The 115,343-nt window shown below is 47.0% G+C and carries 110 protein-coding genes, 1 tRNA gene, 2 pseudogenes and 1 riboswitch (2 of these 114 cut by a window edge); of the genes and pseudogenes, 46 read left to right on the top strand and 67 right to left on the bottom strand.

The genetic code is table 11. The features are described 5' to 3' along the window. Both MHB54_RS19395 and MHB54_RS19390 read left to right on the top strand, forming a co-directional pair. Window positions 1-1,641: the 3' portion of a beta-glucoside-specific PTS transporter subunit IIABC gene (locus MHB54_RS19395; RefSeq protein WP_075154656.1), read on the top strand. 216 nt of this gene lie to the left of the window's left edge; 1,641 of the gene's 1,857 nt are visible here — the last part of the coding sequence; its start codon lies beyond the left edge, outside the window; it ends in the stop codon at window positions 1,639-1,641. A 256-nt stretch (window positions 1,642-1,897) separates the two neighbouring features. Then, complete coding sequence (locus tag MHB54_RS19390; protein WP_264454640.1) at window positions 1,898-2,413, top strand: thioredoxin family protein; 516 nt, start codon at window positions 1,898-1,900, stop codon at window positions 2,411-2,413. 196 nt (window positions 2,414-2,609) lie between these two features. Here MHB54_RS19390 and MHB54_RS19385 read toward each other — a convergent pair. Continuing rightward, a pseudogene (locus MHB54_RS19385) lies at window positions 2,610-3,969 on the bottom strand (sugar phosphate nucleotidyltransferase). 160 nt (window positions 3,970-4,129) lie between these two features. Between MHB54_RS19385 and MHB54_RS19380 the strand changes: the two are divergent. Continuing rightward, window positions 4,130-4,825: a response regulator transcription factor gene (locus tag MHB54_RS19380; protein ID WP_023990005.1), complete on the top strand. Its 696-nt coding sequence runs from the start codon at window positions 4,130-4,132 to the stop codon at window positions 4,823-4,825. A gap of 42 nt (window positions 4,826-4,867) precedes the next feature. Here the strand turns inward: MHB54_RS19380 and MHB54_RS19375 are convergent, their stop codons facing one another. From MHB54_RS19375 to MHB54_RS19365, 3 genes are read right to left on the bottom strand one after another with little or no spacing between them, the layout of a single operon-like run. Continuing rightward, complete coding sequence (locus tag MHB54_RS19375; protein ID WP_264454639.1) at window positions 4,868-9,298, bottom strand: hypothetical protein; 4,431 nt, start codon at window positions 9,296-9,298, stop codon at window positions 4,868-4,870. A gap of 50 nt (window positions 9,299-9,348) precedes the next feature. Then, window positions 9,349-11,085, bottom strand: coding sequence for an ATP-binding protein (locus tag MHB54_RS19370; RefSeq protein WP_068941713.1), 1,737 nt, complete (start codon window positions 11,083-11,085; stop codon window positions 9,349-9,351). Then, a complete protein-coding gene (locus MHB54_RS19365) occupies window positions 11,082-11,531 on the bottom strand; it encodes a hypothetical protein (RefSeq protein ID WP_028541546.1) in 450 nt (149 codons plus the stop codon). Before MHB54_RS19365 ends, MHB54_RS19370 begins: the two co-directional genes overlap by 4 nt. Window positions 11,532-11,576: 45 nt before the next feature. On the opposite strand from MHB54_RS19365, the gene MHB54_RS19360 reads away from it, so the two are divergent. Beyond that, window positions 11,577-12,281, top strand: coding sequence for a response regulator (locus tag MHB54_RS19360; RefSeq protein WP_023990009.1), 705 nt, complete (start codon window positions 11,577-11,579; stop codon window positions 12,279-12,281). On the opposite strand, the gene MHB54_RS19355 is transcribed toward MHB54_RS19360, so the two are convergent. Genes MHB54_RS19355 through MHB54_RS19340 form a run of 4 tightly spaced genes read right to left on the bottom strand, consistent with a single transcriptional unit; the run spans window position 12,249 to window position 16,721 of the window. Then, window positions 12,249-13,160 carry a glycosyltransferase family 2 protein gene (locus tag MHB54_RS19355; protein ID WP_023990010.1) on the bottom strand — a complete coding sequence of 304 codons (912 nt, stop codon included), beginning with the start codon at window positions 13,158-13,160 and terminating at the stop codon, window positions 12,249-12,251. The two genes, MHB54_RS19360 and MHB54_RS19355, sit on opposite strands and share 33 nt — an antisense overlap. After that, window positions 13,120-14,346, bottom strand: a complete 1,227-nt coding sequence (locus MHB54_RS19350; protein WP_023990011.1) for a glycosyltransferase family 4 protein — start codon at window positions 14,344-14,346, stop codon at window positions 13,120-13,122. The genes MHB54_RS19355 and MHB54_RS19350 overlap by 41 nt, the downstream gene beginning before the upstream one ends. Continuing rightward, window positions 14,330-15,595, bottom strand: a complete 1,266-nt coding sequence (locus MHB54_RS19345) for a transporter (protein ID WP_068941715.1) — start codon at window positions 15,593-15,595, stop codon at window positions 14,330-14,332. Before MHB54_RS19345 ends, MHB54_RS19350 begins: the two co-directional genes overlap by 17 nt. Before the next feature lie 4 nt (window positions 15,596-15,599). Beyond that, window positions 15,600-16,721, bottom strand: coding sequence for a glycosyltransferase (locus tag MHB54_RS19340; protein ID WP_028541542.1), 1,122 nt, complete (start codon window positions 16,719-16,721; stop codon window positions 15,600-15,602). A 505-nt stretch (window positions 16,722-17,226) separates the two neighbouring features. Between MHB54_RS19340 and MHB54_RS19335 the strand changes: the two genes are divergently transcribed. The 5 genes from MHB54_RS19335 (at window position 17,227) to thiE (ending at window position 22,423) form a co-directional block, all read left to right on the top strand. Continuing rightward, window positions 17,227-18,948 (top strand): NAD-dependent malic enzyme, encoded by a 1,722-nt coding sequence (locus MHB54_RS19335; protein WP_340981796.1) that lies wholly within the window; start codon window positions 17,227-17,229, stop codon window positions 18,946-18,948. A gap of 92 nt (window positions 18,949-19,040) precedes the next feature. Then, window positions 19,041-19,143: riboswitch (TPP riboswitch) on the top strand. Window positions 19,144-19,279: 136 nt separating this feature from the next. Next, a complete protein-coding gene (gene tenA / locus MHB54_RS19330) occupies window positions 19,280-19,969 on the top strand; it encodes a thiaminase II (protein ID WP_071558338.1) in 690 nt (229 codons plus the stop codon). Between the two features lie 74 nt (window positions 19,970-20,043). Beyond that, window positions 20,044-20,886, top strand: coding sequence for a hydroxyethylthiazole kinase (gene thiM, locus MHB54_RS19325; RefSeq protein WP_340981794.1), 843 nt, complete (start codon window positions 20,044-20,046; stop codon window positions 20,884-20,886). Next, a complete protein-coding gene (gene thiD / locus MHB54_RS19320) occupies window positions 20,883-21,713 on the top strand; it encodes a bifunctional hydroxymethylpyrimidine kinase/phosphomethylpyrimidine kinase (protein ID WP_071558336.1) in 831 nt (276 codons plus the stop codon). Before thiM ends, thiD begins: the two co-directional genes overlap by 4 nt. Then, the gene (gene thiE / locus MHB54_RS19315; protein ID WP_340982139.1) at window positions 21,710-22,423 is read left to right on the top strand and encodes a thiamine phosphate synthase; all 714 of its coding nucleotides are present in this window, start codon (window positions 21,710-21,712) and stop codon (window positions 22,421-22,423) included. Before thiD ends, thiE begins: the two co-directional genes overlap by 4 nt. Here thiE and MHB54_RS19310 read toward each other — a convergent pair. The 3 genes from MHB54_RS19310 to MHB54_RS19300 form a co-directional block, all read right to left on the bottom strand. Continuing rightward, a complete protein-coding gene (locus tag MHB54_RS19310; RefSeq protein ID WP_071558335.1) occupies window positions 22,368-22,535 on the bottom strand; it encodes an aspartyl-phosphate phosphatase Spo0E family protein in 168 nt (55 codons plus the stop codon). The genes thiE and MHB54_RS19310 overlap by 56 nt on opposite strands. A 392-nt stretch (window positions 22,536-22,927) precedes the next feature. After that, window positions 22,928-24,346 carry a helix-turn-helix domain-containing protein gene (locus MHB54_RS19305; protein WP_071559582.1) on the bottom strand — a complete coding sequence of 473 codons (1,419 nt, stop codon included), beginning with the start codon at window positions 24,344-24,346 and terminating at the stop codon, window positions 22,928-22,930. Window positions 24,347-24,504: 158 nt separating this feature from the next. Continuing rightward, window positions 24,505-25,479 (bottom strand): LacI family DNA-binding transcriptional regulator, encoded by a 975-nt coding sequence (locus MHB54_RS19300; protein ID WP_340981793.1) that lies wholly within the window; start codon window positions 25,477-25,479, stop codon window positions 24,505-24,507. Window positions 25,480-25,664: 185 nt separating this feature from the next. On the opposite strand from MHB54_RS19300, the gene MHB54_RS19295 reads away from it, so the two are divergent. Beyond that, complete coding sequence (locus MHB54_RS19295) at window positions 25,665-27,008, top strand: 6-phospho-beta-glucosidase (RefSeq protein ID WP_023990022.1); 1,344 nt, start codon at window positions 25,665-25,667, stop codon at window positions 27,006-27,008. A gap of 161 nt (window positions 27,009-27,169) precedes the next feature. On the opposite strand, the gene MHB54_RS19290 is transcribed toward MHB54_RS19295, so the two are convergent. The 3 genes from MHB54_RS19290 to MHB54_RS19280 form a co-directional block, all read right to left on the bottom strand. Then, window positions 27,170-28,072, bottom strand: a complete 903-nt coding sequence (locus MHB54_RS19290) for a PhzF family isomerase (protein WP_068941727.1) — start codon at window positions 28,070-28,072, stop codon at window positions 27,170-27,172. Window positions 28,073-28,405: 333 nt separating this feature from the next. Further along, window positions 28,406-29,476: an IS4 family transposase gene (locus tag MHB54_RS19285; RefSeq protein ID WP_264454633.1), complete on the bottom strand. Its 1,071-nt coding sequence runs from the start codon at window positions 29,474-29,476 to the stop codon at window positions 28,406-28,408. A gap of 417 nt (window positions 29,477-29,893) precedes the next feature. Next, window positions 29,894-29,967, bottom strand: a tRNA-Arg gene (locus tag MHB54_RS19280). Between the two features lie 174 nt (window positions 29,968-30,141). Between MHB54_RS19280 and MHB54_RS19275 the strand changes: the two genes are divergently transcribed. Next, on the top strand, window positions 30,142-30,435 hold the full coding sequence (locus tag MHB54_RS19275; protein ID WP_264454632.1) for a DUF4870 domain-containing protein: 294 nt from the start codon (window positions 30,142-30,144) through the stop codon (window positions 30,433-30,435). Between the two features lie 319 nt (window positions 30,436-30,754). Here MHB54_RS19275 and MHB54_RS19270 read toward each other — a convergent pair whose 3' ends face one another. After that, window positions 30,755-31,114, bottom strand: coding sequence for a hypothetical protein (locus MHB54_RS19270; protein ID WP_013311672.1), 360 nt, complete (start codon window positions 31,112-31,114; stop codon window positions 30,755-30,757). Window positions 31,115-31,277: 163 nt separating this feature from the next. On the opposite strand from MHB54_RS19270, the gene asnB reads away from it, so the two are divergent. Further along, window positions 31,278-33,122 carry an asparagine synthase (glutamine-hydrolyzing) gene (gene asnB / locus MHB54_RS19265; protein ID WP_076264932.1) on the top strand — a complete coding sequence of 615 codons (1,845 nt, stop codon included), beginning with the start codon at window positions 31,278-31,280 and terminating at the stop codon, window positions 33,120-33,122. Between the two features lie 170 nt (window positions 33,123-33,292). Here asnB and MHB54_RS19260 read toward each other — a convergent pair whose 3' ends face one another. The 3 genes from MHB54_RS19260 to MHB54_RS19250 all read right to left on the bottom strand — a co-directional run bounded on the left by MHB54_RS19260 (window position 33,293) and on the right by MHB54_RS19250 (window position 35,837). Next, on the bottom strand, window positions 33,293-33,925 hold the full coding sequence (locus tag MHB54_RS19260) for an XTP/dITP diphosphatase (protein WP_013311674.1): 633 nt from the start codon (window positions 33,923-33,925) through the stop codon (window positions 33,293-33,295). After that, a complete protein-coding gene (rph, locus tag MHB54_RS19255; RefSeq protein ID WP_013311675.1) occupies window positions 33,925-34,686 on the bottom strand; it encodes a ribonuclease PH in 762 nt (253 codons plus the stop codon). Before rph ends, MHB54_RS19260 begins: the two co-directional genes overlap by 1 nt. A gap of 92 nt (window positions 34,687-34,778) precedes the next feature. Then, a complete protein-coding gene (locus tag MHB54_RS19250; RefSeq protein ID WP_023990027.1) occupies window positions 34,779-35,837 on the bottom strand; it encodes a GerMN domain-containing protein in 1,059 nt (352 codons plus the stop codon). A gap of 152 nt (window positions 35,838-35,989) precedes the next feature. Between MHB54_RS19250 and MHB54_RS19245 the strand changes: the two genes are divergently transcribed. Further along, window positions 35,990-36,547: a phosphatidylglycerophosphatase A family protein gene (locus MHB54_RS19245; RefSeq protein WP_023990028.1), complete on the top strand. Its 558-nt coding sequence runs from the start codon at window positions 35,990-35,992 to the stop codon at window positions 36,545-36,547. Window positions 36,548-36,604: 57 nt separating this feature from the next. Further along, entirely contained in the window at window positions 36,605-37,057 is a 453-nt protein-coding gene (locus MHB54_RS19240) for a GNAT family N-acetyltransferase (RefSeq protein ID WP_023990029.1), read from the top strand. Between the two features lie 127 nt (window positions 37,058-37,184). Here the strand turns inward: MHB54_RS19240 and MHB54_RS19235 are convergent, their stop codons facing one another. From MHB54_RS19235 to MHB54_RS19215, 5 genes are all read right to left on the bottom strand, one after another. Further along, window positions 37,185-37,976: an SDR family NAD(P)-dependent oxidoreductase gene (locus tag MHB54_RS19235; RefSeq protein ID WP_023990030.1), complete on the bottom strand. Its 792-nt coding sequence runs from the start codon at window positions 37,974-37,976 to the stop codon at window positions 37,185-37,187. 105 nt (window positions 37,977-38,081) lie between these two features. After that, entirely contained in the window at window positions 38,082-38,720 is a 639-nt protein-coding gene (locus MHB54_RS19230; protein WP_023990031.1) for a TetR/AcrR family transcriptional regulator, read from the bottom strand. A 218-nt stretch (window positions 38,721-38,938) separates the two neighbouring features. Further along, a complete protein-coding gene (locus MHB54_RS19225; RefSeq protein ID WP_264454631.1) occupies window positions 38,939-39,574 on the bottom strand; it encodes an NAD(P)-dependent oxidoreductase in 636 nt (211 codons plus the stop codon). A 75-nt stretch (window positions 39,575-39,649) separates the two neighbouring features. Beyond that, the gene (locus MHB54_RS19220) at window positions 39,650-40,660 is read right to left on the bottom strand and encodes an MBL fold metallo-hydrolase (protein WP_264454630.1); all 1,011 of its coding nucleotides are present in this window, start codon (window positions 40,658-40,660) and stop codon (window positions 39,650-39,652) included. Between the two features lie 23 nt (window positions 40,661-40,683). Then, window positions 40,684-41,469, bottom strand: coding sequence for a class I SAM-dependent methyltransferase (locus tag MHB54_RS19215; protein WP_264454629.1), 786 nt, complete (start codon window positions 41,467-41,469; stop codon window positions 40,684-40,686). Window positions 41,470-41,728: 259 nt separating this feature from the next. Between MHB54_RS19215 and MHB54_RS19210 the strand changes: the two genes are divergently transcribed. Further along, window positions 41,729-42,607 carry a DUF72 domain-containing protein gene (locus MHB54_RS19210; RefSeq protein WP_068941735.1) on the top strand — a complete coding sequence of 293 codons (879 nt, stop codon included), beginning with the start codon at window positions 41,729-41,731 and terminating at the stop codon, window positions 42,605-42,607. On the opposite strand, the gene MHB54_RS19205 is transcribed toward MHB54_RS19210, so the two are convergent. The 5 genes from MHB54_RS19205 to MHB54_RS19185 are packed head-to-tail and all read right to left on the bottom strand — an operon-like array spanning window position 42,599 to window position 47,638. Next, the gene (locus tag MHB54_RS19205; protein ID WP_264454628.1) at window positions 42,599-43,714 is read right to left on the bottom strand and encodes a glycosyltransferase family 2 protein; all 1,116 of its coding nucleotides are present in this window, start codon (window positions 43,712-43,714) and stop codon (window positions 42,599-42,601) included. The genes MHB54_RS19210 and MHB54_RS19205 overlap by 9 nt on opposite strands. Beyond that, window positions 43,711-44,586 carry a class I SAM-dependent methyltransferase gene (locus MHB54_RS19200; RefSeq protein WP_069080432.1) on the bottom strand — a complete coding sequence of 292 codons (876 nt, stop codon included), beginning with the start codon at window positions 44,584-44,586 and terminating at the stop codon, window positions 43,711-43,713. Before MHB54_RS19200 ends, MHB54_RS19205 begins: the two co-directional genes overlap by 4 nt. Then, window positions 44,579-45,928, bottom strand: a complete 1,350-nt coding sequence (locus tag MHB54_RS19195) for a nucleotide sugar dehydrogenase (protein ID WP_264454627.1) — start codon at window positions 45,926-45,928, stop codon at window positions 44,579-44,581. The genes MHB54_RS19200 and MHB54_RS19195 overlap by 8 nt, the downstream gene beginning before the upstream one ends. Window positions 45,929-45,930: 2 nt before the next feature. Beyond that, complete coding sequence (locus tag MHB54_RS19190) at window positions 45,931-46,911, bottom strand: polysaccharide biosynthesis protein (RefSeq protein ID WP_053326002.1); 981 nt, start codon at window positions 46,909-46,911, stop codon at window positions 45,931-45,933. A gap of 19 nt (window positions 46,912-46,930) precedes the next feature. Beyond that, complete coding sequence (locus tag MHB54_RS19185; RefSeq protein WP_068941740.1) at window positions 46,931-47,638, bottom strand: glycosyltransferase family A protein; 708 nt, start codon at window positions 47,636-47,638, stop codon at window positions 46,931-46,933. Window positions 47,639-47,853: 215 nt separating this feature from the next. Here MHB54_RS19185 and MHB54_RS19180 point away from each other — a divergent pair, with 215 nt between their 5' ends. Further along, window positions 47,854-48,567 carry a GT-D fold domain-containing glycosyltransferase gene (locus MHB54_RS19180; protein WP_023990040.1) on the top strand — a complete coding sequence of 238 codons (714 nt, stop codon included), beginning with the start codon at window positions 47,854-47,856 and terminating at the stop codon, window positions 48,565-48,567. A 257-nt stretch (window positions 48,568-48,824) separates the two neighbouring features. Beyond that, window positions 48,825-49,952 (top strand): SGNH/GDSL hydrolase family protein, encoded by a 1,128-nt coding sequence (locus MHB54_RS19175; protein ID WP_264454626.1) that lies wholly within the window; start codon window positions 48,825-48,827, stop codon window positions 49,950-49,952. A 215-nt stretch (window positions 49,953-50,167) separates the two neighbouring features. On the opposite strand, the gene MHB54_RS19170 is transcribed toward MHB54_RS19175, so the two are convergent. Then, window positions 50,168-50,584 carry a hypothetical protein gene (locus MHB54_RS19170; RefSeq protein ID WP_023990042.1) on the bottom strand — a complete coding sequence of 139 codons (417 nt, stop codon included), beginning with the start codon at window positions 50,582-50,584 and terminating at the stop codon, window positions 50,168-50,170. A gap of 164 nt (window positions 50,585-50,748) precedes the next feature. On the opposite strand from MHB54_RS19170, the gene MHB54_RS19165 reads away from it, so the two are divergent. The 5 genes and pseudogenes from MHB54_RS19165 to MHB54_RS19145 all read left to right on the top strand — a co-directional run bounded on the left by MHB54_RS19165 (window position 50,749) and on the right by MHB54_RS19145 (window position 55,621). Beyond that, window positions 50,749-52,728, top strand: a complete 1,980-nt coding sequence (locus tag MHB54_RS19165; RefSeq protein ID WP_028541518.1) for a methyl-accepting chemotaxis protein — start codon at window positions 50,749-50,751, stop codon at window positions 52,726-52,728. A gap of 56 nt (window positions 52,729-52,784) precedes the next feature. After that, window positions 52,785-52,961, top strand: a complete 177-nt coding sequence (locus MHB54_RS19160) for a YjfB family protein (RefSeq protein WP_023990044.1) — start codon at window positions 52,785-52,787, stop codon at window positions 52,959-52,961. 190 nt (window positions 52,962-53,151) lie between these two features. After that, on the top strand, window positions 53,152-54,507 hold the full coding sequence (locus tag MHB54_RS19155) for a dipeptidase (protein WP_053326004.1): 1,356 nt from the start codon (window positions 53,152-53,154) through the stop codon (window positions 54,505-54,507). Window positions 54,508-54,751: 244 nt separating this feature from the next. Then, a pseudogene (locus MHB54_RS19150) lies at window positions 54,752-54,883 on the top strand (putative RNA methyltransferase); the annotation flags it as partial. Window positions 54,884-55,006: 123 nt separating this feature from the next. Continuing rightward, the gene (locus MHB54_RS19145; protein ID WP_226887829.1) at window positions 55,007-55,621 is read left to right on the top strand and encodes a methyltransferase domain-containing protein; all 615 of its coding nucleotides are present in this window, start codon (window positions 55,007-55,009) and stop codon (window positions 55,619-55,621) included. Window positions 55,622-55,694: 73 nt separating this feature from the next. Here the strand turns inward: MHB54_RS19145 and MHB54_RS19140 are convergent, their stop codons facing one another. From MHB54_RS19140 to MHB54_RS19125, 4 genes are all read right to left on the bottom strand, one after another. Further along, entirely contained in the window at window positions 55,695-56,081 is a 387-nt protein-coding gene (locus MHB54_RS19140; RefSeq protein WP_176716863.1) for a hypothetical protein, read from the bottom strand. Between the two features lie 63 nt (window positions 56,082-56,144). Next, the gene (locus tag MHB54_RS19135) at window positions 56,145-56,408 is read right to left on the bottom strand and encodes a hypothetical protein (protein WP_023990048.1); all 264 of its coding nucleotides are present in this window, start codon (window positions 56,406-56,408) and stop codon (window positions 56,145-56,147) included. An 87-nt stretch (window positions 56,409-56,495) separates the two neighbouring features. Continuing rightward, on the bottom strand, window positions 56,496-56,987 hold the full coding sequence (locus tag MHB54_RS19130) for a hypothetical protein (RefSeq protein ID WP_013311697.1): 492 nt from the start codon (window positions 56,985-56,987) through the stop codon (window positions 56,496-56,498). Between the two features lie 141 nt (window positions 56,988-57,128). Continuing rightward, window positions 57,129-57,611: a hypothetical protein gene (locus MHB54_RS19125; RefSeq protein ID WP_023990049.1), complete on the bottom strand. Its 483-nt coding sequence runs from the start codon at window positions 57,609-57,611 to the stop codon at window positions 57,129-57,131. Window positions 57,612-58,102: 491 nt separating this feature from the next. On the opposite strand from MHB54_RS19125, the gene MHB54_RS19120 reads away from it, so the two are divergent. The 3 genes from MHB54_RS19120 to MHB54_RS19110 all read left to right on the top strand — a co-directional run bounded on the left by MHB54_RS19120 (window position 58,103) and on the right by MHB54_RS19110 (window position 59,134). Then, complete coding sequence (locus MHB54_RS19120) at window positions 58,103-58,363, top strand: hypothetical protein (RefSeq protein WP_023990050.1); 261 nt, start codon at window positions 58,103-58,105, stop codon at window positions 58,361-58,363. Continuing rightward, the gene (locus tag MHB54_RS19115; RefSeq protein WP_235322313.1) at window positions 58,360-58,581 is read left to right on the top strand and encodes a hypothetical protein; all 222 of its coding nucleotides are present in this window, start codon (window positions 58,360-58,362) and stop codon (window positions 58,579-58,581) included. The genes MHB54_RS19120 and MHB54_RS19115 overlap by 4 nt, the downstream gene beginning before the upstream one ends. Window positions 58,582-58,885: 304 nt before the next feature. Beyond that, the gene (locus tag MHB54_RS19110; RefSeq protein WP_075154672.1) at window positions 58,886-59,134 is read left to right on the top strand and encodes a hypothetical protein; all 249 of its coding nucleotides are present in this window, start codon (window positions 58,886-58,888) and stop codon (window positions 59,132-59,134) included. 216 nt (window positions 59,135-59,350) lie between these two features. Here MHB54_RS19110 and MHB54_RS19105 read toward each other — a convergent pair whose 3' ends face one another. Next, window positions 59,351-59,578 carry a helix-turn-helix domain-containing protein gene (locus tag MHB54_RS19105; RefSeq protein WP_007431813.1) on the bottom strand — a complete coding sequence of 76 codons (228 nt, stop codon included), beginning with the start codon at window positions 59,576-59,578 and terminating at the stop codon, window positions 59,351-59,353. A gap of 305 nt (window positions 59,579-59,883) precedes the next feature. Between MHB54_RS19105 and efeO the strand changes: the two genes are divergently transcribed. From efeO to MHB54_RS19090, 3 genes are read left to right on the top strand one after another with little or no spacing between them, the layout of a single operon-like run. Next, a complete protein-coding gene (gene efeO, locus MHB54_RS19100) occupies window positions 59,884-60,762 on the top strand; it encodes an iron uptake system protein EfeO (protein ID WP_023990051.1) in 879 nt (292 codons plus the stop codon). Window positions 60,763-60,766: 4 nt separating this feature from the next. Continuing rightward, window positions 60,767-62,131: an iron uptake transporter deferrochelatase/peroxidase subunit gene (gene efeB, locus MHB54_RS19095; RefSeq protein WP_023990052.1), complete on the top strand. Its 1,365-nt coding sequence runs from the start codon at window positions 60,767-60,769 to the stop codon at window positions 62,129-62,131. Window positions 62,132-62,155: 24 nt separating this feature from the next. Continuing rightward, window positions 62,156-63,985, top strand: a complete 1,830-nt coding sequence (locus MHB54_RS19090; RefSeq protein WP_264454625.1) for an FTR1 family iron permease — start codon at window positions 62,156-62,158, stop codon at window positions 63,983-63,985. A 90-nt stretch (window positions 63,986-64,075) separates the two neighbouring features. On the opposite strand, the gene MHB54_RS19085 is transcribed toward MHB54_RS19090, so the two are convergent. The 12 genes from MHB54_RS19085 to MHB54_RS19030 all read right to left on the bottom strand — a co-directional run bounded on the left by MHB54_RS19085 (window position 64,076) and on the right by MHB54_RS19030 (window position 76,428). Further along, window positions 64,076-65,488, bottom strand: a complete 1,413-nt coding sequence (locus MHB54_RS19085; RefSeq protein ID WP_068941759.1) for an alanine racemase — start codon at window positions 65,486-65,488, stop codon at window positions 64,076-64,078. Between the two features lie 83 nt (window positions 65,489-65,571). Continuing rightward, complete coding sequence (locus MHB54_RS19080) at window positions 65,572-66,660, bottom strand: Gfo/Idh/MocA family protein (protein ID WP_053326008.1); 1,089 nt, start codon at window positions 66,658-66,660, stop codon at window positions 65,572-65,574. Then, window positions 66,657-67,817: a hypothetical protein gene (locus tag MHB54_RS19075; RefSeq protein ID WP_053326009.1), complete on the bottom strand. Its 1,161-nt coding sequence runs from the start codon at window positions 67,815-67,817 to the stop codon at window positions 66,657-66,659. The genes MHB54_RS19080 and MHB54_RS19075 overlap by 4 nt, the downstream gene beginning before the upstream one ends. Window positions 67,818-67,834: 17 nt before the next feature. Next, window positions 67,835-69,367, bottom strand: coding sequence for a hypothetical protein (locus MHB54_RS19070; protein ID WP_053326010.1), 1,533 nt, complete (start codon window positions 69,365-69,367; stop codon window positions 67,835-67,837). A 49-nt stretch (window positions 69,368-69,416) separates the two neighbouring features. Then, window positions 69,417-70,229, bottom strand: a complete 813-nt coding sequence (locus MHB54_RS19065; RefSeq protein WP_023990058.1) for an ABC transporter permease — start codon at window positions 70,227-70,229, stop codon at window positions 69,417-69,419. Window position 70,230: 1 nt separating this feature from the next. Then, window positions 70,231-71,037, bottom strand: a complete 807-nt coding sequence (locus tag MHB54_RS19060) for an ABC transporter permease (protein ID WP_028541504.1) — start codon at window positions 71,035-71,037, stop codon at window positions 70,231-70,233. Beyond that, on the bottom strand, window positions 71,027-72,019 hold the full coding sequence (locus tag MHB54_RS19055; protein WP_068941768.1) for an ABC transporter ATP-binding protein: 993 nt from the start codon (window positions 72,017-72,019) through the stop codon (window positions 71,027-71,029). The genes MHB54_RS19060 and MHB54_RS19055 overlap by 11 nt, the downstream gene beginning before the upstream one ends. A 69-nt stretch (window positions 72,020-72,088) precedes the next feature. Then, a complete protein-coding gene (locus MHB54_RS19050; RefSeq protein ID WP_023990060.1) occupies window positions 72,089-73,174 on the bottom strand; it encodes a hypothetical protein in 1,086 nt (361 codons plus the stop codon). A 37-nt stretch (window positions 73,175-73,211) separates the two neighbouring features. Beyond that, window positions 73,212-73,457 carry an acyl carrier protein gene (locus MHB54_RS19045; protein ID WP_023990061.1) on the bottom strand — a complete coding sequence of 82 codons (246 nt, stop codon included), beginning with the start codon at window positions 73,455-73,457 and terminating at the stop codon, window positions 73,212-73,214. A 17-nt stretch (window positions 73,458-73,474) separates the two neighbouring features. After that, on the bottom strand, window positions 73,475-74,851 hold the full coding sequence (locus tag MHB54_RS19040; RefSeq protein WP_023990062.1) for a peptide ligase PGM1-related protein: 1,377 nt from the start codon (window positions 74,849-74,851) through the stop codon (window positions 73,475-73,477). Between the two features lie 55 nt (window positions 74,852-74,906). After that, on the bottom strand, window positions 74,907-76,100 hold the full coding sequence (locus MHB54_RS19035; RefSeq protein ID WP_023990063.1) for a radical SAM/SPASM domain-containing protein: 1,194 nt from the start codon (window positions 76,098-76,100) through the stop codon (window positions 74,907-74,909). A gap of 49 nt (window positions 76,101-76,149) precedes the next feature. Next, window positions 76,150-76,428: an acyl carrier protein gene (locus MHB54_RS19030; RefSeq protein WP_013311713.1), complete on the bottom strand. Its 279-nt coding sequence runs from the start codon at window positions 76,426-76,428 to the stop codon at window positions 76,150-76,152. 357 nt (window positions 76,429-76,785) lie between these two features. Between MHB54_RS19030 and MHB54_RS19025 the strand changes: the two genes are divergently transcribed. From MHB54_RS19025 to nagA, 3 genes are read left to right on the top strand one after another with little or no spacing between them, the layout of a single operon-like run. Continuing rightward, entirely contained in the window at window positions 76,786-77,652 is an 867-nt protein-coding gene (locus tag MHB54_RS19025) for a MurR/RpiR family transcriptional regulator (RefSeq protein WP_023990065.1), read from the top strand. Window position 77,653: 1 nt separating this feature from the next. After that, window positions 77,654-78,382, top strand: coding sequence for a glucosamine-6-phosphate deaminase (gene nagB / locus MHB54_RS19020; RefSeq protein ID WP_075154679.1), 729 nt, complete (start codon window positions 77,654-77,656; stop codon window positions 78,380-78,382). Continuing rightward, window positions 78,379-79,599, top strand: a complete 1,221-nt coding sequence (gene nagA / locus MHB54_RS19015; protein WP_264454624.1) for an N-acetylglucosamine-6-phosphate deacetylase — start codon at window positions 78,379-78,381, stop codon at window positions 79,597-79,599. The genes nagB and nagA overlap by 4 nt, the downstream gene beginning before the upstream one ends. Before the next feature lie 105 nt (window positions 79,600-79,704). Here nagA and MHB54_RS19010 read toward each other — a convergent pair whose 3' ends face one another. Then, complete coding sequence (locus MHB54_RS19010; RefSeq protein WP_028541499.1) at window positions 79,705-80,667, bottom strand: YhcN/YlaJ family sporulation lipoprotein; 963 nt, start codon at window positions 80,665-80,667, stop codon at window positions 79,705-79,707. 195 nt (window positions 80,668-80,862) lie between these two features. Between MHB54_RS19010 and MHB54_RS19005 the strand changes: the two genes are divergently transcribed. Then, entirely contained in the window at window positions 80,863-82,440 is a 1,578-nt protein-coding gene (locus tag MHB54_RS19005) for an esterase/lipase family protein (protein WP_264454623.1), read from the top strand. A gap of 116 nt (window positions 82,441-82,556) precedes the next feature. On the opposite strand, the gene MHB54_RS19000 is transcribed toward MHB54_RS19005, so the two are convergent. The 3 genes from MHB54_RS19000 to MHB54_RS18990 are packed head-to-tail and all read right to left on the bottom strand — an operon-like array spanning window position 82,557 to window position 83,812. Then, entirely contained in the window at window positions 82,557-83,216 is a 660-nt protein-coding gene (locus tag MHB54_RS19000; protein ID WP_264454622.1) for a hypothetical protein, read from the bottom strand. A 54-nt stretch (window positions 83,217-83,270) separates the two neighbouring features. After that, a complete protein-coding gene (locus MHB54_RS18995; protein ID WP_071642683.1) occupies window positions 83,271-83,513 on the bottom strand; it encodes a helix-turn-helix domain-containing protein in 243 nt (80 codons plus the stop codon). Beyond that, window positions 83,456-83,812, bottom strand: coding sequence for a hypothetical protein (locus MHB54_RS18990; RefSeq protein WP_025719486.1), 357 nt, complete (start codon window positions 83,810-83,812; stop codon window positions 83,456-83,458). Before MHB54_RS18990 ends, MHB54_RS18995 begins: the two co-directional genes overlap by 58 nt. Window positions 83,813-83,998: 186 nt before the next feature. Here MHB54_RS18990 and MHB54_RS18985 point away from each other — a divergent pair, with 186 nt between their 5' ends. Continuing rightward, window positions 83,999-84,202 (top strand): hypothetical protein, encoded by a 204-nt coding sequence (locus MHB54_RS18985; RefSeq protein WP_025719488.1) that lies wholly within the window; start codon window positions 83,999-84,001, stop codon window positions 84,200-84,202. A 75-nt stretch (window positions 84,203-84,277) separates the two neighbouring features. Here the strand turns inward: MHB54_RS18985 and MHB54_RS18980 are convergent, their stop codons facing one another. The 4 genes from MHB54_RS18980 to MHB54_RS18965 are packed head-to-tail and all read right to left on the bottom strand — an operon-like array spanning window position 84,278 to window position 88,444. Continuing rightward, on the bottom strand, window positions 84,278-85,216 hold the full coding sequence (locus MHB54_RS18980; RefSeq protein WP_264454621.1) for a DUF4340 domain-containing protein: 939 nt from the start codon (window positions 85,214-85,216) through the stop codon (window positions 84,278-84,280). Further along, window positions 85,213-86,604, bottom strand: a complete 1,392-nt coding sequence (locus tag MHB54_RS18975) for a GldG family protein (RefSeq protein ID WP_264454620.1) — start codon at window positions 86,602-86,604, stop codon at window positions 85,213-85,215. Before MHB54_RS18975 ends, MHB54_RS18980 begins: the two co-directional genes overlap by 4 nt. Before the next feature lie 5 nt (window positions 86,605-86,609). Continuing rightward, window positions 86,610-87,332 carry an ABC transporter permease gene (locus tag MHB54_RS18970; RefSeq protein ID WP_028541495.1) on the bottom strand — a complete coding sequence of 241 codons (723 nt, stop codon included), beginning with the start codon at window positions 87,330-87,332 and terminating at the stop codon, window positions 86,610-86,612. Further along, the gene (locus MHB54_RS18965; RefSeq protein WP_264454619.1) at window positions 87,329-88,444 is read right to left on the bottom strand and encodes an ABC transporter ATP-binding protein; all 1,116 of its coding nucleotides are present in this window, start codon (window positions 88,442-88,444) and stop codon (window positions 87,329-87,331) included. Before MHB54_RS18965 ends, MHB54_RS18970 begins: the two co-directional genes overlap by 4 nt. Window positions 88,445-88,880: 436 nt before the next feature. On the opposite strand from MHB54_RS18965, the gene MHB54_RS18960 reads away from it, so the two are divergent. The 4 genes from MHB54_RS18960 to MHB54_RS18945 all read left to right on the top strand — a co-directional run bounded on the left by MHB54_RS18960 (window position 88,881) and on the right by MHB54_RS18945 (window position 94,034). Continuing rightward, a complete protein-coding gene (locus tag MHB54_RS18960; protein ID WP_319640934.1) occupies window positions 88,881-90,452 on the top strand; it encodes an NTTRR-F1 domain in 1,572 nt (523 codons plus the stop codon). 191 nt (window positions 90,453-90,643) lie between these two features. Further along, entirely contained in the window at window positions 90,644-91,735 is a 1,092-nt protein-coding gene (locus tag MHB54_RS18955) for a glycosyltransferase (RefSeq protein ID WP_264454618.1), read from the top strand. 58 nt (window positions 91,736-91,793) lie between these two features. Next, on the top strand, window positions 91,794-92,888 hold the full coding sequence (locus MHB54_RS18950) for a tetratricopeptide repeat-containing glycosyltransferase (protein ID WP_264454617.1): 1,095 nt from the start codon (window positions 91,794-91,796) through the stop codon (window positions 92,886-92,888). A gap of 51 nt (window positions 92,889-92,939) precedes the next feature. Then, window positions 92,940-94,034 carry a glycosyltransferase family 4 protein gene (locus tag MHB54_RS18945; protein WP_075154688.1) on the top strand — a complete coding sequence of 365 codons (1,095 nt, stop codon included), beginning with the start codon at window positions 92,940-92,942 and terminating at the stop codon, window positions 94,032-94,034. Between the two features lie 82 nt (window positions 94,035-94,116). Here the strand turns inward: MHB54_RS18945 and MHB54_RS18940 are convergent, their stop codons facing one another. After that, on the bottom strand, window positions 94,117-95,970 hold the full coding sequence (locus MHB54_RS18940) for a beta-glucoside-specific PTS transporter subunit IIABC (protein WP_264454806.1): 1,854 nt from the start codon (window positions 95,968-95,970) through the stop codon (window positions 94,117-94,119). A gap of 277 nt (window positions 95,971-96,247) precedes the next feature. Continuing rightward, window positions 96,248-97,528, bottom strand: coding sequence for an apiosidase-like domain-containing protein (locus MHB54_RS18935; RefSeq protein WP_264454616.1), 1,281 nt, complete (start codon window positions 97,526-97,528; stop codon window positions 96,248-96,250). 245 nt (window positions 97,529-97,773) lie between these two features. Between MHB54_RS18935 and MHB54_RS18930 the strand changes: the two genes are divergently transcribed. Next, a complete protein-coding gene (locus MHB54_RS18930; RefSeq protein ID WP_264454615.1) occupies window positions 97,774-98,802 on the top strand; it encodes a LacI family DNA-binding transcriptional regulator in 1,029 nt (342 codons plus the stop codon). A gap of 112 nt (window positions 98,803-98,914) precedes the next feature. Here MHB54_RS18930 and MHB54_RS18925 read toward each other — a convergent pair whose 3' ends face one another. Beyond that, window positions 98,915-99,820, bottom strand: coding sequence for an NAD(P)/FAD-dependent oxidoreductase (locus MHB54_RS18925; RefSeq protein ID WP_264454614.1), 906 nt, complete (start codon window positions 99,818-99,820; stop codon window positions 98,915-98,917). Window positions 99,821-99,932: 112 nt separating this feature from the next. Next, window positions 99,933-100,331, bottom strand: a complete 399-nt coding sequence (locus MHB54_RS18920; RefSeq protein ID WP_076159720.1) for an Rrf2 family transcriptional regulator — start codon at window positions 100,329-100,331, stop codon at window positions 99,933-99,935. A 158-nt stretch (window positions 100,332-100,489) separates the two neighbouring features. On the opposite strand from MHB54_RS18920, the gene MHB54_RS18915 reads away from it, so the two are divergent. The 5 genes from MHB54_RS18915 to MHB54_RS18895 all read left to right on the top strand — a co-directional run bounded on the left by MHB54_RS18915 (window position 100,490) and on the right by MHB54_RS18895 (window position 106,083). Next, window positions 100,490-102,415, top strand: coding sequence for a BglG family transcription antiterminator (locus tag MHB54_RS18915; protein ID WP_264454613.1), 1,926 nt, complete (start codon window positions 100,490-100,492; stop codon window positions 102,413-102,415). Window positions 102,416-102,537: 122 nt separating this feature from the next. Further along, window positions 102,538-102,906 carry a PTS lactose/cellobiose transporter subunit IIA gene (locus MHB54_RS18910; RefSeq protein WP_049828407.1) on the top strand — a complete coding sequence of 123 codons (369 nt, stop codon included), beginning with the start codon at window positions 102,538-102,540 and terminating at the stop codon, window positions 102,904-102,906. An 18-nt stretch (window positions 102,907-102,924) separates the two neighbouring features. Beyond that, the gene (locus MHB54_RS18905; RefSeq protein ID WP_160789553.1) at window positions 102,925-104,220 is read left to right on the top strand and encodes a PTS sugar transporter subunit IIC; all 1,296 of its coding nucleotides are present in this window, start codon (window positions 102,925-102,927) and stop codon (window positions 104,218-104,220) included. A 70-nt stretch (window positions 104,221-104,290) separates the two neighbouring features. Then, a complete protein-coding gene (locus MHB54_RS18900; protein WP_076295571.1) occupies window positions 104,291-105,727 on the top strand; it encodes a glycoside hydrolase family 1 protein in 1,437 nt (478 codons plus the stop codon). Window positions 105,728-105,756: 29 nt separating this feature from the next. After that, complete coding sequence (locus tag MHB54_RS18895) at window positions 105,757-106,083, top strand: PTS sugar transporter subunit IIB (RefSeq protein WP_264454612.1); 327 nt, start codon at window positions 105,757-105,759, stop codon at window positions 106,081-106,083. A 66-nt stretch (window positions 106,084-106,149) separates the two neighbouring features. Here MHB54_RS18895 and MHB54_RS18890 read toward each other — a convergent pair whose 3' ends face one another. The 3 genes from MHB54_RS18890 to MHB54_RS18880 all read right to left on the bottom strand — a co-directional run bounded on the left by MHB54_RS18890 (window position 106,150) and on the right by MHB54_RS18880 (window position 108,480). Further along, window positions 106,150-107,082, bottom strand: coding sequence for an NAD-dependent epimerase/dehydratase family protein (locus MHB54_RS18890; protein ID WP_023990092.1), 933 nt, complete (start codon window positions 107,080-107,082; stop codon window positions 106,150-106,152). 131 nt (window positions 107,083-107,213) lie between these two features. Beyond that, a complete protein-coding gene (locus MHB54_RS18885; RefSeq protein WP_023990093.1) occupies window positions 107,214-107,840 on the bottom strand; it encodes a DUF1796 family putative cysteine peptidase in 627 nt (208 codons plus the stop codon). After that, entirely contained in the window at window positions 107,833-108,480 is a 648-nt protein-coding gene (locus MHB54_RS18880) for a DUF1796 family putative cysteine peptidase (protein WP_023990094.1), read from the bottom strand. The genes MHB54_RS18885 and MHB54_RS18880 overlap by 8 nt, the downstream gene beginning before the upstream one ends. A 244-nt stretch (window positions 108,481-108,724) precedes the next feature. On the opposite strand from MHB54_RS18880, the gene MHB54_RS18875 reads away from it, so the two are divergent. Further along, window positions 108,725-109,072, top strand: a complete 348-nt coding sequence (locus tag MHB54_RS18875) for a hypothetical protein (RefSeq protein ID WP_023990095.1) — start codon at window positions 108,725-108,727, stop codon at window positions 109,070-109,072. 25 nt (window positions 109,073-109,097) lie between these two features. After that, entirely contained in the window at window positions 109,098-109,493 is a 396-nt protein-coding gene (locus tag MHB54_RS18870; protein ID WP_053326022.1) for a hypothetical protein, read from the top strand. An 87-nt stretch (window positions 109,494-109,580) separates the two neighbouring features. Here MHB54_RS18870 and MHB54_RS18865 read toward each other — a convergent pair whose 3' ends face one another. The 4 genes from MHB54_RS18865 to MHB54_RS18850 are packed head-to-tail and all read right to left on the bottom strand — an operon-like array spanning window position 109,581 to window position 113,507. Further along, window positions 109,581-109,754: a hypothetical protein gene (locus MHB54_RS18865; protein ID WP_167348638.1), complete on the bottom strand. Its 174-nt coding sequence runs from the start codon at window positions 109,752-109,754 to the stop codon at window positions 109,581-109,583. A 31-nt stretch (window positions 109,755-109,785) separates the two neighbouring features. Beyond that, a complete protein-coding gene (locus MHB54_RS18860) occupies window positions 109,786-111,006 on the bottom strand; it encodes a glycosyltransferase family 4 protein (protein ID WP_264454611.1) in 1,221 nt (406 codons plus the stop codon). A gap of 33 nt (window positions 111,007-111,039) precedes the next feature. Beyond that, window positions 111,040-112,266 (bottom strand): sialidase family protein, encoded by a 1,227-nt coding sequence (locus MHB54_RS18855; RefSeq protein WP_053326024.1) that lies wholly within the window; start codon window positions 112,264-112,266, stop codon window positions 111,040-111,042. Continuing rightward, window positions 112,266-113,507, bottom strand: coding sequence for a sialidase family protein (locus MHB54_RS18850; RefSeq protein ID WP_340857810.1), 1,242 nt, complete (start codon window positions 113,505-113,507; stop codon window positions 112,266-112,268). Before MHB54_RS18850 ends, MHB54_RS18855 begins: the two co-directional genes overlap by 1 nt. Before the next feature lie 175 nt (window positions 113,508-113,682). Between MHB54_RS18850 and MHB54_RS18845 the strand changes: the two genes are divergently transcribed. Further along, window positions 113,683-114,060 carry a hypothetical protein gene (locus MHB54_RS18845; RefSeq protein WP_075154697.1) on the top strand — a complete coding sequence of 126 codons (378 nt, stop codon included), beginning with the start codon at window positions 113,683-113,685 and terminating at the stop codon, window positions 114,058-114,060. Here MHB54_RS18845 and MHB54_RS18840 read toward each other — a convergent pair. Both MHB54_RS18840 and MHB54_RS18835 read right to left on the bottom strand, forming a co-directional pair. After that, on the bottom strand, window positions 114,053-115,255 hold the full coding sequence (locus MHB54_RS18840; protein WP_075154698.1) for a glycosyltransferase: 1,203 nt from the start codon (window positions 115,253-115,255) through the stop codon (window positions 114,053-114,055). The genes MHB54_RS18845 and MHB54_RS18840 overlap by 8 nt on opposite strands. A 28-nt stretch (window positions 115,256-115,283) precedes the next feature. Further along, on the bottom strand, window positions 115,284-115,343 hold the end of the coding sequence (locus MHB54_RS18835) for a glycosyltransferase (RefSeq protein WP_028541477.1). It continues 657 nt past the right edge of the window; 60 of the gene's 717 nt are visible here — the last part of the coding sequence; its start codon lies off the right edge, out of view; it ends in the stop codon at window positions 115,284-115,286.

The following is a 115,343-nucleotide window of genomic DNA, read 5'->3' as shown; positions in this document are numbered from 1 at the left end:
TTTGAGCATATGATGGCAGAAACGAATTTGCAGGATGCAGACAATCCTAATGCCAAAAAAGAAGAATCTTCCGAAAAAACGAATTTTCTTGGCAAAGCGGTCGATATCATTTCCAGCATTTTTTCTCCCATTCTTGGTGCTCTTGCCGGGGCAGGTTTGCTTAAAGGGCTACTGGCGTTAATTTTATCTTTTCAATGGATTAATGATAAAAGCGGTACGTACCTGATCCTAAGTGCAGCTTCCGACAGTGTTTTCTATTTTCTACCTGTGTTTTTGGCTATTACATCGTCCCGTAAATTTAAGACAAACACCTTTGTATCGGTGGCAATCGCTGGAGCTCTGGTCTATCCAGCAGTTATAACGGCGGTAAGCAACCCAGAAAGATTGGCGTTTTTAGGTATTCCGATCATTCTGATTAATTACAGTTCCAGTGTCATTCCAATTATTCTCGCGGTCTGGGTTCAGTCCTATGTGGAGCGCTGGTTCAATTCCTTTATCCATCAATCGGTTAAAAACATTATCGTGCCGATGCTTTCGCTCCTGGTCGTTATTCCGTTAACATTTCTGGCCTTTGGTCCAGTAGGTAACCTGATCAGTCAGGGCTTGGCAAACGGTTTTACATGGGTATACAATTTAAGCCCACTAATTGCCGGGGCTGTTGCCGGGGCATTCTGGCAAGTGTTTGTTATTTTCGGCGTACACTGGGGCTTCGTTCCAGTCATGCTGTCGAATATTGCAACATTGGGCTATGACACGATGCTTCCGATGCTTACAGCAGCCGTACTTTCTCAGGCTGGTGCAACATTGGGGGTATTCCTGAAATCCCGGAACACTCAGATGAAGGCTTTGGCAGGTTCCTCTACGCTGGCCGCTATTTTTGGGATTACAGAACCAACAATTTATGGAATAACTTTGAAATTGAAAAAGCCGTTCATTTATGCTTGTATTTCCGGAGCAATCGGCGGGGCGATTATCGCTTCTGGCGGAGCGCACGCACAATCCTTTGCATTACCGGGTCTACTGGCGTTGCCGACTTATTTCGGACCTGGATTCTTGTGGGTAGTCATCGGTTTGCTTGTTGCCTTTGTACTTGCAGTTGTATTGGTTATGATTTTGGGCTTTGATGATCCAAAAGAAGAAACTGCAAAAACAGAAGCTGCACCCGTAAAGAAAGAAGTGGCAATCGAGAAAGAAATTCTCGTAAGCCCACTGCAAGGTAAAGTATTGCCTTTGGATCAATCTTCTGATGTTGCTTTTGCTTCAGGTGCTATGGGGAAAGGAATCCTAATTGATCCTACAGAGGGTGTGCTGACATCTCCTGTCAATGGAACGATTACGACAGTATTCCCGACCGGACATGCCATCGGTATTACTTCCAATGACGGAGCAGAAATTCTGATTCACGTGGGTGTTAATACAGTGAAGCTGAAAGGACAATTCTTTGACAAGCGCGTCAAGGAAGGCGATATAGTTAAGCAAGGACAACTGTTGCTTGAATTTGATATCGAGCAAATTAAGGCGGCAGGCTATACTACGGCTACGCCGATTATCGTAACAAATTCCGCTCAATACCTGGATGTGTTGAACACAATGGAAACTGAAGTGAAGCGTGAGGATTACTTGTTGACTGTTGTGGTCTAACGTTTAACTTTCAGACTAGAGCATTTTGCATAAATCCCAGGAGCGTTTTCAAATCAGCAGTATATAGATCGAAACGCTTTAGTTCGTCTATATACTGTACTTACAAGCGTTGGGAATCGAATTATGCAAAATGCTGATTAAAGAAGCTTTCCCCATGGAAAGCTTCTTTTTTTATACATAATGAGACAAGTGTTACAGCGAAAAATGGAAATATCATTTATTGTAAGTGTAAGAATGTAAAAAAAGGAGGATTTCTGTGAAAAAAGGATATATCGCCGGGTTAAGTGTCATTGTGTTGCTTGTCATTGGTATCGCTATTTCAGCTGTAGTTAAATTTCAAGACCTAGAGCAGGTTGTTCTACAAAAAGACAAAGAAATCCAAGCGAGCAAAAGCAATTACCCAGAAATATATGACCACTTGAATGCGGTTACATTTGATGGTTTTAAGAGTTTGATTCAACAGGATCAAAGTGTATTTGTCTATGTCGGCAGACCGAGTTGTGGCGACTGCAATCGGTTTGAGCCTAACTTTAACAAGATGATCGAACAGTATAATCTAGGCTCTAAAATTACTTTTTTGAACGTTCACAAAATCCATAAGGACAAGCCCCAATGGAATAAATTCAAAGAGGATTACAACGTTAAATACACCCCCACCATTGCAGAATTCAGAAACGGCAAGCTGGTTGATAAAATAGAATGGACGCCTAAAAGAGACCTCAGTACAGACGCTGTAAAAGAGTGGCTGACCTCCAAGAAACTTATTTTATAAGTCTCTTTTCTATCCATTTCATTACGCACACAAAGAACTGTTTATGCAAAAAAAGGTATTCATTCGTGTAGCGCATGAATACCTTTTTTAGGAATGTACAGGTCATCTAAGCTCTAATAAAAAATAGTTCCTACTACTCTTCACTGCCTTCTGATAAACCTCGTTCGTATCTATCAGTCCCTATATTGTAGACACTTCATAGAGTATGATCGTCAATCGAATCATGGAAATTCATATCGGATAATATCCGTTTCGGATACGATATGTCCGATTTGTGACTCAATGAATTCTAAATCTCCCTCTACTGCCCCTATAAAATGCTTTGTACCGGGTTCTATGACGATGACCTCACCAGGGCTGACTGTCTGTGTCACGCCATTGATAGAGACACTCCCGGTTCCAGAAACTATAGTCCAAACTTCTTTACGAAACTGATGCTCATGATAGCTGATAAATCTCCCATTTGAAATGACCACGCGTTTGGTCACTGTCTGCAATCCACTTGCCGCCTGTTGATGGGATAATACGGTTTGCTTTCCCCAGAAGCGCTCCTCAAAACGCGGGCCGATTTCAATTTCTGCCACCATATCCTTAATTCCTGTTGACGACTGTCGATCCGTAACCAGCACGCCATCTGGACCAGCAACGACAATAATGTCTGGAACATTCCAGATGCTAACCGGAATCTCCAGTTCATTGATGATATGCGAGTCATGTGAAGCTTCTGAAATATATCCCGGGCCACTCAGCTTCGAACTTACTTCCCGTACCAAAGAATCCCATGTGCCCAAGTCTCTCCATTCTCCATGATATGGGAGCACAGAGAGCTTATGAGTATGCTCTACTACCGCAATATCGAAGCTAGTTTTAGGCAAGTCTGCGTAATTTGTCGAAAGAGATTCATAGTCGGCTGGTATACCCATTTGCTTCAGAATATCCAACAAAAAGCCTAGTCTAAAAGCAAACACCCCGCAATTCCATAAGGCCCCTTCACGGATCAACGCTTCTGAACGGATCAGATCCGGCTTTTCTACAAATGAACTAACCCTATAATATGGCTGGTCAAGTGAAGGAGAGGCTGAAGGCACAATATATCCGTATTTATCTGAGGGCTCCGTTGGGGCAGCCCCCATTAATGCGATATGGCTTCCTGATTGCTCTAATATCGAAGGAAGCCTACGCAGATGCTCGAAAAATTCATCCCCCGCATACCCGTCCACAGGCATGACCCCTACGATCTCATCGCGTGATGCGCCTGCAACGTCATGCAAGTAGGCCGTAGCCAGAGAAATGGCCGGGAAGGTATCCCGTTGAGTCGGCTCCTCAATCACTATAGCATCTCCGCCAATTTGCCCCCGAATCAGCTCGGCCTGAGTTCCACTCGTTGAAAAATAGGCCTCATCTGCCAAATTCGCCTCATCTAATTGCCTCCATATTCGTTGCAGCATGCTTTCTGGACGTTCATCATGACGTAAAATAGAAAGAAACTGCTTGGGGCGGTTCACATTGGATAAGGGCCATAGACGTTTACCCGAACCTCCAGATAATAAAATCATTCGCAAAGATGCAACCTTCTTCCTCTAAATTAATATTTTTCTTTCATTATAGGACTGTTCGATTTTCGCATTTCTGCCGAATACATAAGTATGTATTATCGTGGAAAATACATACTTATGCAATGTAATTGTATCTTTATCCGTACAGGAGATGTCAGTCATGCCCATAAAAATACTCATCATTGAAGATCAAAAAAGTTTGGCAGATATGATTGCTCTTCATCTGCAGGAGGAAGGCTATCATACCGAGCTTATTTATGACTCTAAACTTGCAATTCCTACACTTATGCGTTTTAAGCCCGATATTATTGTGACCGCTCTAATGTTTTCCGGTAAAGTCGAATGTGCGCTGATCAGCCAAATCCGTCAATTTACTACGGTCCCTATGCTGGTCATCTCTAATAACACCCTGCTGAATATAAGAATAAAGGCTCTGGACGACGGAGCAGATGACTTCTTATGCAAACCATTCAGCCTGATAGAGTTAAATGCGCGCATCAAAGCCCTGCTGCGCCGCTGCGGCCCCAACATGCCCATTGAATCGCAAACGGTAACTCAAAAGCTTAAAAAGGTAAGGGTTTGGGTGAATGATTACCGTCATAGCCTGTTAGTCGATGACCAAGAAATAGAAGTCACTCAAATTGAATTTTCCATTATAAAAGAGATGTCCTGCAATCCAGGTAAAGTCTTTACCCGCAGCGAGCTGATGGATCGGATCAAAGGTGGAGATGGCGCTTATCTGGATCGTACCATCGACGTACATATTTCCAGCCTTCGCAAAAAAATAGAACGTGACCCTAAAAATCCTCAGCATATCCGTACCGTCTGGGGCAGAGGCTACAAATATGAGATGTAGCCGTATCATGGCTACCCATTTCCCCACTGAGCAGCTTGCTTTTTATGGAAGATTTCGCTTCTTCCATCGCCGATAAGGAAGAAAACAAGCTGCTCCACCCAGTATCCCTATGAGGAACAGTACCCAGCCGAAACGGTAGGCGGAAGCCAGAATAACGACGACTTTCCCGTTCCCGTTACCATTGGTAATGAATCCTGTAGTCACTCCATTGACGGACAGACGGGCTCGCTGATTTTCGCTACCTAGCCTGAACTCCCACAGTGGATTGGGTGATTCGGTCTCCCGGATCAGCACCTGTTCATGCGTTGGATTATATAGCGTAAAACTGCGTTCCATGGAATTTTCACGAGTTGCCTGAATGCTCTCCGATGCATGTGGAGCCATAAAAAAGGTATCCATATCCGATCCCTCAAACAACGTAAACTGATCCACTGTAATCATGGCTTGATAAGGGATGATGGAATATTGCTTCATTTGAAATAAGCCTGACTGCTTCTTGTGCGCATGCGCCAAAATCTGAAACTGCATCAAGGCAGTTCCTGCCGGAGCCTTCACAATTTGATCATAATGATTCCATTGTTCCTTATCTCTCTCCTCCACCTCATCAATATAGGAGGTTTGGAGAACCTGGGACGCTTTATTCAAAAAAATGACCTTCATATGCCGACTTCCAATTTGTTCTGATCGCGCATCCAACTGAACGGCATACTCTTGCAGCGGCTCTGCCTTCATTTTCTTGGACGCATAAATATTCCAGTCACAGGAATAGCTAGGTGCGTAACGGATAGAGAGTCCTTCGTCCTTGATTGACAGATTCGTCTGCCCAGGTCGAATATCCGCCACACATCCGACATCCGTCGTGCTCAATGATTCCTCCGTATCCTCCCCCGGCATCACCGTCACTTCCTGCGCAGCCATTCGATGAATATCTCCAAAACGGCTCAATGACGGCACCTGACTATCCAGCACAAGGGTTAAGCGATACTTCCCCTTGGTTAGGAACAGATTTTTAAATTCGACTCGGCCGTAGTCATTCAGCAGACCGGGAATTTGTATGATTTTCTTGGCAAAACCATCCTGATCGGGCACCGTTTCAATAACCTGCTTTTCGGATAAAGAGGTCGCGGGTAGCCGCTTATACGACTCCTTCGTACGAATCGTTCTGGTCAGCACCTTTCCCGTCTCTTCATTCGTCCACTTCATCGTTAATGACCCCTGGTACCCAGCGGGGAGATTAGCCAAAATAGCTGTGGCATAGGTTCCCGTTTTGGCGACTTCCACATCCCTGCTTAACGTCCCCTTCTGATAGCTGATCCCCCGCCCCATACTAAGTCTTGGTAAAGCACGTTCCGTCTGTACATTCCCTTGTGCGTTAAAATCGCTCTCTGCCTCCAAGGTGAAAAAAAGCTTGCCCCGCTTCAATGCCTGCTCCACTGGAAAAGATAGCTGATCTAGCTGATCCACAGGGACAATCGCAAATTGATTGATCGCATTAAAGCCTTGCAGGTTATTAACCGTGACTGGAGTATCTCCTTTTGGAAAAACATGTTCTCCCAGATCCACCCATTGAAATTGGTTTAAACCATCATCCTGAGTCTTGATACTAACCACTTTGTCCGGCAGTGTGACTTGTAATTTTCCGCCTGCCTTATTCATAAACACTCTAGCATATACATGCGAGGTTTGAGGTTGATCCAGTTTTTTGTGCATCGTAAACGTATTAGGCTTGCTATATTGCCCCAAATCACGCAGCTGGATATCATGAATCCACCAGTAATTTTTTTGCTGTGGACGCTGTAGGGTTAACAAATCCATTCGCATCCAATAGCTACCGGGCGGCGACACGTATTCCCCGTAAAATTTCACACTGTCAAAATTATATCCCTCTGAAGGCGCCACGACATAGCTAACCCCCAGTTCACGCATTTGCTTATCGTAAAATCTCATTTTCACATGCATTTTGTTCGTTCCGCGACCAGAAACAGTAATTTGGAACTGATACGGATTATTTTCCTTGGCTTCCAGCAAACCCGATCTAGCGACCTGCCATATATTACTCGGGTCTCCCTTCATAATTTCGCCGTGCAGAGTTGGCACATCATTCAATTCCTCACGGGGATTAGCCTGCACACTGAACAACTGCGGATTATCCGGCTTGAAGAAGGTTTCGGTCCGCAACATGGAATCAAAGTCCACGACCGTCTTCCCTTCGATACTGCTCATCTGATACGGGGCCACATCCAGCTTCTTACTGGCAAAGGTGACCGCAATCCCTGCATCCATTTCCATATCGAACGGAAAGTTCCGTATATTTTGGGAGGATAAATACCATAACCAATCGTTAGTCGAGGCAAAGGTTTTGGACCATTTTAAAAAGGCATTACCATCCTCAATGGCATCAAAAGGTCGTAAGTAATCCTCGGCTGGAAGCTGTGACAACAACAAGTCATTAAAGGACGCCGCTTCCACATAATCCCCTTTGTTAATCATCTGGATGGTTTTTAGCTCAGGCTTTAACGCACTGAACAGCACCCCAAAGCGGCTAAAATCAAAACCAGGCAGATGACTGTAGCTCTCCAGTCGGCTAAAACCGTAAGGTGTTACAATTTTACTCGCAAGGATGTTCATATAGGGCGGTGTCTGATCGAGATTGAATATGGAAAATAGCCCGTTCTGGTACGTACGTTTCAGCCCGGTCTGACCTTCCAGCTGAGACAGGTGAAAATCCTGCCGCTTCTCCTGCCCCACATATTCATCATGGTAGACCAACTGATTGACCCCAAAGGTAGAGAACAGCCAGCCTAATCGGGAGCTTAATCCATTGTCCATGACATACTGCAGAAAATTCATATAGTATGTAATGCCGGGATCATTCCCCTCATGATGAAAGATCGTATTTTTAGGAGAAGAGTATACCTGAAAATCTCCGGTTGCCTTTTCGTTTGCGGTCTTCCCTTTATTCCATTTGGGCGTGGCTACTCCGTTATAGCTCTGAATCATATTATCAGCAATCGGAAAGTATAATGCCTTGCTATCGAAACGATCCGGGTCAGTCAGCTTTTCAGCCATTTGACCATAAGCCTCCGGCACTTGTACCGGCTTGTAGTACCCCTCAATGAACTGAGTACGCAAGGGAGCAAAATATACCCCGAGGCACAAGACAACGATAACTACTGCCAGCTTTTTATATACACGCTGCAACGGGGATGATCCGAACCATTCCATAAATTGAATAACACCGAAGGTCAGCAACACCCCGAAATTAAGGGCAATCAGTCCAATAAATTTGTTAGGATCACGGAAAACCGAACCAATCACAGGGGTTTTCGTAACCAAAATGACAAACCACTTGGCAATGGATGGGAACGTCGTCCCGGTAGCTGCAACCAGAAACAGCAACGTAAGTAGCGAGAAGATCAGAATGATCGGATTTTTATGTGAACGTGTCACCATCGCATACCCAATCAATAGCAACAAAAATCCCCCTCCTACATAAAACATGCCAGGCAGTGAGGACAAGGAAAACATGGGCCACCAATAGCTCAGTAAATAACCCACATTATCTAAGCTGCTGTTACGGCTGAACAAAGACAACGTATCCACGACGTTGATATTATGCTGAGACGCTTGAGCGTCCATCAACATGCTACCGACATATAGAGACAACCAATAAAAACTGAGCAGACCGAAAAACACGCCAAAAATGATCCCTTTACGCAAAAAATTGCCGTATAACGGCTGCAAATAGGTGCGACCGGCCTTACGGTGGGTCCAGGTCAACTTGATTAATAGCAACATGGTGAACAATCCCAAATAAATCATGCCGAAGAAAAAATAATGAATTGCTGCAGCACTAACGGTGAATACCGCAGCCAACAGGAACAGGTCGATCCAGTTTCGCTGATACAACTTGTGGGGATGATAGTTTTTAATTTGTTGAATTTGAAACTTGGGGTCCACCGCACTGAAAAAAAATCGCAGCATTAACGGAAACAAACTATATCCACAGAGCAAATAAATATGCTGAATGCGGAAAATAACCCACGGATTCAGCGCATAAAACAACGAGCCGACCATGATGGCAAAAATACGGGTCTTCGTAAAGCTTGGTGAATAATACACGCTAACCAGACGCTTGGCAAAGGCATACATCGAAAATGCCGAAACAAATAACAAGCCTGTAATAAACGACTTGAGCAAGACCGGGCCGCTTTCGTCAAATAAGAGTGACAGTCCATAGAAGGGCAAGATGTACAGGATACGTGGAGCATTGAACAAGGTCGAGGTAGACCATCGCTCGTTCCATACTCCGGTTATTTCCTCCAGATACCGATGAGAGGTGGCTCCAAAAGCAATGTCGCTAAACACAATTTGCCCTGGTCCATAGATGGGTGCAAGATATGCAACAATCGCAATCAGCATCAACATCATTGCCGCCATATCGTAGCGGTAGCGAAATATCCATTTTTTCATGCTTGTCCCCCTCTCTTGAACTTCTCGTATATCTGTCGGTTATCTTGGGCCTATCTCCTCAAACGAACGATTGCCTGCAAGCCCTGATCGGTATTACGCAGCTTTAAACGACCGCCTATGGTCTTCAGGTATGCATCCATATGATACAGGCTGAACGCATGCTCCTGGGAGTTTTGGGAATAGTCTGGCTGGAAATAGCTCCAACGCATTTTATCATCAATCCCGCCGCCCGTGTCTTCAATGTTAATAATAATTTCTCCTTCTTCCAGCCGTGAACTAACCTTAAGCACTTGAGATTGCCGCTTGGACCGCAGACCTGTTCGGCCCTTTTCCTGATTCTCAGGCTGCTCTTCACCTTGGCCCATGGCCTGAACTGCATTTTCCAGCAGCCCCTGAATCGTTTTGTACAGCATGGGTGCTTGTGCTGCAATCGATGGAACAGGCTCTTGCCGCAAGATCACTTGAATGTTCTTCATGTTCAATGAACGGTTCGCCCATTTCAGCGACTCAGACAATACTTCATTCATATCTGTAAAGCTAATTCCACTATTATCATGCATCTTCTCTTCCAGCTCATCGCGCAAGCTACGGACTCCCGTCAGTAACTCTCCCAGTGAGGATTCCTGTCTGAGACGACCCTGGATGAAATTTTCATTCAACTCGCGAAAATACTCCAGTTCCTCATGAGAGGCTCCTTTTCCCTGACTGGAAGCCGCTTCAAAACGGTTTGCTAGATCATGATAAAATCCCAGCAGCTTCAAATCATCACCGCCTGTGAGACGGCTAGTCTGCTCTTGCAGCTCTTGTAGCTGCTGCTCAATCGTCTGCATTAACGGCAAATAATATGTGTCCTGCTGCTGTCGCATATCTTCATCGCGCCGTTGGTCACGCACCTGATTGTTCACGATGGCATCCTTTACAATCCTTTTGCGGAACTGTACGAGCATGGCCCACAGAATGAACAATATCAGAACCATGACCATCCACAATTGTTTGCGAAAGGAGCTGATTCGCTGTGCTGTATCCTCGCTGACATCCTTAATCGATATGTAAAGGGCCTCTTCCCCAATGCGGCTGAATCCTATTCCGTGTTTCTCACCGTCATCTTCAATGACACCTGTATTGCCCTCCAGCAGCCTACGGGTTACGCCCGTGATGTCCGTTCGGTTAATATCCGGAGTACTTCGGGAAGCTACGACCTTAAATTGACCGTTATAAAATAAAGTCTCATGCTGGTTAACCGGTTTACTTTTAATAATCCCGCTGAGCATATCAGCGTCAACCGTGCGCACCATAAAACCGCCCATCTGCGCTCCTTGAATCCTGCATGCTATATACTGGGCAGGCTGATGATCCTCTGTTACAAAAGAGCTTACTGCACAACCATTTTGCAGCCATTTAATCTGCTGGACCGCACTTTTCATCTCACGATTGTCTCGCCCGACCATCACATGATACTGCTCATCCAGCACATAAAAGGCCCCGCCGCTTTCACGCTTAAACCCTTCAGGATACTGGCGTGTTCCCTGATTCAGCATATCTCTGCCCAGACTGGACGACAGCTCCTTCAGTTCAGTCTGCCATGCGGCATAACGCTCGGTTATGCTGCTGGAAAGTTCCTGTACCTCATACTGGAGCTGCTCGTTCTGAATCTCCGCCAAGTGACCACTGAATTGCCGCACAACAAACCATTGAAGCACAGCGGCCAAGAACAATGTCACACCCAGAACGATCAGGTACAGGATCAGCTTTTGCCAACCTGGTTTCAACAAAGCCCATTGCTTCATGCTCCCCTGTCCCCTCCATTCTGTTCAAGACGGCTCAAAATAGCCTGCATCAGGCATTCCAGCTCGTAGCTGACCAGCGGTAGCCGTGCGCACAGCAACCGGGGAGTACGGCGCTGGAGTGCAGCAAACCTCGCAGCGGTTTCCGTTGCCCCGTCCGTCAGTAGGATCAACTCGCATGTTTTTGCGATATATAAGCGATCCAGCTCTTCCTCGCCGTATTCTCGCAGATCAACAACGTAAATATCATGACGATCGTCCATATGCTGAAGTGCGCTGGAGACAGCCAGGGTCACTCCTGTATGCCGTGCAGCATGATACTGATGAAGGAGACGCATACCTTTTTCCCAGAGGGCATGTTCAGCCGAATCAAATCGTTCACAAAAAAGACGCAACGCCCGTTCTGTATTGACATCTTTCAAAAATGCCAAAACGCTGATATTATACATGTAGTTCCTCATTTCTTACTTCCTGATTGGAGTTGCGCAGTTCTTATGACACCCCAAAACATTCTATTTGTTGACGACAGCCCTATGGTTCTGTCCCTGCTTGAACGGACCTTGACGCAAGAAGCATTCACCTTACATACCGCTCACACGCCCAAAGAAGCCTTACAAGTGCTGGAACAGCACCCGATTGATGTGGTAGTTTCCGATCTGCTCATGCCTGGTCTGGATGGGATTACCTTCCTTCGCATGATTAAGAAGGATTATCCACATATCGTACGAATTATTTTGTCTGGTCACCTGCATACGCAGTCCATTTTATCGGCGATTAACCAAGTCGGTGTGTTCCGTTTTTTGACGAAACCGCTGGAGCTGGATGATGATACGCTAAAAAAAATACTGTATGAAGCGCTTGATCAGGCCAAACTCAACCGAAACAGCCTACATGCAGACCAGAACGTAGCTTCCAACCTGTCAGTTTTTATAGACAGCATTTTGAATGCACCGTACCGACCCTATGTGCTGCTGAATGAACAAGATATCGTAACCGCTGTACACATTGCACTCGCTGAGCTGTATCCTGTCGGCTGCTCACTACGTCATCCTGACGGGGAAGGTATTCAGTTAACCACGCATTCATTATATATACCGTATGAGGAGTCGGAATCTTCCGATCCCGACTTATACACGCTGGATACACTGACCCTCGGCCATTCATCGTTACGCCTTATCCGCCTTAGCGAGATCGCCTGAGTGACGGGTGCCGCCCTTTAACACGGCGGCTACCCCAATCACAGTCAGGCATACATACATCCACAACATCCCCATCGTCAGCAAGGGGTGACGGATATAGTTTTTCAAATTCCCCCATGTATACAGCACCGGACGGAAGAAGTACCAACGTTCCAGCGCTTTTCGCAATCCGCCCTCTTCAGATGACATCGTACGATCCATCACCGAAAAGTAGTAGGCTTTTTTACGTAATACATCGTGCAGATACACCTGTTTTTCATCATGGTATACCCGTGTAAATACCGCCCGGCGAATGACTCCGCCAGACTCTATATAACGCAAGGTCGGCTGTATTTCTTCAAAAGCAATTTGCTCCGCATTAAACCCGCCCGTCGATTCGTAAGCGCTCATTCGCCAGAAGCGTGCCGCTTCAATGGAGCGTTTTCCCAAGGTCTCACCCGCATTGTTAATCACATTTCGCTCAAAAACTTTCACTTTGGAAAAAAAATTATTTGCTTCCGAATACGCCTCTTCCGGAACGACCAAGGCGCCAATATCCTGATGATCGTCAAAAAAGTCAATGCTCTGCTGAATCAGATGTTCGGCTAAAATCATATCGGAATCCAATACAAATATGTATTCGGCACCCAAGCGTTTCGCTTCCTCAACTGCCCTGACCCTAGCGACTCCCCGCTCCCCATGGGGAAGCTCCAATACCGTTACGGGTACTGAACTCCCTGCCGACAGCATACGAATCGTCTCAACGGTCCGGTCATTGGAGCCATCATCAGCAATTACAATATGCAGATCCTTGTAATTTTGCCCCATACAGCTTCGCAAACAAGGCTCTATCGTCCGTTCATTGTTGTACGTGGAGAAGAGAATGACCACTTTGTCCACTCTGTTCCGCCTCCTCTACCCAATCTTCCATCAACTGCTCAAACGCAGCAGCCGTATGATCAAAATGGAATCTTAACGCATATTGATACGCCCGCTCACGGATAGCCATGTAATCTTCGCCGCCCTTCGCTGCTCTTTCCATTTGTTCAGATAATCCTCGGATGTCTCCGTGAAAGCATAGATACCCGCTTTTTCCGAAATCCGTTGCATCCACCAGACCCGGTGAATTGCTGACAATGCTAGGGGTTCCAACGGCTGCCGCTTCGGTAATCGTCAAACCCCAGCCTTCACGTAAGGAAGGAAATACGAGCGCGTGGGCACGACTCATCAGCTCCAGCTTATGCTCTGCTGAAACAAATCCGTAAAAGGTAATATCGGCTTGCGATTGCCCCTGTTCATCCGGTTCTCCGTATGTCAAACCATACTGTTTCATAATCGGCACTAATTGTTCTGCTACATAGGTTTTATCGGTTTTTCCGGCAATCCATAACATAGCCTGAGGGAACTTTTCCTTGAGCTGCCCAAAGGCCTCAACGACCAGATCAATACCTTTATATTTGACGAAGCGCCCAGCATACATGAAGGTCGGATTAGGCTCCTTCGTTAAAAATTGTTCGCGCGGCCAATGATCAAACTCAATGCCTTCCGGTAAAAGATGAACACGATCCGGGTGAAAGCCCAGCTTAAGCAGATCATATCGGGTAGACGGAGATACCGTAAGCGTCCGATCCTTACGAGCCAGCTTAAGCATCAAGGGCTCCATATGAAACCCAATAACATTTAGCGGGAATTTGGCGTTCTCAAACCATATTTCCCTTGTTAGTTGATGTATGAAAAAGATCCGCTTGGATGCCTCCACCCAAAATCGGGTAAAGAATTGATGCGTATTCGCCTGGTTAATCACATAATCGATCTTCCCTCGATGACGACGGTAATAGCGCATCGCATAATAAATAACACTGTATATGTTCCCTTTTCGAATATACGTAATACCGTCAATAATTTCATGCTCAGGCATCCCCTCAAATTGGGGTGAAAAATGAATGAACTGGAAACGTCCTTGCTGTGAGCGTTTAAGCATTTCATGGGTAAAAATTTCTGCTCCCCCGCTTTTAGGTGAACGAATGTCACGCCAGGAAAGCAATAGAACTACGGTTTTACCGTCCTGTTCATGTATGGTATTCATGGGGTAAATCCCCCTTTATCTTTATTTTGAACAAATGCACATAGGCGTCTATCACAAAGTAGAGAGCCATAGCCCCGTAAACTATGAACTCAGATAGCAAAAAATCTACCGGATCTGTGTGGGCAATATGAAAGGCTACTAATAAAGCCGCGGCTCCTGCCATCAGACTGAACATAAATTTGCGTCTGCCCACCAATACGTGCACATGCACAAAAAACAGCACGATGGAAAATAGCCAGTACACCCATCCTCCCCATGGAATATAGGCCTCGGCCGATTGGTAAGAGGCTCCGAATAATATGGGAATAGAGGAAGGGAACACAAAGGTCGTGCCCACATATACACAGATTGCAGCTATAGCCATTAAACCGGCATAGACGGCAATCAACTTGCCCAAAGCTTGGCGGTCATGCCCCTGCGCACCGATCTTTGGAATAAAGGCAGCAATTAGACTATACGAAACGTAATAGACCAACTGGCTGTACTTCAGCGCAATGGCATAGCTGCTGGCCTGCTCAGGAAAGTAATGCTGTACATACAACATGTCGATGGAGATACAAAACAAAATGAATAAATTCGTCATAAGGCTATCGGTGAAATCCTGACCCAATGATTTCCATAGCCCAGAAGGGATATGTTCTCCACTGTATGTGAATAAGGACAAGCCACGAGCCGAAACGATCCAGCCGTGGAGCAGCGACAGCAACATTCCTCCACAGCTTGCTAACAGTAGGGCTTCCAGCTTTAACCCCAGTGCAGCCAGAACAAAAAACAGGCTCAGCTTCCCTAATACCTCAATGTAATAGTTCACATTGAGCGCCAACATGCGTTCCCTGCCCTGTAAATCTCCGCGGCACGAACTTACAAGAATATGCAGTCCGATCAAGCCATACAGCATGAACAGCGGGCCGGATTCGACGCCTAATAGCGAACGCAGTAACGGATGAAAGATGAGTAAAATGATCATGGCAAGCACGGTTAGCACCAGAGGTGCTTTGAGTAATAAAGAACCGAGCGGTAAGCTTCGTAGCGCAAGCTTTTGGTCTCCCTTAGAGACCAGTTTGGCGGTTAATAGCTGGATGGATAAACCCAAAACGGATAAAAGTGCAAAAAGTGCCAGCAGCGCATTCGCCTGGCCATAAGCTTGTCCGGTAAGATACCAGCTCGCTGCAATGTGGAAGAAAAAATTAAATCCGTTAAGCAGCACATTAAAGAGAGGGAACATCAACGATCGCAATCGGTTGTTCACGTTGTTATCTCACCCGCCGATCCAGTCGCCAAATATCAATGATGGAGCGTAAAAAACGAATAGAATCCTTCCAGACATGAATGTGCGATCCATCGCGGTCAATACATTTGACGGGTAATTGCAGCACACGAAGCTGGAGTCGCTTGGCAATAAACATCATTTCTAGATCCAGCGCCAGTCCGAGCTGTTCCTTTAAATGCGGAAACATCCGTTTCACTGCAACCGAACTCATCACTTTAAGCCCAGTCTGCGAATCTACCACACCTGTTGGTAAAAAAGGACGGGAAATGACCCGCTTACCAAAGCTGACAACAGATCGCAATAAAGATCGATTCTCGGCGGTCATATCCTTGGTTCCGATCACGACATCATAATAGCCCTGCTGAACAACATTAATCATTCTGGCAATATCCTCAATAAAAAAGGAGTCGTCCGCATCCACAAATACGTAGTAATCCGCACCTATGGTCCGCATCCCTTCCAGATACGTCCCTGCCTTACGTGTATTGCGTCCCAATTCCCTTGTTTGAAGCAGCGGGCTAAGATTCTGATTAATCCTGTTTACGGACAAGTCCGTTGCTGCCTCCAGCGCTTTAATCAAGGCATTGGTACCATCGTGACTGCCATCATCAATGAGATAAATCGAACCTTCAATAATATGGCTGCGGATAAAGGCTTGCAGTCGTTCAGCAAAGGTTTTGACATGAACAAAACGTTGCTCTTCGTTATATACAGACAAGATAAATGCAATATGTTGGCTTTTGGTCGAATACTCGGGATAGAGCAAGCTTTGTATTTCCGAAAGCATTTCTTCGGTGTCATTGGCTTGCCAAAATAGCAGGCGCAAACGGCCTACTCCGGTGATTTGCACCATATGCTGATCACTGAACGGAATTGTTACATCCGTCACCAGTAACAATGGCATTTGCGGAAATTGGCTACGGATCTGATTGGCTTTCCGCACCGCCTGCCCCGGCTCCCTATAATCAATCAGGCAACAACATGCGTTCTCGTAGACTGAAGCTGCCTCCGTGTCCTCGCACTGTATATATTGGTAAAAACAAATCACATTGGGATAATCAATAGCCCTGTCGTTATCGCTAAAAATGGCTATAGGTCCCTGCACACAAACCTCTCCTTTTCCTCCGAATAGTTCTATTTTGTTGAAAAAGAATTAAGAATGTTTGCTTATAGGAGTTAAATTAATGTCCAAATACTTCATATTTCCTTAACAAAATAGCTGACACTCCATGATATATAAGGATATAAGAGAAGAAAAACTGATTTTCATATTTGATAAAAATAGAGTATTTAGACCTGATTCATTAGAACCAAAACCATCAGAATTAGTTAGCGCATCTATATCTAAAATTAGTTCTTTTAGATCAACAGAAGGAAATATATATGGTTATTTTGTCATAGATAAATAGAAGAATAAAACAGATTCGCACGTCCATACTATGGACAACATGTCATCTTGAAAATTTTGCAAAAATCCGATAAGCGACTTTCAATGAACAAGATATAGATCGAAATGGTTTAGTTCGTCTATATCTTGCACTTCGGAGCGACTGGAATCGAATTTTGTGAAATCCTTACAATATGTAAATGAAGAGAAGGAAGGTCTTTCTATGGAAGCATTTTATGTCAATCGCGATGGGTCATTATCTACTCCATTACGGGGAAAGGATGTGTTGGCAAATCCCCTTTTGAACAAAGGTGTCGCTTTTACAGAAGAAGAACGCAAGGAGCTGGGTTTGGAAGGAATCCTTCCTCCAACCGTCCTTTCATTGGAGAAACAGAGCGTACGGGCATATCAGCAGTTTCTGGCACAACCCACCATGCTGCGAAAAAATGCTTCTCTCAACGACCTTCACAACCGAAATGTCGTACTCTACTACCGGCTGCTAACCGATCATTTGAGTGAAATGCTGCCCGTAGTCTACACGCCGACCGTAGGAACCGCGATTCAAGAATATAGTCACGAGTACAACCGCCCTGGAGGCATATATTTGTCGATAGATAACCCGAACGGTATTGGACAAGCATTCCATAATTCTGGTTTGAATGGCCATGATGTGGATCTGATCGTCGTGACAGATTCCGAAAGTATTTTAGGGATTGGTGACTGGGGCGTCGGGGGGATTAACATTGCTATCGGCAAGCTTGCAGTGTATACGGCTGCGGCAGGCATTCATCCTGGGCGGGTGCTGCCAATTGTACTGGATGTAGGCACGAATAATGAAAAGCTGCTGAATGATCCACTGTACATCGGAAACCGCCATAAACGAGTTCGCGGAGAAGCCTATAACCAGTTTATTGATACTTTTATCAGCAAAACGTTAGCGCAATTCCCGAAGGCGCTTTTACATTGGGAAGATGTGGGTAGCGTTAATGCGCGCCATATTATAGGAAAATACGGTCAAAGCATACTCACCTTCAACGATGATATACAAGGTACAGGAGCAGTGACCCTGGCTGCGATTCTTTCGGCGGTGGGTGTCACCAAGACTCCGCTGCGTGAACAAAAAATACTTGTTTTCGGCCCAGGGGCTGCAGGGATCGGTAACGCTGATCAAATTCGGGGCGCTATGATCGAGGATGGCCTTTCCGTAGATGATTCATTCAAGTCCTTTTGGGCCTTTGATTATCGCGGGCTGTTAACGGAAGATATGGAAGACGTATTGGAGTATCAGAAACCGTATGTGCGCAAAAAGGATGAAGTCAGCTCATGGACCCGGTCGGGTGACGGCAAAATACCGCTACTGGAGGTCATCCGTCAGGTGAAGCCTACGATATTGATTGGAACTTCCGGTGTAGCAGGTGCCTTTTCTGAAGAGATCATCAAGGAGATGGCAAAGCATGTAGAACGCCCGATCATTATGCCCATGTCCAATCCTACAAACCTTGCAGAAGCAGTACCCGAGGATTTGATCCGGTGGACAGATGGCAGAGCACTGATCGCAACCGGAAGTCCTTTTGAGCCCGTTACCTATAACGATACAAATTTTGAGATTGGACAGGCGAACAATGCCTTTGTTTTTCCGGGACTGGGTCTGGGTGCGATTGTGGTTAAAGCCAAAAGGATTACCCCTGCGATGTTTACAGCGGCAGCAGTTGCTGTTGCCAATGGTGTAGATTCGAATACGCCTGGCGGTGCGCTACTCCCTCATATCCGAAAATTACGCGAAGTTTCGTACGCTGTTGCGATTGCGGTTGCAAAAGCCGCGATTCAGGATCAGGTAGCGCAGGCGCACATTTCAGATGTGGAACAAGCTATACAAGATGCAATGTGGAAACCGAAATATGCCAAGGTCAAAGCAGTGGAAAGTGTAATTCATCACCCTCACTAAGCCCAAAACACCTAACTAGAGGAAATTTAATATTTTGTACACTATGTTTGACATAGCATATGAACGAATGTACAGTAATAGTCAAAAGAATAGAAGTCCACTAGGGGAGCCACTATGGCTGAGACAAGAGCGTATCTTGGACCCTTTGAACCTGATCTAGTTCGTACTAGCGTAGGAAAGTGGAGCCTTCGTATATAAGGTTTCAAGCGTTTTTTGCGTATTGGGCCTATTGTTGAAGCCGCTCCATTTTTCCGGGGCGGCTTTTTAGCGTTGTTCCGGAATTATATTCTTACAGGACTTCTTGCTCTTCAATTTAATGGAGGTGGGGAAATTGAGTTTTACACAAGAACTCCGTCGGCAGGCGGACGGCATTTTTCAAGCGATTTTTGAGCATCCCTTTGTGAGAGGTATTGCTGAAGGAAGTTTGACAAGGGGACAGCTGATTCACTATGTAAAACAGGACTTTGAATATTTGAACGCCTACATGCGGATATACGGCATCGCAATCTCCAAATGCACGAATCGGGAGGACATGGCTGTATTTAATGAACAAATCTCTTTTATTCTCCACAGCGAGGTTCATCCGCATCAAAATTTCTGTGCTGTCGCAGGGGTGAGCTATGAAGAGTTGCAGGGATATCCGCTCGCTCCGTCGGCTCATCACTATATCCGTCACATGCTGACGGTTGCGCATGAGGGCAGCCTGGGCGAGATCTTGGCTGTGCTGCTGCCATGTATGTGGACGTATGCCGAGATTGGTCGCAGGCTGCTGGATGAAGTAAAGCCGGATGAGTCTCATCCGTTCTATGAATGGATGGGCTTCTATGGAGACCAGCTTGATGATACAACACTCAAGTTCCGAGAACGTGTAGATGCTTGGGCGGAAGGCGCAACGGCTGCTGAGCGAGAGCGGATGATTGAGCATTTTATACTGAGCTGCCAGCTGGAATATAAGTTCTGGGACATGGCCTATAAGCAGGAAGAATGGCCGGTCCAGATACAGGCAGCGGTCTTGGAATAGTCAGCTTGGCAATTCGATGCGTGAAGTACAGTTAATGCCCTGTTGAACCACCAACTATAGAGAGGATAATCATTATGAGTACATGGGAAAAAAGTTATTCGGATCTCCTGACGAAGGTACAAAACAGCAAACCCCTCGTTCACAATATGACCAATGTGGTAGTCACTAACTTTACGGCCAACGGCCTGTATGCATTGGGCGCCTCCCCGGTGATGGCCTATGCACTCGAGGAAGTAGCAGACATGGCAAAAATAGCGGGAGCCGTCGTGTTAAACATCGGTACGCTGAACCGCGAACTGGTGGATGCCATGATCATTGCTGGACAATCGGCGAATGCACACGGTGTTCCGGTCCTGCTAGATCCGGTCGGTGCGGGAGCAACGAGCTTTAGAACTGAGTCGGCACTGCGAATCCTGAGAAAAGTCAAAATCTCATTGGTGCGGGGCAATGCAGCCGAAGTCGCGCATCTTGTTGGAGAAGCGCGTGAGATTAAAGGCGTAGATGCTGGTGACAGTGCTGACAGCGGAAATGTCGATCTGGCAATTCGGGCTGCTCGAACGCTCAATACAATGGTTGTCATTACTGGAAAAGAGGACGTCATCACCGATGGGGCCGAAGTACGAATGATTAGCGGTGGAGACGCGCTGCTCACGAAGGTAACCGGAGCAGGCTGCCTGCTGACCTCTGTGTTAGGTGCCTTTGCAGCTGTTGAACCCAACCTGCTGCTCGCAGGTACAGCAGGCTTGGCATTTTACGGTGCAGCAGCTTCCCGAGCCGCAGCACGTACCGCAGAGCTGGGGCCCGGCAGCTTCCAGATTGCCTTTCTCGACGAGCTCGCCAAACTACATACAGGTTCGCTAGAGGGGCATGTCACTGTCCGTGAAGCCGGAACAACCACAGCAGGTGGTGCGCGATGACAGACGTTCGTGTACCCAGAGCGCTGACGATTGCCGGTTCGGACAGTGGCGGCGGGGCCGGAATTCAAGCCGATCTCAAAACCTTTCAGGAGCTTGGCGTTTACGGCATGTCGGCTATTACGGCCATTACCGTACAGAATACTTTAGGGGTCCACGGCGTATATCCGCTGCCACAGGAAGCAACAGCGGAACAGATCGAAGCTGTAGGATTAGACCTTGGAGTGGATGCCCTGAAGACTGGCATGCTGTTTAATGCGGGCATCATCCGTCTTGTGAGCAAGCAGATTCGAAAGTTCGGCTGGAAAAAGGTTGTCGTCGATCCCGTGATGATTGCCAAGGGAGGCGCAAAGCTGCTGCAGCCAGAAGCGATGCAGGCTCTGAAGGACGACCTGCTCCCCTTGGCCCTGGTCGTTACACCGAATATCCCGGAGGCGGAAGCCCTGACAGGGATCAGTATCCATACGATGGAGGATCGCCGCGAGGCTGCGAGACATATTAGCAGTATGGGATCAAAATTCGTTGTGATCAAGGGTGGCCACGCTGACGAGAGCGAGAGCAGCGAACAGATTGTGGACCTGCTCTTTGACGGAACCGCCTTTACAGAGCTGAGCGGCAAGCGAGTACGGACTGTTCATACACACGGAACAGGATGCACCTTCTCAGCAGCGATTACCGCGGAATTAGGGAAAGGGATGTCTGTACCGGAGGCTATCTCGAATGGCAAAGCCTTCATCCAGGCAGCGATTGAGGAACCTTTGCAGCTTGGACAAGGACATGGACCCACCAATCATTGGGCCTACCGACGTCGTCAGGAGGTGCTGCTATGAGCGGTAGAATGTTGTCAGAGGTGGTGCGCCGCCAGCTACAGATGTACCTGGTGCTTGGAAGCGTGAATTGCCTCGCGGAACCAGGCTGGGTCGTGCAAGAGGCTCTGGCTGGCGGCGCAACCATGGTCCAGTTCCGGGAAAAGGGTCTCGGCGCGTTAACGGGCGTTCCTATGTTCGAACTTGCGTGCCAGCTACAGGAACTGTGCCGTCACGCTGGTGTCCCCTTCATCATCAATGACGATGTGGAGCTGGCTCTTGAACTCGACGCCGACGGTGTTCACATCGGTCAGGACGATGAATCCGCCGAATCCGTCCGCGAGCGAATCGGAAATCGAATTCTAGGCGTCTCTGCCCATACCATTGAGGAAGCACGTCGAGCCATCCTGCAAGGTGCTGATTATCTCGGCGTCGGACCCATCTATCCCACCATCTCGAAAGATGATGCCCATGCCGTACAGGGACCGGCAATTTTATATGAGATGCGTAAAGCGGGAATTGATGTGCCGATTGTTGGGATCGGAGGTATTACAGTGGACCGTGTTGAGGAAGTCGCACGTGCAGGTGCAGATGGTGTGGCGGTGATTTCAGCCGTGACACAGTCAGAACAGGTTAGAGGTGCGGTCAAGGAATTAAAGAAAAATATGGTATCATTTCTCAATGATCCGATCTACATGTTTGATAATGATTCAACAGATCATCCAGCTTTTTAGATTGTTCTATTACTTTGGGATGTGTTAAAAATCCATACTTTTTCTGGACCTGGTACAGTTTCTTCCTAGCTCGTTCGACACAAAGTAAAGTCACACCTTGGTTCATCAGCATGATCCCTCCTATATGTCATATTTTATGACAAAAAGACGTTTTTTGGATTTTCAAATGATGCGCCTAACAAAAAAAGAACATCCCAAAAGTTTGCATAAACAAAGATGTCCCTAAATCCACGTTAAAAGAGCCTCCGTTTCCACTAATTAAGTGGAACAGAGGCCCTTTTCATAAAGAAATCCAATGAATATAGAGCATACATGCCAATTCTGACCTAGAGATTAACCTTATTTTGTTGGCTCTCTAATAGTCGCTGAACTCCCCAAACTTGAACTAGTCGGTGAGAATTGTCTTTGTTTCTAGCCGTTTAAGCACCTCCAATTTGTACGTGAGGCGTTATTCTTTGATTTTGGTTATGCGACTGAACAGGCATTGCTAAAATAAACAAGAAGCTAGCTGCGATGACCAGCAGAATCATTTTTTTCAACATTGTCTAACCACACCTTTTCTAATAGTTTGAAATACTCTTCCCTTGTTTCGGGAAGCGCATGTGCTTGGAAATGTGCAAAAAGCCCTGTACAGTTTATAAAATAAGTCTCATTGTTTAGGAGGTGGGCTTTTACCAGTGCATATATTAAGTGTTTAAAGCCATCATTGTACATTCCCCGCCTTAAATAGTAATAAGCCAGTTCGTAACCAAACCATGCAAAATAATCCGGCATCACTTGTTGGGTGTACATATCAGTAGATTGTGATAGCAGAGCAAAAGAATTAATCTCCACTTCAAAACGTGAAAGGATATCATTGATATCTATTGCATATCGGTTAGCAGCAATCATAACGTTCAGCAACTTGGATAGCTTTTCATTCTCGGTAGTGATTGATGTGGATGCAATATATTCAACATAATGAGGAAGCACATTGGTATCTCCAGATAGGAGTCTATTTACAAACGTATTACCTTCTGCCCAATGCTTGAACAAGTTGACCCAGTGTTGGGTTTCCTGGTCTGTCTCGATCACCCAATCTAAATCAGTGTAGGCGTACGTAAATTGTAATGCTTGCTGATAATCGCCTTGCGCTTCACAGACACTCGCACACAGTAAATCAGCATAGGTAATGTACACAAACATCGGGCGACTCAGCCTCTGTTCAGACTCCTCACACTCTCGCTTTTTCTGTTGATGTTTCAAAGAATATTGGATCTCCGCTTTGGCTCTCATTTTTCGAGCAGTTGCATCGAGCTTGTCCCATTCACGCAGAGAACGATACACATTCGCCAAATCTTTTAACGCATCAAGTTGATCTATTTCATTCAGACGTTCGACAAAGGGTTCAAATCGTGTAGCCGCCTTGAGATTTCGGATCTGATTGTTCCCCACCTGAATGGTAAACAGACGATACTGACAGATAGCCAAGCGTTCAGAGTGCTGGTACTTCTCGCCTTCCGCAATCCCTTCGTAGAGCAACAATGCAGCATTGTGCTGACCTTGTGCGAATAATTTTTCTGCTGCATCAAATAACTTTGGGGAATATAGAAGATTGTCCATAATATGTCCCACTACAAGCTGGATAGCATCCAACTTGTCCAGTTCCGCACAGCGAAACAACAACGGCTCAATTCGCCTCCAATCCGGGGAGCGCTCAATGATGTAGTTATCTATGTATAGTTCGTAAAAAAAACCCTCTGGTAGTCCCATAGCCCAAGTGATTCGATCTAACTGATGTATCGCAACAGGACGATGCTTGGCAATCCAATTATTAAGTGTTCTTTGATGAACACCTGAATATTCGGCAAATTGTGCCAGCGTCAAATTATTTTCCCCTAAATAATCCTCTAACTTCGCCAAAATCGTAGGTGTATGTCCCAAGTCATAACCACCCTTCATACAAAAAATCCAAATTTTATACTTTCACCTCAAATTATTCACCAATTATTAACATGTGTCAACATTTTTCTTCCATTATTCCTACTATATAAACTTGAATATGGTAATTAATAACCACTAACATGAAGTTCCTTTTGGAATCAGGTGGTCGCTCGTTCTACTAATTTGAATTCCAGATGATGTATCGTTTCATCCAACCCTTCAAGGGCATTGCAAATCATAATGAACGCATTCTCCGCTTGCTTGTCTATCGGATAATGAATCGTAGTTAAATCAAGCAAATGCGAGATTTCGGTGTTATCAAAGCCTACTACTGCAAAATCGCTTGGTACAGAAACACCTAGTCTCCGTGCTTCAGTCAAAAGACCTGCTGCCAAATAATCGGTAGAACAGGCAAAGGCATCCGGTCTATCTGTTTGTTCTCGTTCTGCCCACCAATGAGCTATTTGTTCACCAGCTTCTATTGAATTTAAATCATAAAAATGCGAGAAGGCCTCAGCATCCAAATCATATTTTTCGCAAAAGTCATGATAAGCTCGAATGCGTTCTTTTGTGTTCAACCCCCGCATGCTGCCGTACACATTCACAATTTTCCGATATCCTCGGGCGTACAAATGTTCCAACGCCAGCGTATAGCCCTGATACTGATCCATAAATACAGACGGGATTGCCTCAATGTTTACACGCTGCCAGGTCACAATCGGACCATATTTTGTATAATGCTCAATCACACTCCACTCATTAACACGAATCATACAGACCAAGGCGTCCAGTTGCTTTCTCCGCAACATTTCCAGCGCCTCAAGTTCTCGCCCCTTCTCCCCATTCGTAATAAACAGCGCTATATTAAAGCCATGCTCCTGGGCATACATTGTAAATCCACGCACAAATAAACCCAATGAGTCATTAAAAGAAAGTGAAATAATCCCTATAAGCTTGGTCATACCTTTTTTTAAAGATACCGCATTTAAATTAGGAACATAATCCAGTCGGTCTATGACCTCCTGCACACGCTGTCTTGTCGGTTCACTTACGTACGGATGGTTGTTAATGACACGGGACACCGTAGCCGAGGATACACCTGCCAGCTTTGCAATTTCATGAATATTCGCCATTTTTCTCACCTCGTTCTTTCTATTTTAGCATGTTCGTGTTCAGCATGTTCGTAGTGCCCGCCCTATAATTGTCACCTTCCCAAAATAAGTTTTTTAAAAGCGCTTGACCTGTAATGCATTACAGGGATTACAGTGAATTTGTGCTTAAGAAAGCGGTTAAAAAACATACTTAGGAGGCACTAACCATGAAAAAAGGCATAAAGATTGCAACCATTGGCGGAGGTTCCAGTTATACACCAGAATTAGTAGAAGGCTTCATCAAACGTTATGCAGAGCTTCCCATTCGGGAATTGTGGCTGGTAGATATTGAGGCAGGACGTGAAAAACTGGAGATTGTAGGCGCCATGGCCAAACGGATGGTGAAGGCCGCAGGCATTGATTGTGAGGTACATTTGACCCTGGATCGTCGGGAAGCGTTGAAGGACGCCGATTTTGTAACGACCCAATTTCGGGTAGGCTTGCTGGAAGCCCGGATTAAGGATGAAAGTATTCCGTTAAAACATGGCATGATCGGTCAGGAGACCAATGGTGCCGGAGGAATGTTCAAAGCGTTTCGCACCATACCCGTTATCCTCAGTATCGTCGAAGATATGAAAGAACTGTGTCCGAATGCATGGTTGATTAATTTTACCAACCCTGCGGGTATGGTCACCGAAGCTGTGCTTCGTTATGGTCAGTGGGATAAAGTCATTGGATTATGTAATGTTCCAATCGGCGCGATCAAGAGTGCATCAGCTGTGCTGGACAAACCGGAAGAAGAGTTGTTCTTTAAATTTGCAGGGATTAACCACCTTCATTGGCACAAAGTTTATGACAAAACAGGGGCCGAATTAACAGAGCAAGTCATTGAAGGACTGTACGCTCCGGGCGCAAAGCCAGAGAAAGTCGTTGAAAATATTAAGAACATGCGCTTCCTGTATGATCAAGTTCGTCAATTGAAAATGCTGCCTTGTCCTTACCATCGGTATTACTATATGACGGATAACATGCTCAAGGAAGAATTAGAGGAAGCCAAAAACGAAGGAACTCGGGGTCAAGTGGTCAAACGTCTGGAAGAAAGTCTATTTGAATTGTATAAAGATCCAAATCTGGATTACAAACCAGAGGAACTATCCAAACGCGGCGGTGCGCATTACAGCGATGCAGCCTGTGAGATCATTAATTCCATTTATAACAACAAAGGCACATTGATGGTGGTTAGTACACGTAACAATGGTGCGATTGATGATGTTCCTTATGATAGCGCCATCGAAGTGACCAGTGTCATTCGCGCCCATGGCGCCGAACCTGTCAACTTTGGCAAATTCCCACCTGCACAGCGGGGCTTGCTGCAAGTGATGAAGGCAATGGAAGAGCTGACGATTGAAGCGGCGGTCACCGGTGACTATGCAATAGCACTGCAAGCCTTCACCCTGAATCCGCTCGTACCAAGCGGGGACATTGCTCAAACCGTACTGGATGAATTGCTAGAAGCACACAAAGAGCATCTACCTCAATTCTTTGCTCATAAGGAGAAGGCGACGGTATAAAGCTAGCAGCAATCATCCTGCTGGAACACAAAAAAGCTTCCTACATGTAGGAAGCTTTTTGCTATACGTCCCAGGAGTACTTGCTGGGACGTTGGTGTTATTGGGTTTGTACTTGGCTTGACAATCCGTCATTAAGCTTATTGATAAATTTGTTAGACTTTTTAAAGTATGATCTCCGTTGAAAAAGCAATAACCGCTTTCCCCGTAATTTGAACTAATACGGGTTTTCCCTGTTCCTTTTTCACATGAACATGCATTGTTCCCTCTCTTTTGATTGCCTCACCTTGTAAAATATCAAAATCAAAAGACTGCTCATTCTCATTTTGCAAAATGTTATAGTGTACCAAATAGGCTCCAAGCGGTCCGTTTGCATTTCCTGTCACCGGGTCTTCAGCTATTCCAATTGCAGGAGCAAACATTCTTCCGTGAACCAATATATCCTCTTGTGGATTTAATGTAAAAACATAATATCCATTACATCCAATATGCTTGCTAATTTCTGTAAGCTTCTGCAAATCAGGTTTCAAACTATGTAGTATTTCATTGGAGTAAATCGGAACCATTACCTTAGAATGACCTGTTGAAGATATTGCAACTGGATATTCCATGCAAATATCTTTACAAGAAATACCTAACGCATTTGCAATCTGACTTCTTATTTCATCATTTAAAGGCTCTGATACAGAAGGTTCTCCCTGTGTCATTACAATAGAATAGTCATCTTCATACTTTATAACATCAACAGGCAATATACCTGCTTTTGTTTTTTGAATAATTCTTCCAGTTTCAGCTTTTCTCTCAATTGAATAAATATAATGCGCTGCTACTGTTGCATGACCACAAATTGGAACCTCTGTTGTTGGAGTAAAAAATCTTACTTCAACATCATAATTTGAAGAATCTGTTTCAAAAATAAATGCAGTTTCCGAATTATTTAATTCTCTTGCAATTCTCTGCATCTGCTCATCTGTAAGTCCATTTGCATTTGGAACAACCCCAGCAGGGTTACCATGAAATCTATTTTTTGTAAATGAGTCTACTTGATATATTCTATATTTTTTCATAATTTCGCCTCTATAAATACTAGTTTGTCTGTCTGTTAAATCTGATATTAACATACTTTTTAGGCAGTTTCACTTAAATTAAAAGATATAATATGGCCCTTTAATAAAAACGAACTGATCCTTATTATAGAATCGCGCTCTTTTATGGAAGATTGTGATTAAACTAAAGCCGCAGTTAGCTGAAATGGTCTTCTCAATCCTTATCTAAAAGTGGAATAAATCTTTTATGATTATAGATACTTTTAGATTCTGCCACGCCTGTTGAATAACCAAAATAAGTAACTCAATTCATGAAACAAGAGGTGCACTGAAGAAGAACGCGCTGAATCTGAATCAGCCATTCAACAGGTAGTTTTGAAGAAGAAATAGACGAGAAAATCGCGCAAAGGAAAGAACGGCATGTTGGGGCCATGAAGTCTGAGCAGCAACAAATAGCCAATTGAGCAGGACATAGACGATTAGAGCACAGAATAATTGCCCATAGACCGCATTTTCAGTCGTACCAAACAGCGTTGGAATATTCAAATGTTGCTTGATCCAACGAAAGAAGACTTCAATCTGCCATCGAGCCTTATAGATCTGTGCGATTTGTTCTGCGGTCACCTGCATTAAATCGGTAACCACCCGAATTTCCCGACCTTCAAAATCCCGAAACATCACCACACGATGACGTTGTCTGGAACGACACTGAGGGGTTCCCAACTGGCAAGTGATATCCCGAATGACGGATGAATCTGGCTTCATAAGGCGACGTAGCGCATGAGGCTTTTCCAAATGGACGTTGTCGCGAAGCCGAATGACAAACGATTGTCCATGGGTTTTGAAGTGATCCAGACGCTCCAGTTTCCCATAAGCACGGTCCATCACCAAAATGTAGTCCGGTTGAGCCAACGCTTCACTCATGGGGCCATCATGCTTGGAGCCCAGCGTTTCGACCACCTGAAGGGGTTGCCCATTTTCTGCTCGTAAAGCGACTTGAAGTTTAATACCTGCACGCTCCCCGTGATAAGGAGCCCAAGGCAAACGCGTTTTTCCCACCGTCATCGTGGTTGAATCTATGAGTAATAATTCTTTTGGGAAAGTCAGTTTCCGACGTGCTTCCCGGTTACATTTGTAAACAAGTAGATGGAAAAGTTCCTTAAATACGGAAAACGAGACTTCGGCGGCTTTGGTTGAAAAGCGTGAGTAGTGGACGACGGGCAAGCCACAGAGAGCCGCATAATCTACGCTGGATCGATAGCTACCCCATTGTTCCAACGCAGCCATGCACCAGTATTGGAGTAAATGGTACACCGTAAACTTGCGGGCTTTGTCTTCATAACCTATTAACTTCACAACCCCTTGAACTTCTTCAGGAGTCAGCATGGATTGAAGGATAGATGTAATCGTGATAGAATTTTTCATGAGATCGTCTTCTTTCGGATTCGTTTGGATGGTACCAACGATTCTATAGAAAAGACGATCTTTTTTCTACCATTTTGTGGTTATTCAACAGGCGTGCTACTATATAAAGGTATTAGTTTACTGTATGTTTCGGAGCGGCTTGGTCACGCCTCATTAGATATCACTACCTCTACATATGCCCACCTTATGAAAGAGCTACGTGAACAGGATTCAAAACAAACAACAGACATTTTTGAACGTTTATATAGCGTGTAAAAATCGTGTGTATAATTTGAGTAAACAGGTGTATTAATCACACCTTTTTCTAACGTTTTCTATCGTAACCCCAATAAAAGAAAAAACGCCCCAAACCCTTATATATCAAGGATTTGAAGCATTTTTAATTTCGTTCAAACTTTACATATCTGAACGCTTCGACGTCCCAGGAGGGATTCGAACCCCCGACCGACGGCTTAGAAGGCCGTTGCTCTATCCAGCTGAGCTACTGGGACAAGATAGTGATCAATAAAACCTTATGTATTCAGCGCATTGATTATTATATCACATTTCGGGCAACTGTCAAAAGCATTTTTTTATGATATAGGGAAGCTGGCTGCAAAAGGAATCATTTGGACGCTAACGGGGTATTATGTACAAAGAACCATGCATAAAGGAGGGGTTAATCCGTGAGAGGTCTTTTGTCGTCACTTTGTTATTTCAGCATTTTCTTCGCACCTTTTCTAGTGCCTGTCATTGTGTGGATTGCAGTACGGGACGAATATGTTCAGGGACATGCAAAAAAAGCTATTTTATCGCATATTTTCCCCATTATTGCGGCAATTCCGCTAGTGTATTTTATAATAACGTCGAATCATGCAGGTTCAGTGATCGGGTTTGTACTGCTATTCGTAGTGGTCTATCTCGGGGTTTTTGTGTATAACATCTACAAAGGGATTATGACGCTGCGTGAAGCGGCTTAGTTCAAAAAGAAGCCTCCTGCATACCGCAAATTTGGCGGGATACGGAGGCTTCTTTAGGGTCATTTTTGATGAGTTGCTGTTGCTATTTAGTTCAATGGCTGCTTATTTATTCCCAAAGCGTTTAGGACTTTTCCGTACTTCATGTCTTACGTTTTTCTCCAGCACTTCTTCCGCGAACTCATTGTTATGAATATAACTGCTGCCTTTGTTTTTCTTATACTTCGCTTTGCCGTCTATGATTTCCCCCTCCTTTCACGCTGATCCGGCGATGGCGCCGGAGCCCAAATCAACAAAAGCCGAGGCATAGCACACCATATCCTCATGCCCCGAACTCCTTGGCGAACTCTGTACTGAGCTGCCCATAGGAGAGCAATTCTTTTTTAAACTTCTCTCGCTCCTCACCAGCAGTAATGTGTGTAGAGTCGGTAAAAGCCTTGTCTGTCACTTCCTCAAATGCCGAATGCAGATTATTGTCGTACCAATCCAGCTCCAGATCGGCGTCATTGCGGATGATCCGTACCATGTCATAGTCATGCTGACCATCCGTCTGATCCTTGGCCGTGATATAGACCAGCAATTCCGGGTCATCTGCGGCACCGGGCCGCACCTCTACCTCAGCACAGCGCACTCCGTCAAGTTCAGTGAAGCGGCGTATTTTGGCATCCTTGATGTAGTACATGGTCTCCCTCCTTCCTTGCGAGTAGACGGGTTTCCCCATCTGTAGTTTTCGGAACGGACAGACATTTTATGCTTCTTTTCGGCATATATACTGATGAACTGGGGATTTAGTTTTTGATTCATTCCAACACTGGATGAACACGACAAAGAGAGGATGAACAGACATGTGCGGAATTACAGGTTTCATACAGTGGAACGGAGACTTAATGCATCAATCTGAGCTGCTGCTGAATATGACACAAACGCTCTCCGATCGCGGACCGGATGCTGCGGGTACCTGGATATCCAACCCGTGTGCCTTCGGACACCGAAGACTGAGCGTAATGGACCCGGAAAATGGCGCTCAGCCCATGATCCGGCAGCTGGAGGATATCACTTATACGATTGTATATAACGGGGAAATATATAACGCGCCTGAGCTGAAAAAAGAGCTCCAACAGCGCGGGCATTTTTTCCGTACACAATGCGACACGGAGGTGCTGCTCGAATCCTATATCGAATGGGGCCCCGAATGTGTGGATCGGTTAAACGGCATTTTTGCGTTTGCGGTCTGGGATAGTGAGCGGGAGCAGGTATTTCTGGCACGGGATCGGCTGGGAGTGAAGCCGTTATTTTATAGCCAAACCGAAGAAGTATTCGTATTTGGCTCAGAACCCAAAGCACTGCTTCAGCATCCAGCAGTAGAAGCAGCAGTGGACGCCGAGGGATTGGCCGAAATTTTTATCATTGGGCCTGCACGTACCCCCGGACACGGCGTCTATTCGTCCATGAAGGAGCTACGTCCCGGGCATACGCTAACCTACACCCGCGACGGCGTGCGCATTCAAGCCTACTGGAAGTTGGAAAGCATTGCGCATGAGGATAACACCGAAGAAACGGCGCTCAAGGTACGAGAACTGTTGCTGGATACGGTGGAGCGGCAGCTCATTTCGGATGTTCCAGTGTGCACCTTATTGTCTGGCGGGCTGGATTCAAGCGCTCTATCCGCATTAGCTGTCGATTATTATAACCGTACCGGGCAAGGACAAGTTCATACGTATTCGGTCGATTATGTGGATAACGACAAGCATTTTAAAGCCCATGCGTTTCAACCCGGAGCCGATGCCCCCTGGATTCAGCGGATGGTGGATGAATTAGGGACAAATCATCACTGGATTGAATTCGATACGCCAGAAGTCGTAGCAGCTCTGAACAACTCCACACTAACGCGGGATTTACCCGGCATGGCGGACGTGGATTCGTCGCTGTATCTCTTTTGCCGGGAGATTAAAAAAGGAGCTACGGTCGCTATTTCCGGCGAGGCTGCGGATGAAGTTTTTGGCGGATATCCATGGTTCCACCGGGAAGATATGCTGAATTCGGGTACATTCCCGTGGGCAGTTGCACCCGATATGAGAGCCAGTCTGTTGTCTCCCGAGGTACGGGACTGGATCAAGCCGCTGGAGTATTTGAACGATCGCTACTCAGAAGCGGTAGGAGAAGTGCCGAAGCTACCGGGGGAAACAGGAAAAGCTGCGCAAATGCGCGTCATGTCCTATTTGAACATCACCCGCTTTATGCCTACTCTACTGGATCGCAAGGATCGGATGAGTATGGGTGCCGGACTCGAAGTGCGGGTGCCGTATTGCGATCATCGACTGGTACAATATGTATGGAACATTCCGTGGAGTATCAAGATGACAGGCGGACGTGAAAAAGGTATTTTGCGCAAGGCGCTAGAGGGCGTATTGCCGGATGATGTGCTGTATCGCAAAAAAAGCCCATATCCCAAAACTCATAACCCTTCCTATCTTGAGGCTGTGAAAAAGCAGGCGTTGCAGCTGCTGGATGATTCCTCTTCCCCACTGCTCAAGCTGATCGATGCGCAAAAGGTACGCGATATTGCCGCCTCACCGGAGGCATCCACCAATCTGCCTTGGTTTGGTCAGCTGATGTCGGGTCCCCAGTTGTTTGCCTACTTGGCTCAAGTGGATAACTGGTTGCGCACTTACAAGGTAGCTATTCGATAAGCTACACTGAATGCTGGAGCAATAGAGCTTCTAAGCGGCAGCGGCAATTTTTCGCTGTGTACTATATGGGGAACAGAAAGTACCAAAAAGGCTATCCGCAGCTCATGACTGACGGATAGCCTTTTTTTTCGTTATGTGAATGGGGGGATGATTTCTCCCCTGTTACCAAGCTATGCCTGTGGATTACCCAGCTTTGTTGCCAAATCACGCAGAGCTATCCCTCGGTGACTGATAGCCTGCTTTTGTTCCAACGTCAGCTCGGCCATTGTCTTTTCAAACTCTGGCAAATAAAACAGCGGATCATACCCAAACCCGCCGCTGCCGGCGGTTTCAGTAGTAATCCAGCCTTCCACGGAGCCTGTCGATTCCAACGTCTCGCCAGTCTGCGGATTATATAGAATCAAGGTACAGACGAATTGAGCCGGGCTTAGCAAAGGCTGTCCCGTATCATCACCCAGCTGCTTCGATTCCAGAACGTCGAGCAGCTTAATATTGTTTTCGTGATCGCTGGCACCTTCTCCAGCATAACGGGCAGAGTATACCCCCGGCGCACCGTCCAGCAAGTCCACGCAGAGGCCGGAATCATCGGCCAGCACGGGCAATCCGAGCACATCTCCAACCGCTTTAGCTTTTTTCAGTGCATTTTCGGCAAAGGTTTTGCCATCTTCAACGACATCAGGAATGTCGGGATAATCGTACATGCTTCTGACTTCCTTGCCAAACGGCGCAAAAGCATGGGCAAATTCCCGCACCTTTCCTTTATTTTTCGTAGCGACAATGACGACCGGGCCATCCAGCCGCATTAGGCGCCAGCTCCTGTACGTCCAGCACCGATCTTATCAGCAATCGGTCCAAGTACTTCTTTTTGGCGCTCAATCATTTGCAGAATCCCTTGTTCGCCCAAGCTAAGCAGTTGATCCAATTCGTTACGGTCAAATGGGCTTTCTTCACCTGTACCTTGCAGCTCAACATATTTTCCGCTGCCAGTCATGACAAGATTCATGTCCACTTTGGCCTTGGAATCCTCTTCATAGTTCAGATCCAGCAACGCTTTTTCACCAACAACCCCTACGCTGACGGAAGCCAGGAAATCGGTAATTGGAAAAACAGGCAGCTTGTGCTGGGTGGCAATTTTATTGACCGCAATCGCCAACGCTACGAAAGAACCGGTAATTGAGGTTGTGCGTGTTCCGCCGTCCGCCTGAATGACGTCACAATCCAACGTAATCGTCCGTTCACCAAGCGCCTGCAAATTGACCACCGAACGCAACGCTCTTCCAATCAGACGCTGAATTTCCATGGTACGGCCTGTCAGCTTGCCACGCGCAGCTTCACGCTGATTACGGCTATGAGTCGCACGCGGAAGCATGGAATACTCTGCGGTTACCCAGCCTTTTCCTTGTCCCTTCATAAAGGGTGGTACGCGTTCTTCTACAGTAGCCGTGCAAATGACTTTCGTCTCGCCAACCTCTATAAAAACAGAGCCCTCCGCGTATTTATTTACTCCTGCTGTCAATTTCATCGGGCGCAGCTCATCACCGTTTCGTCCGTTAGATCTACTCATGCTTTTTCCTCCTACGTCGTATGCAACCTGTTCTTATATGTTTATTTTACCAAAGTGTGCAGGCAAAAGCACCCCAAGGACGATTCCCGCCCTTAAAGAGGGATTTCGTTAATATGTTGCGGCTTGGCTACAGGCTCTCCATAATTTTGATTATTTTGTCCAATCACGCTTTTTTCACCATTTAGTTCAATCCGAATTTTTGTTTTGACCGCATCATCTGAATTGTCTGCCGCTGTCAGCACAACCGATTCCAAAAATTCAGCAGGCACGGCTTCTCCCTTAGCAAACATATCATCTGAAAGAGATACCGTAATTACGTTGTCTTTGGAGCGTTCTACCGATTTCAGCGCCGTCTCCCCTGTCATCACTTCTTGTAGCCCATCCTTGGTCTGCGGCCCTTGAATCAATTGATGCAGCGCTGACTGGACACGATCTTTTTCAGGGCTGACCAACCGTGTTACAGGTACGTAGTATTGAACTCCAGCAGGAGAAGATGAAGAGAAATACACGGTGACTGGACTGGAATCCAGGGGTGTTACGCCATGACCAATCTCCAAATTAATACCTACTGCACGCGTCAACGGATGATCCAGCGGTGTGCCGCCAACAGGCATTTCGTTCAGTTTTTTGCCATCCACCCAGATCTGTACACTCTCAATATCGGGACGGTCGGTCAGGGTCCAGGTCAAACTCTCCATTAATTTTCGTTCTTCCTGTGGCTTATAGTTCGCGAAAGATTTATTGAACTCGACAACAGCCAGCTTGTTGTTCTTGTCCACCGTCACACTTTTCACTTCTGTACCCTGGGGTATTACACCTTTAAATCCCTCTGGTAATAATCCAGCATACGGCCCGCCCTCAACCAATGTTTCCAGCGCTGACTTGGCATCTGCCTGCACATCACCTGTAGCAATCGGTAAAGATACCGGGGCCAGCAAACCGTTATGATCTTGCAAAAAAACAGCTCTCAGTTGACCTGTACTGGCAGGTGCTTTTCCGGTTACAGCCTTAATCATGGACTGCTCTGTCGTGGACGGCGGGGGGTCAATGGATGCCGATTCGTTGCCGAAAAGGCTGCAGCCCGACAACAACAGGGGTAGGGATAGCAGTCCAGCTACAGAGGTCATACGCCATGGGTGTTTTATATTCATAAGTGAAGTTCCTCCCTAACAATTTTGTACAGATTGTACTAATATGTATACGAGCCTCGCGTAAAAAATAACTACTTTTTCAGCAGACTGGACACACTGGTCATAATTGCAGTAGAAATCAGGATCTATACGAGGAGGGGAACTTCAACTTTATGGACAAGAAAAAAGCACCTTACAGCCTGAATAGTAAAAAGGTAGCCGATGCCACCCGCGAGTTGCTGCACAAGCGTGGTGTGAACCTGACTGAAATTGCAGAACTGGTCATGCTTTTACAAAAAAAATATTACCCGACCCTAACGATGGAAGAATGTATGGAGAATGTGGACAAGGTACTGATGAAGCGCGAGGTTCAAAATGCCGTGCTCACGGGCATCCAACTGGATATCCTTGCTGAACAAGGCGCTCTTCTTCCCCCATTGCAGGACATGATTGAGAATGATGAGGGATTATACGGTGTGGATGAAATTCTGGCCTTTTCCATCGTAAATGTGTACGGCAGCATTGGATTTACCAATTACGGTTATGTCGATAAGCTCAAACCGGGTGTGCTGGAACGCCTGAATGATAAAAGCCTCGGGCCGATCCATACGTTCCTGGACGACATTGTGGGCGCTATCGCAGCTTCGGCCAGCAGCCGCATCGCCCATCGCAAACAGGCAGAGCGCGAGCAGGAGCTTGGGGAAGAAAGTGCACCGAATACAACACGTTAAATAACAAACAACGCTTGGAATACAACAGATATATACAGGGTTAGAGGAGAACTAGACATGGCAAACGTAACTGAAGGATATACATTCCGTACGATGCAGGCTGACGATTATGATCAGGCCATTGACCTTTGGAATGGCTTAGACGGATTGGGATTAAGCGAGGCCGACTCACCGGAGCGGATTGCACGCTTTTTACAACGGAACGAAGGACTTAGCTTTGTCTGTGAGCATGATGGAAGCATCATAGGCACGATTTTGGCGGGTCACGATAGTCGCAGGGGGTTTCTGTATCATCTGGGTGTAGCCACAGCACATCGTGGTCAAGGGATCGCGCCCAGACTGGTGGATAAAGCGTTATCTGCTTTGCTGAGAGAAGGCATTGATAAATGTCATCTGTTTGTGATGGAGCATAACGCAGGGGGTCAACGCTTCTGGTCAGCTAATGGCTGGGAGAAACGGGATGGAATTTTACTATATTCCCGAGGACTAGAACTAGGATCTAACGCTTGATCTATACAAATAGGAACACCGGGTCTGATTCAAGTCAAGCTATAAACGATCAGACCCGGTGCATAAAACTCACAGCTTATTCATTGGTATTCTAACATTTCAAGCTCAGATTACCTTTATTCATAAATTACAATCCATTTTGTGGACGCAGTGCACGTTCTACAATTCCCAGCGTGGATTGACGAGAGAAGAACCGGGACACCTGAGCTACCCAATAGTTTTGGCGACCGGAAATGATGTGACTACGCCCCTTTTCAAATGCTCTCAACGCGTTCTTCACAACGGTTTGGGGAGTTTCCCTAATTCCAATTGACGCTTCACTTGCGCCAACAATATCAAAAAACGGCGTTTCCGTTGAGCCTGGACAAAGGGCCAGAACTCTAAGCCCCCGTTTCCGATTTTCGGCCCATAGCGCTTCAGTAAAAGAAAGCACAAATGCTTTGGTTGCTCCATACACCGCCATATAAGGATCGGGCTGAAATGCAGCTGTGGAAGAAACATTGATTAATCCACCATCCCGCTTACGCAATAAATCAGGCATAAATGCATGTGTGATGTCGACTAAAGCAGCCACATTGAGCATCACTTCCTCATGCTGTCGTTCTCCTGAAACCTGCTCAAAGTATCCATAGGTGGCAAAACCCGCGTTGTTAATCAAGAGATCTACCTTTAGCTGTTGCTTTTGAACCTCCTGATGCAATGCTTGGGGTGCTCCTGGTGTGGAAAGATCCAACGCAATCACCGTTGCTTTTACGTTATATTTAGCTGAGAGTTCTTTAGCCAGTGTCTTTAATTTGGTTTCATTGCGTGCTACCAAAATGAGATTACATTTCTTAGCTGCGAGCGAATAGGCAAAGGCCTCGCCAATACCGGATGAAGCCCCTGTGATCAGAGCTATTTTATTTGCGTACATAAACATGATGACAACCTCCATAGTATTGTTGTTTTATTTAAGAAACATTGTTACCACTACTCTATAATGAACTGAAGTCATCTACTATGACGACCTCAGTACACTTCATATTTACGATGGAGATGAGGATGTTTTAAATGCTACGAGCGCATTCTTCAGTGTAAATGCATACACTCCTTGAGCCATATCTACATCTGAAAAATGACCTGCAAACTGAAGATGTATGACTCCATGTAAAGCAGACCAAAACATCCGGACAACCAGCAGCGGATCATGTTCTTTCAATGCTCCCTGCTCCATAGCGTGTATGACGGTTTGCAGGATTTGAGACAGGGCCGTTGTGGTACCCTCCAAGCTCTGTTCATCCGGCTTGAAATCAGATAATGCCCCGCCAAACATCATTTTGTAATAGGCTGAATGAAGCTGCGCAAATTCCCAGTACGCCCAGCATAGAGCTTCAAGATCAGCGAGTACGCTTTCGGTAACGGGTACTTGCTGAAAGGATTCAGCCAATAGCCGACATCCATCCAGGTACATCTCATTGGCAAGACCATCCTTACTGCCAAAAATACTGTAAATGATCTTGGTGGAACAACTTAGTTTCTGCGCAACTCGCCGCACGGTCACGGCCTCTGGCCCTTCTTCCGCAAGAAGGATACATGCGGCGTCAATGACATTTTTACGGAGCAATTGCTGCTGCTGTAGCTTCACTTCCGAATAGGTTTTATAGGGATGCGATGGCTCGGTCATGATTGAATGCACTTCCTTTTGCTTATTAAAAACTGTTGCTTGATGCTACTATAATAAATTAAAGATCTACACAAGATCTCAGGAAACATTGTTTCTGTTAAGAACCATAGTATTCTAAGCCTGAGTGTTTGTCAAATAAAAAAGAACGCAATGAGTAGGTACACTTACCGCGCTCTGGTTGAATGTTTAAAAATGATGCTATGTTTGGCGTTCCACGATCAGTAGGCAATGCCTACCCGTGTACGGACAAATTCGTAACTCTTGCATTGACGATAGGTAAAATCAGCCGTATCCGCGGTGGTAATTTGTGAGCCACCTTCAGGCAAAAAATCTTTTTCCACGCGATAAATACCTGTCCGCGCTCCATCCGGCAGATAGGTTGGACATACGATTGTCCAGTCTAGTGGCGATTCATGCAGCAATTCGTACACTCGCCGATGTTCCTCGGCCGCACGAGTGCTGCGTCGCCGGGTCTCGGAGGACTCGTACCGGTACAGGTCCGGTTCGGTCCGGCTTTGCAAAATCCCTGCCGTTCCTACTGTAATGAGCCGGGAAATGGACTGCTCCTGCATGAGCCGGACCAGCAGGGCTATATTAACGGATAAGGTAGTCGTTCCATCCGTATTCAGCGCACTGATTACAGCCGTCGCCCCACCCTTCAGCGCTTGTGCTACGTCCTCTGCATTAGTGGCATCGCCTTGTACGATTTGCAGCTGATTCCCGTATCCGGGTGCGTAATCCTCCAGCTTATCCGGTGAACGAACAAGGACAGTAACGGCATGACCTTCCTCTAATGCATAATCTAATATGTACCGTCCTACGCGTCCGGTAGCTCCCAGCAGCAGCAAATTCATAAAATCCTCTTTTCCGGCATGCATGCCGCTTGTCATGTTGCTTCGTCATGTCACTTGTTGGGTAGTTTTCCGCGACTATTGACGGCAAAGGGGATAGAAGCGCGTGATTGAGTCCGTCTCGCTCATAGAGGCCCGTTCACGGCGCACCAGCTCCACCAGATGAGCCAGCGTCTCGGACATGGCAAACCTTAGCTGGTGAATACCCAGCTTGCCACCGAACATGGCAATGCACAGCTCATAGGCTGTGCTGCCCTCCGGTTGGATCATCTGCTGGAATTTATCCAGCCGTTCTTCATGATGCGCCAGCAACGCTTGCGTCCGCTCCCGAAAATAACCAAACGGATTGCGGTGCCCCGGATATGCCCACGCTACCTCCAGCTCGCTTAGACGCTGCAAGCCGTCTACATAAGACTTCAACGGCTGGGCATCACTGCCCGGCAGCAGACTGATATTAGGAGAAATCTGCGGCAAAACTGCGTCACCGCAGAGGATAACGCCGCTATTCGGGTCATATAAGGACACATGTCCGGGCGCATGCCCTCCTGTCTCGACGGGCAGCCAACTGCGTCCACCCCATTCCAGACGAGCGTCCATTCCGGTAGGAATAACGGTAATCTCAGGCTGTGGATTCACTTGCAAATAAGCCTGCCGTATATGTAATTCCAAGGCCGACACTTGCTCCAAAGGAAAGCCATGCTGGACAAAAAAGCTGGGAAGCCTGTTCTCCATAGCGACCGTCGATTCTGGAGCGTCCCACATCATCATCGCTTCCTTATGGCTTCGAGCTGACATATGTACACGAGCCTGACTTTGCTGCTGCATCCAGCCCGCCAATCCGTAATGATCGGGGTGATGATGAGTTACCACAATGTCAGAGATATCCTCAAAGGACATCCCCAGCTGTTGGAAGACATGCGCCCATTCTGCCTCGGTATCCATATTGCGCGGCCCCGGGTCTACAATCGTAAAACCGTGCTGTCCCTTGAGCACATAGCTATTCACCCAGCGCAGCGGAAAGGACATGGATATTTTGACCTGAAAGCCTCCGTCTATTCGCTCACACGGTGTAAGCTCTGGCATTTTCATGGCTTCCCATCCGCCTTTCTGTTTCAAGCCCGCACGCCGACAAAAATCATTCGAGGCGAAGCATCTTCGATATATTGATCTTCATTATAGCTTCCGTGCACCTGCTCTACGGATAGTCCGGCTTGCTCTAGCAATCCACGGAACTTTTCATACGGATATAGCTTCACTCGTTCATGATACACGCGCGCGGGTTCTCCCTCAGTAGGAGTCGTACCCAGAGCAGAGGCTGCCTCAGTGGCCGTAACAGATGCGGCTGACCGAATCGCAATTTGCTTTTTCACAAAGCCATCTTCAATGACCCGATGCTCCTCAATCCAATTTCCTTCATCCTCCCGTGACGAATGCGGTACCAAATGAGCGGTTACGTAAGCAGGGTTCAAATAATCTATGATAAAGCGTCCTCCCGGCTTCAACAACCGATATATTTCCTTTAGTACTTTAAGCTGCTCCTCATCCTTTTCAAAATAACCGAAGGAGGTGAACAAATTCATCACCGCGTCATAGCTTTCATCCAGCGGCACCTCTCTCATATCCCCTTGATACCAACTTACCCGCCCTTCGGAATCAGCTGCACGAGCCTCTCTCAGCAGCACATTGGAAAGGTCCACACCTGTCACCTGATAACCTGCATCTGCGAGCGCAAGCGAATGACGTCCCATCCCACAGCATAAATCCAATACGCTGGAGCCTTGCGGTAATTTGAGCCAGGAGATCATTTTTTGCACTTCCTGATAGGCCCCCTGAAAGTCGCGATGCTTGTATACCAATAAATAATCTTCCCCAAAGCTTTGCTCGTACCATTCTGCCATATCGTTTCTCCTCCATGAACTCATTTCGCTCTATTACATACTATATTAGCTTTTTCAAACTGGAAACTCAAAAGCATTACGAATAAGGGTTTTACAAAATCCTGAACAACAAACATGTTACAATAATCGTTATTTGAATCCATTTCATAATACCTTCAGTAGCTTTAATAAAGAGTACATGATCCACCCCATTTTATCATTAAAATGATTCATGGGAACGCTTTTAGAAGTATTCATAAGAGAAAGGAGCAGCAAAGTTATGATTCAAATTGGACTTACGGGTTGGGGCGATCACGATGACTTGTATCCAACGGGCACCAAAGCTAACCAAAAACTAAGCGTCTATGGAAGCCATTTTCCGGTAGTAGAGATGGATAGTTCTTTCTATGCGGTGCAGCCCACAGATCGTATGGCACGCTGGGCGGCGGAAACACCAGACTCTTTTTCATTTCTCGTCAAAGCCTATCAAGGCATGACTGGACATACCCGCGGCAAGCAGCCTTACTTCAAAACAATAGATGCCATGTACGAAGCACTGCATGCATCCATACAGCCTCTTCGCGAAGCGGGCAAGCTCAAAGCCGTGCTGTTTCAGTACCCGCCCTGGTTCGACTGTACACGTGAGAATGTCGCTGTACTGCGAGACACGAAAAAAAGGATGGGAGAGGTCCCATCCGTACTTGAATTCAGACATCAAAGCTGGTTCACACCCGATTTTCGGAAACAAACGCTGGCATTCATGCGTGAAGAAGGCTGGATACACAGCGTATGCGACGAGCCGCAGGCAGGACCGGGGTCGGTTCCCATTGTGCCGTTGGCTACAGATGGTAATCTGACAGTCGTACGTCTCCACGGACGGAACATATCGGGCTGGAATCAAAGCTCCGCGCCTAATTGGCGGGAGGTTCGTTATCTGTATCGGTACAATGAACAAGAGTTGACCGAATGGAGAGACAGATTGCTGGAGCTGGAGCAGCAAAGCCGTGAGGTGTGCGTTATTTTCAACAACAACTCAGGTGGAGACGCCGCTGCTAACGCCAAGCAGCTCATGACCATGCTTGGCATGGACCCTAAACCTTTTCCACCTCGCAAGCCACCCGAAGAAGATAACGGGCCGGAACAGCTTGAACTATTTTGAGGAACAGGCTGAGGGTGGGAAGTTGGAAATAGCCTCCCTGAGTTTGCGTTCGTTATCCAGTAAATGCGGGTCGTCAGGTAAATAGCGTAAAGCGGTTTGGTTATGCTCATACGAAGCGTCCAGCTTACCTGCATGGGCGTAGCAATGGCTGAGCCGCACATGAGGTAACCAGGAGTAGCATGGCAGCGGAACAGGTCGCATACCCGGAAGGTGATGCTGTTGCTCCAATGCCTTTTCATACCAGTATGCGGCAGTGCTCCATTCGTTTCGTGTGAAAAACCAGTCACCGATCATGCAACACAAGTCTGATTGCGGTACACCGTATCGAAAGGAGCTTAACAGACTATCCAGCTGTTGCTCCGGCTTCCCGAGGTGAAAATAGCATTCCGCCGAGCGCGCACAAGCGGTAATCCTCTCCTCCCGGTAGCCGCTCGGCTCCTCCAACAGATGATTGAACGCCTCTGCCGCCTCGGCATATTCTTTACGGTCAAAACATTCATTGGCATGCAAATACAGCAGACGCCCCTCCAGCTTGCCGCTTTCGCTGATCCACCTGGCGAGAATACGTTGATTACGGAGCGTGTGGTCTTGCATTCGGCGGTGTGTGACTGCCACATCTGAATGAACGATTTGCCCTTGAGGTATCACCAAATCCTCATGCAGACGTCCCTCCCAGCGATATTGTCGCTCACGCTTCACGAGACGGATACGGCGTGAGGTGAACAACAGTTCACCCTGCTCCCCCTCTGCCAAATGAAGTGGCATTACCACTGCGTCGATATCCATAGACAAACGCTGCTTCAAGGCACGCAGGCGCTCACGCTCCGGCTCCAGCAGCACATCGTCCGCATCCAGCCACATGATGTAGGAACACGTCGCCTTATCAAACGATTCATTACGGGCGGCTGCAAAATCATCCTTCCATTCAAACGTATAAAGCCGATCCGTATAGCGGGCTGCTATCGTCTTCGTCTGATCCGTCGATCCCGTGTCCACAATGATGATTTCATCCATCAGGTCTGCGACCGAATCCAGACAGCGTGCAAGTGTCTGCTCCTCGTTCTTTACGATCATGCACAAGCTGATGGTCATTGGATGCTCAGTCATGACTTCACGTCATCCCCTTTACCTTTGGCTGAATCTGCCTTCGTTTTTCCGGTAGACTCGCCATCAGTATATGCACCTCTCCTTTCAGCCTGCGTCTTGACTAGCTGTTCGGCACGTACATACCTTTCCATCGGCAAAAGTTGTTCCTCCATATGCCGGATTCGCTGTACCGCCTTGTCGAGTGCGGCCTTTCGCTGATTCATTTTGCGAACATGCTGCTGCTCCACCAGTCGAAATTGTTCCTCGTCCAGTTTCATCCACTCATTCAGATGCGCTACCTCTGGTTTGACCTCACGCAGTTCTTTCGACTTCTTGCGGCCGGCAAAGCACAAATATTTGTGATGTACCTCCAGCGCTTGTTCATCAAAATAAGGATACAACACACGGGAGAGGCTCCCAGCATAGTAAGTCCGCTTGTGATCATGGAAAGGATGGTATCCATAAGGTACAGACAAGACGAGCGTTCCCTTTTTATTCAACAAGCGGTAAGCATGAGCCAGCAGGGTGTCGGGATGCGCAAAATGTTCCAAAATCTCCCCTAAAATAATGGTATCAAATCCACCGGGAGGACGCTCAAATTGTGAAATGTCCTTTAACTGAAAGTGGACTCTTCCCCGGACTGGTGCAGATTCCTGACGAAGTTCTTTTTTTGCATAAGAAATGCTGCCCTCTTCCAAATCAATAGCCGTTACCTCAAAGCCTTCCCGTCCAAGCAAAATGGACGTTATCCCCTGACTGCACCCAACATCCAGCACGGTACGCCCCTGTACATGGCGGCAAATCCAGTGAATTCTATTGCGGGTGGCTTCATGAGATTCCTCCGAATTGATCTGCCCGTAATAACGTTCGTTTACCTGATCACGGTTAGCCAACAGCGGCGCCCCCTCCATCACCGGGATGCCCCAAGATCACGACATGTCCACCTGTGCAATGTGCGGTCGCATTACGTGTATCGAAGACCAGCGGGGCATGGTCGACCAGCTGTTGGTAATCCACCACAGAATGGTCTGTCGTGATGACTACGATATCTGCACTTTCCCATAGCTGAGCATTTGTCGTTCGAGATGGGATTGCTTCACCGTTCAGCTTAAAGCTCGATACATATGGGTCGGTGAAGCTCACCGAAGCTCCCATTTTTATTAGATGTTCAAACAGGACAAGAGCTGGGGATTCCCGAACATCATCAATGTCCTTTTTGTAGGCCACACCTGCCAGAATGATTTTGGCTTTGTTTATGGCTTTACCTTTCTGAGCGAGCATGGCTTCAATTCGCTCCGCAATATACAGCGGCATACGCCGATTCATGCGATCTGCCAAGTCCACGAATTCCAGTGGAAAACCATGCTGCTCGGATTTCCATGACAAGTATAGCGGATCAACCGGGATACAGTGCCCCCCGATGCCAGGTCCCGGATAAAAAGGCATATAGCCGAATGGCTTGGTTGCCGCTGCATCCAGTACCTCCCATATATTGATGCCAATTTTCTCACAGGCGGCTGTCAGCTCATTGACCATTCCAATGTTGACGCTACGGAACGTATTCTCGAACAGCTTGGCGGCTTCCGCCACGGTTGTCGAGCTGACTGGAACAATCTGGTCCAAAAAGGAGCCATAAAAACCCACTCCCGCTGCCAGACAATCCGGCGTGCAACCGCCGATCACCTTGGGTGTGTTGCGAATATTAAAATGAATGCTGCCCGGATCAACACGTTCCGGTGAAAAGCACACATAGAAATCCTTACCTACCGTCCAGCCCCTGCGCTGCTCTATCACCGGCCGAATCAGTTCCTCGGTCGTTCCCGGATAGGTGGTGCTTTCCAGAATCAACAGTGTTTGTCTACGCAAATGAGGTATGGCCTGATCAATAGCCGTTTCAATATAGGACGTATCCGGCTGATGTCCGTCTGTCAGCGGCGTAGGCACACAAATCACGACGATATCCGCATGCTCCAGCACCTTGATATCCGTAACTGGATGCAATTGCTGCCCGATCAGACCTTCCAATGCATCATCGCCAATGTCTATGATGTAAGACTTTCCTTGAAGCAGCTTGGCTACTTTGACAGGATCGGAATCTACACCATATACATCATAACCAGCCTGTGCCATTTCCACTGCCATGGGCAGCCCTACATAACCGAGGCCGATTACCGCAACCTTTACAGTTCCTTTAGTTATTTTTTCCATAAGCTGCAAAATACCCACCTCTTTCATCGTTACTCCATGCCTCGCAGTAGCTCAGCAATTCCAGCGCGATCCATTAACTCATCGTCCGAGCGATATTGATCGAAGCTCACTCGTTCCAATCCACCATATTGGCTCAGTAAGCGCTCGTCTGCTTGCTGGGGAAGAATAACAAAATAACGGTCATCATAGCGATACGTGTGCGGCACCTCATAGGGCGAAATCAGCACCTCATGCAGCTTTTCCCCACCACGTATACCAATCTCCTTCACTTTCAACGCAGGCTGTCCCGCCTGTTCTTTCATCACTTCTGCCAGATCTGCAATATTGCAGCCCTTCATTTTCATCACAAGGGTCTCTCCCCCAATTGCCGTGACAGAAGCCTTCAGCAGCAAGCCAATCGCCTCTCCGAGCGTGAGGAAGAAGCGTGTCATATCTGGGCTCGTCAGCGTTAATTCCTGCCCTTCCGCGATCTGGCGCTTGAACAGGGGCACGACACTTCCACTCGTCCCCAACACGTTGCCGCCGCGAATACACACAAAGCGAGTACGCTCACTTAAAGTGTTGGCGCGGATCATCAGTCTTTCACCGATCGCCTTCGTCATGCCATATACATTCACCGGGTCTACCGCCTTGTCTGTAGAGACATCAATTACCTTGGCGACTCCCTGCTCTATGCTGGCCCGGATCACATTTTCCGTACCGTGTACGTTCGTCTTGAAAGCCTCCTCTGGCTGTCTCTCACACACAGGGACATGCTTTAATGCCGCCAAATGGAACACATAGTCCACTCCGCGACATGCCTCCTGCAATGCCTGAAGATCGCGAATATCTCCAATCATGAAATTCAGGCGAGGATCAGATTGAAATTGCCGCTGCATGGCAATCTGTGCAAATTCACCGCGTGAGAATATCCGGATTTCCGCCGGTCCCTCCTTCAGCAATTCAGCCGTTAGGCGTTGCCCCCAAGATCCCGTGCCTCCGGTCACTAGCAGTTTTTTTCCTTTAAACAATATAATCTCCTCCTGACCGTTACGAATTGGCAATGTCTGTTCCCAGAAATTCAGCCAGCACAGCATTCATTTCATTCTCTGACAGCCGATCCTTCGCCGGCACTTTTTTTACCGAAGTATTTGCGGCATGAATGACGTTCACATAGTTGCGAAGTGGAATGACCTCATGCGGCAGCTCCGTTACATATCCGTGCGTACCCTTCCCAGGAATGACGACACGGTAATCATTTAGAAAATCCTCCACTTGATAGCGAAACACATAAAAAGAAGGCGAACGGTGAAACACCGGTGCCATCTGCCCCTCAACCGCATCCCACAGGTAACCCATCTGGTTCACCAGCGCAACCGTCTCCGGTTGAAACTTGTAATCATGTAACTGTTGTACAAATGACTGGTGGTATAAATCGTCGGAATCTATTCGAGCAATGAGCAGTTCGTCCGCGCCTTCGATGTACGCATGAATTCGACGTTTACTTTCGATGCTCGTACCAAAACGGATGTGGTCGGGAATGGGCTCATGTCGGGCTAGTTCCTCTTCCACAATGTCACTGCATCCGCCCGCCAGCTTGACGACAGATAAGAAATCCGTATTTGTCTGACTGAGTAAACTACGCAGCGTAAAGGTTCTGAATATATCCAGTCGCTCGCTGATCCACTCACGTGTCAGGCGGTTGGGATTCATCCCATAGTTATTAAAATTAATTTCAATTACAATCTTGCGATTCATTGATCTTCCTCCCTTTCAACCGTCTTCTCTCAAGTTATGAAGACGCCTCTGAAACGGCACGTACAGATGCAACGAATCTTGTAAAAATAGGTAGAATCCAAAAAGAATAGTCGTTCATACAAAAACCTTTTCGCTTTCGACATATGATAGAATACAAAGTTTTTTGCTCCATCTGAAAAGTTGAACAAGCAGGAACGACAGGGAGGTAACATGTTATGACGAATCCAAGGTATCTGGAGATTGACGAGGTACTGAAACGATTGAAGCTGGCACTCGATCAGCACCAGTCCTTTTCGCTCATTCGTATTGGGGATGGTGAAAATTTGGTGTTGTCGCAGGACACCGTCTGGCCGATGGAAAAGGTATTACAGGAACGTTGGGCGGTCAAAGCCAATCTCGGTCAAAAGGGACTGTTTCTACCGAATACGGAACTACGGGACGCGGTGGCTGAGGCAGTGAGCAAAGCTAGCATTGCTGGCATTTTGCCATATGATGACGAATCTATTAAAGCACCATCCTATATGAAGCGGGAGCTGACCGATCAGGTCTTTGCTCACTATGCTCTTTCCCCCGCACTGACCTGCCACGCCTGCCTGAATCGGTATTTGGCTGAGACACCCGCTTTCTGGGACATGCTGAAAAATCGACGCATTCTGCTGGTCACCCGGACGGCCGCTGAAGTAAAGCCTGTTCTTGAGGCCGATCCGTACAGGCTGAATATCGCGCACACGCTGGCATTTCATCAATATGAACAAATGCCTGAAACACTCCAATGGATCGCAGCACACAAAGATGACTTTGATATTGCGCTATTCTCTTGTGGTGTCAATGCAGTCGTGTTAGCACAAAAAACAGCAGAGCTAACTGGCAAAGTAGGTATAGACTTCGGCAAGGCGATTAATATCGTCATGTTCGGCAAAGCTAATTAATGAATAAAGATAATTTGTGAAAAAATCCACTTAACAAGTAATCTTTGCTCCGTATATCAAAAAAGCACTAGCAAATTTCAGTTTGCTGGTGCTTTTTGCTATCATACATTTTCCTAAAGTCCGTGATCGAAAAGAATAATCCATATAAAGCCTTGGGCCCTTGCTTGTTTAGAAATAGAATTTGAGATTTCCTGTCACTTCTTTTACAATATTACAGAAACTAGCATTCATTTAGAAATTATGAGGAGGATATTGAAATGTCACATAACAAGAGATTGAAGACATATCCACTTACAAAAGCAAAGCATGTAAAGGTTCATGGTCGAACTACGCAAACACGTAAACCTCTTACTCTGTTTTGGACAGGCAGTGGCATTGAATTGAATATCAAAGGCTCAGAGCTGTGGATTGAAATTGAGGCCGATTACCAGGTGTATGAACCCTGGATCAGTATTGTCATCAATGGGGTTCCGATGAGTCGCCTGATGGTGACCGCAGGACGGCATTGGATCTGTCTTTTGAGAGGGTTGAACCCTGACACGGTCAAAAATGTCCGTGTGGTCAAGGATGTCCAGCCTATGAGTTCGGACTCGCGCTGCTTGTTGCAAATTCATGCCCTGAAGGTTGATGGGGAATTGCTGCCAGTCACTGATAAGCCCCTCAAGGTGGAATTTATCGGTGACAGCATTACCTCGGGAGAAGGAACGATTGGAGCGAAGGAGGAGACAGACTGGGTTCCCATGCTGTTCACAGCACTACGCAATTATACAGCCATAACAGCCGAAGCACTAAATGCGGACTACCGAGTGCTATCACAAAGCGGATGGGGTGTCCTAACAAGCTGGGATAATAATCCGCATGCGAACATACCGGCATATTATGAGCAGATATGTGGTGTGCTGACCGGTGAGAGAAATGAAGCATTAGGGGCATTTTCAGATCATGATTTTACCTCATGGCAGCCGGACGTGGTCGTAGTGAATTTGGGGACTAATGACGGGGGAGCCTTTTATTCTCCTGCATGGACGGACCCAGTAAGCGGGAAAGTGTACAAGCAACGCTTGAACGAGGACGGCACATTCAATGAAGAAGATTTACAATCTTTTGAAAGCGCTATCGTACGTTTTCTTGTCAAGCTTCGGACCTGCAATCCTGCTGCCCATATTGTGTGGGCCTATGGGATGCTGGGTACTCCGATGATGCCCTCAATCTACCGAGCGGTAGACGCGTACAAGAAAAAAACGAGGGATCGGAATGTGTCTGTATTCCAACTGCCTAACACGACGGAAGAAACGATAGGATCTCGCAGCCATCCCGGGCTCTCCGCCCATGCCAAAGCAGCAGATGAGTTGACAGTGTATTTGCGAGAGATTCTAAAGAAATAGAATCCGAGAAGCACAATCAACTCTGTAGAACACGCTCATAAAGGAAATTACAACAACTAGGTCATTTGTGCTCTGGGTGTTGTTGTTGAGAATTATAGCCACGAGTCTGCAGCAGATGTCTGTCTATGCTCGTGGCTAGTTAGCGCAGCGGACTATCCTAGGAGAACCACGAACAGGCAGCGAGCATTTACTAAAGAAATAATCACTTGATATATTTACAAAAACGGAGTCGAGGCGATACCCGTGAATACCTCTGGACCATTACGAACAGTGGTCGATACACCAGAAATATAAGAAGAATATACTGTTTGTATTGCCCAGGGAGCAGATAGATCCTGTGCATTAAAAGCTTGCGTTTCATTAGCCCCAGTCACGCCCAGTACCCCCTCGGCGCGGTAGACTACCTCACTCGGATCATAGTCGGCTCCACGCACGATTTCAACCGCATACGTATCCCCAAGCTCACCGATTAGGCCAATGGAACCGCTAAAAGTCACAATCGGACCTGGCACAAGAAAGGTTCGCAGGGTGATCAAACCGAACCGCTCCGGTATAGGACCCAGCTGTATATCGGGACCCTCACCTGTTTTTGATGAATTGGTGGAGCTTCTCATATCCAGAAAAAAACCCATACCTTATCCCTCCAAATTGCAAGATACTCCATGCTATGCAAGAAATTCTTTAGCGTATTGGACAAATTAGTAATAAATCTATCAATTCAGCTCAAAATAACCGATAGTAAATACATATGGTATAAATATTAGAAATGAATATGTAGATAGAAAGCAGGGGTTTGATGAAACAACTGAGACGACTCAAAACATTAACACTACGCAAGAAATTGACAGCAGCATTTCTACTGGTCATGCTTGTTCCAAGCATTATTGTAAGTTCTTTTTCTTATCAAGCAGCATATAAACAGACGGACCGCCAATTACTCGATAGTGCGACAACTAGCGTTACCGCATCCGATCGTGCAGTTACTCAAACGATTCAAGCCAAAATCGCTGATCTCGAATATTACTCTACAACGATGACGGCTAGTGATAACAGTGCCGAAGCAGATGAAGACATCCTGAAAAGGTTACAAGTGTATTTAAAAATGCATGCGGAAGCTGTTGATATGTTTGTAGGAACTCCCGAAGGAAAACTCATTATTGGCAAAGCCGTAGGCTCCACAAACGACCCTCGTGAACGTCCGTGGTACAAACAGGCCATGGAGAAACCCGGACAAACCGTAATCAGCCCTGTCGGACTCAATACGGCTAAGGTCCCCGTTGTATATATTTCACGTACACTTCCTGACAACAGTGGTGTTCTCGGTCTTTCGCTGAACCTAAATAATTTAAAAGAAATCACAAATTTAAAAATCGGACAAAATGGCTATATTATGATATTAGATGGTACCAAACGTATCGTTACCCACCCGACAGAAGTCAGCGGAAGTACCAAAATGGGGGAAACGATACCCGAATTATTTGCCTCCAAAGAAGGTAGCTTTAGTTACGATATTAATGGCGTAGATAAACACCTGATTTTCAAAACCAATACGCTGACAGGCTGGAGAATTGCTGGAACGATGGACAAAGCAGAAACCAGTGCCTCCGCCCAACCGATTCTTATCACGACGATCATCGTGTTGGTGATTGCAGCCATCATCATTGGTGTGCTCGCAATGTGGCTAATCAGCAGTATACTTAAGCCCATCCAAAGATTACGTAATTCTATGGATGCCATCAGCCAAGGTAATCTTTCGATAAACGTGGCTACGACCAGTACAGATGAAATTGGTGAATTATCAAGATATTTTCAACAAATGGTAGATAACCTGCGTAACATGATTAAAGAAATTCAAGCGATGACAGGCAATTTGTCGGCATCCTCGCAAGAGCTTGCAGCAGGTGCAGAACAAACGACCCGTGCCATTGAGCATGTGACCATAGCCATTCAAGATGTGGCTGCAGGCAGCGAACGCCAAGTGGGCAGCGCTAAAGCTAATCAGACACGGGTTAGCGGCATGGCAACAGACATTACCGCTATGACTGAAACCATGGCTGAAATGACCACTTACTCCGCACAGGCCATTCAGGCGTCGGATGCAGGCAGCGAGCATATCGGCAACAGCGTCGTTTCCATTGATGGCATTCGCACTACCGTGGAAGAACTGGATACCATCATCAGTGCTTTGAGTGACCGCTCTGGACGAATCGGAACGATTGTCACCGTCATTACGGAAATCGCCAGCCAGACTAATCTGCTCGCATTGAACGCTTCTATTGAGGCAGCACGCGCAGGGGAGCATGGCAAAGGTTTTGCTGTCGTGGCGACAGAGGTCCGCAAGCTGGCTGAAAACTCAGCTTATTCCGCACAACAAATTCGTGAACAGATTCAAGGGATACAGAGCGGTGTATCTGAAGCCCTGATCGCTATGGAATCCGCCAAGGAACGCGTAAGTGATGGTATTAATTCCATTGACCTATCCGGTCGCTCCTTCTCTCGCATCCGTAGAGCGGTAGCCAAATCAGCGAAGCAGCTCGATAACGTCGCAGCTTCTACCGCTGGAGTCGCAGATGGAACGAGTTCAGTCGTCAGCAGCATGGAGGAAATTACACGCATCGCTGAAGAAGCGGCATCCCATACGGAGACCGTGTCCGCAGCCGCAGAGGAGCAGCTCGCCTCCATGGAAGAGATCGGTTCGTCTGCCGCAGATTTGACCCGTCTGGCGGAGCAGCTTCAAGATTTACTGACACAATTCCAATTAGATGAAACAAAATAACCGTTCCAACCGATAAATACAGAGAAAGAGTCTTCACAATGAGGGAGGGTTGGAACATGGATATCGCAGCATTATCAACAGGTATGAGTCAGGCCAGCTTAGCTCAAGCCGTAAGTGTGAAGGTATTAAGTATGGCTAAGGATCAGGCCAGTGAACAAGGACAGGCTTTAGTGCAGATGATGGAAAAAAGCGTACAGCCTCATCTTGGCGGTCAACTGGACATTCGCGCATAAGTACATCCATATGCTTGGTTAAGGGCGATTCTGCTCAGGTCTGGACAGACCCGGGTAGAATCGTTTTTTTATCTCCCTATTTTTCGTTCAGCACAAAACGTAGTAAACTAGAAATATCGTCCACGACCTCGGTTCGGAGGATAGCGCAACATTCACACGATTTACATTGAAAAAGGAGGATACATAGTCTATGAGTTATTCTGATTATTTTGAAAAAGCCAGAGAGCAACAACTGGGCGAGTTACAGGAGTGGTTGTCCATTCCGAGTATCTCAGCATTATCGGAGCACAAAAAGGACATTAACCAAGCAGCTGATTGGCTCGCTGCCAAACTGACTGCTGCCGGTCTGGAAAACGTTGAAATCATTCCAACCAAAGGGCACCCGCTGGTATATGCGGATCATTTGCACGCACCTGGTAAACCAACGATCCTCGTGTATGGACACTATGATGTACAACCCGTAGACCCGCTTCACCTGTGGGAAACGCCACCGTTTGAGCCATCCATCCGTGATGGAAAATTGTATGCGCGCGGAGCGACAGATGATAAAGGGCAGGTTTTCTTGCACATTAAGGCAGTTGAGGCCATTTTGAAGCAGGAAGGCACATTGCCGCTGAACATCAAATTCTGCGTTGAAGGTGAGGAAGAAGTGTCCAGTCCGAACTTGCTTGAGTTTTTGCAAACTGGAGCTGAACGTCTGGCCGCGGATGCTGTACTGGTGTCCGACACTTCCTTGATCGAAAAAGGGAAGCCTGCCATTTGCACAGGTTTGCGTGGACTATGTTCACTGGAAGTCGCCATTCACACGGCGAACACAGATCTACATTCCGGCTCTTTCGGTGGCGGCGTGCCGAATGCCCTGCATGCTCTGGTGTCCTTGCTGGCAACCCTGCATGACGACAAAGGCGGCGTAAGCGTCGAAGGATTCTACGACGATGTTGCTCCATTATCGGCAGAGATGAGAGAAGAATTCGTGAAGCAAGGCTTCAATGAGAGCAAGCTGCAACAAGATCTTGCACTTGATTCTCTCTATGGCGAAGAAGGATTCAGCTTCGTTGAGCGTGTTGGGGCACGTCCGACACTGGAGCTGAACGGCGTATACGGTGGCTTCCAAGGGGAAGGCACGAAAACGGTCATTCCAAAAGAAGCTCATGCTAAAATCACGTGCCGCTTGGTGGCTAACCAGAATCCGCAAGACATTCTGGACAAAATCGAGCGCCATTTGCGCGCCCATGTTCAGGCAGGAGCTACCCTGGATATTCAACAGGGTGAAAAAGCGAACGCCTTTAACATCGACCCGTCACACGCGTTTCTGCAAGCGGCGGCCGATGCTTTTGAGAAGGTATACGGTGTGCGTGCCCTCTTTACCAAGGATGGAGGCTCTATCCCAATCGTGGAGACCTTCTCCCGTGTGCTGACTGCCCCAGTCGTGCTGATGGGCTTCGGCTTGCCAGATGAGAACCTGCATGCGCCAAACGAGCATTTTAACTTGGACAATTTTGACAAGGGTCTGCTGACGATTGTAGAGTTTTTGAAATCGGTGTAAGCACATGACAACTTCTTATGACTAAGTTACAATAGAGAGGGCGAAAGCCCTTTCTATTTTTTTTTGAGGAGCGCTACATAATATGATTATTCAGTTTATTCGTTTACGGTAATGTGAGGTACAGTTCATGAAAACTCAACCATTTTTCCGAAAATGGGTTGGGTCTATTTGGCTGTGCCTTTTTTCATTCACCAAATACGAATGAACGGGGTGCTTTTCTGTGTCCAAATGGAATAAACACGAGATGAAGGCTGACCTAATTGGAAAGCATCAACATCTCTTTAGGTGTCCTCTATGCTCTCAACCGATGCGTATGGTGGAAGGTAAAAGCCTCCTATGTACGAATCAGCATTGCTATGATCTCTCAAAATGCGGGTATTTACATTTAGCCGCCCGGTCCTATAAGACTAAATATGATAAACAACTATTTTCCTCCAGAAGAATGATGTGCAATAACGGATTTTTCGATCCCTTAAATGAAGCGATAAGCAGCACTATAATGAAATTTATGAAGCCACTGTTTGATCAAAAATCACACCTTTACTTGCTCGATGCAGGTTGCGGGGAAGGCACTCATTTGAGCCACATTCAGGATAAGCTGACCTGGAAGGGAATCACTGAGCTTACAAGCGTAGGTATGGATCTGTCTAAAGAAGGTATTGTGGCCGCAGCCAAAGAATATCCTCATACCCTCTGGTGTGTTGCGGATCTGGCTCATTGTCCGTTTTCAAATCAACAATTTGACGGTGTATTCAATATTTTATCCCCTTCTAATTATGCTGAATTTACAAGAATCCTTTCGGAGGACGGCTGCGTCCTGAAGGTCATTCCCGAACAATATTATCTTCGGGAATTGAGATGCTTGTATGAACAGAAAAAGAATAAGCCTGCTTATTCGAATGACAATATATTAAGCCGATTTAAAGATCATTTTAAACTTCTATCCGCCGAACGGTTAACCTATCGTTTTATGTTAAATGCCGACCTCATGAAACCTTTGCTCCATATGACTCCCTTATCGTGGGGAGCTACGGAAGCAGACTGGCAGCAAGTGCAGGAAATAAATTTACCGTATGTCACAGTAGATTTGCTCATCTTATGCGGTAAAAAATAGAATACTAAAAAGCATTCACAGCATGGAACCATCCATGCTTCGTGAATGCTTTTTTTTACGTTAGTCCCGTCGCTTAAGAAAAACGGGTGTAGCGCAACAGGTGAGCTAGCCGATTGAGCCGTTCTATCTCCCGATCCAACTCATGCAGCGGCTGTCCAGCCAAAGCAGCGTTTGCTCTCAGATCCCGTAGCGGGTTCAATTTCCGACCCATGAGTTTGAGCACCGTTGCCTTCCCCATGTTATTCACCACCACATATTGCGTTAGCGGATCAAGCTCAATCCACAATACATGATGCTGTTGAAAAAACGATAATAGTTGCTTTTTTAACGCCTCCAGCTCATCAATCTCACCTGTGATTTGCGGATGATGATGAAAAGCCACATAGCCCATCACCCGCAGGTCACTTATGATTTGTTCCAAATGAAGCGTTTCGTTTATGTACACATGGTTCGTGCTCATGGGGTTTCTTGTACCATTCGTATGATCTTCCCGGATGACGTTCACCACCTGACTATCGTTATATTAAGATTTATCTTTCCCCTTTTCCAATAGCTGCACAAGCCAGTAACCTCCAAACAACAATGCTCCTACTGCAAAAATAACGGTATACACCGTATATAACGTTGTCAGTTCAAACAAACTATTGTACCGATTAAGCAAGATCCCCCACAAGCATAGCAGAAAATTGCTACCATTTTGCTGATGAAAGCGATGCTTGTAGATCCGTTGAATCAAAACAGCCAGGAATCCTATCAACAAAACGTGATTCAGCAAAATACTCCACATTTCCATAAGCCCCCTTTTTCACTATAGCGCAATCGGCTTTGAAAAGTCAGGACATGTACAAACCTTACGAACAAAAAAACAACCGGCTTATACGCCAGTTGTTTCCCGTTCCACAAAATACTTATTGGTCATATAATGGGCCTTGCCTCTGGAAGTATCCACCATTCCCTTTTTGTTGTCGAGAAAAACAATCTCCCGGCATTTGGTGCAGTACCACTTGGTCCGCTTAAAGGGAGATTCTGTTACATACGATGTACCACATTTGCAATCTACTTTAATTAAGGTTTCTGTTGATTTGTAAGCCTGGGACAACTCTTTTAGGCCAGTGTCCGGCTGTTGAATCGGGATAATAACCTCCTGATAGCTTGAATACTGATTATGCACTTTAAAATCAGCCACCAGTTCCGCATGCAGTCCAAAGTACTCTTTGCCGATCTCGGTTACGAATTTTTTGCCAATTCTGTAACACTCAAGCCATTCCTGTATCTGTTGATTAGACAAAGGCACTGTGCCCTTGATACCACTATTTAATGTGTAAGTCATGATGTATAAAGTATCATCTTGTCTATGTCCGTACATGAGAAGCCTCCTTATAATACACTTGATAATGTACTACAAAGCGCAAAAAACATCAATTTTATTATTTGGCAAAAGACTTAATATATCTCGGTAAGCACATAAGAGGTGTGAGTGTATGGTTAGAAAGCAACTGACAATCTGTCAGTTGCTTTGTCTTTCCACATAGTATTTGTTGGTCATGTACCACGCCTTGCCTTTATCCGTATCCACCATGCCCTTTTTACGATCTAGGAACACAATGTTATTACACTCCTTGCATGACCACTTGGTTCTTTTATGCGGTGACTCTTCTATATAGGAAGCACCACATTTACATTCTACCTGAATTAATGTTTTATACTGGCTGTACGCCTCTACCAGTGGGTCCAGCTCTACAGCTTTGCGTTCCATTACAGGCTGTATTATGGATATGTGTTCTCTCTGCTCCGAGTATTCATTATGTACCTTGAAATCTGCTACCAACTCAGGGTTTAAACCAAAATACTGTTTCCCCACAACCGTTACAAACTTGCTGCCAATTCGATATGCTTTGATCCATTCCTGCACCTGCTTACTGGTTAGGTCGACAGTTCCCTTTATACCGCTGTTCAGCGTATAAGTCATCAAGTGTTGGTTGGGTGTCATATGTCTTAACGTTCACCTCCGATCAAGAATATACCACAGGTAGCTCTAGGCAAAAGCTACTTCCTACTACCTGAAGCAATGAGCTTTTTCTGCCTTGTGATTCTTCTTCAACACCTATATATAAAAGTATAGCTCAAAACCTGATCCATCTTCCATCCTGTCGTCATGCTGAATACTGCTTTGTAGGGATTTATATTCTTAGACTATCACCAGATGCATTTCTATCTTAGTATAACTTTGTGGTACAGTCTTATGTTTTGATCACTTCTGTTAGTTGCACTATGATCTCTAATGGTAGTTTCTTCCTTCTATATATAGTACATCATTTACACGCAAATTCCCACATATTTCAGCGGTTATTCTGTAAAACAAAAGCCTTCATCCTTTTTAAAAGGGTTACGGGACTGACCACATGGTAGAGGTTACTGCTTCCTTGCCGTCCCCCTGATTATGTTATAATAAAATAAAGCAAAAAGAGCGAGGTGAAGTCGATGAAATGGGAAGAAATTGCCGAATCACATCCGAGGCGATTTGTGTTGGTTGAGGCTATAAAAGCCAGTTCCAATAATCGCGTGCGCAATCTTGAAGACATGGCGGTTATTCAGGATTACGACAACCCGAAAGATGCTTGGAGCGGGTATAAACATTTTCACAAACTGTATCCGTCACGCGAACTGTATGTGTTCCATACCAGTCGATCCGATGTCGAGGTTGTAGAAGAGTTTTTCTCAGGAGTACGGCAGCGTACATGAAGATTAACCTCCATAATGGTTTGCCAATTGTTTCCTTAACTTTGAGACATCACAACCAAACTGCTCTATTACCAAACGTATTGTTCGATACAGGGTGCGCTGCAACAGTGTTTGATACGGATTTACTAGCCCAAATCGGCATTCACATTGATTTCATTAACGGGAGAGCAAAGCGGATGTACGGGGTGGGCGGCACAAAATTTGCTACGAACAGGTAATTCCTCATCTAAAAATCGGGCATATTCAATTAGATACATTTCCAATTCAACTAAGCTCTATTCAAGAGCCGTATGGATTTGATGGCATATTAGGCATTGATTTTATGCTAAAAACAAAATTAATTGTTGACTTTGATTTAATGAACATCCACTCCCCACTTTCACCTTTAAAATAATTCCAAGTAGGTGGCCACATGTCTCTTCCTTTAAATCTGATTACCATCATGCTCAGCCCGTAGAAGTATTACTTATACCCTTGGTTTCTCCTGCGGGCTGAGCCTTTGCCCAAGGGAGCGTGATGGTAATGAAACCTAATCAAAAAAATCGGTATCGAGCTTATTTTAGGCACCACAGAAAACGTGTTATTCAGCGTAAAAAACGGCTTTCAGCACACCGGGGATGGGTCGTCAAATTTGATGGTGTATTCTCCAAAGGAAAAATCCATTGTTCCTGCTGGATGTGCAGTAATAAAACAAAACGACTGGGCTATCCCAAATCAGAGCTAGCAAGAATAGATAACTGCCAGGAACAGCTTCAGGATTATCGTTTCTAAACTAAAAAACGATCAAAACAAGCGAATGTCCATTGCTATGACACTCGCTTGTTTTACGTTTACAATAGATTTCCCAGCTTCTCTCCTCAATTTGAAATATAGAATAAACTTACTAGGTTTGATCAGCTAACATACCACAAAACAAAAGCCTTCCCGACCACCCTTCACTGTCGAAGGATCATCGAGAAGACTTTGTACCCCGCAAGGAACGAGAGGTCAGATTTTTAATTCGCCAAGCCTGATTAATTCCACGACCGCCTGTGAACGACCTTTTACGTTCAATTTTTGCATCACATTGGAAATATGGTTTCGGACCGTTTTTTCGCTAATAAATAGCTGTCCGGCGATGTCACGTGTTGTTTTGTCCTGCACGAGCAGTTCAAATACTTCACGTTCACGGTGAGTTAACAAAAACTTGTTTTTGTGGTCGTTACCCTTCGTCAATTTCACCCCTCCTTGCTCGGGTTTTGTGTGGTGTAACAAGGTTAAGGGATACAGTCAACACATTTTATGTCATGTGCTCGGGTATGGTTCAATATGCGGATAAAAATGGGCATAGGCACCTTACTTGCTGCTTTAATGATGGGTTGGACTTTGTGTCTAAATTATGTATTGACAGGCATATGGGCCAGCCTTATGATAAGAAAAACCGCGACTGATAATCATTATCAAAATAAAAATTCGATATAGATATCGCGCAACAGACTATGGTTCAGGGCCAGTTTGGCCAGAAAGGGTGTTCATTGATTATGAAACTACGTTATGCCGTACCGGCCGGAGTGCTGGTCTCTTCTATTCTGTTCGCAGGTTGCGGACAAACCGGAACTGCTACTCAGCAGCCTGCCGCAACGACCAAAGATGCAGGAGCCACAACACAGACAACGACTCCTGCCGCTTCTGCCCCCAATTTTGATCAAGCGGTAACAGCTTACCGCACCTATGCCATCGAGCAATGCGATACATTTGTGAAGAAGACAGAAGAATTCACGAACGCGGTCAAAGCTGGCGAACTGGATAAAGCCAAGGCGCTATATGCCCCTGCACGTATGTACTATGAACGGATTGAACCGATTGCAGAAGCGCTGGGTGATCTTGACCCGAATATTGATGCACGTGACGGTGATGTGGATGCAGCGGATTGGCGCGGCTTTCACCGTATTGAAAAAACATTATGGGAAGAAAACACAACCAAAGGAATGGACGAGTTTTCCGACCGACTGCTGAGTGATGCCAAGCTGCTGCGTGCCAAAGTAGAAACAGTTAATATTGACGCCAGCCTGATGGTAACGGGTGCAGTCGAGTTGTTGAATGAAGTATCTACCTCGAAGGTGACGGGTGAAGAGGAGCGATATTCTCATACGGATTTGTACGATTTTGCTGCCAATGTAGAAGGCGCGCAAAAGATATATGACATTTTGAAAACAGATCTGAACCAAAAAGATGCGGCATTGGAAAAACAAATCGGTGAGCGCTTTGCGGCCTTACAGCAGGAGTTGGCTCCTTTTAAAGACGGAGAAGGCTATGTATCGTATACAAAACTGAAACCGGAAGAAGTTAAAAAGCTGAGCCAAAACCTCGATGCCTTGGCAGAACCGTTGTCCCAAATGGGGAAATTGTTAGGAGTGTAATGATATGAAAGGCTTTAAGCGGCAAAAAGGGCAAGAAAAGCCGCAGTATGCGGAATCCCATAATGAACAGGCTGATCTGGTAAAAAAGGATGCGAAGCTAGTGGAAGATGAGTCGTCAGGAAAAAGCAAATCCGTATCACGCCGAGACCTATTGAAGCTGGCCGGGGTAGGTGGGCTAGGCCTCCTGCTTGGCGGCGGGGGCGTGGGAGCCGTGCTGTCAGCCGGTCAACGCCTCGAAAGCATGATGACGGATGCGGATACCAAAGATGTAATCCCTTTTTACGGTAAGCATCAGGCAGGTATTGTGACTCCGGCGCAGGATTTCATCTGCTTCGCCGCTTTCGATCTAACAACCAGCGACAAGGAACAGATGCGTAGCCTCTTCAAAGCCTGGACGGAAGCAAGCGCTACAATGACTTCTGGCGTGCTGCTTGGCAACGATAATGAAAATCTCAACCTCCCTCCTTCCGATACAGGCGAGGCGGCAGGATTGTCGCCATCCCGCACGACGATCACCTTTGGCGTGGGCCCATCCTTTTTTGATGGACGATACGGCCTGGCAGGGCTTAAACCTGCCGAGTTCCGTGAGCTGCCCCGTTTTCAAGGGGATGCCCTGGAGGAGCAATGGTGCGGCGGCGATATCGGAGTGCAGGTATGTGCCAATGACTTGCAGGTAGCTTTCCATGCCCTGCGTAATTTGGCGCGTATCGCCAGAGGAACAGCGGTGCTTCGCTGGACGCAGGAAGGCTTCCAGCGAACAGCACAGGCCGATCCTGCGGGAAGCACACCACGCAATTTGCTGGGCTTCAAGGACGGTACGGGAAACCCGGACACCTCCAAGGCAGACGAGATGAACCGGCTGGTGTGGACTCAGACCAGTGACGGACCAGCATGGATGGGCGACGGCAGCTATATGGCTGTACGCCGTGTACGCATGCGGGTAGAGGTGTGGGATCGCTCAACATTGGGCGACCAGGAGGATACTTTTGGACGTCATCGCAGCAGCGGGGCCCCACTCGGTAAGGTCAAGGAGTTCGACAAGCTTGATCTGGCGGCCAAAAATCCGGAAGGCAAGCCGGTTACACCTCCCACCTCTCATGTGGCTTTGGCTCATGGGGACGGGAGCATTAATATTTTGCGGAGATCTTATTCGTATTCAAGCGGATTGGACAAGCAAACAGGACAGCTGGATGCCGGGCTGCTGTTCATCAGCTACCAGCGTGATCTGTTCAAGCAGTTCGTTCATATTCAGGAGAAGCTTGCACGCAATGACAAGCTGAACGAATACATTGTACACAAAGGCAGTGCGGTATTCGCCTGCTTCCCGGGTGTATCGCAAGGCGGCTACATCGGGGATACGTTATTTTAGCAGCAGGCAAGGAAGGGGATTTATATGAATCGGTGCAATAAAGGCTTGGGATGGGTGTTTGTGCTGGTGGCGGCTCTGCTGCTGACCGTCACTCCGTTCATGTCCGGCTCCGGGTCGGTCGCTTTTGCACAAACAGATGCCAAAGCTGTCACCAATGATCAGCTAATGCCTGTGGTGGGGGGAGCGCTGGTGGAGGCGGGACAAGCTCAATGGACGGAAGCCTCCAAGGATCTGAAAGAATTCCGCACGCTGTGGGAGGCCGCCAAAACGAATGGCGGAGATTCAACTCACATCGCGGCTGTAGATCAAGCACTCACCGATGCGGAGCAGACACTCGCCAGTGGCGGCGGGGAACCAGCGAAAGCTGCCTTATCCGTGCTGGCGCGCTCGGTCAATGAGTACGTCACTGCGGCCGAAGGGGACAAACCAGCCCCGGCTGGAGCCAAAGCAGCGGAAAAATTGCTTCCTATGGCGAAGGGCAGTCTGGCCGCCATGCAAAAAGGCGATTGGGCTGCTGCCCGGGTGGATTACGATCGAATCGTCAAAGCCTGGTATCAGGTAGAAACACCGATTCGTTTGGACAATTTTCCGGTATACAGTTCGCTCGAAACTAAAATCAGTCTCATTCGCATCTCCATGCAAGCTGAGCCCATTCGCCAAGAACAGGCTCTTAAGGAAATGCAGGAATTAACGACTCTGCTGTCTGATTATAGTCAGGGCAAGTCTGTGAACACAGGCCAAGGAACGAATGCAGGCAATACGGCTACGGGAACGGCAAATGGTTCGGCAGCTTCTCTGACCGATGCAGTCACCTTGCTCGAATCCGCACGCCAAGATGCTGTAGCTAATCAATCAGAGCAAGCGGCTGATAAGGTAGTGCAATTTATCGCTCTGTGGCCTTCCGTCGAAGGACATGTACAAATTTCCGATCCGACGTCTTACACTGCGATTGAAAATGAAATGACCGAAACTTCCGGATATCTGCTGTCTTCTCCACCGAATACAGACAAAGCCATTCAGACTCTTGATCAGATGCTGGACAGGCTCCGTCCGTTGACGGAAGAACGTTCTTACACTGCGTGGGATGCCGCGCTGATTTTGCTGCGTGAGGGCCTGGAGGCCATCCTCGTGCTCGCAGCTCTGCTGGCGTATGCCAAAAAAAGCGGCGAAGCCGTGGCTGGACGCTGGATATGGGCAGGAGCCGGAACGGGGCTGGTGCTGAGCGGAATTCTGGCAGTGCTGTTCACCACACTAGTGGCAGCAGCCGCATCGGGCAGCATGCGTGAGCTGCTGGAGGGTGTCACCGGGCTGGTGGCGGTCGTGCTGATGCTAACCGTGGGTAGCTGGTTGCATAGCAAATCCAATGCTGCCGCATGGAACCGCTTTGTGGAAAACAGCGTGGGCAACGCACTGGCACGAGGAAGCCTGTGGTCGCTATTTGCGGTTTCTGCGCTCGCAATTCTGCGTGAAGGAGCCGAGACAGCTATCTTTTATGTCGGTATGGCTCCAGCCATCGAAACCTCACAATTGCTGATCGGCATTGGCTCAGCGACGATTATTCTGGTCATTCTGGCGTTTGCGATCATTAAATTCAGTGTACGATTGCCAATTCGCGCCTTTTTCCTGACTGCCACTGTACTGATTTACTATCTCGTATTCCGATTCCTGGGCGAAAGTATTCATTCGCTTCAGGTGGCCGGTAAGCTTCCGGGGCACACTGCCTCCTCGCTTCCGTCCATTAGCTGGCTGGGAATGTATCCAACTTGGGAAACATTTGTCCCACAAATCGCTGTACTGATCTTTATGGTATGGCAGCTTGTGCGTCAGGAAATGCGCAGCTCCAAGCAACAATAAGTCGATGCTACCCTACTCATCATGTAAAAAACGCCAAATCACAGGTCCGATTTATATCGGTTCCCATGAGTTTGGCGTTTTTTTACATACTTACTGCACATCCTCAGGCAACGGAATCATGCGCTGATGATGCAGCAGGTCTGTGCGGTCACCGTGTTCACGAATGACATGCACCTCCCCACGAAAATCAAGCAGCTCCGCCGGGGTAGCATGTCCCAGAAATTGTAGTGGACTATAGCTCAATCCATAGGCACCTGCATTCGGAAAGGCAATATAATCGCCCTCGTGAATCGGAGGAAGCTGCGCTTTTTTCACAATACAATCCTCGGGTGTACAAAGCGGACCGACAATGCTTACCGTCTCAAGCTCCATGGATGCCTCTTCCAGAGGCCCTCCTATTCGGTTTGCAACCTCTTCTAATGATTGTTCGACAGCAACAGCCGTTTGAGCAGAAGCGTCTCTCTGCCCCATCCATAGGGTTGCTTCCACTTCTCGTTCTTTGGGCTCTTTCAATTCTCCCGCTTGCCTGCGCATAATTCGCACCGGGTAGTTGTCCCTAATGCGGCGTCCTCGAAAAGTAGCTGCGGCGTAGTGATTCATGCCACCATCAGCCACGACAAACTTCTCCCCCTTGGATTCCTTTGTATACAATGCTCGGCAGACATACATGCCCGATTGAGCGACCAGATACCTGCCGCTTTCGATGATTAGCTTAACCCCGGGCATGCGGGTTCGGGTCTGCTCCGCGAGTGCGTTCAGTCCGTCAATGACGTGATCCATATCGAGCGGTTGCTCATGAGCAAAATAAGGTACACCAAACCCGCCGCCCAAATTGACCGTATGCATTGCCACACCATACTGAGCCTGTACCCGTTCTGCCAACTGTAGCGTATTCGCAAATGAAGCTAAAATCTGATCCGATTTCAACATTTGCGTACCTGTATATACCTGAATACCTTGAAAATTGACGTGCGGGCAATCTTCCAGCACCTTAAAAAAGTGATCCAGCTGCCCTTCATCCACTCCAAAGGGGCGCGGAACACCACCCATTTTAATCGTTGCTCCAGACAGATCGTTATCGGGATTGATGCGAACCGCTGCCCTGACAAGCTGGCCCGCTTGGGCAGCAATGTCCTCCAGCAGACGCAGCTCCCTCACCGATTCGACATGAATACAGCCGATTCCACAGGCTACTGCCTCGTTCAGCTCGGCTACTGTTTTTCCCGGTCCGGCGTACAGCACGTCTTCCGCAGCATACCCGGCCTCCATAGCGACGAACATTTCTCCAGCCGAAGCAATCTCAACACCACAACCTAACGAGCGCAGCAACCCAGCCAAGGCTACGTTACCATTAGCCTTGAGCGCATAATGTACACGCACGGCCGGGTGCAATCGGGATAGTAACGAGCTGACATGGGCATGCAGCGCATCCCCGTCATAATAGTAAAATGGCGTCGGATGCTCGCCGAAACGCTCCAGTAAGGCTTCGTCCTTTTTATCCATCTACTGAATTCCCCTCCTCTCTTTGCCTTGATACTCAGTATTTTGCATCATTCGCTCCCCACCGCTCGAAAACACAATCATACTCATACTGCATAGATCGTCTCGCCCGAGCGTGCTGCTTCATGAATGGCTGCCAGCAGTCTGACGCGTTCAGCAGCCTCGCGAAAAGGAATGGGCTCCGCTTCTCCCCGGATGATGCTGCAAAAGGTATTCAACTGATTGACATAATAGTTCATAGGCTCGAAAACCGTTTTGGTATGCGAGGATGTCTGTGATAACACAGGCAGTGCGTCCGCATCCGTTATATTCGGCATGATATCCTTCTTTATTTCCGTCTTGAGTGTCATTTTATAAAAACCTAAATTTGCCCGAAAGCAGTCCTTTAAAGTGACTACTGCCGAATCAAAGGTCAGTACATGAGCACAGTGATAAGGGCGCTCAAATGAAAAGAGGGCAGATGCCTTCAATCCGCTCGGATAACGGGCTTGCGCACGAAATGTCCAGTCACAACCATGAGGACCATCAAAATCCGATTGACTGTGGAATTCAGCCTGCTCCAATCCAACGACGGCTTGAAGCAGCTGGAGCCAGTACACGCCCAGATCCCAAAAGCATCCCCCACCCTGCTCCGGACGAGATCTGTAATTGTCCGCATGTCCTTCTTTTGCCGGAATGCATAGACTCGTCTCTATGGAGCATAAGCGACCATAACGCCCCGATTCTACGATCCTCCGCAGCTCATGCTGCCAAGGATGGTGCTGCACCATGACTCCCTCCAGCAGGTAAGCGCTGCTCTGCTCGACTGTGGCTGCCAAGGGAGCCAGATCAGCCGTATTCAGACATAACGGTTTTTCCACCAGCACATGCTTATGAGCCCGTAGTGCTTTGCCAATCCACTCGGCATGCAAGTCGTTGCTGAGCGCAATATATACAGCGTCGATCTCCGGGTCCTTTAGCATATCCTCAGCATGCCGATAAATGACACTGACGCCAAAACGATCTGCCATTTCTCCTGCCTTGGCAACCGTGCGGTTCGCAAGCGCGGTCACGCGTGCCCCTGCTACATGTCGGATCGGTTCCAGCAAGGCACGCGGAGCAATAGCAGAACAGCCAATGATCCCAAAGCGAATATCTCGCATCGCAGGTTCTTGCGCAGCCGCGGCAGCGTTCATGACCCCTGCTCCATTCCCAGTGAGCTTGCTGACATTTGGATGCTATTCACATAGGACTCTATATAACGCGGCGTTCGACTGCGCAGCTCTACGATCCTGCGATGCATATCCTCCAGTATCTGAGCACTGCCGTCATAGGTTTGTATCCACGTATCGTACCGCATACCCAGTCCAAGCCGTTCCCATAGATCCGCATTATGCTTCTCATGCACACCAAATGGCTCCAGCATAATGAGCGGAGTAGCTGTAGCGAACGAATCGGTTAGGCTGCCACCACCGGGCTTGCTGACAATGGCCTGGACACGACATGCTTGGTCCAGCATGCTATGGTAATCCGGTCCAACCTGATACACTGTCTTCTCGCCTCTTTTCACCTCTCCGAAAGGTGGAAATGTATGCTCTCCGGCTTCATTTCGCTGCCATGTCCTCCACTGCGGGTCCATCTGAAAATAGCGTATACTGTCCCGCTGTTCATCCGGTTGATCCTGATCATACAACAGCAGGTCCAGCTCCCAGCCCGCTTCTTCCAACCGTCCAACCTTGTCGCGGTAGGTGCCCATCCCCCAACCGCCGCCATGTACGAATAAGCGGGATTGCCGTGCTTCAAACGGTACATACTCCACGGCCGGTACATCAATATAGTGGCTGACTCTATTGTTATCATTTTCAAAAAAGGTCGTTTCTCCACAGCCATCCGCAAAACGTGGGTTATGCTTGGCTAGATTTTTCCAGGAAGGAGAAGGTGTCGAATCCATATACACAATGTCCACATGCACCGACTTCGGTTCTCTGCGCTTGCGATACTCCTCCAGTACATACATCCAATGACCGGATAAGCATATAAAATACCGCCGATCTTCCTCTATCCATTGGTTCAGCAGTACTTCCATCGCTGCGAGATCCAGTGAATTACGCATATCCTGCGGAACCTTTTGTGACATTAAGGCCACCGCAAAATTGTCATGGTAAGCTTTGCGGCTTTTGTCGACCTTGAGACGGGCCGATTCTGGCAGCACATTTTCAAATACATGAATCGCCGTATCCACGCCCAGCCTGCGAAGACCCGCTTGCAACAACAAGCCAGGGGTATAAAAGCCCAATCCGAAACCGGAACACAAAATCGTTACCTTCATAAGCTTATCCGTATTCTTACGCATGCTCATACGCCTCCCGTTTAATTCAGCACTGTAAAATGATGCTCTGCCAAAAAACGCTCCAGCTTTGTAGTCAATCGCATTTTTTCCTCATCGCTCGCAGCAACCAGTTCCAAATAAAGACGACCCTTGCCTCGTGCCCGTTCGCTTCCAGCGGTTTCTTTTTTACCATTCAAGTCCGGCTTACCCAAGCCGTTCCCTTCTGATCCGCCATCGCTGGCCCCAATCCCGCTCACACGAACCTGCTTGGCAGATGATCTGCCTCCGCGTCCGGTTGCATTTCTGCTTGGCGTGCTTGTATGGCCTACAATCTTGTTCTCGCCATCTCGTCCACCTGTGTTCACATATAACGTATTGGCACCCAGAGGCATGACACCTTCTTCACGTTCACCTGTGAACAACAATCCTTCACCCTTCAGTCCTTCCAGCAGTTCTTCATAGGATAGACTGCCATCATGGGACAGCGAATAATTCGTCAGCGTGCCACGCATATTTTTCCTGGCCAGAAAGGTATCGAGCTGATGCTTGATCAAACTCATCGACTTTCTGGCATTAATTTCGATAATTGGCTCCAGCTTCCCACCACGAAGTGTCATGGAATCAATGCAAACATCGCCATAATAACCATCTTGATACAATTGCCGTCCCACATCCTGCATCAAGCTAAAATAGCCCTCGCGCTCCAGCCGCTCCAAAAATGCCCCGTCCGGCGACAAGGATTCCCGATAGGAGAATTGAGTGTTAGCCAGCCATTGTACAGATAAGATATCGACACTCCCATCATCACCAATCGTAAATTGGCATGAAAAATCCTGTTCTTTCTCCAGAAAAGGCTCCAAAAGGAAAAGCACCTGTTTGCCTTTACGCTCCTGTCCACGCAAATACGATACGATCCGGTCCAGCATTTGTGTCGAGGTAATGTGCAGGTTTCCTTTGCCCGATACGCCAAAATCATCCTTGATTAAAAAGCTTCCATCCCGTAGCAGCTTACGCCCCGCCTCAGCAACATCTGCAAACGAAGTCACAATATAGCCCGGGTTGCGCAGACCAAGACTGCGTTTCAGATCAGAGGAATACGTTTTGGCATTTACCTTGCGAATCGTTTCCAGCGGCGGCTGATGCAGTGTTATTCCCCAAGCACGTGCAGCCTCCTCCACATGCGGTAAACCCGCAAACGGGCTAAGCACACAGCCTTCCAGTTGAGGAAACCCCTCTCCGGCATCGGCCTTGCGACTGCCCAGCAGTTCAAATACTGATGCGGTCGACACATTGCCTGCACGCTCCATGCCATCGGTCAAGTCCCGTTCGTTGACAGCCGGATGAAAGCCCAACTGCGCGATATACTGACGCTGTACGGGCGAAATGGCATAACGGGTCAATAACGCATCTCCCGGCTGGCAAAAGCTGAACAGCAGTTCATCCATGGCTGCTACAATCGCAGAAGAAGCCCGGTCTGGCAGGGCTGGCAAGGAAGCTAACTGGGCATCCCGCCAGTAAACCTCCGCTTCGAACGTTCCCATATACAAATGACGCTGATTCGGTATCGCATTCATATGATTCGCTTCCTTTCCTGCTTTATTATTGGCCTACTACACGGTAGCGCTACTGGCTCGCGCTCGTATAATCACGTAGAGCAAACTGCCATATCAGGCGGATGATCGCCAGCAGCCAGAGAGGTGCGAGAAATGCCCATACCACTAACCCGGTTTCCATTTTGCCGAGAATGAACATGGGCGGAAAATTACAAATGACAAACACCGGAAGCACGAACAAACCGATACGCTGAATCAGATTACTGTACACGGCCATCGGCACATAGTTTGTCTCGAAAATGCTGTTGGACAGCTCCGTAACGCCGTTCGTGCGGATGATCCAGAAGGCTAGCAGTTGAGGGAGCAAAAATACGGAGTATGCCGTAAGCACCCCGCATCCAAGCAGCACAGAGAACCCTCCTACAGTTTCAAAATTAAACGGCAATCCGAGTCGTTGCCAGCCGACCCCTGTCATAATTCCGCCGCCAATTACATTCGGCACGGTATAGCCCAATTCAAATTGACGCAGTGTTACCATAAATTGCAGCGATACGGGTTTAGTCATGAGCACGTCCAGTGAGCCGGTACGAATTTTGTCAGGCAGGCTTGTAAAATTACTGTAGAACAATCCACTATAAAATCCGCTCATCATCGTAAACACGCCGATATATAACAATATGGCGTCAGGAGACCAGCCATTAATATCCGTCCCAGCGCGGTATGGAACCGATGCGTACAGCAGCTTGATGAGCAAATAAGCCGTTTCAACCAGAAATGCAGTTATAAAATTAATGCGGTATTCCATCTGCGACATGACAGAAAACTGGACAAACTTCCAGTACAGTCTGATGTAGCGCCTAACGTTTCGGAAAACATTTTTCATGTTAACCCCCCACCGAGACAAAGCGTTTGACCCCGGCTTGCCACACCCAGCGTGATAGGGCCGCCAGCACTACAATCCAGAGCCATTGCACGCCAATGCCTTTAGCGGCTTCCAGCACAGTCAGCTTGCCCGTCAACGCATTCACCGGAAAAAATACGGTGTAGCTGAACGGTAGCAGACTGAACAGACGGGCCAAAACATCTCCAAAAATCGTCAGCGGAAACACGGTACCGCTAGCTACGTAAATGACAAGCGACAGCGTATAAAATAGTCCCGCCGATTCCGTCACCCAAAAGGCTATGCCGCTCAGCGCATAATAGACCACAAAATTAAGCACAAGCGCTCCCGGCAACGCCAATATGTAAAGCAGGATGTACGATAGCCCGAAGCTGATTTGTCCTTCCAGGCTAAGACATAACAGCAAAATAGCAGCCGCCAGCAGCACGACCGCAGACTGTATGACTTTGCCTCCGATAAACCGGCAAAAACGGTAAGCAAAATAATGCACAGGCTGTACCATGAATTTTGCCAGTCCACCTTCCTTGATATCTGTAGCAATTTCGTATTCAAAGCCCGTAGCAATCAGTTTTCCAGTTACTCCCGCCATGACCACATACACCAGCATTTCTGGCAGAGAATAGCCCAGCACTCTTGCTTGTCCCGAAGAACCGAATACAGCTAGCCAGAGAAAAATTTGCGTCATGATCGGCAACATAAATCCCGCCATTTGGAGCCAATAATTAGCCCGATACTCCATTTCGTTTTGCATACCAAGCTGGAGTACCTTCACATATTTGTTATTTCGCATCGGCCAGCCTGCCCCCATCGTACAAATTGGCTATCCCCTCTTCCAGCGGGACGTCCTCAATCGTAAAATCAACGACAGGCAGTGCGTCCAAAATCTTTTTGGACCAAGCCAAGGTATCTTCTGCATCCAGCTCAAATACCGCCTCCAGCTCCGAGTTGGAGCGAAGTTTGCCGAGGCTCGCCAACGTTAGGCTGGATACGGGGGTCTCCAGTCGAACCTTGAGTAATTTACGGGCACCGATGACCTCATTCACCTTGTGTAAGTCTCCGTCATAGACCAATCTGCCCCCGCTGATAATGATGGATCTACTGCACAAATCCTCAATATCCTTCATGTAGTGGCTTGTCAGCAGGATGGTTGTCCGGTGCGTGCGGTTATAGGCTTTGAAAAACTCTCGAATCCGCCGCTGAGAAACAAGGTCCAGTCCGATGGTCGGCTCATCCAGCAAAATGACCCGTGGACGATGCAGCAGCGCGGCGATCAGTTCCATTTTCATACGCTCGCCGAGAGACAGCCGCCGAACCTGCACATGAAGCTGCTCCTCCACCCCAAGCAGGGTGACCAGTTCTTCTAGTGCCTCTTTATAACGGTTTTCATCGATTTCATAGATAAGCTTGTTCAGCTCGAATGACTCGCTTGCAGGCAAATCCCACCAGAGCTGGTTTTTCTGTCCCATTACAATGGAAAACTGACGTTTAAACTCTTTTTGTCGTTTCCATGGGGTAAAGCCAAGTACCGATGCCTCCCCGTCCGTGGGATGGAGAATGCCAGACAGCATTTTGAGCGTCGTTGTTTTGCCCGCCCCGTTTGGACCGAGAAATCCGACAATTTCGCCTTCCTCAATGCTAAAACTGACATTTTGCACAGCCTCTTTGGTCAGCTGCTCACGCCTGAACAAGTTTTGTAACGATTTGCGCACGCCCGGCTCCTTTTTGTAGTACGTAAATGTTTTCGACAATTGCTTTAATGTAATGGACGGCAATCAATTCCCCTCCTCTTTCCTCTGTGCAGGACACCTGATGAACGTTTCTTATACGGCCGAATGCTTGGACTACTCGGCTGCTTTCTCTGCTAAAATCATCAGTTCCTCCAGCATATGCCGCTGTCTTTCAATTAAATGCAAAGCTCGTTCCGTAATTTCAGGCATCCGATGCTTGCGCAATTGAAGCCCTGTTTTGTAAATATGCAGATTAAGCTTGTGCCAATCCGCGTACAGCGCCTGTGCCAATTCAATTACATGCTGTGTTTGTGGTCCCAGCGTGGCTTGATGCAGCAGGCAATAATCAGCTGTATAATCCGTCAAATGAAGAGCACTGCCCAATCGCAGATTGTAATAGATTTCATGACAGTACGTCCGAAAATCCTGATCCTCCATGTCTGCCAACAGACGGAAGTCACCGACAAATGCCCGGTACCCCTCATCTCCCCGCTTGACCTGCTTGCCTGTCACAGCTTTCCCCGTTTGACTTTCCGACTCATTAGACGTAGGTACGCCTCTCCAGATGGCTTCGTGTCCAGTCAAATACTGTCGAATATGATGAGCACACGCAGCATGCATCTCACTTGGCGAAAGCGGGGCAGGCTGCTCCACCAGCCATGCATACTCAATAATGCCCTGCATCAGATCGTCGAGCCGGGCTGAGCCCACATAAGTCATGGCATGTCCCGAGGAATCGAGCAGGAAGCTGTCATTCACCTGTGCTGTCCGTTCTTGCAAGTCCAACCCGCACAACTCAATCACGTGGCCCCTTGGGTAATTTTTCACATATACATCGTGATAGGTTAAAGCGGTGCTCGACGTATGCAGCATGGTACCGTAGCCCGATGTGAGTACCTGCAACAGGTTGGTTTCATCGCTGACACCAGCGACCCACGGTTCCACCCGAATAACAGGTCCACCACTGGCTGCCATTTCTTGAAGCTGCTCCGGATATTTCTCAGGTCCGAAGCGCTTCAAATCTCCACCGTACTCTGCGCACATACTTCCACACAGCATGAATAGCTCGGATTCGGCCATGTTCACCCCGTACCTCCGCAATGAGGTACGCAGGGAAGAATATACACAATGTTTCCCTGGAAGAGCGTTTGCGACTTCTTCTGCACCATAGTCCACAACGGAATCATGACGAGTCTCCATATCGGATTCCTGCATCAACCTTGTCTTTTCAGCGCCCTTATGCATATTTGCCCAGCAGACGCTCGATGCCTTGCAGTGTAGATAGATGCTCCAGCACTAGATCGTCGTCCTCCATCGTAATATCAAGCTCATTTTCCAACTCTACAATTAATTCCACAGCGGATAAGGAATTCAGCCCCAAGGTTCGCAGATCCTGATCCGGAGTCAACTGTTCCAGTTCTCCCGGAGCCAGTTTCAAAATCTTTTCCAGCAAGGGTACTACATGGTATACATCTGTTTTCATTTTTGATTCCCTCCAATTTATGAGCATCCTAATCCAGCAATAATACCTTCCAATTTGTGCGCATAAGCATCAGCTTCCTGCCAGCTGTCTGCCAAAATAAGTGTGAAAATCCGGTTCACATAGCCCCGCTTCACAGGAATACCAGACAATGTACCCGCCGTATACACAAACACCCCTTCTGGACGTTCGGGCGTATAGAGCAAGCCCTCCTCCGCGAGCAACCCGCACAAGCGGCTGTAGGTGAGAGGTGTAGCGGTAACGTTGCGGTAATAACGGGATAATGTTTTATGCTGTTCTCCCAGGACGGATGACAGGAACGAAATATAGGTAGACAACGTAAATCTACCATTTATCTCAATGACTGGAACCAGCAAACCTTCTTCGTCGACAAAACCGTCAATAGAGGCCATTCCCGTATACCCAATGGAATAGAGATGCGTACCCAGCTGATAGGCGCAGCGTCTCACTTCTTCCTCCAGCGCATCGCCAATCTCAGCCGGCACTTGAGATCCGATATATACGGTGCCATCCACGTTTTGCCTTTTTAGCGAAAACATCGTCACACCACCGCCCTCGTCAATGCAGAGCTGGTAGTTCAGATCCATCTGCTTATTGTGCCAGCGCTCCACCAGCCAACCGCCGGAAGATGGCGACGAGCCGCCAAAACGCTTCATCACACTCAGCAGTGTGTCCAGCTTGGACAGCTCGTCCAGCATATACATGCCTTGTCCTGAGGCACCGTGCGGTTGCTTGATAATCAGCTTCACAGGTCCATCCGATAAGTCAGCCAGTCTGGCACACTCCCTGCGGATCGCCGATTCGTCTGCACATACAGCGCCTTCGCTGACGGCAAAACCAAGCTTTTGCGCGGTCAGGCGGCTGAATATTTTATCATTCACCTGAGCACTGACCGCGGATGGAGCACCGATCAGCTCTAGCCCGCAAAGCTCCGCAATCGCTTCCTCCTGCGGTGTGACCGCATAGGGGACGAGCCACGCTTTGGCTCCGCCGCTGCTGTGGCCTGCATCTGCAACCGTGCGCAGTCGTGCCAAAAGCGCCTCATCCGCCAGCACCAGCTCTGAAATCGGCGTTAGCGGATCAGAAGGCTCCGGCACCTCAATACGCGGCAGGCTAAAGCCCAACCGTTGGAGCATGTCCAGAAACGCCTCATCCGGCTGTTCCCGAAGTACAATGACATCCTGACTTCGACATAGCAGGAGATTCATTTCCTCCATCCGGTTTACGACTTGCTGTTCATCCCGGTCTACCATGCCCCCCTTGCGGGGGGATGGATGCCACACTTGCTCTGCGCCGATATTAAACAGCCAAATCAGGACTCCATGGTCCCGTTCATGCGCAAGCGCTTCCACAAGGTTAATAGTTTTAGTCGTCACGTCTTGTCATCATCCCTCTCTCTTCCATCCAGTAACAAACAACATCCATAGAAAACTAAATGTATTTCAGAGAGCCTGCCCCGTGCAGATACAATACGCTGCATTTGGAGCACACCGGAGTCAATCCTTCATGATTAATCTTTTGACGAGTTTTCTCATACGCATCCGAGTTCCATATCTCCTTCAGACTGTGCTCACGCATGCTTCCAATCGTGAACTCACTGAAAAATTTGCAAGGCATGACCTTCCCGTCTGGTAAAATATCTGTTCTGGAGGTGAGCGCCAAACAATGATTGGAACAACGGCTGACCATTTCCTCGCCATGTATAAATTTATCAATTTCCTCATAATCCAAACCGGGCTGATAGCGCACGCGAATGTTCCATACTCGCTCATTGATCCGCTGTAGTTCCTGCATCAGAGGATCGATGTTATCCGGGTTGATTTTATATTTGAAAGCATGCCAGCTACTAATATTTTTTTCTTCAAGTTGTCGGAGCCAGGAGAAATTATGTGTGAAATATTCATCCATTTTGAGGGAGGTCTCTTTGGAAATGTACCAGGGGAACGTCAGCAGCACCAGATCCAGCCTTTTGTCCTCCAGCATTTGCAGAAATTCGTACATCCGTCCGATCATGTTATCGTTAATGACCGCATGGACAGTTACCCGTCCCTTGTACAATCCCTGGTCGCGCAGTTCAATCAGCTTATCCATCTGCCGCATTGTTTTTTGAAAGGTGCCTTTACCGCGAATTAGATCGTGTTCTCTTTCAAAACCTTCAATCGCTATTAATAACTCCAGATTTTCGGACAAATCCAAAATCCGGTCCAAATATTTATCAATAAGTAATCCATTTGTACAAAAGGTCATTTCTCGCCGATCTTCCGCCAGCACGTCCAAAATTTCATCAAAACGCCGGTGAAACATCGGTTCGCCGCCCCACATGTACAGTCTGGACTTGGCTTCCTTGGTTTCGCTCAAAATCTGCCGGAGCATGTCCGGAGCAAGATCCATGTTTTGTTCTTCTTTATCCATTTGGTGATGGTAGCCTTCCTCGTTCCATTCAAAACAGTGTGTACATCTCAGGTTGCAGCGGTTGGTCAGCTTAATGCCGATCGTCTGGGGCATGTCCGTTTTGAAAGTAGGGTCCTGTGTGGCGTTACGGTAAGATACAGAAGCGTTTTTCAGGTTACGCTTGATGAGCTTGAACGCTTTCTCATCAATCAGCACATTGCTTTTGGGCTGCATGCTAACACCTCGTTTAATGGATTTTCAGGCACATGTACCAAGCTGTACGTCAGACCGTCTCCATTCCCTCCAGGTGCGGCGCTTGTTCCGCATCGCTGATCCCCTGAATGTAGCTGCAAAACGCATCTACCGAGCTCAAATGCTCTAGCTCAAAGGAATCAAAATCAATCTCCACATCAAACGCATCCTCCACTTGCAGCATGAAATGAACCAACTGCAACGAATCCAGTCCGGCATCATGAATAATGTCCGAATGTCCATCCAGCTTAGCGACCAGTTCAGGATCTTCCTTAACCGCGCTGATCATTTCAATCACTTGGCTTTGCATAGCAAACTCCTCCTTGTGAATGAGATTCTGTTCGTTCCACCCAACGATGCCCTCTGCAAAGAAAGCTCCTAGAAAAATTCCTTCACTGGAACTTTATTCAATTATACTCCTCCAATGAAGAGACAAGTCAATAGGTTGTTTTGTAAGTAAAACTCGCAATATGTAAATTAATGTATGATAACTTCTACAATTTTCGCCGGCTATTTTTTCGCAAAATCTAATAAAAATTCTCCTCACATCTCTTGCATGAGCGGCAGAATTATTTTACAATACACATGAAAATGTTTTTCCTTATATTCTTCTTGTATACGATACTTTTTTTCATACAAACATTCTACAGCCAAAGGAGCACAGCTCATGTCCCCCATTCTTCATACATTAGCCCATAGACTGGAGCAGCTTCCCGTACAGGAGCGCAAGCTGGCGGAATCCATCCTGCAATCCCCGGAAGATGTGCTGCATTTGGGTATTCGGGAGCTGTCAGAGCGTTGTGGTGTGAGCGCGGCGACCGTTACGCGGTTTTGCAAATCACTACATTTTAAAGGCTATCCCGATTTCAAAATGAAGCTGGCCGCCGAGTTGTCCCACTCCAACCGTAATGGTGAAGAATCCTATCAGGATATTGTCGCCGGAAATTCACTTTCCCGAATTGTGCAGGCTATTCAGGCGAACCATACCGCATCCATTGCGGACACGACCCGACTGCTGGATTACGACAAGCTGGAGCAGGCCATTGCATGGCTGTCAGCCACGAGCCGCATTGATCTCTATGGGATGGCGACATCGTCGATTGTGGCACAGGATTTTTACCAGAAGCTCATCCGTATTGGCAAAAACAGCACTGCCTTTGCAGATTCGCATATGCAGATTACCTCTGCCTCCTCGCTCGGAGCGGGAGATGTCGCCTTCGCCGTCTCTTATTCAGGGGAAACCCAGGAGACCATTGCGGCTCTACGTTGTGCAAAGGAACAGGGGGCCAAGACATTATCCCTGACCTCCTTCGGAAACAATACGCTGGCAGGTCTTGCGGATATTGCGCTATTTTCCTCCTCATTGGAGGAAGGAATGCGACGTGGGGATATGGCCTCCCGCATCGCCCAGCTTCATATCATAGATATTCTGTTTACAGGTATGGTGAGCGCAGATTTTGACAAATATATTCCGAGATTGGAAGGTTCATATCAACAAGTGAGCAAGCTCAAAAAACAACCAGGGGGTCACTAAGATGAACATACGCATTTTGAACAGCCGTGAGGACCTGAACGCTACTGCCGCCGCTGTGATCGCCAGCTTGCTGCTATCCAAACCACAGGCCATGCTTGGCCTGGCCACCGGTAGTACGCCGATTGGCATTTACCAACATCTTGCAGATATGTACCGCAAGGGACAGGTCAGTTTTGCACGAGCCTATTCCGTGAATCTTGATGAGTATGTTGGTCTTCCCCCAGAACATCCGCAGAGCTATCGAAGCTTTATGAATGAGCACTTGTTCCAGCATATCGATATTCCGATATCCCATACACGTGTCCCTGACGGGAATGCACTGGATCTGGCAGCAGAATGTGCAGCGCACGAGCAGGCCATTCTGGACCATGGACCCGTGGATCTGCAATTGCTTGGCATTGGTCATAATGGTCATATCGGCTTTAACGAACCTGGTCACTGCTTGACTGGAGCCACACATGTTGTAGATTTGAAAGAAAGTACGCGCTCGGCGAATGCCCGATTTTTTGGCGATATAGATGCTGTACCCAGGCAAGCAGTTACGATGGGAGTAGGCACGATTCTTAAGGCGAAGCAAATTATACTGGTGGCTTTTGGTGCGGATAAGGCCGACATTATAAAGCAGGCTTTAACTGGACCTGTCACGACTGAGTGTCCGGCTTCTCTGCTGCAATGTCACCCCAACGTACTTATTTTACTGGATCAGAAAGCGGGAGGATGGTTCAATTGAAGTCAGATGAAATGAGTGGTAACGTACCCCAGCTACTGTATGGGCAAGTCGTCGTTGGGAATGACATCATTGAAAAAGGGGTTGTCGTCATTGAGGGGCAATCCATTGTATTCGCTGGTTCAGAAGAGCATTTACCCGCCGATTGGACAGCGGTAGTCTTGGCAAATCAGGAAGAAACCGCAGCGAAAACCGCAAACATTGTGCGTTTGGAAGGAGGATATCTGCTACCAGGCTTTATTGATATTCATGTTCACGGCGGTAACGGTGAGGACTTTATGGACTCCAGTTCAAGGGTGCTGGATACGATCACCTCCTTTCACGGTTCACAAGGAACGACGGCTATGCTGGCTACCACCATGACCGCGCCCAAGGAACAGATTGACCGGGTATTGAGTGAAGTTCACGCATACATGGCACTACCTATGCCCTATGCTCAGTTGGAGGGCGTACATCTGGAAGGGCCGTTCATCAGTCCGAACTGGCCTGGAGCGCAAAACCCAGAACATATCGTGCCACCGAATCTCTCATGGGTGGCAGAATGGGAGCAGCGCTATCCAGGCCTTGTTCGCCAGCTCACGCTTGCGCCCGAACGGGAAGGAGCGCTGGAACTGATTGCATGGCTGCGTAGCCATGGCATTACCGCGGCTCTCGGTCATACGGATGCTACGTATGAAGAGGTTGAACAGGCAGCGACGGCGGGGCTGAATCATGCGGTGCATGCGTTTAATGCTATGACTCCGCTGCATCATCGCAAGCCGGGAGCCGCCGGAGCCGTACTCGCTGATCCGCGCATTGAAGCAGAAATCATCGCGGACGGCATTCATGTGCATCCCGCCGCCATTTCCCTGCTCGCTAGATTAAAGCAGGATCATAATCTCATTCTCATCACAGATGCCATGTCTGCTACTGGTCTGGAAGACGGTCATTATACGCTCGGCGATTTGCCGGTGATCGTGCAGGGCGGTGTAGCACGACTGGAGGATGGCGTCACTTTGGCAGGAAGCACACTAACGATGATTGAAGGCTTCCGCTACTTGGTTCAACATGTGGGTATAAGTATTCCCGCGGCATCACAAATGGCCAGCCTGAATCCGGCTCGATCCTTGCACATTGCTGATCGTACAGGTTCGCTTGAAGCAGGTAAACAAGCAGACATCCTGTTACTGGATAGAGACTTAAAGCTGCAAGGCGTATGGATTAAAGGATTGCGCAAATAATTCAGTTATAGTTATCATTCCCCAAAACTAAAGAGCTATCCACCAGCGTATTCGCTGAGATGGATAGCTCTTTCTTTGGCATTGCACACACTTATAGGGTTTGAATTAGCGATGATTCATTGGCGCGGGCGTATGATTTTGTGGGCGTGTGGGTGCTGTATTTTCCATTGGACGGTTTGTACCAGCCGCCGGGGTCGGGAATACACGTTCAATCACATCCACCATTTCATTGCTCAAGCCTCTAATCGGATGACCATTTTGCACACTGTGTGTAAAGTCAGTGGCTTGTTTAACAAAGTCCGGGTTAGCGGATACATACACCTGTTCAATCGAAGGCGCAAATTGCTTCACTTTATTAGCGATACGGCTCTTGACTGCATCACTTGGTTCATATGCAGTTCTTGCTCCCTCGATGGTGGTGTTTCCGGTATTTGCGCGATTGTTGTCCGTCAAGCCACGCAACATACCGTACGAGCCTGTACCCATCGTACCGAATAAACCGTCATCACGACGCGCAGGTGTTCCATTCCCGGTTACTCCATTGTCTGTCATTCCAGGCGTTGTAGTATCCGTAGTACGGTTTCCTCTAGTACCATTAACGCCATTCACACTCGGTACATTCCCGTTACGTCCAATACTATTTGCACTTGGAGTACCGTCAACACTTGGAGCACCAACACCTGTTCCGTTAGCTTGGTCTTTCAAGGAAACGGCTACATAGGCATGCCGTTCACCGACCAGCACTGTCGCAGACTTTACATCCGGCATCTCGGATATACGTTTGGACAAATTGCGATCGACTTGCAGATTACGGACTGGATGTCCGGTTCGGTTGGCATTTTCATTCAATGCCATCCCGTCCATACCATTGGACTTAACCCCATAACGATTGACACCATCCATACCATAACGGTTCACACCATCCATATGATGTGTGCTTTGCGCGTTATAGCGTGTACTGTTCGTACGAACGTTATGATCGGCATTTCCGCACCCGGTCAAAGCAGCCATACTGGCGAGTAAAGCAGCAGAAATCGTAAAACTGATGACCTTCTTAGTTCCTGGCATGAACTCATCCTCCATACATTATAAAATGTGTGACGAGATTATCATGCGCTATGAATCATAGGGATATCCTGACTAAAAAATGACTAAAAAAATAAAATTTTAATGTAAATATGAAATACAATTGATGATTTACCACAAGATGGCATGTATAATAAGCTTGAAAAATACTTTATTTTACAAAGGAGGATTTTCAGTTTGAAAAAGATCACCGTTTTGATGCTCATTTTTTTGTTATCAGTTACTCTTGTCCCCGTTGGCGCTTTTGCAGGCTCCACTACACCCCAACCCCCAAAAGATCCCGCCGGAAGCTGGGCAGAAGGTCCACCACCTAATCGCGTTGATCCAGCCAAGCCCGCACTATTGTTCGTACATGGTTTGAACAGTAGCGCTGAAGTCTGGACCAAGAATGATAACGATATGCTTCAGCGCGCACGTGACGCCGGATACCAGACAGCCACCATTAATCTGTACGATACAACTGGCACATCCCAAGATATGTGGGACAATGGTAAGCTTCTGGCCGACAAAATTAAGGTCATCAGCAATCACTTTGGAAAAAAGCTTATCGTCATCGCCCACAGCAAAGGTGGAGTGGATACTCAAACCGCTCTCGTATATAACGGAGCCGCTCCTTATGTACAACGTGTCATCACCCTCAGCAGTCCTCATCATGGTTCACAACTTGCAGATCTCGCCTACAGTAGCTGGGCCGGATGGCTGGCAGATATCGTCGGGTCACAAAATCCCGGTACCTCCACTTTACAAACATCTTATATGAAGTATTTCCGAACCAAGACCGATTCACTTAGTAATGCGACTACAGTTCCATTCTTCACGTTTGCTGGTGATAACTGGTCTGGCGGCACTGCTTCCTACATACTGGGCGGACTTTACCTCTCCTCCTTTGGTAAGAATGATGGAGTGGTCACAGTCGACAACGCTAAGCTTCCCGGCGGACGTGTAGTTAAAGTCGGATCTTGGGACCATGCCAAGGTTCGCACTGGTTCTTACGTCTTCTCCCTGATCCAACCCTACCTCCAAGCGAACACTCCAGCATTGAATCAGGAAACTGAGGCACTTTCAGCATCTTCCCTGACTGCTTCTGCTTTACAATCCACCTATAGCGAGATCGATAATTCATATTTTATCCGAGGCGGCGATTATAATGGAAAAGCCTCAGAAACCCTCACTGTTGAAAATGGTGTAAAATCCATTGATCTGGACTGGATCAGCGATAAACGTGTGAGTAAACTGGAACTAACCAAGCCTGACGGTACTAGTGAAATTATTAATCTGAAAGCAGGCTATGATGACGATATTTTTGCTGGTGCCTGGCATCATAACGCCGTCATTCAAAATCCAAAACCGGGCACCTATAAACTGAACGTCACGGTTCCTGATAATGGAGCGTATCTCCTGATTGCACGTTACCAGGCTGTTCAAGTTCCTGAGCTGAAATATAATTTGAATGCAGTGGGCCCGAAGCTAAATTTGAAACCACAGGATTCCCCGAACAGCGTTACACAAGTCACCTACCAAGTTCAATATTATGGTGATCCGCAGCAAGGAGTCACTTCTGCATCCAAAGGTTTGACGGTACAGCAAAAAAACGTTAACCCTACCGGACAAATTGAGCTATCCAAAGCGGACAAGCCCGGCATCTATTCTGTAACCTATGAAATTAGCGGCACCACAGAGGCTGGATATCCGTACCGCCGCACAGCTGTTCAATCCATTTATATTGATGCTGACGGCAACAAGTATGTTGACTAAATAAATCTACAACCTAAAAAGCCTGCGAACCCCCATTATAGTTGGGGCGTTTGCAGGCTTTTTTTCATTACAAAACAGCTTGATAGACATAGTACTTTGCAATCCATTCGTTGTGTTCAATCCGTTGTCTGATTTCTCTGCTTATGAAGCCAATAGTAGCGGTGTAAATCCATAATAAAATGAAAAAGAACAAATGCCAGCATCGAGTATACACTTATCAATACTGTGGCAACTAATTGTTGTGTAGCGAATCCGAGGGAAAAATTAGCTATCAGATAACCAGCCCCAGTAAATGTGGTGATAGTTACTACAGGCGCTCTTTTGTTTTTTTCCTTAAACTTTGGTTTCTTCTTATGATTTGAAGGATCTTTGAATTTCGTTAAATTATATTTTATAAAGTAATACAAGGCCACTCCATAAAGGGCAAAAGAACCTATAAAATACCATGGAGTATCCAGATCCAACATGCCATAAGCAAACTTTTGTGTCATGATCATGAAGCCAATAGAACAAACCAAACCAAATACACCACGGAATAAAATGTAATTCAACTGCAATTTGCGTGGCATGATGACCAGTACAAGGGCCCAAATGTTTATCATAACAATCGGTGGCAACAGTACATAAACGTAAACTGCAATGTATGGATTTCCCACTAAGGGGATAACTAGAAACAGATCTAACAGTAATGAAACAAGAATGATGACATTGGAACGAATACTGTTGACTGGGTACATCTTCATACTTTTTTCAAAAGAAGCCCTGTTATCACTCATAAACTTATAAGCCCTCCGTTAAATAAGTAAACCTACGGATAAGGATAGCCAAGGCTATATCCATTGTCCACTTTTTACTGTCTTTAACTCTTGTTGCAGTTCTTCTATAAAATCAGTCACAATGCTTTGGACAGCATCTTCACGGGACATACGAATATACCGACTGGTCTTTTGAATGTCTTCCTCGAACAATTGAAGTATCCTACACATGGCCTCCTGATCTCCACTTCGTACTAATTTTAGCAATTGGACGAACTCAGCATCCGAAATAACTCTTTGAGCATTTTCTTTTTCCATTTATTCACCGCCTGTTGGGATAGCTTTAACTCTTTTGCAATCTGTGCTTCGGTTTTGTCTAGTATGTAAAGGTCAAAGATGATCATTTTTCCGATCTCAGAAGATAGAGAGTTGATAAGCTGTAGTGTGTACATATTAGAGTTTGAAGATTCTGTAAAAGATGGGGCGCTGACGGCTTCGTTCTTTTCCATTACAAATTCATGATTGGTTTGTACCCGAGCACGATACTGGATTCTCCAGGCAATGCGGTACAGCTTCTTTCGATATTGTTCCACCAATGTTAGCTGAGACTTATCCATTGTAAATCACCCTTTCTCTTTGGATTTGACTTTTTCTAAATCCTCATACTATAGGGTAATTTGCAAACCTATTTCACAACCAAAACAGAACATTTGTTCTTATTTATTATACTATTTTTACATGCAGTTGTATATGGTTCTTTTAATTTACCTTCCTTTATATATGGCTAAAAAGGAGGGAATACATTGCAAATGGATGATGCTCTTTCTCTGGTTACCAACGTAGGCTTTCCGGCTGGACTTTGTTTTATTTTGTTGCGGCACATCCTGCACACGATGGAAGAAAAGCTGGATAAACTGGATCTCTCACTTCATGAGCTGATTCAGGTTATCCAAGATTTAAACGACACGAACAGCTCTTCTTCCAAAAGCAGCAAACCTGACGAATAACGAACACAAAGAAGCTCCAGACGACGATCATCCGCCGTTGGAGCCTCTTTGTGCAGCTAATTCAATTTCTAATGATTATTTTCCAGTCTGAGCTTGGTCGTGGCCATTCTGTTCAGTACGGTTCACGTCAGATATTGACAGACCATAAGCCCAGTTACTTTGTGGCGGCACAACCCATACGGTATCTGGATCATCGTTAAGCGTCCAGCCCTGATAGACCAGCTGGGAATCATCCTTACCCAGCGATATACTCAGCGTAAAGCGGTGAACAGGCTTGCTCAGCTCGGAGGCTTTGCGCAAGGCCTGACTGCTAGCCAGGTTTTTGATTTGCTGCGAGAGGGAAGTCGCCGTGTCATTGGCTACTGACTTTCCGTTCAGCGTCCAAGATGTGGAAGCACTGTCTCCGGTTCCGCTGTTACCGGAGGATTTGAGCATCCATGAAGCATTTTGGCCTTCCCACTCTATTCCGCTCAGCTTGGTATCGTCCCAATCGAACGGCGTTGTATCTATAAAATCATCAGCACCCAGCAACAACCCTGAAAGTGTATCTATAGGTACAGAAGCTATCTCTTTTTTGTCTGATAATACATAAACAGCATCTCCGGAAGGCAACGTTTCACCGAAGGCAAAGGTACGAACGTCGCCCTTCTTGGTCTTAATCTCAATCTGATCATGGGTAGCGCTGATCCCATATTTGGCTACGTCTGTAGGGGAAGATTCCACCACTTCACCCAACTTTACATTTTGAATCGCTGCTAGCCAATTGTCTATTGTATATTGGTTTAGCGGGTAAGTCCGTGGCTTGCTCATACTCCATTGACCATCATGTTGTTCAAGTTCCACCGACTTGCCGTCCTTTCCTGTGATCGCGAAAGACGTAATATTCTCTTGCGTAAGCTGAACCAGCTGGCGAGCCGCCGGCGCTTGTTCACGAAAGAAGTTTTGGCTCTTTGCATAGATTATACCCGCTCCCAATACAACTAACAGTAGCACTGTGGGTATCCATTTTCTCATGCTCTTCTTCGCCTCCACCATAATAAGATTCCGATGACCGCGAATAGCAACGGCAATCCGATGACAGATATGGTCAATATCGTTTTTGCTTGTGCAGGAGTCAAGTAAGCTACCTTATAATCCTGCTCCTGACGAGGACGAATGGTGAGCCCATCAGAATGTTCCTGCACATAATTCAGACTGTTCAGCACAAAGTCTCGATTGCCTCCTGTGTTGATCTCAGTGTCGCTTAAAAGGGCAGACGTTCCGAGAATAACGGCTTTGGGCTTGCCGTCTTTCCCTTCTACCGCATAACCGAGATTCAGCGGCCCCTGCGGGTCCTTGTCATCCTTCTGCGTTTCGTTGTTCAGCAGCCCTTGGATATTCGTTTCGCCATAGCTGGCTGCAGAAGATTTCATCAAAAGCGTCGTCTTCCAATCCTTCTGCTCTCCTGCCTGCAAAGCAATAGACAGTGAAAGAACCGGGTACAGATTGGAAGCCGCCAACTTGTCGGTGATCGCATGACTGCCGAAGGTAGGAACCGTCCATAGAGGTCCAAGTGTATTCGTCTGTTCCTGATCCACCACGATGGCATGAGTGTCCTTCACTCCATAATCAGCCGCTAATGCATCAAGGTTTTTCCAATCGGACCCCATGTTCGGGTGAAAGCCTAGTGCCATAAAAAGCTTTCCGCCATCATTCAGATACGTACGAATACTCTTCTGTTCCGTTGCACTGATATCACGTTCTGGTCCGACAATAGCCAATACAGACGCATCTTTGGGCACGCTCCCCGCCTGATTGAGCTGAACTTCCTCTGTTTTCACATTATCTTGTGACAGTGAGCTACTTAATTCAGTCATTTGGGACAATGGGATTTCCTCATGTCCAGTTAGAAAGGCTACTTTCCCTTGACGGGTAGATGATAATCCCAACAGTCCACTAGTCAGCTTTTCTTCCCCGGTAAATTGGTATGCCCCTTCGCCACTCCCCTGAGCTTGCGTAAATAGACTCCCAATATCTATAACCCGCTTCTTATCCCCCTGCACCAACACAATAGACGCTGCAGTAACACCATATTGCTTGGCCAGTATCGGTTCCTGATTCAGATCGTATTGCTCGACCTTGAGCTTGTTGTTACGCTTGGCGTATTCATTCAGCATATCCGTAACATCCCGGTTCAGCTTCTGATTTTGTGAAGTGGATACGGTAAAAGCAATGAGCCGTACGTCTTCCTTTACACCCTGGATGGTCGTCAACGTTTGGTCAGACAGCGTATACTGCTTGCCTGCCGTCAGATCCAGTTGAAAGCCACCTAACGACCGCAGAAATAACGTCAATAAAATAAAAATCCCTACAGCAGCAATCGATAGTACCACACTATTGGTATGACCCAGCCATTTTTTCATATTCATTACCTCCACCGTTTCCGTTCAACCACTTGGATGCTGAATAGCAAAAAGAGCACCGCCACCGTCACGTAGTACATCACATCGGCTCCATTCAGCAATCCTTTGGTGAAACTGTCAAACCGTGCGGTTAGTGAAAAAGGTTCCAGCCATTGCTGTACCGCCGCAGATGCACCCGTCTGTCCACCAAACGAATCCAGCATCCAGAACACAAGTAAAATAATAAAACTGACGACCGCCGACATCATCTGATGCTGTGAAAGCGTCGAAGCGAATAAGCCGATCGCCATCATGGCTGCGCCAAGCATGAACAGACCGATCACAGATGTTAATACCAGCGTCCAATCCAGCTTCCCATAAAAGGACATCACGACCGGATACGCTAGACTGCACAGCACTAATATGAGCAACATGCCCAGCGACGCCAAAAATTTACCTACGATCATTTCCGTCACACTCACAGGTGAGGTAAGCAGCAGTTCATCCGTACCTTGCCTGAATTCCTCCGCAACCAGCCTCATCGTGAGCAATGGGACGACGAACACCAGCATGGACAAGGTGTCACCGAGTACCAGCCGATAGTCCAGAATGCTAGGCTGATACATAACAAAATTTGTGTAAAAAAGTAACCCCGTCAGCAGCATGTACACTGCAAGCGCAAAATACGTCGTTGGTGTCCACAGATAGGCTTGCAGCTCTTTTTGACAGACCGCGAACAAACGCCTCATGACCGATTACCTCCTGTATCCTTATCTTTTTCAGCCTTATCGTCGCTGGACGCAGCTTCTCCATGCTCCACCGTGATGGCCGTAGGTGCTGCAGTATCCGAGGAATGTAGGTCTTGTACTGCTGGATCGCTGACCTGACCTTCTTCCGTCTCGCGGGTCGTTAACTGCTGGAAGATATTTTCCAAGCTAAGACTTTCTTTTTTCATCTCCAAAATCGGAAGTTTCGCATCAGACAGCACATAAAATAGCTCTTCGCGAAAATCCTCACCGGAGGCTGCTGTGAGTAACAATCCGGTCATATCTGGCTCTGCGGCAGTCAGATTCGTGTTCGCTGTAGGCAGCGTAACCGCCGAAGATTCAACCTCTACTTTTCCCCAAGTACGCAGGACATCCAGCACCTGCTCACGCTTGCCTTTAACCTCCACCTTCACCTTGAATCCATCTTCCATCGAACCGCCGAGCGCGTCAGGGCGCCCATCCATGACCAGTTTCCCTTCATGGATGATGAGAACACGATTACACAAAGCATCCACCTCAGGCAATATATGCGTACTTAGCAATACCGTATGATTTTCGCCAATCTCCTGAATGAGCTGACGAATCTCCAAAATCTGATTGGGGTCCAAACCTGAGGTCGGTTCATCCAGTACCAATAAATCCGGGTTATGAATAATCGCACCTGCCAGTCCCAAGCGCTGTTTATATCCTTTGGACAAACTGCGGACTAATTGTTTTTCCCGCCCATTCAGTCCTAGCCTGGAAATCATCTCCGAAATACGCAGCTTCTGCTCTCTCGCAGGCACGTCCCGAATACTAGCTACAAACTTTAAATAGGATCTTACGGACATATCCTCATACAAAGGGGGACTCTCCGGCAGATAACCGATTTTGGAACGGGCCTGTCTGCCCTTATCCTGAATCGGGATACCGTCAATCGTAATCACTCCCTCGTTGGGTTGAAGATACCCTGTAATCATGCGCATCGTCGTCGTTTTACCCGCACCATTCGGCCCCAGGAAACCAACAATTTCACCGCGCTGCATTTCAAAATCCAGCTTATGTACCCCCCGGTTGCCCTCATACCACTTGCTCACCTGCTGCACTTTGAGCACATGTTCCACCCTTTCTTTTATCGTAATCTTCTCCCTGCTGCTCCCCTACTTCCCTCCCACCTAAAATGTTGCATGAGTAGCGGGTAGCAGCGAAGCGGAGGATTTGAAGCTGGAGAAGCGCCAGCGTTCGCCTTTGCTGTAGGATTCTTACCTTTACATGTCTTACTTAATCACAAAAAATCCCACGGCAACAGCGATCGGAAGCCCAAAGCCTTCGCGGAGCGGTCTCCTCGCACCTTATGCTACACTTTTAAATTCTAATAATAATCCCCCACATATAACTCCAGCTTAACGTCACTTAAATAGAAGCTTAAAATAATGTGTCTGAAATGTGAACACAAAAATACACATCTGCCCTCGGAAACTTGTACGGTTCGCTAGGATATGGATTCGCATCTACTATCATTACAACGTGTGAAGGGAGTGTATAAAAGCGATGAGTGTATTGTTTACCAATCTAGTTTCTAACGGCGACTTCGAGATCGGATCAACCCTTTTTTGGAGCTCTGTCAATGTGACTGTCACTAACTTATCTGTAAAAAAGACAAACTTTTATAGTGCGATCCTGGCAGGAGGCGCAGTAGATGCATCTCTTTCCCAGGTCGTTTTTGCTGCACCAGGCGAAAGCTATACATTAAGCCTTTCAGCTGCAAAAGTAGGAAGCCTGTCCAGTCCTCAAGTTAACATATTTCTGTATTACTATGACGCAACCTTTAGCTTCCTTGGCACGGGGCTAACTACCTATTTGAGCTCAGGCACATTGCCAGACGCTGTGAACGGAACATGGCAAAGCCTATATGAAGTAACGGCTCCTGTTCCAGCCAACGCAGCCTATGCCTTTTTGGTTATTAGTAAAAATGCCTTGGCTAACACTGCTGATGTAGCCATTGATTCTATTGCTCTTGTTAAAGCAAGTGCAGCTGGAGCTGTAGGACCAGCCGGACCTGTCGGGCCTACGGGCGCTACGGGCGACACTGGTGTTACTGGACCTGTCGGACCTACTGGTGCCACGGGGGACACTGGTGTTACTGGACCTGTCGGACCTACTGGTGCCACGGGCGACACTGGTGTTACCGGACCTGTCGGGCCTACGGGCGCCACGGGTGACACTGGTGTTACTGGACCTGTCGGGCCTACGGGCGCCACGGGTGACACTGGTGTTACTGGACCTGTCGGACCTACTGGTGCCACGGGTGACACAGGTGTTACTGGACCTGTCGGACCTACTGGTGCCACGGGTGACACAGGTGCTACCGGACCTGTCGGGCCTACGGGAGCCACGGGCGACACAGGTGCTACCGGACCTGTCGGGCCCACGGGCGCTACGGGTGACACTGGTGTTACTGGACCTGTCGGACCTACTGGTGCCACGGGTGACACAGGTGCTACCGGACCTGTCGGACCTACAGGCGCCACGGGGGACACTGGTGTTACCGGACCTGCTGGACCAATCGGACCGATCGGGCCTATTGGCGACACAGGCGCTACTGGACCTGTCGGACCTACGGGCGACACGGGACCTACAGGGCCGACTGGACCTACCGGACCATTCGGCCTTGGATTTACCGGACCTGTCGGGCCTACTGGCGCCACAGGCGACACTGGTGCTACTGGCCCTGTCGGACCTACTGGTGCCACGGGTGATACAGGTGCTACCGGACCTGCTGGACCTACTGGTGCCACGGGCGACATTGGCGTTACCGGATCTATCGGGCCTACTGGCGCCACAGGCGACACTGGTGCTACTGGCCCTGTCGGACCTACAGGAGCCACGGGTGATACAGGTGCTACCGGACCTGCTGGACCTACTGGTGCCACGGGCGACATTGGCGTTACCGGATCTATCGGGCCTACTGGCGCTACAGGCGACACTGGTGTTACTGGACCTATCGGACCTACAGGGCCGACTGGACCGATTGGACCAACAGGAGACACAGGCCCAGAAGGACCGATTGGACCTACCGGACCTACAGGGCCGACTGGACCTACGGGGCCTACCGGACTCTAACCTCCTTTTTCTGTCACATCATTTTTAAGCGATGTACCATACCTTATCGACAAAGCCGCACAGCATGTTAAGGCTTTGTCATCCATGCCCTGCCGCGATTGCGGCAGGGCTTCTATAAATCAGACCTCTTTTAAATCCAACTTTATGTTTGATCGGAATCCTTAAATGGTTCCCAAAGGAGTGATGCTCAATTGATCAGTATCAGCCTGTGCATGATCGTCAAAAATGATCAACATACCATTGGCCGTTGCCTGGAATCGGTCCATCATATTGTGGATGAGATCAATATCGTGGACACAGGTTCACAGGATCGGACCATTGACATATGTCGCAACTTTACAGATCGAATTTTTCCATTTGAATGGGTAGATCATTTTGCCCTTGCACGTAACTATTCGTTTGAGCAAGCTACGCAGGAGTACATTCTCTGGCTTGATGCCGATGATATTTTGAAGGAGCAGGATGCCGTCAAGCTGCTTGAGCTGAAGCAAACCCTTGATTCCTCAGCCGTACCAACCGTCGATTCCGTGTCTATGAATTATCATTATGGCTTTGATGATCATGGCAATGTCACCCTACATTTTCGCCGAAACCGCTTGATCCGAAGGTCAGCCGGGTTCCGTTGGCATGGAGCCGTGCATGAGTACCTCGCCGTTGACGGGAATATTCAACATGCCGATATCGCCATAACTCACACTAGAACACACACGGCCTCTCCAGGGCGAAACCTGCGAATTTATGAGAAGTTGCTCGCCCAAGGTCATGCCTTCTCTCCTCGTGACCTCTACTATTACGCTAACGAGTTAAGAGATAATGAAAGATATGAGCAGGCCGTGCAGGCTTACCGGAATTTTCTGGATACCGGACAATGCTGGGTAGAGGATGCGATTAGTGCATGTAGCAAAATGGCCGACTGCCTGCAACAACTGGGCAAGCTGGAGCAAAGTATTACCGCGGCTCTCCATAGTTTGACCTTCGATACACCCAGGGCAGATCTATGCTGTCGGATAGGTCATTATTTTTTGCATAAAAATGAGATTACCAAAGCTATTTATTGGTACGACATGGCTACCACTCTCAATCCTCCCGACACGATGGGCCCAGTACAGGACGCGTACCAAACGTGGTTTCCTCATATCCAGCTATGCATTTGCCATTTTCGGCTGAAGGATTACACACGTGCGAATTGGCACAACGAGCAAGCTGCCACGTATATTCCCAAAGACCCGCATGTCCTGCATAATCGACAATTTTTCAGCTCAATCCTGAATCCTCCCCAATAGAGATGTCCCCCATACTCAACCCTCAATCTTTAAGTAAGTCAAAGGAGGAGCAAGCGGAATGCAACAATCGAATCGGTACAAGATAGCTGTCTATGCCATTAGCAAAAATGAAGCCCGATTCGCCAAACGATGGATGCACACCATGCGTGAAGCCGATGTTGTCATTGTAGCGGACACCGGCTCTACAGACGATACCGTTTCTCTGCTACGCGAAGCGGGTGCAGAGGTGCATCGTATCCAGGTAACTCCTTGGCGTTTTGACAAGGCTCGCAATGAGTCCCTACGGCTGGTCCCTGACGATATAGATATTTGTGTCTGTACGGATCTGGACGAAGTCTGGGAGGAAGGTTGGCGGTCGCGGCTGGAACGCAACTGGAGGGAAGGAACTACCCGAATGCTATATGCCTTTACACATGGACAGCCTGGGCAAGATACCGTTTATACATGGTTCTGGAAAGAAAAAATACACACTCGTCACGGTTACCGCTGGGTACGCCCGGTTCACGAGGTGCTTGAATATATCGGGGAGGGTGAAGAACGCAGCATCCGATCCGACCAGCTACGCTTGTATCATGATCCCGATCCGCACAAGTCCCGCAGCCAATACCTTCCACTGCTGGAGCAGTCTGTGCGCGAGTTTCCTGAGGATGACCGCAACATGCATTACTTGGGGCGGGAATATATGTATCATGGCCGTTGGGACGAGTGCATTGCTACACTGCAACAACATCTTGCCATGCCGCAGGCACGCTGGGCAGATGAACGCAGCGCTTCGATGCGCTTTATTTCTAGAGCCTATAAGGCAAGTGAACAATGGCAGGAGGCAACGCGTTGGTTATACCGGGCTATTGCGGAAGCGCCGTATTTACGTGAACCTTACACGGAAATGGCTCAGCTTGCCTATCATACACGGAACTGGCCCGCCGTCTATCATATGGTCGAAGAAGCGCTGCGTATTTCAACACGACCGGATACGTACATGCAAGAGGATTTTTGCTGGGACGCCACACTGTATGATCTTGGTGCCCTCGCTTGCTACGAGTTAGGCCTTTTACACAAAGCTTGTGAATTTGCGAGAGAAGCAACAGAGCGCTCCCCGGACGATTCTCGCCTTAGCCATAATTATGCGCTAATTCAATCTAGGCTTCCATAGAAACCCACACCCCGTCCTGTAGGTTGAATAACTTGGTATAGGAGCTTGTGATTGGCAAAGGAGGTTATTGAGATCAAAGTTCTATTTACTTTTTATATACCGAGCGGCGGCGTAGAAACCTTGAACCGCCAACGCTGTAAAGTGCTCATGCAGGACGGGATTGAATGTCATCTTCTCTATTATCAGCAAGGTACAGGGATGCAAAACCTGAACGGCGATATTCCTGTATTCATGACTTCCTCTGAAGAAGAAATTCGAATGCTGGTAATTACTAACCGCTATGATGCAATTATCGTCTCATCGGATTATCCTATGCTCCCCAGACTGCGAATGTTGGGCTATCAGGGGGTATTAATCTATGAATCGCAGGGCTTTGGTTCTCACGAAGAGGCTGCTTGGGTGGTCGCGGATGCAGTTCCGTATCTTCAGAGACATGCCAACGCGGTGCTCTTGCCCAATACAACTCATCTGGTGCAGCTATTTACCGACATGTGTCCATGGCTTAATCGTTATGTATTTCCAAACGTACTGGATACCAGCGTATTTAATTATGTACCTAACACTCCTCCAACCAATCCGATTATTGCCTGGGTTGGGCGATTGGAGCCCAACAAGAACTGGAGGCATTTTGTCGACATTTCTTACTGGATGCTGCAAAACCGTGCGGATCTTCGAATCTGGATGTTTTATGATGACACCTTGTCTCAGCCGGAGGATAAAATACAATTCGAGAACATGCTTGCTCAGCTTGGCATGTCCTCAATTATCGAGCGCTTTAAAAGCGTGCCTCATGCCAAAATGCCCCTGTATTACTCCATGATTGGCGACTCAGGCGGCTACCTGCTATCGACCTCGCTGGTGGAGGGCTTCGGCTATGCGGTTGCTGAGGCGATGGCCTGTCGTTGCCCGGTATTAAGCTCTGATTCAGACGGAGTACGAGCATTCATTGACCACAACGAAACCGGTAAATTTTATCAGCAGGGAGACATCTTGCAGGCGATACTGCAAGGACTAGACCTGATGAACAACGTACCTCAACGCGAATCTATCCGCAGAAAAGGGCTGGAGCGAATCGTTAACCTGTTGGCACCAGACAAATATGTGCGCTCCTTCCGGCAGATGATGAACACGCTGGGTGTGAGGTAACTAAAAAACAGCTGACGACAACCCTTTTTATATACGGGCCATCGTCAGCTTTAATTTGCCTTTTATTCTTGAATATTGGAATCTATCTAATCTTTAGTAAGCGGTCTCCTACATGAATATCCTTGGAATCTTCAACTAAGATATCCGTGTACACAGCTGTATTGGTTACAATGACGGATGTGGTAATATCATATCCTTCATCCTCTATAGCTTTGGGATCGAATCCAACCAGCTTGTCCCCTTTTTGAATCGTATCCCCTTCAGACACAAAGGAAGTGAAATGTTTTCCTTTCAAGCTGACCGTATTAATTCCAATGTGAATGAGCAGTTCAACTCCATCCTCAGAAATAAGCCCGATGGCATGCTTTGTTTTGAAAACGGTAACAACAGTTCCGTTAAACGGCGCATAGGCTACTCCTTCTTTCGGAATAATTGCGGCCCCCTGGCCCATCGCACCACTGGAAAAAGCTTCATCTTTTACTTCGGTTAAACGAATTAATTCACCGTGTAGAGGACTGAATACCGTCTTTTCTTCCTCTTTGTTTTCATCTGCAACCTTAATTTCAGACGCAGGTTTTGCATTTTTATAACCGAAAAGATAGGTCAGAATAAATGCGACTACAAAAGCTACAACCAAAGATATGATAAAGCCGATGAAGCCTGCATCCATGCCTTTTGGATTAATGAATAGAGGGATACCAAAAATGCCGCCCGAAGCAAATCCATATGCCGTTGAGCCGAGTAAGCCTGCTGCAGCTCCTCCTATACCTCCAGCGATCGAGGCTAAAATAAACGGTTTCTTAGCGGGTAGCGTAACCCCGTAAATAGCTGGTTCAGTAACCCCCATCAAACCCGCAATTGTGGCAGAAGTGGCAATGGGTTTTAATTTAGGGTCCCGTGATTTCAAAGCGATGGCAAATGCCGCACCTGTTTGCGCAAAAGTCGTACAGAAAAGCATACCGTTAATCGGATCAAAACCATTCGTAACTACATTATTCAGGAGAATTGGAATGAATGCCCAATGCAGACCGAAGATAATGATGCCCTGCCAGAACCCGGCCAGAACGAGGCCAGCTACAGCCGGACTTAACTGATAAATCCACATAGAGCCTTTGGCTAACCCATCGCTGATTATAGTTGCTATCGGACCGACAACCAGAAAAACAAGCGGTGATATGATGACCAAAGTCAGAAAAGGCACTATGAACATTTTAATGGAGGCAGGTGCATACTTACTTATCATTTTTTCGACCTTAGCTGCCAAGAACGCTCCAATAATGATCGGTATAACAGAAGAAGTATAATTAATCAGAACGACAGGTATGGTCAAAAAGGACAGCGCCGTTTTATCCGTAAAGGCGGAAGTAATGGTCGGGTACACCATCGCTGCTCCCAAAACGGCAGACAGATACGGGTTTCCTCCAAATTTTTTACCTGCTGAAAACCCTAGAATCACCGGAAAGAAATAAAACATAGCATCTGCTGTCGCATATAAAATTTTATACGTGCCCATCTGATCAGTCATCCAGCCCAGGGATGTGCATAAAGCCAATAGTCCTTTTAGAATCCCCACAGCAGCGAGCACACCCACAACGGGCATGAACACACCTGAAATTACATCGACAAAGCGGCTAAATAGGCTCGCTTTTTCATTTTTTTGATCGTCTTCAACCATTTGATCTCCATGCTTTACTCCCATTGTATCTAAAAGAGCTTCGTATACTTTGGGAACCTCATTTCCGATGACCACCTGAAATTGGCCACCACTTTCCACAACGGTAATGACACCGTCAATCTGCTTGATCTTTTCTTTATCTGGCAATAGATTATCCTTCAGTTTAAATCTCAATCGAGTGACACAGTGAATGACACTGTTCACATTTTCATTTCCGCCCACGGCACTTAATACTTCTTTGGCTGTTTTTTTATGATCCATCATGTTCACTCCTTCTTGGATGCGCTTTCTATTTTTCTATCCGTAGTAGCTGGATGTGCTATAACTGCGACAATTACGGCACTGATCCCAATTCAGTAGGTATATGGAATTGAGCTGCTTTTTGAAAAAGTAAATCTTAATTTCGATCACAAAATCCTTTGATTTCTGCATCCGAGATAAACTGCCATGCTTTTACATGTTTTTCCGACCAATATCCCGATCCAATAACGCCGATTTTCCACATGTTGCTTCACTCCATCCACATTCTTCTCTGTTTTTATTTCGTTCCGATGATGACAACATCACTTTCAAAGCTGTGCATGTCTAGCACCGATTGATCCTTTTGGACGGACACGTCGGTTTGGGCAAACCGCTTCCCGGCTAAATCAATCGTTGTAAACTTGTAATCCTGCACGTTGGTACTTAGTCGCACCTTCGTGTTAACCGGGACATACAAGATAAGGGTATTCTCGTTCCCCGCAGCTCTAATTTCCTCTGTCTTGTTTAAAACAATATCTAGCGGCTTTATGCCGATAAGGTTATACATTTCAAACAAATATTTAATAAAGGAATAATCCCACGCACCTTCAAATCGCAATGCGGTTCTCCAATCGTAGGGACTATCGAATCCTTCCCCTTCTACAATGCCGAATTTCTTTCCTTTCTTGTGCCAGCTCCAAATGCCATGCGCCCCGTAGGTAATTCCCGCTCCCCCGCCTGCAAGGAGACTTTGCCATGCTGCTTTTCTGGCATCCAGTGCAGTGTATCTGCCATACACATTGCGGCTGTAACTAATTTGTTCATAACATGGCTCCCCATTAATGACAGGCCGTATATCTGATTTATGATAGAAATGTTGAGCAATCTCATGGGCTACATGTTGAAACTGGGAGTTATGTCCTGATTGATACATATAGAATCCAAGACCCTTGTGTTTCTCAAAGGCTGGAGGAATTTCTCTCAATCTCCCTTGAATATGCAGCGTAGTTAAGCTTGCAGGGCTTAATTGTTGTACAATGTCCAGTGCTTTTAAATAATAGGAATTGGCGCGTTCAGTCGGAAAATCACTATCCCCGCTAACCAGAAAAATAGGATCAAATGGAGAAAAACGGTTTACGACGTACGTTACATAAGGTTCAACGCATTCAAATGGCATTTTGTTACCCTTTTGGAACATTTCGGCCCATGTATCCGGTACATAGTTACACCACAACAGAACCAGTGCCGGAACAAATCCACGCTCTACAGCCATTTTCAACATGATTTCTGCCCGGTCAAAATAAGCTTCGTTTAATGTATGGTAGTCGAAATCCCCATTTTCCAGTAATGCAAACGGCAGTAGATTCAGATCCGATTCACTTGCGTCCCATTGTCGGAGCATGTTGATTTGCAACACATTGAAACCTTGCATCTTCCGATAGTCAAGATAATCGCTCCACTCCTCTATCGTCGCGTTGGTAAATACACTCCAAACCGTATCTGCCAAATAAAAAAAAGGTTTGTCCTCTTTTGTAAAACTTCTTTGATTTTCAGCAATGTTTAAACTCAAATGAATCACCTTTCCTTTCTTGCAACATTCACAAATCTTCCTAAACAAAAAACTAAAATAAATAACTAAATTTATATGTTTTTTCGCAAATAAACTAAATTAAAGCGCTTTACACTTGCATATTAACACTATAAATAATAAAAGGTCAACATTTTTTTCTTTTCATTTATTTAGTTTAGTTTAGTTTATAATCTAAACTTTCTTGTAGAGTAATGATATAATTTATGTAGTTTAGTTCAATAGGGGGTTCCACATTGAAAATTGATGATATTGCAAGGCTTGCAGGTGTTTCGAAATCTGCTGTCTCTCTTGCTTTTAATAACAAACCCGGAGTCAGTGAAGAAACCAAGGAGCAAATTCTAAAAATAGCCCAAGAGCATGGATATAAACCACGCACCATGAAGACAAGCAAGGAAGTCATTAAAAATCATCATGTGATACGCTTTGTGGCCTGTAAAAATACAGACATTGTAACAGAGCATTATGATTCACTTCCATTTTTCAATGAATTAATTCATCATATTACCAATCAGGTGAGAGAACATGGAAACACCTTGATTTTTTCGTCTTTTGATAGCCATAGCCTCGAAGAAGAATTATCTGCTTTGGAAAAAGATCAGCCTTCTTCAGGCATACTTCTGCTTGGCACCAATTTAACTTCCGAGATTATTCATTCTATACAATCCATTCATTCCAATATCGTGATTTTAGATACCTACTTTGAACACGTCGACGCCAGTTTCGTATCTATTAACAACTATCTTGGTGGGTATCAGGCAGGCCAATATTTAATTCAGTCAGGACACAGAAAGATAGGATACGTACAATCCAGTACCAGAATTCTTAACTTTAAAAAACGAAAGGAAGGGTTTATGGCGGCTTTAGAGGAGCACAAACTTTCCATAGAAAATGGGCTTATATTTGATATGCATCCCATGCTTGTGATGTCACAGGACGCATTTAAAACAGCTATTCATGAATTGAATGAGCTACCTTCGGCCCTATTTTGCGAAAATGATTATATGGCGATCAGCGCCATTAAAACGTTTCAGGAAATGAACATTCGAGTGCCTGAACAAATTTCCGTCATGGGATTTGATAATATTCATGAGGCCAAGGTCATTAGCCCGGAACTCACAACCATTCATGTGAAAAAGGATATTTTGGCCCGAACTGCTGTAAATTTGCTTATGGAGAGGCATAACAATCATCAGGGGCATCATACTCAGGTTCTTGTGAATACAGAGGTTATTGAAAGAAGATCTTGTTTAGCCACAGAATGACCTATAATCATTGGTTTATTATTGCTTGTTCTCTCTATGATTTTAGAATAAAGCCGCCATGTTGGCGGCCTTTTCTATCATCAGATTCCATATAGAATATTCCAATTTCTCGTCATTCGTTGAAATCTTCCTCTGTCAAATCCATATTTACGCTCGCAGCGGTTCGACTGCCGTCGGCCGCGGCAAAAATCAACTGAGAAGGCATGAAGTACGATGAATCCCCGGCAGCATATACACCGGGTATGGAGGTTCTCCCCGCTTCATCCGTCTTGATCCCGCCCGACTCCGTTCTTTCACAGCCCAAACGTTCTCCAAACGGTGTACTTTGTACAAACTGGGGAGACACAAAACCGCCGACCCTCGGGACTTGAGTGCCATCCGTAAAGCGCACATGCTCCAGCTGCCCATTGTGACCGATGAACGCTGAAACAGGTTGCTCCATTACCACAATTCCCTTGGATTGAAGCCGTTCTTTTTGTTCTTCCGACAGGGATGCATGACCGTTCGTACATACGATCAAATCCTTGCTCCAATTAAGGAGTAGTTTGGCTGTATGATATATAGCCGCCGATTCAGAGACAAGGACAAGCGGTTGATCCCGCAACTCCCAGCCGTCGCAATAAGGGCAATTAAACAGACTTTTCCCGTATAACGGATAAAAACCTTCGATCTCGGGGAATATCTCCTTTACGCCCGTCGCTAATATCAATTTTCGCGCTTGAACGCGAAGGCCTGACGAATCAAGCACCTCAAATCCGGATTCGTTTTTCGTAATCGAAACAACCTCGGTTTGCAGATGATGGACAGACGGATAACGCAGCACTTCCTCATAAGCTACACGGCGGAACTCGGCTGGCGTTACGCCGTCTCTCGTAATAAAACCATGCGACGCATGCGTAACCGCATTTCTGGGCCGATTATTATCAATCAAAGCCACATTTCTTCTTGCCCTGCCCAGCACGAGGGCTGCATTCAATCCGGCGGGCCCTCCACCAATAATAGCGCAATCGTACAGCATAACACCCAACTCCTTTTCAAAGATATTAAAGACTCTTTATATCTGTAATAAAACCAAAAAAACGCTTTACATAACTGGCAACCACCCTCTTTCTATATAAAGTCGCTTACTTTTAAACTTGCGTTTGCTTTTGCGCCAAATCGACCAATTTCGTATTTTTAAGATGTCGTTCCATTTTCTCCTCTGCTTCCCTCATTACAGCTTGAATCAGGCACTCAGATCCGTGGACAAAATCACATTCAAACAAAGAATTCGTACCTTCAATGGCACGGATAATATCCAAAAAAGTAAGATCATCTTTATGACGGGATAGGCGATAGCCTCCATTGGCTCCAGAAACGGATTCGATCATTCCAGCCTTCACAAGCCTCGTCAAAATTTTTGAAAGATAAGTTGGTGAAACATTTTGGGATTCGGCCAATTGCTGAACACCTACCGGCTTAACCGACGAATCAGCAACGAGCATGAGCATGGTGTGCAGCGCATAATTTGTAGCTTTTGTAAATTTCATAACTACACCTCAATCAAAGACTTATTGTGTCTACTATATCTCTGAATCTGCTGGTGTGTCAAGGTCATCTAGTATTTACGCTGTTGTCAACCCTTCTTTTGGTTACGCTCTAACCGTTGTATACTGTTCATCAGAACAGCTAAGAAAGGGGGCTCGTTGTGCGTATTTTTGATATTCTTCGTATATTAGTTGCTGAACAGATGGTCAAAGGAGAACACTTGGCAAATGCATTGAAGGTATCTTCTCGAACGATACGAACGGATTTAAAGGAATTGGGTGCGCTGTTGTCAAAACATGGAGCAGCAGTTAAACCCCTTAAAGGAACGGGCTACAAGTTAGAGGTTCGGGACGAACAAGCATTTCATCATCTGCTGAAGCAATTAAAGGATTATGAAAATAATGTACCCTATCCATTAGCGAATTCTTCTGAAGCCAGAAATCGTTTTTTAATGAAAAAGCTGTTGCTTACCAATGCATATGTTAAACTTGATGATTTAGCCGAGATCCTGTATGTTAGTCGATCTACTTTACAGAATGACCTCAAAGAACTACGCAAGTTATTGGCAACTTACGGACTTTCCCTGGAGAATAGACCCTATCATGGTATTCGAGTCAAAGGTAATGAGGCCAGGCTGCGTTATTGCATTTCCGACTATATATTTAATAGGATAGATGAAATAGGCAACCAGCAGATGTCCCCCCCTCCTCTGATCTCTAACGAAGAGATGGAATTCATAAGAGAAGTGATTCTGGATCGTATTGAGATCAATGATATTCAGCTGTCGGACATTGCCCTGAACAATCTGGTCATTCATATTGCTATAGCATGTAAGCGTATTCGCGAAGAAAGGTATGTTTCGTATTATCCTCAGGAGATGAAAAAAATCGAAGCGCAAAAAGAGTTTAGGGTGGCGACTGAGATCGTATCCGCCTTGGAACAAAACATGAAGTACTCCTTTCCACTTGTTGAAGTTGCGTACATTGCTGTTCATCTGTTGGGTATAAGGACCGTCGTTAGTGCCCGTATGGATGAAGTGGAGATTAAAAAGATCATTGATAAAGATATCTACGAACTGACTATTGAAATACTGGACCAAATTGATCAGCAGTTGAAAATGAACATTCAAAACGATCAAGAATTACTGATTGCTTTTTGCCTTCACCTCAAACCGGTGATTAACCGCTATCAATACGGAATGAATTTGCGTAATCCTATGCTGGATGAAATCAAAGCCAATTACCCGCTTGCCTTTGAAGCAGGTATCATTGCTGCGGAGGTCATCAAGCAGCGGCTTCATATACACATCGAGGAAAATGAAATTGGGTATTTAGCCATTCATATCGGAGTCGCGATGGAAAGAAAGAAAATGGAGGACGCGCCCAAAAGATGTATGATCGTATGTGCTTCTGGACTCGGTAGCGCTAAGCTGCTGTATTACAAGCTTCAATCGGTCTTCGGTTCCAGGTTGGATATCGTGGGAACCACTGAATTTTATAAGCTGAAACAAATGCCGTTGGATACACTGGACTTTGTTATTAGCACGATCCCCATTTCAGAACCGCTTTCTATCCCCATGATCCATGTGAATACATTTTTAGGCGGTTCCGATATTACTAAAATTGAGCAAGCCATTTCTGAGACCAGACTTCCTGCTGTGCAGTATGTACGAAAAAAATTGGTCTTTCTTCAGCAGAAGTTTGAGAACAAACTCCAAGTGCTTGAATTTATAGCCGAAAAAATACACGAAGCAGATCTTGTAAAAGGCCCCCTGCTGCAATCTGTAATAGAACGTGAAGCCGTTTCCCCCACTTCATTTGGCAACTTTGTCGCGATCCCGCATCCGATGGAACCTTTCGCAGATTCTACGTTTTGGGTCATCTGTACATTACAAAAAGCTATCGACTGGGACGGCAAGCCGGTACAATTTATTTGTATGCTCTGCATACAGCGTACTAAATCAGAAGATTTACAGACTATGTATCATATTTTGCTTGATATTTTAAATAATGAACAGCTCGTCCAGCAGCTTATTCGCTGCAAGTCGTATACAGAATTCATAGAAGTGTTGCATAAAAATTGTTGAACATGAGGAGTATGAAGAACGATTTATTTCCGTTAAGAAGAGGAAATAATGTGCGTTATGTTGAAAGCGATTCCAAATTATAATAGCTATACGAAGGGAAGATTGAAAGGAGAGAAGATCACGTGAATAATGATGAATCTACAGAGCACGACGTGAACATGGAGGACATGGATGATACAGAGATTGTATTCCAAATTATATTATACGCAGGGAATGCACGCAGCTCGGCCATGGAAGCGATTGAGCTTGCAAAGGCGGGGAAATTCCGTGAAGCCAAAGAAGAATTAGCCTCAGCAAAAAAAGAACTGGTGTCCTCCCACAAAATTCAAACCAGAATCATCCGCAAGGAAGCAGCAGGTGAAAAAACAGAGATGTCCGTCATGATGGTACATGCTCAAGATCATTTGATGAATGCCATCACCATTCGCGATATGGCCTCAGAGTTTGTAGACCTGTATGAACGCATTGATCAATTCGTACCGAAATCGTAGAGGGAGGGGCGCTATCTTATGGCTTTCAAAGACAAACTGGTTGACGGCCTCACATCGGTAGCAAATGCAATCAACAATTTTAAATATATTATAGCGATCAAATCAGCTTTTATCACATTGATGCCCGTTATTATTGTCGGTGCCTTTGCTGTATTGATTTCTAATATGGTCATGGACCCGGTCAATGGCCTTGCGCATTTTAAGCCGTTCTCATTCCTGGCTGAGTACAAACCGATTTTCTCGGGCATTAACTATGCCAGCTTGAATATCCTTACCATTCTGGCTATTTTCATGATTGGTCTGGAGCTAGGAAAAATTAACGGTGAGAAAAATCTCTTCCCCGGTTTGCTTGCTTTAATCTGTTTTATCTCTGTGACACCAACCACGATAGAGTTGATGGTTAACGGTGACATGCAAAAGGTAACAGACGTCATAGCCCGTCAATTTACGGATACCAAGAGCTTGTTTTTAGGTATTTTCATAAGCATCCTATCCGTTGAGCTATACAGCAAACTGGGCAAGTCCGATAAACTAAAAATTAAAATGCCTGAAAGTGTTCCCAGCAATGTGGCCGTTTCTTTCTCCGCGCTCATTCCTACCATTATTACGGTGACTGTCTTCTCAATGTTTGGATTCTTTTTTCATAAGTTTACGGGACTCTATCTGTACGATGCCGTCTATAATGTGGTGCAAAAACCTCTGGAGACCGTAGTACAGGGACTACCAGGTATACTGGTGCTGATGCTGGTTGCGCAAATCTTCTGGGTGATCGGTATTCACGGGAACCAAATGGTAAAGCCCATTCGTGAACCCCTACTGCTTGGCGCGATTACTGTCAACATGACTGCTTATGAGCAAGGACTGCCCATTCCGAACATTATTACGATGCCTTTCTGGGACGTATACATGAGTATCGGTGGTTCAGGGATTACGCTGGCCCTCTTGATTTGTATTATGATCGCTTCCAAGCGTGAAGATATGAAGGAAATAACAAAGCTTTCGCTCGGCCCAGGTCTGTTTAATATTAATGAGCCTGTCATTTTTGGACTTCCGATTATGTTGAATCCATTGATGGCTATCCCTTTCATTATTACTCCGCTCATCACAGGAACGATTGGTTACTTCTCGACGTTGCTTGGATTTGCAGGTAAAGCCGTCGTCATGGTTCCATGGACTACTCCGCCTATTATTAATGCCTACCTGTCTACAGGTGGAAGCATTGGCGCCGTCGTAACTCAGATCATTTGTATTGTGGTAGCCATTATCATTTATTTCCCATTCGTCAAAATTGCCAACAAGCGAACGGCTGAATAATGCGTTACTATAGAAATACATCAATTAATTGGAAACGCATTCTTTATACAATGAAAAGGAGAAACATGTCATGGCTAAACATACGATACAAATTCCGTCGAATTTCATCATGGGTGCAGCGGCTTCCGCCTGGCAGACAGAGGGCTGGAGCGGTAAAAAAGAAGGTCAGGACTCATTCCTAGACCAATGGTACAAAAATGACCGCTATGTCTGGCACAATGGATATGGACCCGCGGTTGCAACCGACTTTTATAATCGCTATGCCGAAGATATTGCGCTGATGAAGCAGATTGGTTTAACCCATTATCGGACTTCTATTAATTGGTCCCGCTTCTTAACGGATTATGAGAATGTAGTGGTGGATGAAACATATGCGGATTATATGGGCCGGGTCATTGATGAGCTGATTGCGAGCGGAGTCGAGCCGATGATTTGTCTGGAACACTATGAGGTACCCGCCTACTTGCTGAACAAATATGAGGGCTGGTCTTCCAAGCATGTGGTGGAGCTGTTTGTAAAATATGCGGATAAAGTGTTTGAACGGTACGGCGATCGGGTCAAGCACTGGTTTACGTTTAATGAGCCCATTGTTGTACAGACTCGTGTCTATCTAGATGCCCTTCGCTATCCCTATGAACAAAATACACGGAAGTGGATGCAATGGAACTATAATAAAACGCTGGCTACCGCGAAATGCGTACAGCTTTTCAAAGCAAAAAACTATAGTCAGCACGGGGCTAAAATAGGCGTTATTCTGAATCCCGAAGTCACTTATGCCCGATCAAGCGCCCCTCATGACCAGTATGCGGCACATGTGTATGATTTATTTTACAATCGAGTATTTCTGGACCCGCTTATTAAAGGCGAATACCCGCAAGAATTGTTCGATCTCATGGGCAAGCATGATATTACATTTGAAGCTACAACGGAAGAACTGGCAGTCATTAAGGAAAATACCGTTGACTACGTCGGGATCAATCTCTATTATCCCCATCGGGTAAAAGCACAGAGTAAAGCGTGGAACGAAAACACCCCCTTTCACCCCTCTTACTACTATGAGCATTTTGATCTTCCGGGTAAAAGAATGAACAAGTCACGGGGCTGGGAGATTTATCCGAAAATCATTTACGATATGGGAATGCGTATCAAGAACGAATATCACAATATCGAGTGGTTTGTCGCGGAAAATGGTATGGGCATTGAGAATGAAGCTGCTTTCAAAAATGAGGAACACATTATTCAGGACGACTATCGTATTGACTTTATAACTGAGCATTTATACTACACATTACAAGCTGTAGAAGCGGGCTCCAACTGTACAGGTTATATGCTGTGGGCCTTTACAGACAACGTTTCTCCCATGAATGCTTTTAAAAATCGCTATGGACTGGTGGAAATTAACCTTGACAATGATCGAAGTCGGCATTTGAAGAAATCCGGCTACTGGTATCAAGCCGCGATCAAGGAACGCTCATTTATTGCTGATCTGGATGAAGAGTATAAATAGTTAAAAATGAATTCTGGAGGCGCTCAAATATGAAAAAAATTATTTTGGCATGTGCTGCGGGTATGTCCACATCCATTTTGGTTTCTAAAATGAAAAAAGAAGCAACAGCAAGATCCATAGAGCTGAACATCGAAGCCATCCCCGAAAGCACCATCAAGGAAGAGCTAGAAGCCGTTACAGATTCTGTGATTGCTATTTTGCTCGGACCTCAAGTGCGGATGCGTAAAAAGGCAGTAACCGAAATTGCAGCTCCCTATGGTATCCCTGTAGATGTCATTGACACGTTGGCTTATGGTAGAGGAAACGGTGCAGATGTCCTAGATCAAGCCTTGAAGCTGGCTGGCGAGAACATCTAATTGCTATTCAAATGAAAAAGAGGCTGAGAGTTACCTCAGTCTCTTTCTTGAGTTGCGCGCTCTTTATCAAGACATACCTTCTTTGCCTGAACCCATACTGCTCACATACGTTTCCTGTAAACCGGCAGAAATGCCGTATAGCGGTTCCCAACGAAGCCAATGTCTGGCGACTGCGTTACTAAGACAGCTATGGTGAATGTCTCCCGCTCGCGCTGGTGAATACACAGGGCGGACAGACGAACCGTGCAGCTTTAGTAAATCGTAGGCCAGTCGATTAATGGACGTCGTTCGTCCTGTACTTACATGTACTGTGCGTTGGTCTGCTGCATGGATAGCCGCCATATTCGCTCGAACTACATCCTTGACGTACACAAAGTCTCGGGTTTGTGTCCCATCGCCGTGAATGAGCAAGGGACTTCCTTTTTTCAGCCGCTCCATAAAGAGAGCGACTACACCACCCTCTCCCTTCGCGGCCTGACCGGGACCATACACATTTCCATAACGCAAAATCGTATAGTTCATACCGTACAGCCGATAAAAAAGTCGAATATACGATTCTGCGGTCAGCTTGGACAGTCCGTAGCCTGAAATGGGCTCCACGGGATCGTCTTCCTGTATACATTGCTTTTGCAACTCTCCATATACACCGGACGTGGATGCAAATATAAATTTCGACACACCCGCTTCATGACAAGCCTGCAACAAATGAATCGTCCCCAGCACATTCACATCCGCGTCCTCATCGGGTCGATGGATGGATTGCTGCACATCCGCCTGTGCCGCCAAGTGAAACACAATATCCGGGCTTTCCCGAATCAGCAGCGTCCTAGCTTCAGAGCTGCGAATATCCGCAATATGCATGACCGCGCGCGGGTCCACATTTGCCATATTCCCGGTCGTCAGATTATCCAGCACATGCACTCTGATGCCCGAATCAGCAAGCGCACGTACCAGCTGAGAACCAATAAATCCGGCTCCCCCGGTGACCAAAGCCTTCACTAGCTCACCCTCCTTTTGAACCGAAGCATATGACTTCCCTTCGCATCATGTTATGCGACTCCCTATAGCTTGGCGCAGGCACAAGCACAGTCCGAAGACAATCTATAATGTCTTTCTAGAATCTCAGCACCTCAGACATGCAGTCTCACGTTTTCCAGCATATAACGCCACATCTCATCCTGACCGTTCCATATATCCTCAGGTGGCAACTCGACTGAAACCAGCCTCTCCAACCCCCAGTCCAGCTCCGTCACACCATCAGTCCCTGTATAATCCACGTATAACAAGCGAAAATCATGTGTAATCCTCTGTAATAACACATCATGTAGTTCCACCGCTTGCTCCCGACTACCCCCGAGACGAACCAGTAGCAGACGGGACGCAAGCGCGAATTGGTCCAGTAGACGTGCAATGCGGCGATCAAGCGTCGTTTTGAATGCAGGGTAGGAAGTCAGCTGCTCCGATGTATTCTGGCTAACCGGAAAATGGTGTGCTGCTGTAATCCCATAGGATGCATCCTCAACCATGAAGTTATGCTCGCCGTAATCATGCCCCGTGACACGTAGACTATCAACATCCATAAAATCGGCAAAACGGGCGTCCAGCAAACGACTGATCTGTGACAAGTTACCGGAAATCATCCAGTCCAGCGGACCCGCATAGGGACGCAGTCCGTTTTTATCCAGCTGAATGGAAGGCAAGCAATGTCCACCCAAACTGAATACAGCATCATAATCCCCCTGCAACCGCTCAAGCACGACGCCCTCCCCTTTCCGAAGACAAGGTCATCCCTTTAAAAAGAGTACGCCAGTGCGGATCACTCTTGTAATTCCATACATCGGCAAAAGGCATTTCCACCGAGCATACATGCGGAAGCTGCCAATCCACCTCCGTCAACTCCGTTACGCCGGAACAATTCACCACCAACAAACGAAATTCATTCGCTACCATGCCCGACAAAATACGTTCCAGTTCCTCTACTTCTTCATAGGTTCCCAGCATACGGACGAACAAGCTGCGCTTCGCCATCTGTGTTTTTGCAAAAAAACGTTCGATACGACGGTCTATCTTTTCCTTGAACTCGGGATAGGTCACCAGATCTGAGGACGTATTGCGTTCCTGCGGAAAATCATGTACCGAGATCACATTATAAGCGATATCTCTGACCATATAATTCAGTTGGCTCGTACCAACGACACTTAAATTAGGCAAATCCATAAATCCGGCAAACCGATTTTCAAGCAAGCGGTTCACATCGGACAGCGTGTCAGACATCATCCAATCCAGTACCCCGGCAAACGGCCGCAAACGGTTCTTTTCCAATTGAATGGCAGGTGTACAGTTTTGTCCCAGACTGAAGACCGCTTCATATTCCCCTGCCAGCTGTGCGAGTCTCATAGCCGCGCCTCCTTTTTTAATACGACCCTTCCCTCATATCCTGCTTGGCCCTTCTTCTGTAGTCAAAAAGGGACTTCAGGCCGTAGTTTGTTCCACTCTACATTACATGCACAGCACGGCGAAAAGGGTTGGACACCGATGCGCTTTTTGTCAAAGAGGCGTACAACTATCCAGTCCAATCCCGGCTATTTTTCATATCATATTAAGGCTGGTAACCTAACGGAATTCAAGGAGGCATCATCATATGTCCGTGTTTCTTTTAACCGTCGATCACCATCTCGCTTACCACAGCGCCCACATACAAAGCTGCCATGTGACCCTTTTCAATCGTGAAAAGAGAGCCGTCGATGTGTTGCTGGAAATGGGAAATGACAGTGGCGTTTTCCGACGGCAGCTCCTTCGATTGAACCCTTCTCCCGAAGCTGGCTCCGTGCTAGAACTCAAGGATATGGAGACCGCCCAAAATCCTTTTTACCTGCGAGTGGTAACGAGTATTTACAATCCGGAAACGCTGTTTATCCTGGCTGAATTTTTGGAAAACGGGAACATTGTCGCTAAGCGTACAGCCAGTCATTTTACCGTGACACCCTAATGAACGGGCAGAGGAGGAAGAAGGTATGTTGAAATATTCAGTTCAAAACAAAGCTGAGCCAGACACATATGCACTGCCTTTTCAGGTCACCGAACAGGAGAGCGTGCTCTCTACATTAATCATTCCTGCAAGTGAATCTGAAGGACGTATTGTCATTGAAGTCTCTTTGGCATGGGAAAATCCGCTGCTCAACTGGGATATCGGGGAGTTGGACATTCGATTGCGTCGCAATGATGAGCGGGGACCTATGCTGGATTGGTTGCAGGATTCCTGTTATCAGGAGGGATTTGCAGAATTAAGCTATGAGGAAATGGGAGAACAGGCAGAGCCTTATGTATACTGCTTGACCGTACAATCAGCTGACCGCCGTGCTGTTGTTACGGGGCCGCTCATAATTCGAGGCTCAGTTTATGAAGATTGACAAAAACCTGTTGGACAATGAACTGGAATAAACTAAAGGCAGGTGGGAGTTTTAAGCCCGACCTGCCTTTTTATAGGGTCTGTGCCTTCATGGTGCGGATTGTTTCAGACGTTCCAAAATGTCAGCGTCTGGCAGCTTATAATCTTCCGGCAACGAGGTGTTAATTCGGTTCCATATTGCGTAATCGACCTTCAGATCCGGGTGCGACTGCTGGATTTCAAAAATACGGTTGTACAAGTCTCCAACGACAGGAAAAGTCATGCTCTGCCTCCTAACTGTTGAATCAACATACTCAACGTACTTGATTCAGCGCTTGCCCATAAATATTCACGAGTCGCTCAATCATAACATCCAGAGACCAATGCGCGGTCCCCCATGCTTTGGCACGTTTTCCCATAGCTATCCGCACTTCATCCTGAGCCAGCAAATGCTGCAAATGAGCTGCCAGTGCCTCCACATCGCCAACCGGGGAGACCAGTCCGGTGTGTTCATGCTTCACCATTTCCGGCAGTCCGCCCGCATCCGATACCACTGCCGGAAGCCCCATAATCTGCGCCTCCATGACCGAAAACGGCTGATTATCCTGTATGCTCGGATGGACAAAAAGGTCCGCCAATTGTAAAAGAGCAGGTACATCTTCACGATGCCCCAAAAAAAACACGTCTTCCTCCAACCCTAGCTCCTTCGCCTGTGTTTGAAGCTCTTCCCTTTTATCTCCCTCCCCGACAATCCAGCAAACCCAATCCGTACGACTTGCTTTCAGCAGGCCAAGAGCGCTCATTAAATAATGCAGCCCTTTGATATAGACCAGCCGTGAAGGACAAATCATAACTTTTTTCCCCTCAGGTCGTACTATGTCCGTTCCCCGGGCGTGGACTTCCCAGAAGTGCTCGGTATCCAATCCGTATTGGAAAGTAGCAATCTGCTGCTCAGGCACTTCGAACTCACGCACAAGCGTCTGTTTCATCCATTCTGTAGACGTAATGGTAATATCCGCGGATAGAGCGCCATAGTGCTCCAGCGCCCAATAATATTTCCACATCAACGTCTCACGGTAACCCTCCTCATGATCCCTCTCCAGAGCCATCATGACTTCACGAGCCAGCGAGCCATGAATATTCGCTACCAACGCACTGTCCTTACGTTTGACCCGACTTAGAGCACGCGTCGCAATGACATCTTGCGTGTGAATAACATCATACTGCTCAACCCCGAAATACGCCGCTGCCAGCTCCATACAGTATCGATCCTTTTCCACCGTCTGCACCCATGAATCCAAATGTAATACAGGGACAGCCGATTCATTCAGCTTCGTATGCAACAGGGGCAGCAGTTGATCCTTCAGCAGCTCCCTATCTTCAAAAACAATATGGTATTTAGGTGTATCCGGTCCGTTCCCCATCAAGTCTACTGTGTGACCCAGTAGCTCCAGCCTCCGTTTAATTTGCAGCATAAAGGGCCATACGCCACCCAAATGAGGAATCGGCCAGTACGTAGCCAACAAAATTTTCAAAACAGCCTCACCTCCTCTGTCTCGTACGCTGAGCTACATTCCGTTGCTTCCGTAAATTTGCTGGAAACCCGATAACGCATCTGTCCAGACCGCAAAAAATCCATTATTCGGCACGATCGTTACATCAATAAAATTACCGATCGTAACGACTGGAACGGGACTAATCCCGTTAGGATTAAAGGAGCTGTCTGTTATTCTGAGGTTCGTAAATGTATTTCCTCCGTTCGTTGATTCGGCCACAAATACGTCTAATAAAGAGGTCGTTATTTGATTGGTATAATATACGATCTTAATCACACCGGTCACAGGCGAAACATCAATAGCCGGGAAAAAATGCTGTGCCCCTGCACTAGCCCCTGTCACAGATTGCGGCGCAGTCCAGCTTAATCCGCCATCCACCGAACGGGCGAGCAGCACATCCGCATACCCTGCCCGATTATCCTGCCAGACCGCATAAAGTGTTCCCTGATTCGGGCTAGTAGAGCGATCCACCGCAATGTTGGCCATCGGCAGCACATTGAAGCCAAACCCGGCCACGGGCAACGGACTCGGAACCGGGACAACAGAAGATACAGGCAGCGAAGAACTGAATGCTGTCCCCCCATTGAAGGACACAATGACCTGATATTGGTTAACCGGATTAGTTACAATGTACCCGACATAAATCACCCCAGTAATGCTCACGGTGATTTCCCCCCGCGTGATCTGATTAGAGCCAGCGGTGAGCACCACGGGTGTATCCCACGTGATCCCTCCATCCTGCGAACGCTGGAAAAACATGACTGATCCGCCAAAAAAGTCTGGATTGTACTGATGCGTATAACATAAATAGATGTTTCCGGTATAGGAGCTGACCTGAGAAGTATCAAATTTCACGCCGACCTCAACATTATTGACAAATGTCCCATACCCCCGCTGGGCAATCACGGGCGGATCAAATGTATTACCGTTGTCTCTGGATACATAGGTAGCGATAGTACCGCTCAAGCCGTCTGCGGTAAATACGTGACAGGCTATGACAAACAAGTTGGGAAAACCGTAGCTGACGCTATGGGATTCCGCCCCTACATAGCCGGCTGGCAGCGGTAAAATCTGCTGTGTGAAGGAGACACCGCCGTTACCTGAACGGTATACTGCTGTCAACGGCGGCCCTGTCGTAAAATCGATAGCCGCAGACACAATGGTACCGTCAAGCAGGTTGAAAGCTACACTCGGCTCCTGCGCCAGCCTTCCATTAGGCGTGAGCTGTACGTTCGGCATCAGGCTTCACCTCCCGGTACACCAGCAAAAATCGTCAGGCTGCCTGTACGCGTATCCGTCCAGACGGAAATGTAACTATTCGGCGGTACGATGGCGACATCAATATAGTCGCCGATCAGCTCTGATTCGCCTCCACCGACATTCGGATTAAAGGAGGTCGTTGTGAGACGACTGTTCGTAAAGGTGTTGCCTCCATCTGACGATTGGGCGGTGAACACATCCAGATTAAAGCCGTCCAGGCGATTGGTATAGTACACGACAACGACCAATCCCGTCTTAGGCGACACCGAAATCGCAGGAAAGAAATTTTGCGAGCCGGGCGGGCTGTCCGTCACGATGATCGGAGCACTCCAGGTACCGCCAAAATCGCTTGATTTGGACAATAAAATATTGCTGTATCCCTGACCAAAATCCTGCCAAACGGCATATAGCGTATTTGTTGTGGAAGGCACACCCGAGCAGTCCGCGGCCAAGCTAGGGAAATTCAATATCCGAAAGTCATAACCAGGAACGGGCAAAGGATTGGGCACCAGCGTTATATTGGACACAAGAATATCCCCGCTGAAAGTTGCCCCTCCATCAAAGGAGCGCCGGATAAAGAAAGCCGGTGTCTGCGGCCCTGTACGAATCCAACTGACATATACACTGCCATATTTGTCGACCGCAGGCTCAGGCCGCTCCGTGGAGGATTGGATATTGGAAAGCAATAACGGTCGATCCCAGGTCAATCCTCCATCCGTAGAACGCTGGTAAAAGGCCGCAGACCGGGCATTAAACTCTACGTTGTATTGGCGGTTATACGTAACGTAGACGTGCCCTAAATAGGGACTTGCTCCTGCATTATCCGTCGTAATATTGGTCCAGTCATTATTAATGTAATCTCCATAGCCCGGGTTAATGACCACTGGAGGATCAAAGGTGGCACCATCGTCCGTAGAGCGATAGACCACAACAGCCCCGTTCTCATTTCCTGGAAACACATGTGCGGATATGATGAAAATATTCGGGAACAGATAGGCTACCATTCCTGCCTCGGCTCCTGTATATCCCGGTGGAATTGGCAGTAAAGTATCAGTCCAGTTCGCCCCGGCGTCCAAGGAACGATACAGTCCAATGAGTGGGGGCCCACTACTAAAGTCAACAGCGACAGCTACAACGATATTCGGATTCAACAAATTAACGGCGACACTGGGCTCAAATTTGGGCAAACCGCTGGGTGTTACCTGAAAATTAAAGGGCATCGTGAGCATTCCCTTCATTATATAAATGGACATGCCTGAAGTGTTTCTATCAAAATGTACTTTTTTCAGCTCAGTCTACAGACAACCATACAAGCTTTCTTTTCAATAGATTCATAGTATAGAAGCATCCCTTCAGGGGTTTTCCAATATTCTGTTTTTTGAGAGGATGATTCGATTGGCTTTTACAACCGGATATATGACCAACACTAGAGATTTTGGTACTGCCTGCTCCAATGTTGTTGTGAATTTGGTTAATGAGGACACAGTAAATGCGGCAACTGTGACCATCCAAATTTTTTTCTCGCTTGTACCGGATACCAAGATCCCCTTGTACGTGACATCGATTAACGTACCTGCAAACTCCATTGCCCGACGTACCTTCTTTGTGCAAGGGGTACTTGCCTATGAGGTACAATACAACGTAGTCTCCGCTGCACCTGCCAATGTTGTGCTTTCCAACTTTGGACTGGATCAGTTTGGTAATGTTGTACAGGAGCATCGTGTTCTTCAGTCGGAGCTGACCACAATCCCGGCGCTGTCTCCTGTTATTTAAAGTTGCCCTGCTCCAGTGCTTGATGCAATCTGTGGGTGTAATACACGTAATTCCATTCCGGCGGTACGGACTGAACCCCTCGGCCGCTGCCGATGGTTGAGTGGTCATCTGTATAGTAGGAAAAGGCATGTGTACCCTGTAATGGGCGCAACAAATCCGTCAGATACAGCAAATCCGTCACGGCAATATATGGTTTGACACCGAAGCATACAACAAAGCGGGTTGTTGTTTCACCAATAGCCTGAACCAGTGCTTCCTGGACCGAATAATGCTGACGTGGCGTTACGATTAACCGAGGATCGAGCATCATCGACAGGAAAGCGGCGGCTCCCTGTTCTGGCGTTAAATCCAGCAACCGTACCACACAATTGCTGTAGTGCTGCTCCAGCAGATTATCCAGCAATGATTCAGCTTGAGCCATATCCGTGACAGGCATTAAAATCGTCATTTCAAGTGGGATGCCCCGACGTGCTCTCGCCTCATGCTTGGCGATTTGGAATGCGTGCCGCCAGCGTCGGTGCTCCTTCTGGCTGTGCAGGCCGGCCGATACACTAAATGTGGAATTCACCCGGTAATCCATCAGGATCTCCGGGATGAATTTCATGCTGCACGTCTCGGTCAGCCGCAGCCAGTAATCATAATCCTCAACTGGTTGCAGCCGATAGCTGCCGATTTGACGGGCATATTTGCTTTTGTACATAAATGAAACCCCGACAATGCTGGCATTCAGCAATTCATGATGCGGCTGGCCTTGGTACCGGATCAAAGCTTGCTGATGCTGCTCGTCATACAACGGGTTCCCACATGCGTCAACCTGGCGGAAAGTAGAGAACACAAGGCCGAGTGAGTCCGGTCCCTGCTCCAGCTCCTGCCGCAATCGTTCAATAAAGGAAAAATTATAAACATTGTCGCTGGATACCCAGGTCACATACTTGATCGCAGGATCTTTAAACAACTCATCGAATCCTCGATTAAGGGCGTGGGATACTCCTTTGTTCTGAGGGAGTGTAACCAACTGAACGCGCGGGTCTCCCATTGCTGCGTGGAGCGCTGGTCCCACCATTTCCGGCGCTCCGTCAATAACAATGATGAAGCGAAATGCCCTGTAGCTCTGGGCTAGTACGGATGAGATCGCAGCTTGCAGATAGCCGATATCCTGTTTGTACAGTGGCATAACAATCCCCGTATCTACCATATCAATCCCCCCTGACAGACTTTCGGCTTCATGAGGATAAACCGCTCAATACCTGACTGAAGCGATCTCGATAACGCGCTTGGGTTAT

The organism is Paenibacillus sp. FSL M7-0802 (assembly GCF_038004945.1).
Taxonomy (GTDB): domain Bacteria; phylum Bacillota; class Bacilli; order Paenibacillales; family Paenibacillaceae; genus Paenibacillus; species Paenibacillus polymyxa_B.
The sequence above is the reverse complement of the archived record's forward strand: the minus strand, read 5'-3'. Positions and strand labels throughout refer to the sequence as shown.

Excerpts from the sequence above, each read along its gene's own strand:
- MHB54_RS18870 (WP_053326022.1), top strand. The coding sequence starts at position 109,098 with ATGTTGAAATATTCAGTTCAAAACAAAGCTGAGCCAGACACATATGCA.
- MHB54_RS18900 (WP_076295571.1), top strand. The coding sequence starts at position 104,291 with ATGGCTAAACATACGATACAAATTCCGTCGAATTTCATCATGGGTGCA.
- MHB54_RS19120 (WP_023990050.1), top strand. The coding sequence starts at position 58,103 with ATGAAATGGGAAGAAATTGCCGAATCACATCCGAGGCGATTTGTGTTG.
- nagB (WP_075154679.1), top strand. The coding sequence starts at position 77,654 with ATGAACATACGCATTTTGAACAGCCGTGAGGACCTGAACGCTACTGCC.
- MHB54_RS19220 (WP_264454630.1), bottom strand. The coding sequence starts at position 40,660 with ATGAAAATGCCAGAGCTTACACCGTGTGAGCGAATAGACGGAGGCTTT.
- MHB54_RS19125 (WP_023990049.1), bottom strand. The coding sequence starts at position 57,611 with ATGACACCCAACCAACACTTGATGACTTATACGCTGAACAGCGGTATA.
- MHB54_RS19030 (WP_013311713.1), bottom strand. The coding sequence starts at position 76,428 with ATGCAAAGCCAAGTGATTGAAATGATCAGCGCGGTTAAGGAAGATCCT.
- MHB54_RS19240 (WP_023990029.1), top strand. The coding sequence starts at position 36,605 with ATGGCAAACGTAACTGAAGGATATACATTCCGTACGATGCAGGCTGAC.
- MHB54_RS19145 (WP_226887829.1), top strand. The coding sequence starts at position 55,007 with ATGAAATTTATGAAGCCACTGTTTGATCAAAAATCACACCTTTACTTG.
- MHB54_RS18855 (WP_053326024.1), bottom strand. The coding sequence starts at position 112,266 with ATGCCGAACGTACAGCTCACGCCTAATGGAAGGCTGGCGCAGGAGCCG.
- MHB54_RS18895 (WP_264454612.1), top strand. The coding sequence starts at position 105,757 with ATGAAAAAAATTATTTTGGCATGTGCTGCGGGTATGTCCACATCCATT.
- MHB54_RS18850 (WP_340857810.1), bottom strand. The coding sequence starts at position 113,507 with ATGCCCTTTAATTTTCAGGTAACACCCAGCGGTTTGCCCAAATTTGAG.
- MHB54_RS19370 (WP_068941713.1), bottom strand. The coding sequence starts at position 11,085 with ATGAAGCAATGGGCTTTGTTGAAACCAGGTTGGCAAAAGCTGATCCTG.
- efeO (WP_023990051.1), top strand. The coding sequence starts at position 59,884 with ATGAAACTACGTTATGCCGTACCGGCCGGAGTGCTGGTCTCTTCTATT.
- MHB54_RS18875 (WP_023990095.1), top strand. The coding sequence starts at position 108,725 with ATGTCCGTGTTTCTTTTAACCGTCGATCACCATCTCGCTTACCACAGC.
- MHB54_RS19295 (WP_023990022.1), top strand. The coding sequence starts at position 25,665 with ATGAAAAAAGGCATAAAGATTGCAACCATTGGCGGAGGTTCCAGTTAT.
- MHB54_RS18950 (WP_264454617.1), top strand. The coding sequence starts at position 91,794 with ATGCAACAATCGAATCGGTACAAGATAGCTGTCTATGCCATTAGCAAA.
- MHB54_RS18940 (WP_264454806.1), bottom strand. The coding sequence starts at position 95,970 with ATGGATCATAAAAAAACAGCCAAAGAAGTATTAAGTGCCGTGGGCGGA.
- MHB54_RS19065 (WP_023990058.1), bottom strand. The coding sequence starts at position 70,229 with ATGAAAAATGTTTTCCGAAACGTTAGGCGCTACATCAGACTGTACTGG.
- thiD (WP_071558336.1), top strand. The coding sequence starts at position 20,883 with ATGACAGACGTTCGTGTACCCAGAGCGCTGACGATTGCCGGTTCGGAC.
- rph (WP_013311675.1), bottom strand. The coding sequence starts at position 34,686 with ATGAGTAGATCTAACGGACGAAACGGTGATGAGCTGCGCCCGATGAAA.
- MHB54_RS19350 (WP_023990011.1), bottom strand. The coding sequence starts at position 14,346 with ATGAATACCATACATGAACAGGACGGTAAAACCGTAGTTCTATTGCTT.
- MHB54_RS18995 (WP_071642683.1), bottom strand. The coding sequence starts at position 83,513 with ATGGAAAAAGAAAATGCTCAAAGAGTTATTTCGGATGCTGAGTTCGTC.
- MHB54_RS18960 (WP_319640934.1), top strand. The coding sequence starts at position 88,881 with ATGAGTGTATTGTTTACCAATCTAGTTTCTAACGGCGACTTCGAGATC.
- MHB54_RS19160 (WP_023990044.1), top strand. The coding sequence starts at position 52,785 with ATGGATATCGCAGCATTATCAACAGGTATGAGTCAGGCCAGCTTAGCT.
- MHB54_RS19380 (WP_023990005.1), top strand. The coding sequence starts at position 4,130 with ATGCCCATAAAAATACTCATCATTGAAGATCAAAAAAGTTTGGCAGAT.
- MHB54_RS19260 (WP_013311674.1), bottom strand. The coding sequence starts at position 33,925 with ATGCGGCTGGATGGCCCGGTCGTCATTGTCGCTACGAAAAATAAAGGA.
- MHB54_RS18920 (WP_076159720.1), bottom strand. The coding sequence starts at position 100,331 with ATGAAATTTACAAAAGCTACAAATTATGCGCTGCACACCATGCTCATG.
- thiE (WP_340982139.1), top strand. The coding sequence starts at position 21,710 with ATGAGCGGTAGAATGTTGTCAGAGGTGGTGCGCCGCCAGCTACAGATG.
- MHB54_RS19085 (WP_068941759.1), bottom strand. The coding sequence starts at position 65,488 with ATGGATAAAAAGGACGAAGCCTTACTGGAGCGTTTCGGCGAGCATCCG.
- MHB54_RS19080 (WP_053326008.1), bottom strand. The coding sequence starts at position 66,660 with ATGAACGCTGCCGCGGCTGCGCAAGAACCTGCGATGCGAGATATTCGC.
- MHB54_RS19075 (WP_053326009.1), bottom strand. The coding sequence starts at position 67,817 with ATGCGTAAGAATACGGATAAGCTTATGAAGGTAACGATTTTGTGTTCC.
- MHB54_RS19140 (WP_176716863.1), bottom strand. The coding sequence starts at position 56,081 with ATGAGCACGAACCATGTGTACATAAACGAAACGCTTCATTTGGAACAA.
- MHB54_RS18980 (WP_264454621.1), bottom strand. The coding sequence starts at position 85,216 with ATGAGAAAATGGATACCCACAGTGCTACTGTTAGTTGTATTGGGAGCG.
- MHB54_RS19050 (WP_023990060.1), bottom strand. The coding sequence starts at position 73,174 with ATGGAGACTCGTCATGATTCCGTTGTGGACTATGGTGCAGAAGAAGTC.
- MHB54_RS19135 (WP_023990048.1), bottom strand. The coding sequence starts at position 56,408 with ATGTGGAGTATTTTGCTGAATCACGTTTTGTTGATAGGATTCCTGGCT.
- MHB54_RS19335 (WP_340981796.1), top strand. The coding sequence starts at position 17,227 with ATGGAAGCATTTTATGTCAATCGCGATGGGTCATTATCTACTCCATTA.
- MHB54_RS19235 (WP_023990030.1), bottom strand. The coding sequence starts at position 37,976 with ATGTTTATGTACGCAAATAAAATAGCTCTGATCACAGGGGCTTCATCC.
- MHB54_RS19130 (WP_013311697.1), bottom strand. The coding sequence starts at position 56,987 with ATGTACGGACATAGACAAGATGATACTTTATACATCATGACTTACACA.
- MHB54_RS19110 (WP_075154672.1), top strand. The coding sequence starts at position 58,886 with ATGAAACCTAATCAAAAAAATCGGTATCGAGCTTATTTTAGGCACCAC.
- MHB54_RS19165 (WP_028541518.1), top strand. The coding sequence starts at position 50,749 with ATGAAACAACTGAGACGACTCAAAACATTAACACTACGCAAGAAATTG.
- MHB54_RS19170 (WP_023990042.1), bottom strand. The coding sequence starts at position 50,584 with ATGGGTTTTTTTCTGGATATGAGAAGCTCCACCAATTCATCAAAAACA.
- MHB54_RS19210 (WP_068941735.1), top strand. The coding sequence starts at position 41,729 with ATGATTCAAATTGGACTTACGGGTTGGGGCGATCACGATGACTTGTAT.
- MHB54_RS19000 (WP_264454622.1), bottom strand. The coding sequence starts at position 83,216 with ATGAGTGATAACAGGGCTTCTTTTGAAAAAAGTATGAAGATGTACCCA.
- MHB54_RS19115 (WP_235322313.1), top strand. The coding sequence starts at position 58,360 with ATGAAGATTAACCTCCATAATGGTTTGCCAATTGTTTCCTTAACTTTG.
- MHB54_RS19175 (WP_264454626.1), top strand. The coding sequence starts at position 48,825 with ATGTCACATAACAAGAGATTGAAGACATATCCACTTACAAAAGCAAAG.
- MHB54_RS18975 (WP_264454620.1), bottom strand. The coding sequence starts at position 86,604 with ATGAAAAAATGGCTGGGTCATACCAATAGTGTGGTACTATCGATTGCT.
- MHB54_RS19025 (WP_023990065.1), top strand. The coding sequence starts at position 76,786 with ATGTCCCCCATTCTTCATACATTAGCCCATAGACTGGAGCAGCTTCCC.
- MHB54_RS19070 (WP_053326010.1), bottom strand. The coding sequence starts at position 69,367 with ATGAATGCGATACCGAATCAGCGTCATTTGTATATGGGAACGTTCGAA.
- MHB54_RS18840 (WP_075154698.1), bottom strand. The coding sequence starts at position 115,255 with ATGGTAGATACGGGGATTGTTATGCCACTGTACAAACAGGATATCGGC.
- MHB54_RS19360 (WP_023990009.1), top strand. The coding sequence starts at position 11,577 with ATGACACCCCAAAACATTCTATTTGTTGACGACAGCCCTATGGTTCTG.
- MHB54_RS19270 (WP_013311672.1), bottom strand. The coding sequence starts at position 31,114 with ATGTACTACATCAAGGATGCCAAAATACGCCGCTTCACTGAACTTGAC.
- MHB54_RS18865 (WP_167348638.1), bottom strand. The coding sequence starts at position 109,754 with ATGACTTTTCCTGTCGTTGGAGACTTGTACAACCGTATTTTTGAAATC.
- MHB54_RS19060 (WP_028541504.1), bottom strand. The coding sequence starts at position 71,037 with ATGCGAAATAACAAATATGTGAAGGTACTCCAGCTTGGTATGCAAAAC.
- MHB54_RS19205 (WP_264454628.1), bottom strand. The coding sequence starts at position 43,714 with ATGACTGAGCATCCAATGACCATCAGCTTGTGCATGATCGTAAAGAAC.
- MHB54_RS19155 (WP_053326004.1), top strand. The coding sequence starts at position 53,152 with ATGAGTTATTCTGATTATTTTGAAAAAGCCAGAGAGCAACAACTGGGC.
- MHB54_RS18925 (WP_264454614.1), bottom strand. The coding sequence starts at position 99,820 with ATGCTGTACGATTGCGCTATTATTGGTGGAGGGCCCGCCGGATTGAAT.
- MHB54_RS19365 (WP_028541546.1), bottom strand. The coding sequence starts at position 11,531 with ATGTATAATATCAGCGTTTTGGCATTTTTGAAAGATGTCAATACAGAA.
- thiM (WP_340981794.1), top strand. The coding sequence starts at position 20,044 with ATGAGTACATGGGAAAAAAGTTATTCGGATCTCCTGACGAAGGTACAA.
- MHB54_RS18880 (WP_023990094.1), bottom strand. The coding sequence starts at position 108,480 with ATGAGACTCGCACAGCTGGCAGGGGAATATGAAGCGGTCTTCAGTCTG.
- MHB54_RS19250 (WP_023990027.1), bottom strand. The coding sequence starts at position 35,837 with ATGAATATAAAACACCCATGGCGTATGACCTCTGTAGCTGGACTGCTA.
- MHB54_RS19245 (WP_023990028.1), top strand. The coding sequence starts at position 35,990 with ATGGACAAGAAAAAAGCACCTTACAGCCTGAATAGTAAAAAGGTAGCC.
- MHB54_RS19185 (WP_068941740.1), bottom strand. The coding sequence starts at position 47,638 with ATGAATCGCAAGATTGTAATTGAAATTAATTTTAATAACTATGGGATG.
- MHB54_RS18905 (WP_160789553.1), top strand. The coding sequence starts at position 102,925 with ATGGCTTTCAAAGACAAACTGGTTGACGGCCTCACATCGGTAGCAAAT.
- MHB54_RS19215 (WP_264454629.1), bottom strand. The coding sequence starts at position 41,469 with ATGGCAGAATGGTACGAGCAAAGCTTTGGGGAAGATTATTTATTGGTA.
- asnB (WP_076264932.1), top strand. The coding sequence starts at position 31,278 with ATGTGCGGAATTACAGGTTTCATACAGTGGAACGGAGACTTAATGCAT.
- MHB54_RS18970 (WP_028541495.1), bottom strand. The coding sequence starts at position 87,332 with ATGAGGCGTTTGTTCGCGGTCTGTCAAAAAGAGCTGCAAGCCTATCTG.
- MHB54_RS19285 (WP_264454633.1), bottom strand. The coding sequence starts at position 29,476 with ATGAAAAATTCTATCACGATTACATCTATCCTTCAATCCATGCTGACT.
- MHB54_RS19010 (WP_028541499.1), bottom strand. The coding sequence starts at position 80,667 with ATGCCAGGAACTAAGAAGGTCATCAGTTTTACGATTTCTGCTGCTTTA.
- MHB54_RS18990 (WP_025719486.1), bottom strand. The coding sequence starts at position 83,812 with ATGGATAAGTCTCAGCTAACATTGGTGGAACAATATCGAAAGAAGCTG.
- MHB54_RS19180 (WP_023990040.1), top strand. The coding sequence starts at position 47,854 with ATGACGAATCCAAGGTATCTGGAGATTGACGAGGTACTGAAACGATTG.
- MHB54_RS19035 (WP_023990063.1), bottom strand. The coding sequence starts at position 76,100 with ATGCAGCCCAAAAGCAATGTGCTGATTGATGAGAAAGCGTTCAAGCTC.
- MHB54_RS19290 (WP_068941727.1), bottom strand. The coding sequence starts at position 28,072 with ATGAAAAAATATAGAATATATCAAGTAGACTCATTTACAAAAAATAGA.
- MHB54_RS19300 (WP_340981793.1), bottom strand. The coding sequence starts at position 25,479 with ATGGCGAATATTCATGAAATTGCAAAGCTGGCAGGTGTATCCTCGGCT.
- MHB54_RS19225 (WP_264454631.1), bottom strand. The coding sequence starts at position 39,574 with ATGAATTTGCTGCTGCTGGGAGCTACCGGACGCGTAGGACGGTACATA.
- MHB54_RS19230 (WP_023990031.1), bottom strand. The coding sequence starts at position 38,720 with ATGACCGAGCCATCGCATCCCTATAAAACCTATTCGGAAGTGAAGCTA.
- MHB54_RS19090 (WP_264454625.1), top strand. The coding sequence starts at position 62,156 with ATGAATCGGTGCAATAAAGGCTTGGGATGGGTGTTTGTGCTGGTGGCG.
- MHB54_RS19375 (WP_264454639.1), bottom strand. The coding sequence starts at position 9,298 with ATGAAAAAATGGATATTTCGCTACCGCTACGATATGGCGGCAATGATG.
- MHB54_RS19310 (WP_071558335.1), bottom strand. The coding sequence starts at position 22,535 with ATGCTGATGAACCAAGGTGTGACTTTACTTTGTGTCGAACGAGCTAGG.
- MHB54_RS19195 (WP_264454627.1), bottom strand. The coding sequence starts at position 45,928 with ATGAAAGAGGTGGGTATTTTGCAGCTTATGGAAAAAATAACTAAAGGA.
- efeB (WP_023990052.1), top strand. The coding sequence starts at position 60,767 with ATGAAAGGCTTTAAGCGGCAAAAAGGGCAAGAAAAGCCGCAGTATGCG.
- MHB54_RS19045 (WP_023990061.1), bottom strand. The coding sequence starts at position 73,457 with ATGAAAACAGATGTATACCATGTAGTACCCTTGCTGGAAAAGATTTTG.